General features: G+C 43.2%; 105 protein-coding genes, 6 tRNA genes, 1 rRNA gene, 1 pseudogene and 1 riboswitch (2 of these 114 cut by a window edge). Of the genes and pseudogenes, 56 read left to right on the top strand and 57 right to left on the bottom strand.

The window, feature by feature from the left end:
• Positions 1-954, bottom strand: partial view of an OFA family MFS transporter gene (locus JGUZn3_RS03065; protein WP_203414269.1) — the 5' portion only. Its footprint begins 393 nt before the window's first position; 954 of the gene's 1,347 nt are visible here — the first part of the coding sequence; it begins with the start codon at positions 952-954; the stop codon falls past the left edge of the window.
• Positions 955-1,246: 292 nt separating this feature from the next.
• Between JGUZn3_RS03065 and JGUZn3_RS03060 the strand changes: the two genes are divergently transcribed.
• A complete protein-coding gene (locus JGUZn3_RS03060) occupies positions 1,247-1,825 on the top strand; it encodes a YqaA family protein (protein WP_203414268.1) in 579 nt (192 codons plus the stop codon).
• Between the two features lie 238 nt (positions 1,826-2,063).
• Here the strand turns inward: JGUZn3_RS03060 and JGUZn3_RS03055 are convergent, their stop codons facing one another.
• From JGUZn3_RS03055 to JGUZn3_RS03045, 3 genes are all read right to left on the bottom strand, one after another.
• A complete protein-coding gene (locus tag JGUZn3_RS03055) occupies positions 2,064-2,468 on the bottom strand; it encodes a hypothetical protein (RefSeq protein ID WP_203414267.1) in 405 nt (134 codons plus the stop codon).
• A gap of 68 nt (positions 2,469-2,536) precedes the next feature.
• Positions 2,537-3,514 carry a 4-(cytidine 5'-diphospho)-2-C-methyl-D-erythritol kinase gene (locus tag JGUZn3_RS03050; RefSeq protein ID WP_203414266.1) on the bottom strand — a complete coding sequence of 326 codons (978 nt, stop codon included), beginning with the start codon at positions 3,512-3,514 and terminating at the stop codon, positions 2,537-2,539.
• Positions 3,486-5,261: a tetratricopeptide repeat protein gene (locus tag JGUZn3_RS03045; RefSeq protein WP_203414265.1), complete on the bottom strand. Its 1,776-nt coding sequence runs from the start codon at positions 5,259-5,261 to the stop codon at positions 3,486-3,488. The genes JGUZn3_RS03050 and JGUZn3_RS03045 overlap by 29 nt, the downstream gene beginning before the upstream one ends.
• A gap of 113 nt (positions 5,262-5,374) precedes the next feature.
• On the opposite strand from JGUZn3_RS03045, the gene JGUZn3_RS03040 reads away from it, so the two are divergent.
• Positions 5,375-6,253, top strand: coding sequence for a uracil-DNA glycosylase (locus JGUZn3_RS03040; protein ID WP_203414264.1), 879 nt, complete (start codon positions 5,375-5,377; stop codon positions 6,251-6,253).
• Between the two features lie 184 nt (positions 6,254-6,437).
• Complete coding sequence (locus JGUZn3_RS03035; protein ID WP_203414263.1) at positions 6,438-8,387, top strand: transglycosylase SLT domain-containing protein; 1,950 nt, start codon at positions 6,438-6,440, stop codon at positions 8,385-8,387.
• A gap of 42 nt (positions 8,388-8,429) precedes the next feature.
• Here JGUZn3_RS03035 and JGUZn3_RS03030 read toward each other — a convergent pair whose 3' ends face one another.
• Positions 8,430-9,731, bottom strand: a complete 1,302-nt coding sequence (locus JGUZn3_RS03030; RefSeq protein WP_203414262.1) for a hemolysin family protein — start codon at positions 9,729-9,731, stop codon at positions 8,430-8,432.
• Between the two features lie 310 nt (positions 9,732-10,041).
• Complete coding sequence (hpnH, locus tag JGUZn3_RS03025) at positions 10,042-11,238, bottom strand: adenosyl-hopene transferase HpnH (protein ID WP_203414261.1); 1,197 nt, start codon at positions 11,236-11,238, stop codon at positions 10,042-10,044.
• Positions 11,239-11,998: 760 nt separating this feature from the next.
• Between hpnH and JGUZn3_RS03020 the strand changes: the two genes are divergently transcribed.
• From JGUZn3_RS03020 to hpnK, 4 genes are all read left to right on the top strand, one after another.
• Positions 11,999-12,640, top strand: coding sequence for an ABC transporter substrate-binding protein (locus JGUZn3_RS03020; RefSeq protein WP_203414260.1), 642 nt, complete (start codon positions 11,999-12,001; stop codon positions 12,638-12,640).
• Positions 12,641-12,696: 56 nt separating this feature from the next.
• A complete protein-coding gene (gene hpnI, locus JGUZn3_RS03015; RefSeq protein WP_203414259.1) occupies positions 12,697-13,893 on the top strand; it encodes a bacteriohopanetetrol glucosamine biosynthesis glycosyltransferase HpnI in 1,197 nt (398 codons plus the stop codon).
• 97 nt (positions 13,894-13,990) lie between these two features.
• Positions 13,991-15,415 carry a hopanoid biosynthesis associated radical SAM protein HpnJ gene (gene hpnJ, locus JGUZn3_RS03010; RefSeq protein ID WP_203414258.1) on the top strand — a complete coding sequence of 475 codons (1,425 nt, stop codon included), beginning with the start codon at positions 13,991-13,993 and terminating at the stop codon, positions 15,413-15,415.
• Positions 15,416-15,469: 54 nt separating this feature from the next.
• Positions 15,470-16,324, top strand: a complete 855-nt coding sequence (hpnK, locus tag JGUZn3_RS03005; protein WP_203414257.1) for a hopanoid biosynthesis-associated protein HpnK — start codon at positions 15,470-15,472, stop codon at positions 16,322-16,324.
• A 72-nt stretch (positions 16,325-16,396) separates the two neighbouring features.
• Here hpnK and trxA read toward each other — a convergent pair whose 3' ends face one another.
• The 4 genes from trxA to tsaE all read right to left on the bottom strand — a co-directional run bounded on the left by trxA (position 16,397) and on the right by tsaE (position 24,428).
• Positions 16,397-16,726: a thioredoxin TrxA gene (trxA, locus tag JGUZn3_RS03000; protein WP_203414256.1), complete on the bottom strand. Its 330-nt coding sequence runs from the start codon at positions 16,724-16,726 to the stop codon at positions 16,397-16,399.
• A 64-nt stretch (positions 16,727-16,790) separates the two neighbouring features.
• Complete coding sequence (locus tag JGUZn3_RS02995) at positions 16,791-20,681, bottom strand: UvrD-helicase domain-containing protein (protein ID WP_203414255.1); 3,891 nt, start codon at positions 20,679-20,681, stop codon at positions 16,791-16,793.
• Complete coding sequence (gene addB / locus JGUZn3_RS02990; RefSeq protein ID WP_203414254.1) at positions 20,623-23,826, bottom strand: double-strand break repair protein AddB; 3,204 nt, start codon at positions 23,824-23,826, stop codon at positions 20,623-20,625. The genes JGUZn3_RS02995 and addB overlap by 59 nt, the downstream gene beginning before the upstream one ends.
• Positions 23,808-24,428 (bottom strand): tRNA (adenosine(37)-N6)-threonylcarbamoyltransferase complex ATPase subunit type 1 TsaE, encoded by a 621-nt coding sequence (gene tsaE, locus JGUZn3_RS02985; RefSeq protein ID WP_203414253.1) that lies wholly within the window; start codon positions 24,426-24,428, stop codon positions 23,808-23,810. The genes addB and tsaE overlap by 19 nt, the downstream gene beginning before the upstream one ends.
• Here tsaE and JGUZn3_RS02980 point away from each other — a divergent pair.
• Positions 24,422-24,613, top strand: coding sequence for a hypothetical protein (locus JGUZn3_RS02980; protein ID WP_203414252.1), 192 nt, complete (start codon positions 24,422-24,424; stop codon positions 24,611-24,613). The two genes, tsaE and JGUZn3_RS02980, sit on opposite strands and share 7 nt — an antisense overlap.
• 21 nt (positions 24,614-24,634) lie before the next feature.
• Here JGUZn3_RS02980 and JGUZn3_RS02975 read toward each other — a convergent pair whose 3' ends face one another.
• On the bottom strand, positions 24,635-25,948 hold the full coding sequence (locus JGUZn3_RS02975; RefSeq protein ID WP_203414251.1) for an Nramp family divalent metal transporter: 1,314 nt from the start codon (positions 25,946-25,948) through the stop codon (positions 24,635-24,637).
• Between the two features lie 235 nt (positions 25,949-26,183).
• Between JGUZn3_RS02975 and JGUZn3_RS02970 the strand changes: the two genes are divergently transcribed.
• The 5 genes from JGUZn3_RS02970 to JGUZn3_RS02950 all read left to right on the top strand — a co-directional run bounded on the left by JGUZn3_RS02970 (position 26,184) and on the right by JGUZn3_RS02950 (position 31,691).
• Positions 26,184-26,330: a hypothetical protein gene (locus tag JGUZn3_RS02970; RefSeq protein ID WP_203414250.1), complete on the top strand. Its 147-nt coding sequence runs from the start codon at positions 26,184-26,186 to the stop codon at positions 26,328-26,330.
• Positions 26,325-26,394, top strand: a riboswitch (Fluoride riboswitch). (Overlaps the previous gene by 6 nt.)
• A 209-nt stretch (positions 26,395-26,603) precedes the next feature.
• Positions 26,604-27,980, top strand: a complete 1,377-nt coding sequence (locus JGUZn3_RS02965) for a voltage-gated chloride channel family protein (protein WP_203414249.1) — start codon at positions 26,604-26,606, stop codon at positions 27,978-27,980.
• Between the two features lie 130 nt (positions 27,981-28,110).
• The gene (locus JGUZn3_RS02960; RefSeq protein WP_203414771.1) at positions 28,111-29,148 is read left to right on the top strand and encodes an NAD(P)/FAD-dependent oxidoreductase; all 1,038 of its coding nucleotides are present in this window, start codon (positions 28,111-28,113) and stop codon (positions 29,146-29,148) included.
• 89 nt (positions 29,149-29,237) lie between these two features.
• A complete protein-coding gene (gene alr / locus JGUZn3_RS02955) occupies positions 29,238-30,395 on the top strand; it encodes an alanine racemase (RefSeq protein ID WP_203414248.1) in 1,158 nt (385 codons plus the stop codon).
• A gap of 27 nt (positions 30,396-30,422) precedes the next feature.
• A complete protein-coding gene (locus JGUZn3_RS02950) occupies positions 30,423-31,691 on the top strand; it encodes a D-amino acid dehydrogenase (RefSeq protein WP_203414247.1) in 1,269 nt (422 codons plus the stop codon).
• A 75-nt stretch (positions 31,692-31,766) separates the two neighbouring features.
• On the opposite strand, the gene JGUZn3_RS02945 is transcribed toward JGUZn3_RS02950, so the two are convergent.
• From JGUZn3_RS02945 to JGUZn3_RS02935, 3 genes are all read right to left on the bottom strand, one after another.
• Complete coding sequence (locus JGUZn3_RS02945) at positions 31,767-32,078, bottom strand: hypothetical protein (protein ID WP_203414246.1); 312 nt, start codon at positions 32,076-32,078, stop codon at positions 31,767-31,769.
• A 301-nt stretch (positions 32,079-32,379) separates the two neighbouring features.
• Complete coding sequence (gene typA / locus JGUZn3_RS02940) at positions 32,380-34,203, bottom strand: translational GTPase TypA (RefSeq protein WP_203414770.1); 1,824 nt, start codon at positions 34,201-34,203, stop codon at positions 32,380-32,382.
• Positions 34,204-34,485: 282 nt separating this feature from the next.
• Positions 34,486-35,481 carry an adenosine kinase gene (locus tag JGUZn3_RS02935; protein ID WP_238996877.1) on the bottom strand — a complete coding sequence of 332 codons (996 nt, stop codon included), beginning with the start codon at positions 35,479-35,481 and terminating at the stop codon, positions 34,486-34,488.
• A 325-nt stretch (positions 35,482-35,806) separates the two neighbouring features.
• On the opposite strand from JGUZn3_RS02935, the gene JGUZn3_RS02930 reads away from it, so the two are divergent.
• Positions 35,807-36,478, top strand: coding sequence for a bactofilin family protein (locus JGUZn3_RS02930; protein WP_238996876.1), 672 nt, complete (start codon positions 35,807-35,809; stop codon positions 36,476-36,478).
• Between the two features lie 81 nt (positions 36,479-36,559).
• On the opposite strand, the gene JGUZn3_RS02925 is transcribed toward JGUZn3_RS02930, so the two are convergent.
• Together JGUZn3_RS02925 and rnd are read right to left on the bottom strand one after the other, a co-directional pair.
• Positions 36,560-37,219: a GcrA family cell cycle regulator gene (locus JGUZn3_RS02925; protein WP_203414245.1), complete on the bottom strand. Its 660-nt coding sequence runs from the start codon at positions 37,217-37,219 to the stop codon at positions 36,560-36,562.
• A 215-nt stretch (positions 37,220-37,434) separates the two neighbouring features.
• Positions 37,435-38,628, bottom strand: coding sequence for a ribonuclease D (rnd, locus tag JGUZn3_RS02920; RefSeq protein ID WP_203414244.1), 1,194 nt, complete (start codon positions 38,626-38,628; stop codon positions 37,435-37,437).
• Between the two features lie 123 nt (positions 38,629-38,751).
• Here rnd and queF point away from each other — a divergent pair, with 123 nt between their 5' ends.
• The gene (gene queF, locus JGUZn3_RS02915) at positions 38,752-39,219 is read left to right on the top strand and encodes a preQ(1) synthase (protein WP_203414243.1); all 468 of its coding nucleotides are present in this window, start codon (positions 38,752-38,754) and stop codon (positions 39,217-39,219) included.
• Between the two features lie 30 nt (positions 39,220-39,249).
• On the opposite strand, the gene atpC is transcribed toward queF, so the two are convergent.
• The 6 genes from atpC to JGUZn3_RS02885 all read right to left on the bottom strand — a co-directional run bounded on the left by atpC (position 39,250) and on the right by JGUZn3_RS02885 (position 44,553).
• A complete protein-coding gene (gene atpC, locus JGUZn3_RS02910) occupies positions 39,250-39,672 on the bottom strand; it encodes an ATP synthase F1 subunit epsilon (protein WP_203414242.1) in 423 nt (140 codons plus the stop codon).
• Between the two features lie 33 nt (positions 39,673-39,705).
• Positions 39,706-41,148 (bottom strand): F0F1 ATP synthase subunit beta, encoded by a 1,443-nt coding sequence (gene atpD / locus JGUZn3_RS02905; protein ID WP_203414241.1) that lies wholly within the window; start codon positions 41,146-41,148, stop codon positions 39,706-39,708.
• A 31-nt stretch (positions 41,149-41,179) separates the two neighbouring features.
• Positions 41,180-42,070, bottom strand: a complete 891-nt coding sequence (locus JGUZn3_RS02900; protein ID WP_203414240.1) for a F0F1 ATP synthase subunit gamma — start codon at positions 42,068-42,070, stop codon at positions 41,180-41,182.
• An 11-nt stretch (positions 42,071-42,081) separates the two neighbouring features.
• Positions 42,082-43,620 carry a F0F1 ATP synthase subunit alpha gene (gene atpA, locus JGUZn3_RS02895; protein ID WP_203414239.1) on the bottom strand — a complete coding sequence of 513 codons (1,539 nt, stop codon included), beginning with the start codon at positions 43,618-43,620 and terminating at the stop codon, positions 42,082-42,084.
• Positions 43,620-44,201 (bottom strand): ATP synthase F1 subunit delta, encoded by a 582-nt coding sequence (atpH, locus tag JGUZn3_RS02890; protein ID WP_203414238.1) that lies wholly within the window; start codon positions 44,199-44,201, stop codon positions 43,620-43,622. Before atpH ends, atpA begins: the two co-directional genes overlap by 1 nt.
• A gap of 278 nt (positions 44,202-44,479) precedes the next feature.
• Positions 44,480-44,553 (bottom strand) — tRNA-Gly (locus JGUZn3_RS02885).
• A gap of 219 nt (positions 44,554-44,772) precedes the next feature.
• On the opposite strand from JGUZn3_RS02885, the gene JGUZn3_RS02880 reads away from it, so the two are divergent.
• The 4 genes from JGUZn3_RS02880 (at position 44,773) to JGUZn3_RS02865 (ending at position 45,876) form a co-directional block, all read left to right on the top strand.
• Positions 44,773-44,849 (top strand) — tRNA-Trp (locus JGUZn3_RS02880).
• Between the two features lie 130 nt (positions 44,850-44,979).
• Positions 44,980-45,174, top strand: coding sequence for a preprotein translocase subunit SecE (secE, locus tag JGUZn3_RS02875; RefSeq protein ID WP_203414237.1), 195 nt, complete (start codon positions 44,980-44,982; stop codon positions 45,172-45,174).
• 9 nt (positions 45,175-45,183) lie between these two features.
• On the top strand, positions 45,184-45,714 hold the full coding sequence (nusG, locus tag JGUZn3_RS02870) for a transcription termination/antitermination protein NusG (RefSeq protein ID WP_203414236.1): 531 nt from the start codon (positions 45,184-45,186) through the stop codon (positions 45,712-45,714).
• Between the two features lie 87 nt (positions 45,715-45,801).
• Positions 45,802-45,876, top strand: a tRNA-Thr gene (locus JGUZn3_RS02865).
• Positions 45,877-46,414: 538 nt separating this feature from the next.
• Here the strand turns inward: JGUZn3_RS02865 and JGUZn3_RS12795 are convergent.
• The 3 genes from JGUZn3_RS12795 to JGUZn3_RS02850 all read right to left on the bottom strand — a co-directional run bounded on the left by JGUZn3_RS12795 (position 46,415) and on the right by JGUZn3_RS02850 (position 47,285).
• Complete coding sequence (locus tag JGUZn3_RS12795; RefSeq protein ID WP_408871763.1) at positions 46,415-46,636, bottom strand: zincin-like metallopeptidase domain-containing protein; 222 nt, start codon at positions 46,634-46,636, stop codon at positions 46,415-46,417.
• A 178-nt stretch (positions 46,637-46,814) separates the two neighbouring features.
• Complete coding sequence (locus tag JGUZn3_RS12790) at positions 46,815-46,961, bottom strand: type II toxin-antitoxin system RelE family toxin (RefSeq protein WP_203414766.1); 147 nt, start codon at positions 46,959-46,961, stop codon at positions 46,815-46,817.
• A 111-nt stretch (positions 46,962-47,072) separates the two neighbouring features.
• Entirely contained in the window at positions 47,073-47,285 is a 213-nt protein-coding gene (locus JGUZn3_RS02850) for a DUF6290 family protein (protein ID WP_203414235.1), read from the bottom strand.
• Between the two features lie 891 nt (positions 47,286-48,176).
• Here JGUZn3_RS02850 and JGUZn3_RS02845 point away from each other — a divergent pair.
• The 4 genes from JGUZn3_RS02845 (at position 48,177) to JGUZn3_RS02830 (ending at position 52,446) form a co-directional block, all read left to right on the top strand.
• Positions 48,177-49,100, top strand: a complete 924-nt coding sequence (locus JGUZn3_RS02845) for a DMT family transporter (protein ID WP_203414234.1) — start codon at positions 48,177-48,179, stop codon at positions 49,098-49,100.
• Positions 49,101-49,154: 54 nt separating this feature from the next.
• A complete protein-coding gene (locus JGUZn3_RS02840) occupies positions 49,155-50,492 on the top strand; it encodes a hypothetical protein (protein WP_203414233.1) in 1,338 nt (445 codons plus the stop codon).
• Positions 50,493-50,572: 80 nt separating this feature from the next.
• Entirely contained in the window at positions 50,573-51,793 is a 1,221-nt protein-coding gene (locus JGUZn3_RS02835; RefSeq protein WP_203414232.1) for a hypothetical protein, read from the top strand.
• An 8-nt stretch (positions 51,794-51,801) separates the two neighbouring features.
• A complete protein-coding gene (locus tag JGUZn3_RS02830) occupies positions 51,802-52,446 on the top strand; it encodes a 2OG-Fe(II) oxygenase (RefSeq protein WP_203414231.1) in 645 nt (214 codons plus the stop codon).
• On the opposite strand, the gene JGUZn3_RS12720 is transcribed toward JGUZn3_RS02830, so the two are convergent.
• On the bottom strand, positions 52,414-52,656 hold the full coding sequence (locus tag JGUZn3_RS12720; protein ID WP_338030799.1) for a tyrosine-type recombinase/integrase: 243 nt from the start codon (positions 52,654-52,656) through the stop codon (positions 52,414-52,416). The two genes, JGUZn3_RS02830 and JGUZn3_RS12720, sit on opposite strands and share 33 nt — an antisense overlap.
• 270 nt (positions 52,657-52,926) lie before the next feature.
• Positions 52,927-54,204 (bottom strand): protoporphyrinogen/coproporphyrinogen oxidase, encoded by a 1,278-nt coding sequence (locus tag JGUZn3_RS02825; RefSeq protein ID WP_203414230.1) that lies wholly within the window; start codon positions 54,202-54,204, stop codon positions 52,927-52,929.
• 195 nt (positions 54,205-54,399) lie between these two features.
• Here JGUZn3_RS02825 and rfbF point away from each other — a divergent pair, with 195 nt between their 5' ends.
• From rfbF to JGUZn3_RS02805, 4 genes are read left to right on the top strand one after another with little or no spacing between them, the layout of a single operon-like run.
• Positions 54,400-55,173 carry a glucose-1-phosphate cytidylyltransferase gene (gene rfbF, locus JGUZn3_RS02820; protein WP_203414229.1) on the top strand — a complete coding sequence of 258 codons (774 nt, stop codon included), beginning with the start codon at positions 54,400-54,402 and terminating at the stop codon, positions 55,171-55,173.
• A 59-nt stretch (positions 55,174-55,232) separates the two neighbouring features.
• Positions 55,233-56,336 carry a CDP-glucose 4,6-dehydratase gene (rfbG, locus tag JGUZn3_RS02815; RefSeq protein WP_238996875.1) on the top strand — a complete coding sequence of 368 codons (1,104 nt, stop codon included), beginning with the start codon at positions 55,233-55,235 and terminating at the stop codon, positions 56,334-56,336.
• A gap of 15 nt (positions 56,337-56,351) precedes the next feature.
• Positions 56,352-56,762, top strand: a complete 411-nt coding sequence (locus JGUZn3_RS02810) for a cupin domain-containing protein (protein ID WP_238996874.1) — start codon at positions 56,352-56,354, stop codon at positions 56,760-56,762.
• Positions 56,763-56,777: 15 nt separating this feature from the next.
• Entirely contained in the window at positions 56,778-57,647 is an 870-nt protein-coding gene (locus JGUZn3_RS02805; RefSeq protein ID WP_203414228.1) for an SDR family oxidoreductase, read from the top strand.
• 52 nt (positions 57,648-57,699) lie between these two features.
• Here JGUZn3_RS02805 and JGUZn3_RS02800 read toward each other — a convergent pair whose 3' ends face one another.
• From JGUZn3_RS02800 to hemE, 4 genes are all read right to left on the bottom strand, one after another.
• Positions 57,700-59,034: a discoidin domain-containing protein gene (locus JGUZn3_RS02800; RefSeq protein WP_203414227.1), complete on the bottom strand. Its 1,335-nt coding sequence runs from the start codon at positions 59,032-59,034 to the stop codon at positions 57,700-57,702.
• Positions 59,035-60,010: 976 nt separating this feature from the next.
• On the bottom strand, positions 60,011-60,466 hold the full coding sequence (gene hemJ, locus JGUZn3_RS02795; protein ID WP_203414226.1) for a protoporphyrinogen oxidase HemJ: 456 nt from the start codon (positions 60,464-60,466) through the stop codon (positions 60,011-60,013).
• A complete protein-coding gene (locus JGUZn3_RS02790; protein ID WP_203414225.1) occupies positions 60,463-61,179 on the bottom strand; it encodes an HAD family hydrolase in 717 nt (238 codons plus the stop codon). Before JGUZn3_RS02790 ends, hemJ begins: the two co-directional genes overlap by 4 nt.
• Positions 61,176-62,222, bottom strand: coding sequence for a uroporphyrinogen decarboxylase (hemE, locus tag JGUZn3_RS02785; protein ID WP_203414224.1), 1,047 nt, complete (start codon positions 62,220-62,222; stop codon positions 61,176-61,178). Before hemE ends, JGUZn3_RS02790 begins: the two co-directional genes overlap by 4 nt.
• A gap of 383 nt (positions 62,223-62,605) precedes the next feature.
• On the opposite strand from hemE, the gene JGUZn3_RS02780 reads away from it, so the two are divergent.
• From JGUZn3_RS02780 to JGUZn3_RS02750, 7 genes are all read left to right on the top strand, one after another.
• Complete coding sequence (locus tag JGUZn3_RS02780; RefSeq protein ID WP_203414223.1) at positions 62,606-63,241, top strand: Maf family protein; 636 nt, start codon at positions 62,606-62,608, stop codon at positions 63,239-63,241.
• A 101-nt stretch (positions 63,242-63,342) separates the two neighbouring features.
• A tRNA-Ala gene (locus JGUZn3_RS02775) sits at positions 63,343-63,418 on the top strand.
• Between the two features lie 181 nt (positions 63,419-63,599).
• Positions 63,600-64,250, top strand: a complete 651-nt coding sequence (gmk, locus tag JGUZn3_RS02770; protein ID WP_203414222.1) for a guanylate kinase — start codon at positions 63,600-63,602, stop codon at positions 64,248-64,250.
• A gap of 2 nt (positions 64,251-64,252) precedes the next feature.
• The gene (gene rfaE1 / locus JGUZn3_RS02765) at positions 64,253-65,707 is read left to right on the top strand and encodes a D-glycero-beta-D-manno-heptose-7-phosphate kinase (protein ID WP_203414763.1); all 1,455 of its coding nucleotides are present in this window, start codon (positions 64,253-64,255) and stop codon (positions 65,705-65,707) included.
• Positions 65,708-65,744: 37 nt separating this feature from the next.
• Positions 65,745-66,953 (top strand): AGE family epimerase/isomerase, encoded by a 1,209-nt coding sequence (locus tag JGUZn3_RS02760; protein WP_203414221.1) that lies wholly within the window; start codon positions 65,745-65,747, stop codon positions 66,951-66,953.
• Positions 66,954-67,036: 83 nt separating this feature from the next.
• Positions 67,037-68,521, top strand: a complete 1,485-nt coding sequence (locus JGUZn3_RS02755; RefSeq protein ID WP_203414220.1) for a replicative DNA helicase — start codon at positions 67,037-67,039, stop codon at positions 68,519-68,521.
• A gap of 93 nt (positions 68,522-68,614) precedes the next feature.
• Complete coding sequence (locus tag JGUZn3_RS02750; protein WP_203414219.1) at positions 68,615-69,274, top strand: DedA family protein; 660 nt, start codon at positions 68,615-68,617, stop codon at positions 69,272-69,274.
• Positions 69,275-69,445: 171 nt separating this feature from the next.
• On the opposite strand, the gene trmB is transcribed toward JGUZn3_RS02750, so the two are convergent.
• Both trmB and metK read right to left on the bottom strand, forming a co-directional pair.
• On the bottom strand, positions 69,446-70,195 hold the full coding sequence (gene trmB, locus JGUZn3_RS02745; protein ID WP_203414762.1) for a tRNA (guanine(46)-N(7))-methyltransferase TrmB: 750 nt from the start codon (positions 70,193-70,195) through the stop codon (positions 69,446-69,448).
• A gap of 13 nt (positions 70,196-70,208) precedes the next feature.
• Positions 70,209-71,396, bottom strand: a complete 1,188-nt coding sequence (gene metK, locus JGUZn3_RS02740) for a methionine adenosyltransferase (protein WP_203414218.1) — start codon at positions 71,394-71,396, stop codon at positions 70,209-70,211.
• A gap of 413 nt (positions 71,397-71,809) precedes the next feature.
• Between metK and JGUZn3_RS02735 the strand changes: the two genes are divergently transcribed.
• From JGUZn3_RS02735 to JGUZn3_RS02725, 3 genes are read left to right on the top strand one after another with little or no spacing between them, the layout of a single operon-like run.
• The gene (locus JGUZn3_RS02735) at positions 71,810-71,950 is read left to right on the top strand and encodes a hypothetical protein (protein WP_203414217.1); all 141 of its coding nucleotides are present in this window, start codon (positions 71,810-71,812) and stop codon (positions 71,948-71,950) included.
• On the top strand, positions 71,929-72,288 hold the full coding sequence (locus tag JGUZn3_RS02730) for a hypothetical protein (protein WP_203414216.1): 360 nt from the start codon (positions 71,929-71,931) through the stop codon (positions 72,286-72,288). The genes JGUZn3_RS02735 and JGUZn3_RS02730 overlap by 22 nt, the downstream gene beginning before the upstream one ends.
• The gene (locus JGUZn3_RS02725) at positions 72,285-73,286 is read left to right on the top strand and encodes a deaminase (RefSeq protein ID WP_338030797.1); all 1,002 of its coding nucleotides are present in this window, start codon (positions 72,285-72,287) and stop codon (positions 73,284-73,286) included. The genes JGUZn3_RS02730 and JGUZn3_RS02725 overlap by 4 nt, the downstream gene beginning before the upstream one ends.
• Positions 73,287-73,301: 15 nt before the next feature.
• Here JGUZn3_RS02725 and dapB read toward each other — a convergent pair whose 3' ends face one another.
• From dapB to JGUZn3_RS02705, 4 genes are all read right to left on the bottom strand, one after another.
• On the bottom strand, positions 73,302-74,075 hold the full coding sequence (gene dapB / locus JGUZn3_RS02720) for a 4-hydroxy-tetrahydrodipicolinate reductase (protein ID WP_203414214.1): 774 nt from the start codon (positions 74,073-74,075) through the stop codon (positions 73,302-73,304).
• A 126-nt stretch (positions 74,076-74,201) separates the two neighbouring features.
• The gene (dnaJ, locus tag JGUZn3_RS02715) at positions 74,202-75,323 is read right to left on the bottom strand and encodes a molecular chaperone DnaJ (protein WP_203414213.1); all 1,122 of its coding nucleotides are present in this window, start codon (positions 75,321-75,323) and stop codon (positions 74,202-74,204) included.
• 153 nt (positions 75,324-75,476) lie between these two features.
• Entirely contained in the window at positions 75,477-77,384 is a 1,908-nt protein-coding gene (gene dnaK, locus JGUZn3_RS02710) for a molecular chaperone DnaK (protein WP_203414212.1), read from the bottom strand.
• Positions 77,385-77,771: 387 nt separating this feature from the next.
• Positions 77,772-78,401 carry a nucleotide exchange factor GrpE gene (locus JGUZn3_RS02705; protein WP_203414211.1) on the bottom strand — a complete coding sequence of 210 codons (630 nt, stop codon included), beginning with the start codon at positions 78,399-78,401 and terminating at the stop codon, positions 77,772-77,774.
• A gap of 269 nt (positions 78,402-78,670) precedes the next feature.
• Here JGUZn3_RS02705 and JGUZn3_RS02700 point away from each other — a divergent pair, with 269 nt between their 5' ends.
• Positions 78,671-79,381, top strand: coding sequence for a response regulator transcription factor (locus JGUZn3_RS02700; protein WP_203414210.1), 711 nt, complete (start codon positions 78,671-78,673; stop codon positions 79,379-79,381).
• A gap of 45 nt (positions 79,382-79,426) precedes the next feature.
• Positions 79,427-81,277 carry an ATP-binding protein gene (locus JGUZn3_RS02695; RefSeq protein ID WP_238996873.1) on the top strand — a complete coding sequence of 617 codons (1,851 nt, stop codon included), beginning with the start codon at positions 79,427-79,429 and terminating at the stop codon, positions 81,275-81,277.
• 35 nt (positions 81,278-81,312) lie between these two features.
• On the opposite strand, the gene JGUZn3_RS02690 is transcribed toward JGUZn3_RS02695, so the two are convergent.
• The gene (locus tag JGUZn3_RS02690; protein ID WP_203414209.1) at positions 81,313-81,948 is read right to left on the bottom strand and encodes a Crp/Fnr family transcriptional regulator; all 636 of its coding nucleotides are present in this window, start codon (positions 81,946-81,948) and stop codon (positions 81,313-81,315) included.
• A gap of 517 nt (positions 81,949-82,465) precedes the next feature.
• Here JGUZn3_RS02690 and JGUZn3_RS02685 point away from each other — a divergent pair.
• The 11 genes from JGUZn3_RS02685 (at position 82,466) to purH (ending at position 95,219) form a co-directional block, all read left to right on the top strand.
• On the top strand, positions 82,466-83,287 hold the full coding sequence (locus tag JGUZn3_RS02685; protein WP_203414208.1) for an OmpW/AlkL family protein: 822 nt from the start codon (positions 82,466-82,468) through the stop codon (positions 83,285-83,287).
• Positions 83,288-83,840: 553 nt separating this feature from the next.
• Positions 83,841-84,524, top strand: a complete 684-nt coding sequence (locus JGUZn3_RS02680) for a 2OG-Fe(II) oxygenase (RefSeq protein ID WP_203414207.1) — start codon at positions 83,841-83,843, stop codon at positions 84,522-84,524.
• Between the two features lie 210 nt (positions 84,525-84,734).
• A complete protein-coding gene (locus tag JGUZn3_RS02675) occupies positions 84,735-86,372 on the top strand; it encodes an electron transfer flavoprotein-ubiquinone oxidoreductase (protein WP_203414206.1) in 1,638 nt (545 codons plus the stop codon).
• A gap of 56 nt (positions 86,373-86,428) precedes the next feature.
• The gene (locus tag JGUZn3_RS02670; protein WP_203414205.1) at positions 86,429-87,178 is read left to right on the top strand and encodes an electron transfer flavoprotein subunit beta/FixA family protein; all 750 of its coding nucleotides are present in this window, start codon (positions 86,429-86,431) and stop codon (positions 87,176-87,178) included.
• A gap of 2 nt (positions 87,179-87,180) precedes the next feature.
• On the top strand, positions 87,181-88,119 hold the full coding sequence (locus JGUZn3_RS02665) for an electron transfer flavoprotein subunit alpha/FixB family protein (RefSeq protein WP_203414204.1): 939 nt from the start codon (positions 87,181-87,183) through the stop codon (positions 88,117-88,119).
• A gap of 490 nt (positions 88,120-88,609) precedes the next feature.
• Complete coding sequence (locus JGUZn3_RS02660) at positions 88,610-89,611, top strand: LysR substrate-binding domain-containing protein (protein ID WP_203414203.1); 1,002 nt, start codon at positions 88,610-88,612, stop codon at positions 89,609-89,611.
• Positions 89,612-89,917: 306 nt separating this feature from the next.
• The gene (locus tag JGUZn3_RS02655) at positions 89,918-90,817 is read left to right on the top strand and encodes a metal ABC transporter solute-binding protein, Zn/Mn family (RefSeq protein WP_338030779.1); all 900 of its coding nucleotides are present in this window, start codon (positions 89,918-89,920) and stop codon (positions 90,815-90,817) included.
• On the top strand, positions 90,814-91,551 hold the full coding sequence (locus JGUZn3_RS02650; RefSeq protein WP_203414201.1) for a metal ABC transporter ATP-binding protein: 738 nt from the start codon (positions 90,814-90,816) through the stop codon (positions 91,549-91,551). Before JGUZn3_RS02655 ends, JGUZn3_RS02650 begins: the two co-directional genes overlap by 4 nt.
• Before the next feature lie 102 nt (positions 91,552-91,653).
• A complete protein-coding gene (locus JGUZn3_RS02645) occupies positions 91,654-92,448 on the top strand; it encodes a metal ABC transporter permease (protein ID WP_203414200.1) in 795 nt (264 codons plus the stop codon).
• A gap of 133 nt (positions 92,449-92,581) precedes the next feature.
• Complete coding sequence (gene rapZ, locus JGUZn3_RS02640) at positions 92,582-93,535, top strand: RNase adapter RapZ (protein WP_203414199.1); 954 nt, start codon at positions 92,582-92,584, stop codon at positions 93,533-93,535.
• 100 nt (positions 93,536-93,635) lie between these two features.
• Positions 93,636-95,219, top strand: coding sequence for a bifunctional phosphoribosylaminoimidazolecarboxamide formyltransferase/IMP cyclohydrolase (gene purH, locus JGUZn3_RS02635; RefSeq protein WP_203414198.1), 1,584 nt, complete (start codon positions 93,636-93,638; stop codon positions 95,217-95,219).
• Positions 95,220-95,573: 354 nt separating this feature from the next.
• Here the strand turns inward: purH and JGUZn3_RS02630 are convergent, their stop codons facing one another.
• On the bottom strand, positions 95,574-95,906 hold the full coding sequence (locus tag JGUZn3_RS02630; RefSeq protein ID WP_203414197.1) for a hypothetical protein: 333 nt from the start codon (positions 95,904-95,906) through the stop codon (positions 95,574-95,576).
• Positions 95,907-96,355: 449 nt separating this feature from the next.
• Positions 96,356-96,431, bottom strand: a tRNA-Ala gene (locus JGUZn3_RS02625).
• Between the two features lie 126 nt (positions 96,432-96,557).
• On the opposite strand from JGUZn3_RS02625, the gene JGUZn3_RS02620 reads away from it, so the two are divergent.
• Complete coding sequence (locus JGUZn3_RS02620) at positions 96,558-96,878, top strand: YggT family protein (protein ID WP_203414196.1); 321 nt, start codon at positions 96,558-96,560, stop codon at positions 96,876-96,878.
• A gap of 49 nt (positions 96,879-96,927) precedes the next feature.
• Here the strand turns inward: JGUZn3_RS02620 and pqqE are convergent, their stop codons facing one another.
• The 5 genes from pqqE to pqqA are packed head-to-tail and all read right to left on the bottom strand — an operon-like array spanning position 96,928 to position 100,095.
• Positions 96,928-98,040 carry a pyrroloquinoline quinone biosynthesis protein PqqE gene (gene pqqE, locus JGUZn3_RS02615; protein WP_203414195.1) on the bottom strand — a complete coding sequence of 371 codons (1,113 nt, stop codon included), beginning with the start codon at positions 98,038-98,040 and terminating at the stop codon, positions 96,928-96,930.
• The gene (gene pqqD / locus JGUZn3_RS02610; RefSeq protein WP_203414194.1) at positions 98,037-98,318 is read right to left on the bottom strand and encodes a pyrroloquinoline quinone biosynthesis peptide chaperone PqqD; all 282 of its coding nucleotides are present in this window, start codon (positions 98,316-98,318) and stop codon (positions 98,037-98,039) included. Before pqqD ends, pqqE begins: the two co-directional genes overlap by 4 nt.
• 12 nt (positions 98,319-98,330) lie before the next feature.
• Positions 98,331-99,062: a pyrroloquinoline-quinone synthase PqqC gene (gene pqqC, locus JGUZn3_RS02605; protein WP_203414193.1), complete on the bottom strand. Its 732-nt coding sequence runs from the start codon at positions 99,060-99,062 to the stop codon at positions 98,331-98,333.
• A complete protein-coding gene (pqqB, locus tag JGUZn3_RS02600) occupies positions 99,055-99,981 on the bottom strand; it encodes a pyrroloquinoline quinone biosynthesis protein PqqB (RefSeq protein ID WP_203414192.1) in 927 nt (308 codons plus the stop codon). The genes pqqC and pqqB overlap by 8 nt, the downstream gene beginning before the upstream one ends.
• Before the next feature lie 33 nt (positions 99,982-100,014).
• Positions 100,015-100,095 carry a pyrroloquinoline quinone precursor peptide PqqA gene (gene pqqA / locus JGUZn3_RS12785; protein ID WP_203414760.1) on the bottom strand — a complete coding sequence of 27 codons (81 nt, stop codon included), beginning with the start codon at positions 100,093-100,095 and terminating at the stop codon, positions 100,015-100,017.
• A 300-nt stretch (positions 100,096-100,395) separates the two neighbouring features.
• Here pqqA and JGUZn3_RS02590 point away from each other — a divergent pair, with 300 nt between their 5' ends.
• Entirely contained in the window at positions 100,396-101,589 is a 1,194-nt protein-coding gene (locus tag JGUZn3_RS02590; protein ID WP_203414191.1) for an AI-2E family transporter, read from the top strand.
• Positions 101,590-101,954: 365 nt separating this feature from the next.
• Here JGUZn3_RS02590 and JGUZn3_RS02585 read toward each other — a convergent pair whose 3' ends face one another.
• The 8 genes from JGUZn3_RS02585 to JGUZn3_RS02550 form a co-directional block, all read right to left on the bottom strand.
• Entirely contained in the window at positions 101,955-103,604 is a 1,650-nt protein-coding gene (locus tag JGUZn3_RS02585; protein ID WP_203414190.1) for an ArnT family glycosyltransferase, read from the bottom strand.
• A gap of 44 nt (positions 103,605-103,648) precedes the next feature.
• Positions 103,649-104,392 carry a glycosyltransferase family 2 protein gene (locus tag JGUZn3_RS02580; protein WP_238996871.1) on the bottom strand — a complete coding sequence of 248 codons (744 nt, stop codon included), beginning with the start codon at positions 104,390-104,392 and terminating at the stop codon, positions 103,649-103,651.
• A gap of 35 nt (positions 104,393-104,427) precedes the next feature.
• Positions 104,428-104,934, bottom strand: coding sequence for a F0F1 ATP synthase subunit B family protein (locus tag JGUZn3_RS02575; protein WP_203414189.1), 507 nt, complete (start codon positions 104,932-104,934; stop codon positions 104,428-104,430).
• Between the two features lie 14 nt (positions 104,935-104,948).
• Positions 104,949-105,560 carry a F0F1 ATP synthase subunit B family protein gene (locus tag JGUZn3_RS02570; RefSeq protein WP_203414188.1) on the bottom strand — a complete coding sequence of 204 codons (612 nt, stop codon included), beginning with the start codon at positions 105,558-105,560 and terminating at the stop codon, positions 104,949-104,951.
• Between the two features lie 27 nt (positions 105,561-105,587).
• Positions 105,588-105,812 (bottom strand): ATP synthase subunit C family protein, encoded by a 225-nt coding sequence (locus tag JGUZn3_RS02565; protein ID WP_203414187.1) that lies wholly within the window; start codon positions 105,810-105,812, stop codon positions 105,588-105,590.
• A 90-nt stretch (positions 105,813-105,902) separates the two neighbouring features.
• Complete coding sequence (locus tag JGUZn3_RS02560) at positions 105,903-106,664, bottom strand: F0F1 ATP synthase subunit A (protein ID WP_203414186.1); 762 nt, start codon at positions 106,662-106,664, stop codon at positions 105,903-105,905.
• Positions 106,665-106,708: 44 nt separating this feature from the next.
• A complete protein-coding gene (locus tag JGUZn3_RS02555) occupies positions 106,709-107,017 on the bottom strand; it encodes an AtpZ/AtpI family protein (RefSeq protein ID WP_203414185.1) in 309 nt (102 codons plus the stop codon).
• A gap of 5 nt (positions 107,018-107,022) precedes the next feature.
• Positions 107,023-107,721 (bottom strand): hypothetical protein, encoded by a 699-nt coding sequence (locus tag JGUZn3_RS02550; RefSeq protein WP_203414184.1) that lies wholly within the window; start codon positions 107,719-107,721, stop codon positions 107,023-107,025.
• Between the two features lie 290 nt (positions 107,722-108,011).
• Between JGUZn3_RS02550 and JGUZn3_RS02545 the strand changes: the two genes are divergently transcribed.
• Positions 108,012-109,541, top strand: a complete 1,530-nt coding sequence (locus tag JGUZn3_RS02545) for a peptide MFS transporter (protein ID WP_203414183.1) — start codon at positions 108,012-108,014, stop codon at positions 109,539-109,541.
• A 39-nt stretch (positions 109,542-109,580) separates the two neighbouring features.
• Here the strand turns inward: JGUZn3_RS02545 and JGUZn3_RS02540 are convergent, their stop codons facing one another.
• Positions 109,581-111,020, bottom strand: coding sequence for an MATE family efflux transporter (locus tag JGUZn3_RS02540; protein WP_203414182.1), 1,440 nt, complete (start codon positions 111,018-111,020; stop codon positions 109,581-109,583).
• Between the two features lie 173 nt (positions 111,021-111,193).
• Between JGUZn3_RS02540 and JGUZn3_RS02535 the strand changes: the two genes are divergently transcribed.
• The 3 genes from JGUZn3_RS02535 (at position 111,194) to JGUZn3_RS02525 (ending at position 113,009) form a co-directional block, all read left to right on the top strand.
• A complete protein-coding gene (locus JGUZn3_RS02535) occupies positions 111,194-111,838 on the top strand; it encodes a nucleoside/nucleotide kinase family protein (RefSeq protein WP_203414181.1) in 645 nt (214 codons plus the stop codon).
• Positions 111,839-112,785: 947 nt separating this feature from the next.
• Positions 112,786-112,891: ribosomal RNA gene (gene rrf / locus JGUZn3_RS02530) — 5S ribosomal RNA — on the top strand.
• A 46-nt stretch (positions 112,892-112,937) separates the two neighbouring features.
• Positions 112,938-113,009 (top strand) — tRNA-Met (locus tag JGUZn3_RS02525).
• On the opposite strand, the pseudogene JGUZn3_RS12255 reads toward JGUZn3_RS02525, so the two are convergent.
• The 3 genes and pseudogenes from JGUZn3_RS12255 to nirB all read right to left on the bottom strand — a co-directional run.
• A pseudogene (locus JGUZn3_RS12255) lies at positions 113,002-113,208 on the bottom strand (SAM-dependent methyltransferase); the annotation flags it as partial. The gene JGUZn3_RS02525 and the pseudogene JGUZn3_RS12255 overlap by 8 nt on opposite strands.
• Positions 113,209-113,506: 298 nt before the next feature.
• The gene (gene cysG, locus JGUZn3_RS02515; RefSeq protein ID WP_203414180.1) at positions 113,507-114,916 is read right to left on the bottom strand and encodes a siroheme synthase CysG; all 1,410 of its coding nucleotides are present in this window, start codon (positions 114,914-114,916) and stop codon (positions 113,507-113,509) included.
• On the bottom strand, positions 114,913-115,343 hold the end of the coding sequence (gene nirB / locus JGUZn3_RS02510; protein ID WP_203414179.1) for a nitrite reductase large subunit NirB. 2,485 nt of this gene lie beyond the right edge of the window; the window shows 431 of its 2,916 coding nt (coding positions 2,486-2,916); its start codon lies off the right edge, out of view — the gene reads right to left on this strand; its stop codon occupies positions 114,913-114,915. The genes cysG and nirB overlap by 4 nt, the downstream gene beginning before the upstream one ends.

The raw sequence follows: 115,343 nt of genomic DNA, 5'->3' as shown, positions 1-115,343 counted from the left end.
GGATATGACCCTTATTCTTTTAACCTTGTCTGAAAAATACCCCATCAATAACCGCCCAGCCAAGTTAGTTGCGGCAATAACAGCCACCCCTTGTGCAGCCGACAAAGCAGAAAGTCCAGCCAAGGTTTGCCCTAAATCCTTGGCGGTTCCCAGTACAAATACCCCACCAATGCAAGAGCTAAGAAAAATTAAAGTCAGCATCCAATATTGCCGCACATGAAGGCACTCTGTAAGATTATATTGCCGTTTGGCCGGACTACGGGTACGAGAGGTAGCCGCTCTATTTTCTACCGCCAGTGCATCGGTGGCTGGTGCATCGGTTAAGGTTAAAGCACAAAGAGCAATGACAGAGCCTGTCAATAGTCCCAAAACAACGAATGTACCACTTAGACCGAACCTTTCAAGCAGATAAGAATTGATATATTTAAACCCCAGACTCCCGAGCCCATAAGAACCAACCACCACGGCAGAGATCATCCCCTTACGTTCAGGAAACCAGCGGACACAATTGGAAAGCGTGGGCAAATACCCAACCCCTTCAGCACACCCAACACATACACCTGCAATAAGATAAAGGCTGATAAGGTTGGGGACAAAAGCAGAAAGAACATAACTGCCGCCCAACATCACCCCTGCCAAAACAGCCGTCTTTTTAGTACCAATCCGGTCTTGTAATTTTCCAGAAACGGTCGAAGAGAGTGAGAGAAAAAGACATAACAGGGCAAAAGTAAAGGCCACCTCGCTCACCGGATGGTTCAGCCGGGTTGCAAAAGCCTGATTATACAAACTCCAAGTATAAGCTGACCCTAAGCAAAACTGGATGAATATTGTTGCAACTAGCGTAATCCACCGTGTCGATGAAGAGTGAGAATGGCTTTTATACATAATAATACTTACCAGAGGAGAGGAAATAAAACTCTTGTCTTGAAGGCTAAAAATCTTTGATCGTTTCATAGAAATAAAAGATCATATCTTCTTCAAGGTTAAAATTTTGACTAACAAAAGATAACAGAGTGCTATTCTATTCTCTAATAAATGAAACGTGACTTTATTAACTTTAGCGTGACCAATAACAAAAACGTGAATTCTTATATGTTACTTATTCGTAACAGTAAGAGCTCTCCATCACCAATAATTTTACGAACAATTCCCTATTATTTATTTCTAAAATGATATTTTGCTCTTTTCTATTGTCCCAAAATATGCCAGATAAGTTTTAGTCTTGGAACAAATAGGCATTTCCTACATGTTAAGTCATGTTTATACTTATATGATCAATAAGGCCCAAAGCGATTATGCCCCTTTATGGTTGGCCCTTATTGCCTTTTCAGAAGCGAGTTTTTTCCCTCTTCCGCCTGATCTGTTACTGATTCCCATGATTTTGGCTCAACCCAAAAAAGCGTGGCAATTTGCTACCATTTGCACATTAGCAAGTGTAACAGGAGGAATTTTTGGATGGTATATCGGCGCTTTTTTGATGGACTATCTCGCACAACCTATTGTGCATTTCTACCATGCAGAAGCCACTCTTCTAGCTCTCCAAGAAAAATTTCGCCTTTATGGTGTATGGTTTATTCTTATTAAAGGGCTTACCCCTATCCCTTATAAGCTTGTTTCTATTGCCAGCGGGGCAGCACTATTCCCCATTGGGACCTTTGTTCTGGCAAGCCTTGCAACACGGGGGTTACGTTTTTTTATTATCGCTGCTCTCCTTTATTTTTTCGGCGCATCGATCCAGAATTTTATAGAAAAACGTTTAACCCTTGTTGCAACTATTTTTGCAGCCTTAATGGTGATAGGAATTTTCGCTATTAAATACGTATAGAAAATTAGAGCGTACGAGAGAGAGCAATAATCCACACACAATCTATCGATCTAACCTCAAAACTCTCCTAAGGGGTAAGATTGATGGCTTTGAAACATTTTAAACCAGGTACGCCGAGCCTTCGTGGAACTGTTCTTGTTGATAGATCAGATCTTTTTACCTGCGTGATCCAGTCTATCTGCATAACACCCTGGGGCCGTGTTATTAAATCCCTCACCTTTGTTGGAAAAGAGAAACGTTAGACCAACCGTTTTTGCTTGCGGGAAAAATCGTGTAAAATATTTTTATGAGATTGAAGGGCAACGATAATTTTATCCACATCAGCTGGCAGGAGGCTTACACCAACAGGCCCATAAGCGGGATGCTGAAAAATAAACATTGAACCTTCTGTCATTAAGTCTGCTTGAACAGCCCATTGGGTTTTACGAACAGGTGTAAACCTCGCCCCTACAATAGGAGAGACTGGCTCCTCCTCTTTTAATCTCCACCTTGCTTCTCCCAAAAGAGTAATCAAGTTTATGAGCTCTTCTTCTGAAAGGGTAACCATTGTATCAACACCATTTTCAGAAAACATGGCAAGGCTGACTTTCTTTCTGTCTTCTGAAATTACAACATTAACCTTATCTGTTTGTTTGTTTGTCATTTTTTAACCCCTTTAACCTTTGCTGTTTTTCAGCAAATATTTATTTTTTTTACCTTATTATTTATATCTTATATACACAAGCTCCCTGCCCAACTCCACCATTCTTTGTGTGAAATCCTTTTTATTGCCTCTAGCGCTTCTTGTTTTGCCTCAAACAAAGCAAAACAGGTTGCTCCAGAACCACTCATCCTCACCAGCCTTACTTGGGGGAGTTTTGCTAAAGACTCCAGAACATCTCTTATAACAGGCTCCACTAACAGGGCAGCCTCCTGAAGATCGTTCGAGGTTCCTTTCAAAAAACTTATCAGCTCTTCACAATTTTTCCATTGCGGAGGATATTCCACTTTTTTTCTGAATTCTCCCTTTCTCGCCTGAAAAACCAAAGGGGTTGAAACAGCCCGCCCCGGATTAACCAAAACAATTCCACATTCTGGTAATATAGGCACTTCTGAAAGAATTTCACCGATCCCTTCCATTCGCACTGCTTTTTGCTGAAAGCAGACAGGCACATCTGCCCCTATGGCCTTAAGGCAGGAAAGGATTTCCTGAGGTGAAAACAGCTTGTCTATCTTCCATAAAATAAAGAGCGCGCGGATAACCGCCGCAGCATCCGCAGACCCCCCTCCAATTCCTGACGCAATCGGCAGATTTTTTTCCAACGTAATATCGAGATTTTCGATAGGAAAAACCTGACCTGTTTTTTCCTCTACAGCCTGAGAGAGACTCCTCGCGGCTTTAAAAACCAGATTGCTCCTCTTATCGCCCCCTGAAACCTGAGCTAAATTTTGCGCAAAAGGCCCTGTTAACCTTAAAATGGGGCCCGAGTCGAGAACGGCTTCTGAGGAAGAAACCACTCCAGAGGCCATTTTTTCATTCAAGCTAATAGCAAGCCTATCACCGACCTGAGCAAAAACGGCCAGACTATCTAACTCATGATAGCCGTTGGGTCTTTTCCCTGTAATATGCAAATAAAGATTAATTTTTGCCCGTGCAAATTCTGAAATAGAGCCAGAAGAACTAGTGGGCGGGAATCGGTGATTGGACATACCCATCTTTCAATGCTTTACGAATTTTCTTTTCGTCTGACGGATCGGGATGAAAAACAAGCGCAACATTCCATTGGTTAATGGCCTCTTGCTTGCGCCCCAATAACCAATAAGCCACCCCCAAATGATAATTTATTGCTGGATCTTGGGGGGTTTTCTCAGCGGCCTTTTCCAATTGCTGCACCGCTTGGTATAACTTGTTACGCTTTAACATGGCCCAACCGAGACTATCAAGAATTGCCCCATTATCTGGATCATTCTCTACAGCCCTTAACAACATGGATTCGGCCTGTTCCAGGTTTTTATCCTTCTCCACCCAGGAGTAGCCTAAATAATTCAGCAAAATGGGCTCATCGGGCATAAGCAATAAAGCTTGTTTCAAATCTTGCTCTGCCTTGGGCCAATTGCCTGAGCGGTCATAGGCCACAGCCCGTGCCAAAAGCAAGGACCAATTGTTTTTCTGCATTTTGGGAGAATATTCCAAAGCCCTATCATAAGCATGCAGAGCGAGGGGATATTTTTTTTCTTCGAGATAAATATCCCCCAGACTACGCCAAATTTCTGGATAAAAAGGATGAGCCTTATGTAACCCTTCTAAAAGAGCCTGCGCCTTTCCAAATTCCCCCAAGACCATATAAAGTCGTCCCCGGCGCAATTCAATAACAGGATCTAGGACATCTTTTTTACTGGTTTTCTCCAGAATGCCCAAAGCAGAGGCGGGCAAGTCCCTATCATAGAACAGGCTCGACATCATCAAACGAGCCGAGCCTAATGTGGGGTCCATATCCAGAGCAAAACGAAGCATAAATTCTTCTGTTTGTTCAGCATCTACTTCTAACGAAGAACGGTCTCGCTTTTGCTTGTCCTTGCTTTTCATTTTCTCCAGGGTAATCTGTTCCTGAACAAGAGAGGCGAGAACAAGATAGCTCTGGGCAATTCCATCGGTTGCCGTAAACTCCATTTTGCGGTTTATGCTCTCTTCTAGGGCCTCTCTTGAAACTGCCAGGCCTGGCATGGCGACCATTAAATCTTCTACAAGGCGTTGGGCTTCTGCCTTGCGTTTATTCCTGACCAACCAGTTTCCATAAAAAACAACCAACTGCAAAGTAGGCTGTGTCGATTCCCCAATGGCATGGTAGTAATAACGTGCAGCCTGCTCATCATAGCCCGCTGTATCAGCAATCAAGGCTGCATGAAGGGTATAGACCACTGGTAACATGTTGCTTTCAATAGCAGGCATTAATGTGGCAAGTGCCGTTTTGTAGTTTCCCTGCCCTTGATAAGTCCACCCAACCAGTAATGGTTTTAATAGCCGTGTTAACGCATTGGTAGGAATGGCATTATAATAGTCCCGCGCCTTGCCCCAGTTTTTCTTCCGTGCCGCATCGTTCCCCAAAACCATATTGGGCAACATGCCAGAAGGCAAAAGCTTTGCCAAATCCACCGCCATAGGATTACCTGTGACAACACTATAAAAAAAAGCCTGCTGGAGAATATTTTTATTGGTGGGGTCGGCCTTTAAAGCTGCCCGAAACGCATCGCCGGCAACCTGGCTATCCTTTAAGCCAGCAGCAACAATACCCACCAAGAATTCTGTATAGTTTTCATTCCCTAATTTTTTTATATCCTGTAGGGCTACGGTTGTTTCCCGAGGAGGAACGGGGGTCACGTTTCCATCTGCCCAGGCTGGCTGATCACACAAAAAACCAGCGATGACAAACGCACACACAATTCTGCCAATTTGCATTGTAATTTTAACCTAGTCTATAATCGACATACGCACCCGTAATATATAATATTCCAAGTGAATCGTCACAACACTGAACTTCTATCAAAAAACCACCAGGCCGTAACCCTTTGATGAATTTCTCTTTTACACTCCTTGATCTGTATTTGGAATGGGGGGTTGACTGTACACTGAGTGAAAAACCTCTCAATCGGCTTGAGGGACCCCGTTTCCCTCCCCCAAACCGCCCACAACTCTTCCCAAACACTGCTGATCGAACCATAACACAGAAAAGTTTAAATTCAGAAAACGCTTTGAAACAAAAGCATACACCGCCCCTTTCCTCAACCAGCCCTGCCCAACCCCTTTCGCCCCTCTCCTCTTCACCTTCAACACTGCCTATCCAACAAGCCATAACCCTGGCCCAAAATTTTGAAACACCAGAGGCCCTCCTAGCCTTTCTTCCTACCTCATCGTTCTGCCCACTCTCAGAAACGGCAACCCATACTGTTGTCGCCATTCTGCCTGCCACCCCCACCCATCCAAAACTTCTGATTATTGGGGATGCTCCAAGTGATGAGGAAGATTTAACCGGCAGAGCCTTTGCGGGGAAAACGGGAAGCAGCTTAGCGCATGTTTTTTCCTCAATCGGAATCGAATTGGACCAGACAACCCGTATGCCCCTCATCCCCTGGAGGCCCCCGGGTGGAAGAAAGCCAACTCCTTACGAATTGACCCTTTATAAGCCTTTTCTTTACCGTTTTATTACCTTATTAAAGCCAGATTTTATTGTAACTTTAGGGCATTTACCTGCGCAAATACTCCTTAACTCCTCCCAGCCCTTTTCCCAATTACGGGGACAATGGCATACTGCAACTCTTTCACCTATGGAGTATTCTTTTCCACTTTTTTCCTTTCGCCATCCCCTACAGGTGGCGCGAAGCCCAAAATTCAAGAAAGAATTGTGGGAGGATCTGAAAATATTTTTTACTAATTTTTCCTTAAATTCATAGTATTATTCGTAGTATTATTTATTGATATTGAGTTAATTCAAAACAAAACCGCTTTGTATAAGAAATATAATAAAAAACAATAATGCTCTCATCCTTCCATTTTCACTTTCTATCAAATATGTGTTGTTTTTTTACAACATAATGGTTGCTTTTATTTTTTGTTTACTGTATTTCCCTATTCTTTATGAAAAGGATACATCAAAATTCGCCTTCTCAAACGGCCCGTGCCTTTTTGATTGGTGCCGCCTTTCTGGCGGGTGCAGCCTTAACGCCTTTACGTGCTGCCGCGGCAACTCCACTGGATTCGCCCCATGAAGAAACAGCATTTGCCTTTGCCCCGGCCTCTCCGGATGGGGGAGGAACAGGAATCTTCCCACGACCCCTCTCGGTAGAAGATTCCAACCGTATCAAACTTATCTTTACGCTTCACCGCAGCGGCAAATTTAGCCAGGCAGAGCAGGAAACAAAATCCTTGCATTCCAACCTGCTGATTGGGGATATCCTGGCAGACCGCTATCTGAACAAGGACTACCATAGTTCAAGTGCCCAATTGCAAGCCTGGCTTAAGCTTTATGGTGAACTGCCTGATGCCCCTGATATTTTTTCTACCTATCTGAAAACCAATCCAAAAGACAGCGCCAAGCTCTCCCCTCCCCAGGCCTTTCTGCATAATACAGATAGCACACCCACACCGGATGAAGACACTACCCTTCTCAAGGCTTTCAAACGCAGCCCACAACTGGATAAAACCATAAAAGAACGCACAGCCACAGGCCCTAAAGGGATTCAAAGTGCTGTACACCTAGTTGAGACAACCCCGAATCTCTCCCCGCTCTATGCTTTACAGCTCCATGCAGAGCTGGCCCAATCCCTTTTTACTGAAGGGGAAACCAAGGCTGCTCTTGAGCTGGCCCAAAACACCTTTCTTAAATCCCGACAAAAAATTGGCCTAGCAGCCTATGTGGCAGGGCTTGCCGAATGGAAACAAAAGAACCTTTCCCAAGCCAAAAAACATTTTGAAAACGCTTTTTATGCCGAGACTACTAGCGCAGCCATTCGAACAGGAAGTGCCTTCTGGGTTGCCAGAACCTTCCAACATCTTGGCAATAAGGAAGATTACCTCTTATGGCTGAAACGAGCAGCAACAAACTCCGATAGTTTTTATGGCCTTCTTGCCAAACATATCCTGACAGAAGGGAGCTCTAACCTTACCGCCAAAAGCAAACCAGTGGAGCTTGTGCTGGGGGAAATTGATATAGAAGCCTTAAAAAGCCTATCGGCTGGCATGCGTTTTTTTGCACTCATGCAGGTTGGTGAAAAAGAAAAAGCAGAGGCAACCCTTAGGCGCCTATGGCCACAAATTTCTACCAATATTCCTCTTTGTCACTCCCTCCAGCTGATTGCCCACACAGCCGGCCTGACGGACCTAGCAACCCAGCTTAAGGCTATTCTTTCTGGGCAGAACTCTGCTTCTGCCGCCCTTCATCACTTACCTCTGCCACCATTAAAACCTAAACATGGCTATAGGGTAAACCCTGCTCTCGTGTATGCCTTAACCCGGGTTGAATCCAACTTTAACCCTTCCGCCTTTTCCAATGCTGGTGCCCATGGGTTAATGCAGCTTACCACAATTTCCTTCCAAACCGTTGCCCACAATTCCGGAAAGAGCGTTGCCTCTCCAACCTCTAGAGAGATGTTTAACCCAGAAATTAATCTTGAATTTGGCCAACTTTACCTTATCTACCTTTCTCATCTGGTCACAAACCAACCCCCAAGCCTTGCCGCCTTACAAAATCAGGCTTCCTCTCACCCTGCTGGAGGGGGGGAGCTCATCCATACCTTGGCAAGCTACAATGCCGGTCCTACGGCCCTTGCACACTGGGATAAACAAATTCATGAGCCAGAAGACCCTTTCCTGTTTATTGAAAGCATCCCCGCGACCGAAACACGGGAATATGTTCAAAAATCCTTGGCTTATTTATGGCAGTATTCCTACATTCTGGCTTTGCCTTCTCCGTCTTTAAAGGCCCTTTCCAAAGAAAAATGGCCCAGCTTTAAACTGGAACATGATCTTGCATTCCACCCTTCTGTTCAGCATATTGCTGACAAAACCTCCAAAATTACCCTTCACTAACGAAGACACCAACCCCGCCTAGAAAATGGAGGGAATAAACCTTTAATTTTCTGCCAAAATCTGGCGACTGGCTTTTATCTTTGTGATTTTACGGCCCTCCATCTCTGTCACCTCAAACAACCAGCCGGAAAAAACCACCTTATCACCTACGGCGGGAATACGCCGCAAGAGGGCCAGGATCATCCCAGCTAATGTATGGTAACTGCCATAAGCAGGGGGCTCTTCTGCAAGGTCCAGGTTGGCTCTAATTTCATCAACCGGTAAAAACCCCTCTAGTTCCAAGGTATCTGCTACAATAGGGTGGGCTTGGATTTGATCTTTTTTATCTTTCTGGGCTTTCTCCCCTCCTACAATAGCCTCAAACACATCTCCCGCGGTCACAATCCCCTCAAATGAGCCATATTCATCCAGCACCAAAACAAGCCCGATATCGCTCGAGCGTAAACGCTCCAATACATTCAGAGCGGACATAGAATCAGGAACTGCAACGGGGGGATATAATATTTTTTCTATAGAAAAGGCTTTGCCTTCCAACAATATCCCAAGAAGGTCGTTAATAAAAATAACCCCCACCGGGTTATCAATTCCCCCTTCACACACAACCAAGCGCGTATGAGAAGACTCCTTTACGGCTTTAATCAGATCCTGGCGAGAGGCCTGGCGCTCAAGCCATACCAACTCGTTACGGGGACTCATAACAGCACGGGCGGAACGATCAGCAAGACGCAGCAGGCGTTCAATCATATTATGTTCTTCAATTTCCAAAACGCCTGCCTGGGCGCCTTCCGCAATAAACGCCCTGAGCTCTTCTTCTGTTACGGTCTCACGAGACGCTTTGCCAACCCCCATCAAGCTTAACACCAAGGTAGAAACATACCCCAATAGCCAAACAACTGGACGCACCACCACAGCAATAGCTTGCAACATCCAGGACAGACGAGCCGCTATAATCTCTGGCTTGCGTAAGGCCAGCTGTTTAGGAACCAGCTCACCAAATACCAGCATAAGGGATGTAATGGTCACCACCACGATAGCAATGGATAATTCCGCAGAAAAGGGGCGGAATACAGGGAATTGCTCAATCCATGGGGTAAGTTCACGCTCTATTTTAGCTCCCCCGAATGTTCCTTCAAGAATGGAAACCAGCGTAATCCCAACCTGCACAGTGGGTAAAAAGCTTTGGGGGTCATCTGCCAACTTCATGGCGCGCTCTGCCCCTGGTGTTTTCTTCTTGACAAGAACAGCCAACCGCGCCCTTCGGGCCGAGATAAGGGCAAGCTCCCCCATGGCAAAAAGGCCATTAAAAAAAATAAGAAAAAAAATAACAATGATAGACCACAGCATAAAATCTGACTTTTTCTAAAAACGACCTAAACTTTTCCGCTACAATTTTTATTCCCTAGCAAAACCGCCTATATAAAACGTTCTCATTTTATCAATCGTGGCCTCTTCTGACCCTCAATTTTTGCGGCCTTACCCTGTCTGCCAACATATATTTGCCAACCGTGGCAAACAAAGCTTTTTTAAGTTTACATCCTCCGTAACTCCTTATCCCAATATAAACGTATAGACTATAAAAAACAGGGCAGCAGAAAAACCTGCGCCCTGTTTGAATGCTTAATCTTTAAGAAATTTCGACTCCCTAGTCTCCCCCCTAGTCTGCAGCGGTGACAGAATCCTGCGGCAGTTTGGAATCATTAGAAGAAAGGATCCGTACTTTAGGAGGGGTAACCGGTTTTTTCCTATCTTTAATCTCCTGTAGGCGTTCCTCAACCTGCTTTGTATAGGTATATTCAGCAGGGCGCTGGTGAGCTAAAGAAATTTCCGGAGCCATGGGGCCTTCGGTTTCTGGCCCCATGAGAGCAACCTTTAACAAATGTAAGGGCCGGGCAATGGCGTCTTTTACAGCTGTAGATTCGTAGCCGGAATGCACCATGCAGTTAGCGCATTTTTCATAATTCCCCGTTCCGTAATCGTCCCAGTGCGTATCGTTTAACAGCTCTTTAAATGTACGGGCATACCCTTCCCCCAAAAGGTAACAAGGGCGCTGCCAGCCAAATACGGTTCTTAAGGGCTTACCCCATGGGGTACAATGATATTGTTCATTCCCCGCCAAAAAGTTTAAAAATAGGGGAGATTGCGTAAAACGCCATTTTTTCCCTTTACCTAAGCGGAAAATATCGCGAAACAGCTGTTTTGTTTTCTGTCGGCTTAAAAAATGCTCCTGGTCAGGGGCTCTTTCGTAAGCATAGCCTGGGGCTGTCATAATCCCATCGACCCCCAAAGCCATCACCTCATCGTAAAAAGCTGCCACCCGCTTGGGATCGGCCCCATCAAACAAGGTGCAATTGATAGAAACCCTAAACCCGCGCTCCTTAGCGAGTTTAATAGCAGCTATAGCACGCGTATAAACCCCTTCCTGAGAGACGGAAACATCGTGCATCTGCTGGTCTCCATCGAGATGGATATCCCAAGAGAAAAATGGGGAAGGCTCGTAATCATCAATCTTCTTTTCAAGAAGAAGGGCATTGGTGCAAAGATAGACGTATTTTTTACGCGCTAGAAGGCCACGGATAATTTCTGGCATATCCTTATGCAGCAAGGGTTCACCCCCAGCGACGGCAATAACGGGAGCACCGCATTCGGCATCGGCATCCAGGCATTCCTGAACGCTCATCCGCTGGTTAAGAATTTCAGAGGGGTAATCGATCTTACCACAACCAGAACAGGCAAGATTACACCGGAATAATGGTTCGAGCATTAATACAAGGGGATAACGCTTGCGCCCTAAAAGGTGCTGTTTAACAACATAAGCCCCAACCCTAACAGCCTGCATCAATGGAACAGCCATAAATTTTAGCTCCTGCGTCCGGTTTGCCAAACCGGTTTTCATAATCAAAAAAAATTACAAATATTGCCTTATCGTGGCTAATGGCAATTTTACTCTCTTACTCAAAACCTACCTCTTTGGTGTAGCCCGTATCCTTGTTGGAGCAGTATTGTTCACCAGGGAATGCTACGCCAATAGAATAAACAACTAAAAACACCCTCAGAAGATATCCTATTAAAGTAATGAGGCAGGCTTTTATACAAAGTAGGTCTTTTTATAATATTTAAATGCAAAAGAATACCTTTTTTCTATTCCACCTGCTTAACGTGTCCAAAACAACACAGTTTTCGAAACTTTTTGAAAACACCCCCGCTTATTTTCCTGCTGCTCCTTCCCTTTTCAAGAGGAAGGGTAAACCCATTACCCCAAGAGATAGAACCAAGAATATAAAACCAAGACAGAGACCAGACAACGAAACACGGTTAAGATCGTGCTAGAAACTGGAAATTCTGAGCGATTCTCCCCACATCAGCCCCTCCACATTTGTGAAAAGGAGAAATAGCCCCTCATTTTCCTATCAGGAAATAATAAACCGGCCCTGTGTGTATGAGTTAAATGGGTGTATGAGTGAAATGCGTGTATTAAGTGCAAAGAAGAGATATGCATTTTTTCCTCTGGCATATTTTTTTAACCTTAAATACCTTAGGGAAAAATTTTTCTTTTCTCGATCAGTCTATTTTAACCATCTTTAATCTTCTTTAATCTTCTGGGGATTTTTACTGTGAATATAAAATACCTTGCTTTTGGCGTACTCGCTGTTGGTGTTCCGGCCCTTGTTCTTCCTTTGTCCTTCAGCACCCCTGCGGCGAGCCAACAGCAGGTTGTTGTTGCATCCTCTGAAATAACAGCCCCTGTAGCCAATCTCTATGCTGCCCTAAAAAAAATACAAGCAGCCCAAGGGGCTTCGTTTACACAAAAAGAGGCAATATTAGCACCTGTCATTTCCCAAGCCTTTGACCTGCCTGGGATTTTGCGAACCTCTGTTGGTTATAAATTTGAAAGCTTCTCTGCTGCAGATAAGGAAAGGCTTTTAGAAACCTTTAGAAGATTTACCGTAGCTCGGTATATCTCCAGCTTCCCTGCAGATAATTCTCCTGCTACATTCAAGATCTCTCCTAAGACAAGTGCAGCCAGCAATAAGGGACAAATGGTTTCTACCATGATTTCCGATACGCAGATTAACTACCTCATGCAGCAGACCCCCCAAGGCTGGAAGATCTCTGATGTGCTGGTCGATGGCCACATCAGCCAAGTCGCCATACAGCATGGTGATTTTCGTTCTGCCCTGGGAAATAATGATGGGAATGTGGACAACCTTATTGCCAGCCTGAATAAAAAGATCCAACAATTTTCAAGCAATTAACCCTCTTTAAATCCAAAATTTCTTAAGTCCAAAAATTCATAAACGGCTGGAATTTTATGTCTATCGACCGGCAGCTCACTTCAAAAATCGCTTTATTGTGCCAAATGGCAACCCTTATAGGCTTGGCCCAAGGGGCTGCTGGTTACCATTTTTTAAAGAAAACCTTTAAAAGCAAAACATCCCCTTCGTCTTCCCATTCTTTTGCCCCTACTCTTTGGTCTGGCATAAGCATTCTTAAGCCCATGCATGGCCTTGAGCCGATGCTTAAAGAGGCCCTCACCTGTTTTTTTCGTTTAAACTATCCCAAATTTGAGCTCATTTTTGGGTTCCAAAATCCAAAGGACCCCGCCATAGCATTGGTGGAAGCTTTACAAAAAGAATATCCCCATGTTTCCTCCCGCATTATTATCGGGCAGTATGATAACAGCGTAAACCGCAAAATTGCCAACCTGGCCAACATGCTCCCCGCCGCACAGCATAATTATTATGTGTTTTCTGATTCGGATATTCATGTCCGCCCAGACTACCTCAACCACATCGCCCAAACCCTTCAGCGCCCACAAGTGGGAGTTGTAACAACCCTTTATGGAGGCTATCCTGCCTCTTCCACCCGCGTAAGGGAGTTTGGAGCTGCAGCGATTAACCATATCTTCCTTCCTGGCGTAGCCCTTTCCCGTGCGTTGGGAAGGGAGGATTGCCTGGGAGCGACCATAGCCCTTCACAAGCAGACCCTTCACCAAATTGGAGGAATAGAAAGCCTCCGCCAGCATGTTGCCGATGACGCCCTGATTGGCAAAAAAATACTGGCCTTAGGGTTGCATATTGCTGTTGCCCCTACCCCCACCTGGACAACAGTTGGAGAAAAAAAATGGAGAGATCTGTTTTCTCATGAGCTTCGCTGGGGGCGAACAATCCGCTCTATTTTCCCCGCTGGCTTTGCAGCTTCTGTTTTACAAATGCCTCTATTTTGGGCCAGCTTGGCAGTCCTACTGCAACCTAAAAAGGCCAAAAGCTGGTTATTTTTTCTGGCTGCCTATGGTTTGCGGTATAAGGTCAACCAAAAAATCAACTCTCTTTTTGCAATTCCTGAGCGCCACGCTGTTGTTCATACCTTATTAAGAGATGTTTTTTCGGTAGGAAATGTTATCATCAGTTTTTGTGGTACAAAAGTTTCGTGGCGCGGTCAAACCGTCACAATCAATAACGATAAAAGAGTTTTTCGTGATTTAAAGCATAGAAAAAGTGGTAATTAGAAACGTCTCTTGTTATATACATCTCAATATTCGTTCTCCTGACCCCATTTTTTAAGAACCTGTTCCAGAGAATTTTATCAACAAGGAATGCTCCAAAATGATGAAAACCCTATTTCTTCAACCCCCGTCCTTTGATGGTTTTGATGGTGGAGCAGGTTCCCGATACCAAGCCAAACGCGAAATTCGCTCTTTTTGGTATCCAACCTGGCTAGCCCAACCCGCCGCTATGGTGCCCAATAGCCGTTTAATCGATGCGCCACCCGCCCGTATGGGGCTGGAACCCATCTTGGAAGATGTCAAAAACCGCGATCTGGTTATTATGCACACCTCCACTCCCTCCTTTGCTTCCGATGTTAAGGTGGCCCAAAGGTTAAAGGATGTTAACCCCTCCCTTAAAATTGGCATGGTCGGGGCAAAGGTAGCCGTTCAACCTCAGGAAAGCCTTGCAGCAGCCCCTGTCATTGATTTTGTTGCCCGCAATGAATTTGACTATACCATTAAAGAAATTGCTGAAGGCCGTAACCTAAAGGATGTAGATGGCATTTCCTGGCGGAATGAAGAAGGACTAATCGTCCACAATAAAGATCGTGCCATGATTGAAAATATGGACGATCTTCCCTTCGTAACAGAAGTGTATAAGCGCGATCTGAAAATTGAAGACTATTTCATTGGCTACCTTATGCACCCCTATATCTCTATTTATACTGGCCGTGGGTGCAAATCTCACTGCACGTTCTGCTTGTGGCCCCAAACTGTAGGGGGACATCGTTATAGAACCCGTAGCCCACAGCACGTTGCTGAAGAGATTCGTCTCGCACGGGAATATTTCCCACAGGTTAAAGAGTTCTTCTTTGATGATGACACCTTTACTGATGACCTGCCAAGAGCAGAAGCCATTGCCCGTGAGCTAGGGAAAATGGGCATTACTTGGTCTTGCAATGCCAAAGCCAATGTACCCCGTAAAACCCTTCAGATTTTAAAGGATAACGGACTACGCCTGTTACTTGTTGGGTATGAAAGCGGAAATCAACAAATCCTGCATAATATCAAAAAAGGGATGCGGATTGAAGTGGCCAAGGAATTTACCAAAAACTGTCATGAGCTTGGTATTAAAATTCATGGAACCTTTATCCTCGGCCTTCCTGGCGAAACACAGGAAACCATTCGGGAAACCATAGATTTTGCCAAAGAAATCAACCCTCATACCCTGCAAGTTTCTCTTGCTGCCCCCTACCCTGGTACTTTCCTACACAAGCAAGCTATGGAAAATGGCTGGTTGGATGAAAAAAATGCCGAGCTGATTGATGATAGCGGTATACAGATTGCCCCTCTGCATTATCCCCACCTTTCGCATACAGAAATCTTCGAAAATGTTGAAACCTTCTATAAGGAATTCTACTTCCGGGCTCCTAAAATTGCTTCCATCGTCGGTGAAATGGTGCGCAGTCCACAGATGATGAAACGCCGTTTGCGTGAAGGAATAGAGTTCTTCCAATTCCTGCGCAACAGACATGCGGCTTAATCTTTTTTTTTCTTTCCTCTGCCAGGGCTCTCCTGGTAGAGGGTTCTATTTTTCATGAAACAAGCGATATTTACTGCAGACGACTTTGGTATGTCTGTTGAAATCAATGAAGCTGTTGAGCAAGCCCATAGAGAGGGCATACTCAGTACTGCAAGCTTAATGGTCGCTGGGTCTGCTGTAGAAGATGCCATAAAGCGGGCAAAAAAAATGCCCTCTCTTAAAGTGGGCCTCCATTTAGTGACCATAGAAGGCCCAGCAACCCTGCCGCCTGAGGAAATTCCTCATCTAGTCAATAGCGATGGGGTTTTTTCTTCCGAGCAATTCAAGCTGGGCATAAATTATTTCTTTAAACCCGCCATACGCTCTGCCTTACAGGCAGAAATTATAGCCCAGTTTAAGGCCTATGCAGCAACGGGCTTACCACTTGACCATGCCAACGCCCATAAACATATGCACCTTCACCCTACGGTTGGGCAGATCCTGATTGAAACTGGGAAAAGTTACGGTTTAAAAGCTGTACGAGTGCCTTACGAGCCAAGCCGACCCAATTATAGCTGCAAAAAGCCTTCCCTTGCCGATAACTGCTTGCAATATTGGACAAAAATTTTACGTTTTCAAATTAAAAAAGCTGGAATGCATACTTCTGACTGGTGCTTCGGACTGGCAGCTACAGGGCAGATGACGACAGCAACCATTACCACCCTTCTTGATAACCTACCAGAAGGGCTTTCTGAAATTTATTTTCATCCTGCAACAGCTAAAAACGCCTATCTTACAGCCGTAATGCCAGATTATAGACACCACGAAGAGTTAGAGGCCCTGTGCAGCAAAGAAATAAAAGAGCTCCTCATTCGAAAAAAGATTACCCCAACCACGTGGAGTAATCTTTCTGAAAAGGTTGCTCATTAAGCTGAATGACTCAGGCAAATACTCTTGACATCGCACCAAAAAGCTAGAAATTTGCTGCCGGATGAAAAATCTTTAGGAGAGGCTTTCTTTCACCCAATCCTTTAATTGGCTTTTGGGAGCAGCTCCTACCTTTGTTGCAGCTGGCTTGCCATCTTTAAAAAGAATAAGCGTGGGAATGCCTCTTACAGAATAATTGGCTGGGGTTTGAGGATTTTCATCTATATTAACCTTAACAACCTTCATCTTTCCCTTGTATTCAGCAGCTATCTCTTCAATAGCGGGTGTAATCATTTTGCAAGGACCACACCATTCTGCCCAGAAATCCACCAGAACCGGGTCTTCTGATTTCAACACTTCTGTTTCAAAATTACCATCTGTGGTTGCAACTGTATTTTCACTCATAATTTTTATCCTTAGCATTAAACGCTTTTTCTATAAATGGTCTTATCTTTTGATCAAATCAAGGTCATAATACTGCATCTATCCTTTTATCAAGGAGATAAGAAGGAAGAAGATCGGCTCTTCCATATTCTGTCCATATTAAATAGCACTCTACAGGCATCTGTGGATAGAGCTTTTGTAAAATAGCCCGATAAGATGCCATCTGGGTTAAATAATAAGTCGGGGTTTCCTCAACCGTAGCTGGTGGCTGGCGCCCGGTTTTAAAATCACACACCATAACCCGGTCTTTGAGCACGCACATCCTATCGACCTGCCCTACAATGACTGTATGACCAATTGTAGCTGCCAACGGCTGCTCTGCTCGGGCATCATCAGAAAAAAGCGGTTGTAACACGGGGTTGTGCAACAGCTCTAATACCTGCCGTTCTATGGCTTGCCTTTCTTGTTCTGTAAACCCATATGCCGGCCGTTTAAGCCACTGCTGCAAAGAGAAAGCCCTCTCTTGAGAAGAAATAGAAGGAAGAAAACGTAAAAACCCGTGAATGAGCTTTCCTTTCTCGCGGGCTTTATGGGCATAGATATTTCCCCTTTCCTGCAAAGGAGAATAAACAGCAGGCTGGTGGCCAAACTCTACCCCTTCCGGACGGCTAGGAACAAGCAAGGCCGCGGGGCTCTCCTGTTCTCTCACAGGCGTTCCCTGCCAAGAAGGGGGGGTGCCTATCCATTCGGGAAGGGCAGAATGTGGCCCTGATGGTAAGGCCTCTTCCCGCGTGGCCATGCCAGCAGGTGTTTCGAGGAGATCTTCGCTCTGGGTATGGGTAATCTCTTGACTCTGAACGATCTCTTCACTCTGAGTGATCTCTTGAAAAGATGCTGAAGAATAAGGCTGTACTCCAGGAATGCTCCCGGAAGCAATGCCGCCCTCCAGCACAGATAGACTCTCTCCCCACCCTAGGCTGAAGGGTTCTTGGCGAGCATCACAATTTTGCAAGGCTGCCTGGCAGATTGTATACCAACTGTCTCCGGTTTTTGCAGCTTTCGCCTGGCTTTGCGAATCACAAATAATCAACCGTTCCTCCGCACGGGTCAATGCAACATATAATAAGCGATAGGATTCTTCTCGATCCTGTCTTCTCTTTTGTTCCACCATATGACTTATCGCTGAAACATGCAGATCCTTACGGGGAACCCATAAAGGGATTTTCACACCCATTTTTGTTTCCAGCCAGAAAATTTTAGGATCACGATGATGGGTATTTTCTGAAAAATGGGTCTGCGGGAGTATAACCAGCCGGGCTTGCAACCCTTTTGCGCCATGCACCGTCATCATCCGTACTTGACCTCCCTTGGCATCAACAACCTGCGAGGTCTTTTTCTCTGAATTGCGTACGGAATGGACAAAACCTTGAACAGAAGGAGCTTCTTCCGTTTCATACGCCAAAGCTGCATCAAGGATATCGTCTATCGATTCCGCGGCTTCTGTCCCTAAACGGGCCAAAAAACGCGTTCTGGCATTCCATTTCCCCAAAACCTCGGACAGCAGAACATAAGGGCTTGCAAAATCCACCATTCCAAACAAAGTAGAAAGCATATCCCAAATTTTTGCCCCATTGGGAAGAACGTTATGATGCTTTTGCAACGTTTTCCATAAGGTAGGCTCCTGTCCTGCTCGGGTGAGTTTCAGAAGGTCTGAATCAGAAATATTTCCAATCGGCGATGTCAGAACACAAGCCAGCGAAAGATCATCTTCCGGAAGGAGAAGTACATCGCACAAGGTTAAAAGATCCTGCACAACAACCTGATGTTTTAAAGAAGTGGCAAGAGAGGAAATAACAGGAATATTCTGGGCTTTAAGAGCCCTTATAAGATTATGGGAAAAAGCCGAGCGCTTGCGCAGAAGAATAAGAATATCGCCTGCAGCAAGGGGGGTGTGCCCGCCCTGTGCCGGCTTCGATATTTCCTGTTTAATCCAGCTGGCCAGCGTTTCTGCCAGCCGGACAGAGTTTTCTTGAGGTTTTTGGTATTCTTGAGGAATATCCCACCAATCCAGGCTTTTCTCCGTTTGGCGATCCTCCTCTAAAAGAGGCCACAACTCAACCCGGCCATAACCCCCGCGGGCCGAAACATGCCTTTTTTCCTCAAAAGGCATGCCGGTCTGTTCGATAACAGCGTCAACCATTTTCAAAATGGGGGAACTGGAACGAAAGGATACCGTAAGCTCTGGCGTTTTCCACTTCTGTCCCGCTTCTTCCACCCGTTTTTGAAACTGTTTACGCCAAAAGAGGAAGGCTTGAGGTTCTGCCTCCTGAAAAGAAAAAATCGACTGTTTGATGTCCCCTACCGCAAAAATGGTACGGGTTGTCCCTTCTGCCCTTTGACCTTCCCCGGCAAAAAATTCCTCGGTGAGAGAGGCTGCAATGTCCCACTGACGATAGGAGGTATCTTGCACCTCATCAAGCAGAACATGGTCTATCCCGCCATCCATACGATATAATACCCATGCTGATCCGGGATCTTTTAAAAGAGCTATAGTTGTGCTGATGAGGTCGTTATAATCAAGCCGGCCTGTTTTGCGCTTAAGTTGACCATAAGCCGCAATAATGGGGACAACCAGTTGATAAAGGGCATTATTAATTTTAAAAAGCCTTATCGCCGTTCTTGCCTCTTCTCGTTCAACAAGAAAGCCTATCAAACGGGAAATGTCCTGAAAATGCTCAGGATGCTTTGTTTCTAGCAGCTTACCCGGTAAAAAAATATCGAGGACTTCGTTTTTGTTTTTTTTCAAAAAACAGCCCTTGATCTTCTCCCATAGTTCAAGAAAAGGCGGTTCTGTTGCCTGGTCTGCCATTTGGGTGGCCTCCTGCAGAGCCCCTAACATAGCACTTGTTCTCTCTTTAATTGTTTTACCACTTTCAGAGCTGGCCTGAAGAGTTTGCAAGGTGGCCAGAAGCTGAGAATCAGAACATAAGAGCGCAAAAGCTTCTTTCACAACCTCTTCTTCTGTATCATGTTTTATTTTAAGAACCTTACGGGCCTCCCGAGCAAAAAAGGCGACTTGTTCTTCAACTGAAAGAGCTGAAAATCCCCCTTGTAATGAGGAGAAATGATGCTGCCCTTCATAGATTTTCTGCATAACATCCTGAATGTCAGCAAACGCCATTTGCTCTGACAGCACAGCAACAGCCTGCGGTTGGCTCACAATATTTTGCTCGGTGATAATCCCCTGGAGCTGCTTTCCTTCTTCCTCTTCTATTAAGGTAAAATAAGGAGATATTTCAGCCTCAAGAGGAAACAGCCGTAAAAGAGACTGGCAAAAAGCGTGAATGGTGCTAATGCGCATGCCACCCGGCATATCCAGAACCTGAAGGAATAAAGCTCGCGCCTTAATCAATAACTGGGTTTTTTCAGGCTCCGTTATGCCAGAAGCAGGATAGATCCCCAACTTCTCTAGCTTTCCCGAAAGAGAGTCCCGATCCAGACTTACCCATTCCCCGAGCGTTTCTTGTAACCGCACCGCCATTTCAGTGGCTGCTGCCCGGGTATAAGTTAAACATAAAACACGCTGGGGAGGGCTACCATCCTGCCAGACTTGTCCATCAAAATGGGGCAGCATAAGCCGTAAAAGCCGTTCGACCAGCACTTTCGTCTTACCACTCCCCGCAGATGCCGAAACAAACACTGAAGAGAAGGGATCTGAAGCTTCCCGCTGCTGAACAGTAGCTGCCTGAACGGTTCCTTCAGCCTTTGCCTCTGAAATGGAGGAACCCATAGAAGAGAAAGCAGAAACCTGGTGGACTGAAAGAGGAGGAGTATAGGTGGGATGAACCGCCTGGCCAGAGGCATAACCAGAGCCTATCTGGGGATTTTGCGCCTTTTTCTCTTTTCTCTGAGGAGGGTTAACTTTCATCGGTATTGTCTTCTTCCCGCCATTCCTTAACACGCGCCAGCTGATCATAGGCCGCTTCCCAGCGCGTTTCCTCTTTTCCTTTTAGCGCTCTCGGCTTTACAAGATAGGGCTGAAGAGGATTGTTAAAACGTTCGATCAAACCACATAGCTCTTCATAAAAACCTGAAATATAGGCTTCTTCCTTTTCGGAAAGAGAGTCAGAGAGAACAGAAACCACTCTATCTTCCCTATGGCTTCCCTTGAGGCTCCAATAAGCAAGAGAAATCCCCCCTCCTTCCCAAGGGTGTCCAAACCCCCCTTTTTGCACGATTATTGCTTCTAGCAACAATTGGGGTGACCACCCCTCCCTTACACTTGTAGCCGTGGGCACTTCACCGGTTTTATAATCAATAATCCTTACCTTACCACCAGGAAGATATTCAATATGGTCTGCTCGGCCCTTAACCTTAAAATGGCCGGCCGATGTTGGCAGGGTTATAGCCCCGGATTGTTCTGATTTTAAAAGAAGAGGACCTTCGTTCTGCCAGTTCTGGTGAAGAATATGTATGACTGTCCTAGCAATATTTTTTAGACGGGGCTGCCACCAGGCCCCTATGGCAGGCCTTAGCCGAAGGTGCTCAAAGGCCGATAGAAAATAGGCCAGGAGTTTTTCTTCTGAACCAACAAGAGAAACCTCCTTGTTTTGATGTTCAAAAAAATGATGTAATCCCTCATGAACAATATTGCCAAATTCTTTTGTTTCTATTCCCCCTTCAAGCCCTGGTAACTCACGCAAACCCAGCACATGCTTGGCGTATATGATATAGGGGTTTTTTATCCATACCCCGATATCTGAAATACTCAATACTTTCGGGCGTAAGGACAATTCAGGCAGAGGATAAGGCTTAGGTGCTGGTTTAACCTCTACGGGTTGGTCAAGCTGTCTTCTCCACCTCAGGGCTGATGCCATCCCCACCCGTTGAGCTTGCGAGGCGGTAAAGGTTAGCATTCTCTGTTGGCCCATCATAAAGGCTTCAAGCCTGACAAGCCAGCGCGACTTTACAGCCGGTGAACCGCTTCTCCTCGCGGAAGAGGATAAAATAACCTGCTCTGCACTACAAAGGGCCGCGACAAAATCATAGGCAGAAAGACCGATTTCGCGCTCAGGCAAAGCCAGGCCAATTTTTTGACGCATGGGCCGGCTAACCCATGGCCCTGGATCAGATTGTGGTGGCCATATCGTTTCGTTTAACCCTCCTAAGACCATAAAATCCACGTTTTGAAGGCGGGATTCCAACAAGCCCCAGATAAAAACCCGCGGATGAAGCTTCTCACTCTCTTCACTTCCAAAACGGCGCCGGTAGCGAACCGTGCCCCCTTCAAGAGAGGCTGCCAGAACAGCAGGAAGATCCTGACGATCTTCCATCGCTAGACTATGGCCATAAAAAAGCAGATCTGAAAGGTGGGCCGACATGACCTCCCCTTCTTCAGAAACCCATAGCCGTTTTGCGCCCGGCTCTTCATCAGTTTCTGCACATTGTTCTGCTAACAGCACACAGCAACGAACCCATTCCGAGAGGGTTTTTCCTTGGTAGGAGGAGAAAAAGGCCCATATATTCTGCAATTTTCTCAAATACGTTAGCAGCGCTTCATCCTCGCGCTCATCAAAATTGGCTATGGAACTATTTTGCTCAGACGGCAGATTGGTCAGATGATCTCTTGCTGGTTTATCCCTTACTGTCTTATCTCTTATTGGCTTATCCCTTACTGGCGATGTATTTTTTCTTTGAGCAAGCTGCGCTTCAAGGCGAAAAATAAGGGCTTCTACTCCCGAAAAACCAGCGACACCCCGCAGCATTTTTCTCTCTAAAAGCCGTGCCAGGCACCGACATTCAGCCGGCGAATACCCCATGGCCACCAAAGGATGCTTTAAAAATGCCAAAAGCGTTAAGGAAGAAAAAGGCTCCGTAACCAATTGCAACATAAGGCGTAAAAAAACCCCTGTGGGCGTTGCTGCTAAAGGAACACCGGCACTATCATCTGCCAAAATGCCCCATCGGCGCAATTCTACGACCACCCGCTGGGCCAACGAACGATCTGGAGTAACCAGAGCCACCCGATGCCCCGGCTTTTCTAACCCATGGCGCAAGGCCAAGGCGATAGAGGCGGCCTCCTCCTGCAGGCTTTGGGCGTGAAGTTCTGTAATACCCGAATAATTTAACCCTTCCTGAATTTCTCCCCACTCCGCTAAGGCTGTATCTGGAAGCATGATCTTGGACAATAATCGGCTACGTCCTTTAAGCATTTCATTCTCAGAAAAAGTGGGGAAAAAGGTTTTTATGGGGGTTATGGCTTTCCGAGACCTCCCCAAGGCCTGAAGGATACGCTTGAAGCCAGACTGGGGGTGTGTATCAGGTAGCTTATTCCAAACCTCTTCTGAAAGAGAAAAATCCACCCCCCGAGTAATCACCCGCCCATGAGGAAGCTGCAATATTGCAGACAGCATGGCCATAATGGCAGGGTAGGCTTCTCCAAATCCTATAGCCCAAACGGAAAGGGTGGGTGTTTTTTTTTGCCAAAATTTGGCCTGTTCCTGTATCAAACTTACCCGTCTTTTCACCGGGTTACTTAACCCCTGCTCCTGAAGCCAGGCAGGCCACTGGCATATGATGATTTCTAAAAACCTGAGAATAACCTGCCAGTGCTGGGCAAAATCACCCTCAGCGGCCAACGGTAATTTTTCTGCCAAATCACACCCATTCAGCTCGGCCTCATCCATAAGGCCAACCAAAGAGCGGGCCATTTGCCAGGCATGGTGCAGGCTAGTCTTTGATTCTACCCCAATGGCAGCAGCCAAAAAAGGCTGAATTTTTATAACCAGTTCTGAGAGAACAATGAAACGGTGCTGCAAAGAAACCGCAGGAGGTACCCAAAAAGGGTCTTCTCCCATAAGGGCTCCTTCTTCCTCATCAAGAGCCCCTACGGCTACAATGCGGGGAAGAAGAGCGGCCTGACCTTTAAAATGGTGTAAAAACGCCTCAATAAGCGCTCGTGCTGAACGCCGGGTCGGCACAATCAGAAGCCCATCAGCCGAAGGATAAAGATCTGTAGGCCCATCGTCATTTTTTTCTTCTGCCTGCCGTAACCACAGCTGAACCACCCGTTCTAAGAAGGAATCATGTAAAGGGATATCAATCAGCATAGGACCTGCCATGAGTTTTCTATCACCTCGACCACCATACCTGCACGGATAAGCGTCTCAAGAAGATTTCTATCCTCCCACCCTTTGAGCTGAAATATACGGCCCTCTTCATGGTCTTTTTCTTTTTCGGGTTCAATTTTTTTGGGTTCAAACCCTTGATTTTTTTCAGCCTGAGAAAAAAAGACCCTCTCATGGCGTAGTTCAGGCCTGCTTTCAGCATCCACAAAGCTTATTTGAACGTGCAAGGCTGTTTGTGGCATAAAATGTTTTAACCGCTCGGGCCATTCTACCAGCACAATAGCTTCATCCATATCCTCCCAGCCCAGTTCATAAAGCTCATCTTCGGAGGAAATACGCCACAAATCAAAATGAACAACCTGTTTGCCATCATGGTCATAATGCTGCACCAGAGTGTAAGAAGGGCTGGGCACCTCCATTGTTTGATCGTTAAAAACACCCCTAATAAAAGACCTGCATAGGACTGATTTTCCTGCCCCTAATGGCCCTTGAAGAAGGATCGTATCCCCTTTGCGGGAAAGGCTTGCCAAAATATGTGCCAGTTGTTCTGTTTGGGCTGGAGAAGAAATCATCACCTGATAAAAAATATTTGCCACCTCAAACTTTCCTTCCCGCGCCTTTAGTTCGCGTCTGGGCATTCCTGAATACAGCTTGTCATAAATTCTTCCTCTTCCTCTTCCTCTTCCTCTTCCTCTTCCTCTTCCTCTTCCTCTTCCTCTTCCTCTTCCTCTTCCTCTTCCTCTTCCTCTTCCTCTTCCTCTTCCTCTTCCTCTTCCTCTAAAGACCTAATTCCCTTTCCCGTCTAAATAAAGGAAATATCCCATATCGTTTGCACAACCAGTAAAATATTAATAAATAATACAACAGCGGATCCAATTCCGGCCAAGGCCATAATGCCCCAATGGGGAGTAAAGCTGCCCATGATAGCCCGCCTCCCAATCACCATCATCAGCACAATCATAGGAACCGGCAATGCAAAACTTAAAATAACCTGGCTGATAATTAAACTCGTTGTCGGGTTAAAGCCCAATCCTACAACGATAAAGGAAGGAACAATGGTTACCAATCGCCTAACCCATAAGGGAATGGAACGGCGTAAAAACCCTTGCATCACCAACTGCCCAGCCATAGTGCCTACTGCTGAACTAGAAAGGCCAGCAGCCACAAGTGAGACAAGAAATATGCTTGCCGCTACAATCCCCCGATAGGAGATAATGCCATAATAAGCTGTATCAATTTCGGCAATACCGTTATTAACTCCATGAAAAACCCGCGCAGCAAACGCAAGCATAGCCATGTTTACAAACCCTGCAACAGTTAAGGCCAGAACTGTTTCTATATTGGAAAAATGGAGAATTCTGCGTTTTTCCTGTTCTGTCTCTCCGACAATCCTCTCTTGGGTTAACCCTGAATGAAGGAAAATGGCATGGGGCATAATCGTTGCCCCAATAATACCTGCGGCAAGCACCACGGCCCCCTTATCGGGCAGTTGTGGCACAAAAGTATGATACAAAATAGCAGCAAGGGGCGGTTGGGCTACAATTAGTTCGAAAAGATAACAAAGGGCAATAATACTTAATAATGAAGCAATAACCCATTCAACAGGCCTAAATCCGATTTTCTGGAAATACAGGATAATGTAGGTTCCCACCGCCATAACCAGCATCCCCACCAAAATGGGAAAACCTGTAAGCAGGGCAATCCCCAAGCCTCCCCCTATCAGCTCTGCCAAATCTGTTGCCATTACGGCCAGTTCGCTAACGATCCACATCCCGCCAACAATAAAAGGGGGATAGAGGTCTCTGGCATGTTCAGCAAGATTTTTGCCGGTAACAATACCCAACCGTGCAGAAAAAGCCTGAAACAGCATAGCCAGAACGTTTGAAAAAGCCACAACCCATAACAGGCTATAGCCATAACGTGATCCAGCCTCTATATTGGTAGCGACATTTCCAGGATCCACATAGGCAATCGCTGCAATAACGGCAGGGCCCATAAAATACCGTAAAAAACGTAAAGAAACTCTCTCCTGGTTTAACCCATCCCGCATAGCAGCAACTGTTCTGGCAGTGATCCCTGTTTTTTCTGTCAGCTCAGTCTCTGTTAATTCAATCATTGATTTTTTTCTTTTTCTCTCAAGGTTTCTTTAAATCAAGTGGTATAATAGTGCTTTGGAATTTTACTTTTTACAAGAAGGATTAACTTGTTCCTACCTTAATTCTTTTCTTATGCTTCTGTCTCATTGAGAGGTTTTCGCTTTAGAAAAAGAGAAGAGCAAAAGGATGATCCACAACCCCTTTTTCTTCGATTCGACACGATTCGATTTGACATGAGTAGAAATAACGTTTTTCTTGACAGAAAATTTCATTTCCCATACGCTTAATTACGCATTACGCATTACGCATTACGCATTACGCATTACGCATTACGCATTACGCATTACGCATTACGCATTACGCATTACGCATTACGCATTACGCATTACGCATTACGCATAAAATGGGAATGGGGTTCTCCCAAAGTTTATAAACCGCCTTAAAGGCTGATGACTCCTATCACAAACGCTACTTAACTGTGCGGTGATGGGGGTTTATGTTTATAATATCTGGTTTAGTTTGGGCTTTCATATTTTTCATATTCTTCTTAACTCTTGTTACTCCCACACTATTGGCCCTCCTAGCTTATAACCAAAGCAAGTTTATAAAGCTAAACTTCATTTCTTGGCCTATCTTTTCCCCTTTTTCCCTCAAGCTGGCAAAGTTCTTGGGAATATGATGCCTTTCTTTTCTCTCATGCTCCTATTTTTGCCAGTTCTGCGAGCGATGAAGTGGCTGATTCTGATTATTCCCATGAGTGCCGTGGTGGGAAGTTTATGTGCCCTGTTTTTAGCAGCACTCGAAGCTGCAACGCATTACAGAGTGGCGCACCCTGCCATACTGTTCCTACTTCCTTTTGCAGGAGTCGTTACAGCCAGCATCTATTTTTGGTTTGGAGGAGAATCCGAAAGAGGCAATAACCTTATCTTAGAGCAAATCCAAAAACCCTATAGTGGTGTGCCCTTGCGCATGGCCCCCCTTGTACTGGTCTCTACTGTTATTAGCCATCTCTTTGGTGCCTCTGTTGGACGCGAAGGAACGGCCGTACAAATTGGGGGTAGCATTGCAAGTGGGTTTGCAAACCTCTTCAAACTCTCCCAAGAAGCAACTCGAGTGTTACTTATCTCAGGAATAGCTGCAGGATTTGGAGCCGTGTTTGGCACTCCTGTTGCGGGTGCCATTTTTGGCCTGGAAGTGATCGCCATAGGCAAAGTAGACTATCTTGCCCTTGTTCCGGCTTTGCTTGCCTCCCTTATAGCCGATTGGGTCTGCCATGCATGGGGTATACATCATACTCTCTATACCGTGCTTTTTTCTGGTTATTCTCTCAGAGACGAGCCTCCCTTCCACACAAACTTGATCTTGCTAGCCAAAGTTGCTCTCTGTGGGGTTTGCTTTGGGCTTTGCAGCTTGGTCTTTTCTGAATCGACCCATCGTCTTGGAAAATTTTTTAAAACTATATGCCCTAAAGCTTGGCTCCGCCCTGTTATTGGGGGGACACTGACTATTATTTTTGTCTACCTTTTGGACACGCGTGACTATCTCGGTCTTGGCATTACTGCTCCAGAGCCTAATGGAGCTTCCATTCTCAATTTTTTTGGCCCACAATCCTACCCCTACAGCGCCCTAATAAAAATACTTTTTACAATTGTAGCCCTTGCTTCTGAATTTAAGGGTGGAGAGGTCACGCCCCTTTTCTTTATTGGGGCAGCTTTGGGAAACATTCTATCCGTTTGGCTTAATGCGCCCATGGACCTTCTGGCTGCCATTGGTTTTATGGCGGTATTTGCCGGAGCTTCCAATACCCCTATCGCTTGCACTATGATGGGAATTGAGCTTTTTGGAGCCCAAAATACTGTCTATCTCGCCACTGGCTGTTTTATAGCCTATCTCTGTTCAGGACATACAGGGATTTATCTTTCACAACAAATTTTTCGAAGCAAAATCCATACTCCTGTCAATTTAACCGAGCACCCTTTAAGGGTAACCCGACAAAATCTTCTATGGCCCTTTGGTCGCTCTGATAAAACACAGCACCCATCTGAAAAATAAAAATTTTTGTTTTGCTCGGACCTTTCTCTTGCCATATAAAGAAGCCAGTAGATTGGAAAAAATCGGCATGGGCCGCTCTTTTGGCCTCTATGGCCTTGTTCCACATTTCTGGAATGGAGACTTTCCCCTTATGGCAACACCAGCAATAACCAAAACCGATGTGGTGATCATTGGCGCAGGCCCTGCGGGGCTTTTTGCAGCTTTTGAGTGTAGTATGCTGAAAATGTCTTGCCTGCTGGTGGATGCACAAGCCCATATAGGCGGGCAATGTTCTGCCCTTTATCCGGAAAAACCCATTTTCGATATCCCCGCCCATCCCTCTATTAGCGGTGAAGAACTGGTCAATGCCCTAGAAAAACAAATAGAGCCCTTCTCTATTCCCCGCCTACTGGGCCATAAAGTAGAAGCCCTGACCGAAAGTCATAAAACCTTTTATTTAACAACCCACAAAAATCACGTTATTGAAACCAAAGCCGTTATTATCGCAGCAGGGTCTGGGGCTTTCGGCCCAAACCGTCCCCCCTTAAAAGATATTGAAACATTTGAGCAAACTGGCAGTGTGCGCTATTTCATTCGTAACCGTAAGGATTTTACGGGTAAACACCTTGTCATTGCAGGGGGGGGAGATTCCGCACTCGATTGGGCCCTTACCTTAAAAGATGAAGCTGCCAGTATTGCCCTTATCCATAGAAGAGAGCGTTTCCGAGCCGCGCCAGAAAGTCTGGCCCAGCTCGAAAGGGCTGTTGAAGAAGGAAAAATTACCAAGGTTGTACCCTATCAACTTTCTGCCCTTACAGGCAAGAATGGACAGCTGGAAACGGTTGAAATTGTCGATCTGGATGGCAATAAAAAACAACTGGCTGCTGATTATCTGTTGGCTTTTTTTGGCCTTTCTGCTGATTTAGGACCTATCGCCAAATGGGGGTTGGAGTGTACAGCCACTCATATCCCTGTAACCCCAAGCTCGTGTGAAACCACCCACCCAGGCATATACGCCATTGGGGATGTTGCAACCTATCCGGGAAAAATAAAGCTGATCTTGCAAGGCTTTAGCGAGGCTGCTATGGCAGCACATGCCATTTATCCGCGTGTGTTCCCCAATACGGCCCTGCATTTTGAATATTCAACCAGTAAGGGAAACCCAGCGAAAAACACCATTAACGCCTAAAATCTTATCCTAAATAACTTTTGATACCCCTAGATTGGTGCTATAAAAGGTCACATCTTCCTTAAGACATCAACAGGTAGGGATTTTTTATGAACAGGCATGACCCGTCTTTGAAAAATTCCTCCTCTGCCGATTTGGCCTACGGGCTTCTTCAGATCAACCTGAATGCGATCCTTTCTAACTATCGACAATTATGCCAAAAAGCTCCTCATAGCATTACTTCTGCCGTTTTAAAGGCCAACGCCTATGGGTTAGGGGCAGAAAAAATTGCTCCCTTACTGGAACAACAAGGCCATTGCCGCCATTTTTTTGTGGCCCACCTGCAAGAGGGTATTTCCTTACGTAAGGTTCTTTCCCACGAAGCACAAATTTTTGTGCTCAATGGCCTTATCTCCGAAGCCGCCACTCAATTTATAACTCATAATATTACGCCGGTTTTAAACACTGTCCAGCAATATAAAAACTGGCAAACCCTGGCCCAAAAAAACGCCACACCCTTACCCGCTATTATCCAGCTTGATAGTGGTATGCATCGGCTGGGCCTTTCAGAAGAGGACGTTCTTCATCTTCAGACAGAAGAAAACTGGCTGAAATTCCTAGACGTGAAATTTGTTATCAGCCATCTTGCCTGTGCTGCCGATCCTCACAACCCCACAAATTCTGCCCAGCTTTTAAAATTTAAAAAACTAGCAGCTTTTTTTCCGAATGCTCCCCTAAGTCTTGCTGCTTCCAGTGGGATTTTTCTAGGGCCGGAATGGCAGTTGGATATGGTGCGCCCTGGCGCTGCCCTTTATGGAATAAACCCAACCCCTGCCCACCCTAACCCTATGGAAAATGTAATTACTGTTAGCGGAAAAATTATACAGATCCGCAAGGTTAACCCTTACTCCGCTATTGGGTATAATGGCACTCATATCACCTCTGGGCCTGCACGCATAGCTATAGTCAGCATTGGATATGCCGATGGTTTTTTTCGGATCCTGAGCAATAAAGGCTTTGCTGTTGCGCCTGCTTCCCCAGAAACAAAATTACCAATTATTGGCAATATCTCCATGGACTGCCTATGTGTCAACATTTCAGCCCTCCCCGAGCATCTCCTCACTGAAGGCAGCATGATTGAGCTTATTGGTGCAAATATTCCCCTTGATTGTGTAGGAGAAGCCGCTAAGACTATCGGGTATGAAATACTCACTGCTCTTGATGGGCGCCTTTATAAAAACTATTCGTATAGGGCCAGACATTTCTAACTTATTGAATCAACAGGAATATTTATTGTGAAAATTATTATTCTGGGTGCCGGTGTTATTGGGGTTACCTCTGCTTATTATTTGGCAAAATCCGGCCATGAGGTTATTGTGTTGGACAGAAGAGATGGCCCTGCCAAGGAAACATCTTTTGCGAATGCTGGTCAGGTTTCTCCTGGGTATTCCACGCCGTGGGCTTCACCTTCTCTTCCTGGTAAACTCTTCGAGTGGTTGAAAGACCCAAAGCATAGCCCCTTAAAGATTACCCCGCGTCTTGACCCTGCTATGTTCAAATGGCTTTTGCTGTTTGCTGCTAACTGTAACAGACACCATTTTGACGTTAACAAGGGCCGTATGCTCCGCGTCGCTCAATACAGCAAAACATGCCTTGATGAATTACGCCAGGAAACAGGCATTCAGTATGATAATAGCCAAAAAGGCCTTATCCAACTTTTCCGTACCTCCCAGCAACTTGATAACGCCTATAATGACATGCGTTTATTGTCGCTCTATCATATTGAGCATTCACTTCTCGATACAAAAAGCATTATTGAGCATGAACCTGGTCTAGCCAACGCCCAATCTCTTCTTAAAGGAGGGCTTTATATTCCTGGCGATGAATCGGGCAATGCCTATAAATTTACCAAAAAACTGGCCCAAATGGCTGAGGAGCTGGGCGTTGTTTTTCAGTACAACACCACCATAGAGGCTCTTGAGGCAACCTCGAATTCGATTCTGTCTATCAGAACCAGCTCTGGCCGTATGACAGCAGACTCTTATATTCTTGCTGCTGGCAGCTATTCTTCTCTTCTCCTAAAACCCCTTAAGCTAGACGTTCCCCTGTTTCCCATCAAGGGATATTCCCTGACTTTACCGCTCACGAACCCAGAAGCAGCCCCGGTTTCTACCGTCAACGACGAAACCTATAAAGTGGCCATCACACGCCTGGGCAATCATATCCGTATCGGGGGAACAGCAGAACTTGCAGGTTATGATTTAAGCCTACACCATAACAGGCGCCTTCCATTGGAAACCTCCTTTTCAGACTTATTTGGCCCCACAGACTTCTCCAAAGCCACCTTCTGGACAGGACTACGACCTGCTACACCTGATGGAACACCGATTATTGGCAATAGCGGGAAATTTAAAAACCTATGGCTCAACACTGGCCACGGTACCTTAGGCTGGACAATGGCTTGTGGTTCCGGGCGACTTATTACTGATATGGTCAACCAAAAGAAGACTGAAATTCCCTCCCAGGATCTTTCTTTGGAACGATATAAAAACGCCTGGATATAATTTTTATAAAACCAACGATAAAAAAGGCTGCCAAAATGGCAGCCTTTTTTAATCTGATTAATAAATTAACCAAGATTACTGTGCAGCAGCCTCGTCGCCATTGTCAGAGGAAGCAGCATGTTTTTTGCTGTGGTGCTTACCATGATGCTTGCCATGCTTTTTACCATGGTGCTTGCCCGTGTTCTCATGACCAGTATTGTCATGGCTCATGTTATCGTGGCCTGTAGGAGCTGCAGGAGGAGCAGCTTCTGGTGCTGCGGTAGAAGTAGAAGCAGGTGGTGGTGGAGGTGGTGGTGCTTCAGCATCTTGTGCAAAAGCAGGAGCAACAAAGCCCATCATTGAAACTGTAGAAAGAACAGCAAGTGTATTGCGCAGTGAAAATTTCATCTTTAATTCTCCCATCTGGGACCGTGATCAAAAAAACATTCCAGACTGTTCCCGTAAAACTTATAAGGAAGCCCGTCTTGATCAACATCCTTACCACATTGTTTTACGGTCGTCGCCTAATAAATTTTTAAAAAGCATAAATTTTCTTATACCCTTGCCAAAATTACAACTTATTCTTCATTTTTAAACATTACGAATCATGTCTAATAAGAACAAAAAGAGAAACTACGGTAAAAAATAAGAATTTATTAAGGCAACCACCAAAGTTTTTTCCTGATTATCACAAAAAAGTGATAGCCCTCTAAGTGTTACTTCCCTTTTTTTCCATCCTTTTGCGCTCATTGGGATCCAAATAACGCTTCCGGATACGAATCGCTGAAGGGGTAACCTCCACAAGTTCATCATCTTCAATATAAGCAATAGCCTGTTCTAGGCTCATTCTACGGGGGGGCGTTAAAAGCAAGGCCTCATCCTTACCAGCAGCACGGATATTGGTAAGCTTCTTTTCTTTTATGGGGTTAACCTCAAGGTCTGAATCCCGTGAGTGCTCACCAATAATCATACCCACATATACTTTATCTCCTGGGTTAACAAATAAGACCCCCCTATCCTGCAAAGAAAATAAAGAATACTGCACGGCCTCACCATTTTCAGATGAAATGAGAGAGCCGTTTCTGCGCCCTTCAATAGGCCCAGCCCATGGATGATAGCCAGAAAACAGACGGTTCATAATCCCGGTTCCACGGGTATCGGTTAAAAATTCATTATGATAACCAATAAGACCCCGTGAAGGGATAAGAAAGGTTAACCGCACCTTATCACCACCAGAAGGGCGCATATCTTGCATAACCCCTTTCCGAAGAGAAAGCTTTTCAACCACAACACCGGAATAGGGCTCGTCCACATCAATCAAGACTTCTTCGAAGGGCTCCTCCCTCTCTCCGGTTTCTTCATTCACCCGGGTCAGCACTTTGGGCCTGCCTATGGTCAACTCAAACCCTTCGCGGCGCATGGTCTCAATTAACACTCCCAATTGGAGTTCTCCGCGGCCCGCCACTTCAAAAGCTTCACTTTCTGGGCTGTCTGTCACACGGATAGCCACGTTGCCTTCCACTTCCTTCATCAACCGATCACGGATCTGACGGGATGTAACTTTTTTACCTTCCCTTCCGCCTAAGGGGCCATCATTGAGGCGAAAAGTCATAGAGAGGGTAGGGGGATCAATAGGAATTGCCGAAAGAGGTTGATCAACCTCCATCGCTGCTATTGTATCGGGAATGGTGGCATCCGAAAGACCTGCAACGGCAATAATATCGCCCGCCTGGGCTTCGTCCACAGGCACGCGATCAAGGCCACGAAACGAAAGCAGCTTGGTTAACCGCCCGGTTTCCACCGTAGACCCATCTGCCCGCAAAACCCTTACAGGCATGTTCATGGTGGCTTTCCCTTGCTCAATACGGCCCGTTAGCACACGCCCAAGGAAGTTATCATATTCAAGAATGGTTGCGATCATGGCAAAAGGTTTTGTTTTATCCAAACCTGGGGCAGGAACATGCTCTACAACCAGGGAAAACAGGTCAGAAAGATCCTTACGGGCACCTTCTAGGGTTTTATCTGCCCACCCTTGACGGCCAGAGGCATAAAGCATCGGGAAGTCCAGCTGCTCATCATTGGCACCTAAGGCCGCAAACAGGTCAAAAACCTCGTCATGGACTTCATCGGGGCGGGCATCGCTTCTGTCAACCTTGTTAATCACCACAATGGGTTTAAGGCCACGAGCTAAGGCTTTTCCCACAACAAATTTGGTTTGTGGCAAAGCACCTTCAGCAGCATCCACGAGCACAATGGCACCATCAACCATGCTAAGAATACGCTCCACTTCCCCGCCGAAATCAGCATGGCCTGGTGTATCGATAATATTGATCCGAATATCATTCCAGACAACAGAAGTACATTTGGCCAAAATCGTAATGCCGCGTTCACGTTCTAGATCGTTACTATCCATAGCCCGCTCGGCTACATGCTGGTTTTCGCGAAAGGCACCGGATTGTTTTAAAAGCTGGTCCACAAGTGTTGTTTTGCCATGATCAACATGGGCAATAATTGCAATATTGCGTATATCCATAACGTTTTGACTCAAACCTTCTTTACAAAAACAATCTAAAAAAACGGCCTTACGGGCCTTTCCCCTTTAACCGATAAGGGAGCGGGCATGTTGGTGGCCAAATACTCACTTAAACAGGGAAATATCTCTGCTGACTTGGATAAAGCCTATTTAGAAAAAATGCACGAAAAATTTTTACTCTTTTGGTTGTGGCAAAGCACCTGCAGCCCTTTATGCAAGCTTTTTAACAAAACCATAACATAGCAAGGTCCCTCTTTGGGAGAATATTAACCAAACAAAGCGTTATGCCATTTCAGAAAAAGACGAAGATAGGCGAGGGCCAAAATGAGAAATAACCTCTGATGCTGCCCGACTTCCCAAAAAACCACATTCCTTTAGGGGTCTCCCCTTGAGAAACCCACTCAAAAAACCTGCAGCGTAAGCATCACCTGCACCGGTGGTATCAACCACCTTAACCGGTAAGGGCTCTATCGCTGTTCTTTCCCCCTTGCACAAAATGAGGCTCCCTTTTTCTGAGCGAGTTAAAACGGCAAAATCTGTCTCCTGATTAACAGCGTTCGCAGCGTCTTCGAAATTTGAGGTCTCATAAAGGGAGCATATCTCATTTTCATTCGCAAAAAGAAGATCGATATGCCCAGATACCAAAGCTCGGAAATCTTGCCGGTGCCTTTCAACACAAAAGGAGTCAGAAAGAGAAAGGGCAACCTTACGACCTGCTTTATGAGCAATTTCTGCAGCCTTATAAAAGGCTTTTTTCGCAGGCTCTGTATCAAACAAATACCCTTCAAGATAAAGAATACGACTTTGGGCAATAAGGGCCTCATCAAGGTCGGGTTCACCAAATTTTGTACATATCCCTAAATAGGTATTCATAGTTCTCTGCCCATCGGCAGTAATCACAATCAGGCAGACGGCCGTGCTCTCTGTACTATTTTGAGAGTCTAGAAGGGTCGGGGGGCAATAAACGCCCGAAAGCCTCATATCTTCTGCATATTTTTTCCCAAGCTCATCATTTGCAACTTTTCCCAAAAAGGCTGCTTTAACCCCTAAACGAGCAGCAGCCACACAACTATTGGCCACAGACCCCCCACCAGTTTGCTCTATAGGATGAATTTTTGCATAAAGGCTTTTTGCTGTTGCTGCATCTATCAAGGTCATGCTACCGGGAACCATGCCATGCTCTTCTAGAAAGGAAGCCTCTATAGGGGCCTGAACATCGACTATGGCATTGCCAATTCCTACGAGGTCAAAGTTTGCGGTATGGTTTATGCTCTCCACGTGGGAATTCCTTTCTGTAGCAAAATGGTTCCCTTCCACAAGAAGGTAACTCTTTCCTTATTGGCATTATCAAAAATACAAAGGGTAAATAAAACTCTGAACCGAGCCTTCTCTTTCTTATAAATTTTCCTTATAAAATCTACTTTTAGGCCCATGGTGCGCTTATGGGTCTATCCAGGGCATATAAAACTAGCATATAAACTAAAAAAAATATATTTTCCACTTGCTGTCTTACTATGCCTGTGTAAGTTTTAAATAGAAGGTAATTTCTGTTTAATCCGGTGCCATTATTTAACTGTTCCTGAATACGCGAAGGGGGTAAAAATTGTTTAGAAAACGTAAAAATGAGTCTAATGAACTTCTCAACACACTTTCTACAGGAAATAGCACTCCCTCGCCCCTGTTCTCCTCTTCCGAAAGTTCTTCTTCTCCAGAAACGTCAACTAATAAGGATTTAAACTTAATGAACCGTCCTGCTTCTCCCTTTCCTAGCTCTTCTCCCTTGGCCACTCCTCCAACTGGTTCGGCACGAGGGGTTGGAAATACTCTCTCTAACCCCACCTTGGCAAGCCAATCACAACCTAATGCTGCAACCCGCAGAACCCTTACCGTTGGGTTGGGAATTAGTGTAAAGGGTAATATTGAAAATGCTGAACAGCTCGTTGTAGAAGGCGAGGTTGAGGCAGAAAATATTAAGGCCACAGAAATTTCCATTGCCAAGGGTGGCGTATTCAGAGGAAATATTGAAGTAGAAAACGCCGAGATTTATGGCAAAATGGACGGCACCCTTACTGCCAGTAAAAACCTTACCATCCATTCTACAGGGCAGATTGTTGGGCATGCCCGTTGTAAAAAATTACAGGTCGAAGAAGGTGGGCAGGTTAGCGGCCAGATGGAAATGATTACAGAAACTTCTGAAAAATCTTTTTCTTCTGAATCCAGCTCCTCTAAAAAAGAAACAACTCCAGCCCCTTCTATGGAACCTGTTGTCTCCTAAAGATAAGAGTTAGCCCTACTGACTTTATAAAAATTTTTACTATAAGCGAAAATCCCCCACCTTTTATGATGGGGATTTTTTTTATGAACTTCTTTCTCGTAATTTGACATAAGCAATCTGGGCATGCTCAAAACAGTAGGGTTTGCCGGGCAAAGCTTCCTTCCCACAAAACCGAAACCCCTTAGTTCCTGGGTCCCCAATGGGCCAACAACAGGTCGCAGCCCGCTTGGTGAGATTAATGACATCATCCTTTTGCTTTTTCTGCCTAGGTGCAGGGGGGCTCTTTTTAGGTTCAGCCTTAGCCTCCACAGAGGTTCGTGTTGGCTTTTTCTCCTCTTCTACTGCAACCGCATCACTAATCTTCGAAGGCTTTTCCTTTAAACCCACACTGGCTTCCGCCATGACCAGTTCCTCTTTTCTGGCATCTAGAGGTTTTGGCTCTGGAACCTGTTTCTTCTCAGGTTGAGAGGCCTGATGGCTTAGCTCTTCTTTTACTTGAATGGGAGAAGCCTCCCCTTTCCCCTCAATCAGCTGCTCCTTTTTCTCTTTCTCTACACCCTTTTCAACAGTTTTTGTAGAAGACCGCCGAATAGGTGAGGGGCGCGAAGGAAGTCCTAAACGATGGGCCTTCCCCACCACGGCATTTTTCGTAATGGAGAGCTGTCGCCCAATCTCCGCCGTGGACAGACCCTCATCCCATAAAGCCCGAAGACGGGCAATTGTCTCTTCTGTCCATTCCATTCAACGTACTCCCCCACTTCCAAAAAAGAATATCCCAATTGGACTATCCCCAAACGTTAACGTCGAAATAACATAGTCAAGACGACAAGTTATATCCATAAATGCTCAATCTCATAGATAAAAAACAAACTTCGACAAAATTTTATCGTATCCTAAAATTAGGTGAGCCACGCCAAAATTACAAACATCTCGGCGACCCTCATTTGATCTTTTATTCAAAATTCTGCTTTTACCACTTCAACATGTTTCTGATTGGCCGTTAATGCCAGCTTCCCTTGGCACAAGGCTAGAGCCTCCTCCCCAAATACAGTTTTTCTCCAGCCTTGTAACACGGGTGTATTGGCTTTTTCACCATAATTGACGAGCTGTTCAAGATCTTCTGTTGTTGCAACCAACCTCGGTGCTACCCTAAACTCTTCACAACGATGAGCAAGCAAAACTTTTAACAGAGAAAAAAGATTAACCATCGATTTAGGCTGGTCTTTCCGTTCGGGTAGCTTAACCTGAAGCTCCGAAGGCAGGGAAATAGCCGTAGCAATCACCTCTATTATCGCTTTTCCCGTGGAACCAAAAGCCAAATCCTTGGGAATTCCGCGTATTTTTTCAAGCTTCTCTACGGTTTGAGGCTGCATTTGAGCAACTTCCACCAAGCTATCATCTTTTATAACCTTCTGGCGGGGAACATCTTGCCTCTGGGCTTCCTGCTCTCTCCACCCAGCAAGGGCTTGTAAAACAGTAAGGACTTTACGATCACGCGTTTTTATCCGAATTTTTTCCCACATTTTAGCGGGGTCAGCCAAAAATTTCTCTGGGCGGGAAAGCTGCTCCATTTCGGTCTGTATCCAATCTATACGACGTTCTTTGATCAGAATTTCCTTTAATTTCTTATAAACAAGCCGTAGATACGTCACATCAGCTGCCGCATACCCAATTTGCTCCAAAGAAAGGGGGCGCACTGCCCAGTCACTAAATCTGTATTTTTTACTGATACTGACACCCAACAGAGACATAACAAGATTATCGTAGCCAATCTGTTCTCCAAAACCCGCCACCATTGCCGCTATTTGCGTATCAAACAAGGTTGCTGGCAGAAAGCCAAAAAGCTTGTAAAATATCTCTAAATCCTGACCTGCTGCATGAAAAACTTTGGTGATTTCAGGATTTTTTAAAAAATCTTTCATAAGAGAAAGATCCAACTGGATCGAAAGGGCATCTATTAAAATAACATCATGCTCTCCGGCTAGCTGGAGAAGACATAATTGTGGCCAATAATGATGTTCTCTTATAAATTCCGTATCAATAGTAACAAATTCTTCCTGGTTGAGTTTTAATAAAACCTCCCTTAACTCCGCGGAGGTTGTGATCAACTTAGGTGCAGGAAAATCATGATTTGAAATTTTTGGACTCATACTCTTTTGTCTAACATATTTGCTAAGCTTTATTCTTTTTGTATAAAGCATGGTTCATGCTAAAAAGCATTTTGGTAATTTTTCCACAAGATATTCTATGAGAACCATTTAACAGAATCCCTTATGAAAACAAAATCCTCCCACCCCTCTCTGACCCAACTTGGCCAACCTACACAACTTCCAGCATCTCCCGAGCAGGCCACCTTAGAACGTGTAGAAGCTCCTCATCAGGGGAAAAAATACCTTATTCGCTTTACAGCGCCAGAATTTACCTCTCTCTGCCCCATTACTGGGCAGCCAGATTTTGCGCATATTGTTATTGATTACATTCCTCAAAAATGGATTGTAGAAAGCAAATCCTTAAAGCTCTACCTGCATAGCTTTAGAAACCACGGGGCTTTTCATGAGGCCTGTACCCTTGATATTGCCGCCGCTCTTATAAAACATCTTGAACCCTTCTGGTTACGAATAGGAGGGTATTGGTACCCCCGTGGCGGTATACCAATAGATATCTTCTGGCAAACAGCACCCCCACCAGATAAGGTTTGGATTCCCAATCAAAATGTTCCCCCTTATCGGGGCAGGGGGTAGAACAGCCCCCTCTCTCTTCTCTCGCTTATTTTACGAGTAGGGGAGTTTTCTTGTCGTAGCGTCCTTCTGGGCAGAAGCAATCTGCATTTCTTCAAATAAAGATGCTAGAATCTTATAATCGTTCTTATCAACAGTATTATGGTAAGCTTCTTCAGCAGCCTGTAATCTCTTTTCAGCAGCGGCTACATCAATGGCTTTCACATTTACGGCAGAATCAGTTAAAATTGTACAAGCATCCTGTGTGATCTCAGCAAAGCCTTTTTCAACAAAATAGCTCTCTACAATTTTTTCCTTCTCATAAACATCAACCACTCCACCACGCAAGGCCAGCAAAACAGGGCTATGGCCAGGCATGGCAGCTATATCACCCTCACTCCCAGGGATCACCACCATATCTGCATTACGAGCCAATATTTTTTTTAAAGGGCTGACAATTTCAACCTTTATGGCCATAGCCTAACCTCCTACATCAAGACATGATAGTCGTTATACATTCTCTTTCATTCTTTCTGCCTTGGCTACAGCTTCTTCAATAGAACCCACCATATAAAAGGCGCTTTCAGGCAAATGGTCATATTCACCCGCCACAATCGCCTTAAATGATCGTACTGTATCTTCAACAGAAACAAGGCGGCCAGGAATACCTGTAAAGACTTCTCCCACATGGAAGGGTTGAGAAAGGAAACGCTGAATACGCCGGGCACGGGCTACAACAAGCTTATCATCTTCTGAAAGCTCATCCATTCCCAAAATGGCAATAATATCCTGCAGGGATTTATAAGTCTGAAGGATACGCTGCACATCACGGGCAACCTGATAATGTTCTTCCCCTACAATTTTAGGATCAAGAGAACGCGAGGTCGAATCCAGCGGATCTACAGCGGGGTAAATTCCTAACTCAGCAATAGAACGGTTGAGAACAGTTGTCGCATCCAAATGGGCAAAAGTTGTCGCTGGCGCAGGATCTGTTAAATCGTCAGCAGGAACATAGACTGCCTGCACAGAGGTAATAGACCCTTTTTTAGTGGAGGTAATGCGCTCCTGAAGAGCGCCCATTTCTGTGGCCAGGGTAGGTTGATACCCCACCGCAGAAGGAATGCGCCCCAACAACGCCGAGACTTCTGCTCCTGCCTGAGTAAAACGGAAAATGTTATCCACAAAGAAAAGAACGTCCTGGCCACCTTCATCTCGAAAATATTCGGCCACTGACAGGCCAGAAAGAGCCACACGCGCACGAGCACCCGGGGGTTCATTCATCTGCCCATACACGAGGGCCACTTTAGAGCCTTCGGTGTCATTTTCATTTACCTTGATAACACCCGCATCGATCATTTCGTGGTAGAGGTCATTTCCTTCACGAGTTCGTTCCCCTACACCCGCAAAAACAGAAACACCCCCGTGCCCCTTGGCGATGTTATTGATAAGTTCCTGAATAAGAACGGTTTTTCCTACACCGGCCCCACCGAAGAGGCCAATCTTTCCCCCCTTCAAATAAGGGCAGAGCAGATCAACCACCTTAATACCAGTAACGAGAATTTCTGCATTTGCTGCTTGTTCATCAAAAGCTGGTGCCTGGCGATGAATTGAATAGCGCTTATCAGCAGGAACAGGGCCCCGCTCATCAATAGGATCCCCTACCACATTCATAATGCGACCAAGGGTGCCCGCCCCGACAGGTACAGTAATAGGGGCTCCCGTGTCTGTCACTTCAGTTCCACGGGTTAAACCATCTGTGGAATCCATGGCAATACAGCGAACCTCACGGTCACCTATTTCCTGGGCAACTTCCATAATTAACTTGCGGCCATCAATCTCGCAGGTTAAGGCGTTAAGAATGAAGGGAAGGTCCCCACTAAACTGAACATCCACGACAGCCCCTTTAATCTGGGTGACGCGACCGACTGAATTGCTTTTCTGTGTATCTGCCATGATAATACAGCTCCTGTCAGGCGAAAACGGCTCAGACGGTATTAGCGCCCGAGATAATCTCTATAAGTTGGTTAGTAATATTAGCTTGTCGTGTAGTATTATACTGCAACGAGAGGCGATCGATAGATTTGCCAGCATTCCGTGTTGCGCCATCCATAGCAGACATGCGAGCCCCTTGTTCACCTGCTGCAGATTCCAGCAATGCTGCAAAAATCTGAATTTGCAGGTTTTTCGGCAAAAGCTGATCAAGAATGGTCTGCTCATCAGGTTCAAATTCGTATTGAGCCTCTTCCACTTTCTGGCTTGCTGCCTCTTCAACCTTATCCGCATGAGAAAGAGGAATAAGCTGCAATTCTGTAGGGATTTGTGTCATAACGTTTTTAAAGCGATTATAGACCACTGTACAAATATCAAACACCCCTTCCTTATAAAGGGTCTCTATCCGGGTAGCCAAAGACTGTGCATAGTCAAACGCAACATCCTTACCCCCTGTTCCATCCCGGCTTTCAATAATAATGTCAGAAAATTCTCTTTTAAGAAAATCTGTCCCTTTCTTTCCCACAGGAAATAATTTTACAGTTTTTCCCTCGGCCTGAAGCGCCTTAACCATTTGCCGCGTTTTCCGGTTGATATTGGCGTTAAAGCCGCCAGCAAGCCCTCTATCGCTTGTAATGGGAAGCAGAAGGTGAATCGCCTCCCTCCCTGTGCCAGAAATAAGCGGAGAAAGATTTGCCTGCTGAGAAACGGCCTGTCCAACGCGCCTAAGCATGTTTTCCAAAGCTTCAGCATAGGGCCGCGCTTCTTCTGCCCTTGCCTGGGCTCGTCGCAATTTGGCTGCCGCAACAACCTTCATGGCACTGGTAATTTTTCTCGTCGATTTTACGCTGGCAATACGCCGCTGTAACTCTTTTAAAGAGGCCATTGATCTTGCCCCTACTTACCAGTAAATTTTGCAGAAAAATCTTTAACAAAAGTGGTTAATTTTTCTTCCGTCTCTTTCGTCAGCTCCTGTTTGCTTCTAATATCTTCAAGAATATTAGACCCTAATGTTCTAATCTCCTGCAGATATTGTTTTTCAAAAGAAACAACTTTTTCAACTTCGACTTTATCCAAATACCCATGAACACCAGCATATAGAACCACAACCTGTTCTTCAAAAGGAAGTGGAGAATTTTCTGGCTGCTTCAACAATTCTGTCAATCGTGCACCCCGAGCAAGAAGCTGTTGGGTCGAAGCATCCAAATCTGAAGCAAACTGGGCAAAAGACGCCATTTCCCGATATTGGGCCAAATCAAGCTTAATCCGGCCTGCCACTTGCTTCATAGCTTTTGTTTGAGCTGAAGATCCAACACGAGAAACGGAAAGCCCTACATTAACCGCAGGGCGAATCCCGCGATAGAACAGATCACTTTCCAAAAAGACCTGCCCATCAGTAATAGAAATAACGTTTGTTGGAATATAAGCTGAAACATCGCCTGCCTGAGTCTCGATAATGGGCAAAGCTGTCAAAGACCCTGCTCCATGCTCATCCGACATTTTGGCAGCTCTCTCCAAGAGGCGAGAATGCAGGAAGAAAACATCCCCTGGATAAGCTTCACGAGCAGGAGGACGCCGCAAAAGCAAAGACATCTGACGATAAGCTACAGCCTGCTTAGAGAGATCATCATACCCGATGAGAGCATGCATGCCGTTATCACGGAAATATTCTCCCATACTACAAGCACTATAAGGAGCAAGATACTGCATGGGTGCGGCATCAGAAGCGGTAGCGGCCACCACAATACTATATTCCATAGCCCCCATTTCCTCAAGGCGACGAACCACCTGTGCTACAGTTGAGCGCTTTTGTCCAACGGCCACATAAATACAATAAAGGGATTTTTTAGGGTCATTTAAAGCATTGACAGGCTTTTGGGCAATCATGGTATCAATAATGATGGTGGATTTTCCAGTCTGACGATCACCAATGATCAGCTCTCTTTGTCCACGACCAATGGGAACCAGGGCATCAATGGCCTTATAGCCCGTCAACATGGATTCCTTAACAGACTGCCGAGGCATAATACCAGGGGCTTTAACATCTGCCCGGCGCATCTCGACATCCTTAAGGGGGCCTTTGCCATCTATGGGGTTTCCAAGGGCATCAACGACACGCCCCAACAGGCCTTTACCCACAGGCACTTCAACCACTTCGCCTGTACGAGTTACAGTATCACCTTCACGAATTTTGGAATCATCACCAAAAATAACCACACCGACATTATCGGCTTCAAGATTAAGAGCCATACCACGGAGGTTGGCATTGGGGAAATTCACCATCTCCCCCGCCATAACATTCTGAAGCCCATACACAAGTGCAATACCATCACCAACAGAAAGGACAACACCTGTTTCTGTAACATCGGCCTGAGTATCAAAAGAAGCAATCTGTTGCTTGAGGATATCCGAAATCTCTGCGGGACGGATTTCCATCACGCTGCTCCTTTCATTTTTTCATGCAATTGTGAAATGCGTGTTTTAAGACTTGCATCATATAAACGAGAACCAATACGTAAGACAAGACCACCCAGTAAGGATTTTTCTACCTTTTCCTGAATGCTGACGCGGGAATAGCCCGCCTCGACCAAACGAGCCTGAATCTGAGCTTTTTGAACATCGCTTAAAGGTGTTGCACTGATCACCTCAGCAATCGCCACACCTCGCCTTAAAGCCACAAGCGATAAAAAGACCTGAAGGAACTCTTCCGTCAGAGGAAGCCTACGATTTTGGATAATGACGCCCATAAAATTTTTGATGATGATTCCAAAACCCTGATGCGCTAAAATAGCCATAATGGCCTTTTGACTTTCAGAATCCTGAATTGTCCTGTTATTTAACAGGTTTCTTAAATCGCTACTTTGCTCAATGATTTGATACAGAGCCTGGGCTTCCTCTATAACTTCATCAAGCTTTCCATGCTCGGTAGCAACATCATAAAGGGCTGTAGCATAACGGCCAAAAAGGCTACCAGCCACAAAACCACTGGGAGCTACCGCTATTTCGTTAGAAACCACGTCGCTTACTCTTTCACTATATCAATGCAAAACAATACTACCAGCCATTGGTAGCGAGCTCTAGAATTACTGGCAACCTAACATTAATACATTAATTACGCAACCGGCGCTTGTACGTTCTTTTATGGGTAAAGATTTTTAAGACTATAAGGAGATTGTTTTTTACATTTGAGATATAAAAATCTGACCCCCTTGGTCAGTTTCATCACCTTGCACTTAAACCCATTTTATTTTGTTTAATAAGCCAACAAAGGGTGTGGTGACGCTTAAAAGCGTTATGGAGCGGGCGAAGGGAATCGAACCCTCCTCGGTAGCTTGGAAGGCTACAGCATTACCACTATGCTACGCCCGCATGATTAAAGCTTTATTGCATATAATAAAAAAAAGCCCCTTTAGGCAAGAGCCAAAGCAAAAAATATTTTGTCCCTTCCTCCTTTTTTAATCACTGAATTGACTGTTTATGAAGAATTTGGGCATTACCCCTATTCACTACGCTTTCATATCATGGTATGTATCCACTGCTCGAATCGAGTTATAGACGTTTAGCAATTGCTGACGTATAATTTGTCTTAGGGGTGTAGCTCAATTGGCTAGAGTGCCGGTCTCCAAAACCGGAGGTTGTGGGTTCGAGACCCTCCACCCCTGCCAGGTCTTGATATCTGATAAAGACACCGTTAATACTGTTCAGACTATCAAGAATGTTTTTAATTTTCTGCTAAATTTGAGTGCATGGGTGTTTGAAGATTAGTAGAAGACAGTTTGAGAAAAAGGTTTTTTCGTGCAGGTCCACCCCGCGAAATTTCTAAGAGATGTGCGCGCTGAAGCAAAAAAGGTCACATGGCCTTCTCGCCACAATACTCTGGTAACGACAGGTGCCGTTGTTGTTATGGCAACGGTCACTTCTGTTTTTTTCTTCCTTGTCGACCAAATTATTGGTCTTGGTATACGTCAATTATTTGGTCTTGGAGGTTAAGAAAACATCATGGCAAAGCATTGGTATGTTGTTCATGTTTATTCCGGCTTTGAGAAAAAAATTTCACAACATATAAAAGAGCAGGCAGAACAAAAAGGGTTGGCTGACCTTATTGATGATATTCTTGTACCGTCTGAAGAAATTATTGAAGTCAGACGAGGCCAGAAAATTAATACGGAACGGAAATTTTTCCCTGGCTATGTTCTTATTAAAATGGAACTCACGGACGATACGTGGCATCTGGTTAAAAACACCCCTAAAATAACAGGGTTTTTAGGAAGTAAAACACGCCCTTCTCCTATTACTGAGAAAGAGGCTGAGCAAATCTTAAAACAAACCCAGGAAGGGGCTAAAAATCCAAGGCCTTCCATGCAATTTGAAATTGGTGAACAAATTAAAGTTGCAGACGGGCCCTTTACCTCCTTTAATGGTGTGGTTGAAGAAATTGATGAAGAAAAAGGACGCTTAAAGGTTAGCGTTTCTATTTTCGGTCGGTCTACGCCTGTAGATTTGGAATATAATCAAGTTGAAAAGCTCTAAAATATCTTTTATGGAATTTTAGAAACACGATTAAAAAACCGTAGCCTTTTTCTTCCATAATCCAAAAAAGGCTCTCTTCATTTTTGTGCCGACATAGCTCAGGGGTAGAGCAACTGATTCGTAATCAGTAGGCCCTCGGTTCAAATCCGAGTGTCGGCACCATAAATCCTTATATTTCAATGATTTATGATATAGTTTAGTGTAATTTGGTGCAATCACAATTACGTTACCGATTCATTTTAATAAATCTGTCTGCTTCTTCCCTTAAAAGAATAGATAAAAAACCTGACTGTTGTGGTCTGTGGAGTTGTGAAGGCTGTGGGGTTTTACTGTGTAAAAATCCATAAATCCACCAAATCCATAGAGGCTTTGTTGTGGGGTTCTCTTTTGAGAAGTCCACAATCACTCTTTATCTCTTAAATGGGGGAAGCCGTTACTATCTAAAAAAGGTAAAGTGGTGCGGGCGCAACGTAATGAGCCACGGTTTGCCTTTTTTACCGAAGGCTTGGGTATTGACGGTGTGGAGGTGCAACCCCTTACCTGAAAGGCCAATTTGAAGGAATTGGGTGGGCAATAATACTTCCATCCCTGCATTGCAGGGGTGGACTGTTTCTTTCATTTTAGAAAATGAAAATAATGGTTTCATACGAAAAATATAACACTCTAGTAGTTTATTAATGGCTACTAGAGTATTACTTTTTTATTTAAGCAAATAATCAAAAGCCTTTTGAGCTGTAGATGCAGCTTTCCAAAGAATATTTGGCTCTTCTTTTAAAATCTCTATCCAAGAAGCCAAATAAACCGTATTAATTTCTATGTTACTTGATATTCCAAAAAGACTACACAGAAAGGTAGCTCCTAACTCTGCAACAAGTTCTTCAAAACCATACTCTAAAGGTAAAGTGGTGCGGGCGCAACGCAGTGAGCCACGGTTTGCCTTTTTTACCGCAGGCTTGGGTATTGATGGTGTGGGGATGCAATCCCCTACTTACTTTCTTGAGAAAAGCCATTTCTAATGGCCTTAGCTATAATTTAATTATATAAATAGCTATCCAGTAGCACTCTGATAGCTACCAATTTTAATAGGGATTATAGAACATTTAATTATCTGTATATGTTCTACTATGTCCTACAGCAATACAGACCAAAATCAGTAAATCTTCCTTGATTTCACAAATAAGCCTATAATCACCAATACGATAACGCCAATAACCTTTTAATGACCCAATAAGGGCTTTTCCCTTTATTTTTGGATCGTCTTATTATCCAAAAATTTTTTGATCCAGGCCAATATCAAACGTGCCTGCTCTTTGTCGATTGATTTTAAATCCTTATAAAACACTTCTTCATAAACAACCTTAAACATCAAATTCCTTGTATAAGCTCTCTATATCAAAATGAGGCTCATTGTCTTTACGTCTCTTATCTGCCATTTCAGCAAGAGTATAGTCGAACTCACTTTCCACCATTTCGTTAACAGCAGACAAAACAAGGGTTGATAGAGAAATATTCTTTAATTTTGCTGTTTTTTGAAGTTCAGATTTTATATGATCGTCAATTCTTAAGGACACGCCATAGGTAAAAATCCATTAAATAAAATTATATATATAATTTATAAATTAAAATATTTTATCATTTTATACAACATGTTTATTTAATTTGTTTAAACATCTATAGACGCTAACTCTTAATATTCCTATGTTATCTACAAATATGGCTGATGCTATTACTTTTTTTTCCTAATAATGTCTTGTATTTTTTCTATTGCAACTGGTTTCTTACCTTTATATTTTCCATATTTTTTGCTCGTGCAATACCTTCTTTATGCTCTATTGATGTAAGCTTTATACATCTTCCCTCCCATTCAGAAAAAAAAATCAGGAATTTTGGCATTTTAATCCGCAAGACCATCTGAAAATATATTAGCTTTCCAGTAGGTATGGGGATCAGCACAACACATACCTTAACTAAATTTATCAATTTCTTCACCCAACACTTGGAAAAATCTCTTTTTTTCTGCTTTTATGTATTAAATCGTAATTAAAATTAGTGCTTTATCTCCTTTGCATATAATTTAGTTACGTTGCTAATTTTATTATTTTTTTAAAGAAATTTAGACCACCATAAAACTTATCTTGTAGAAAGTATTGAAATTTATCTTTTTATAATAGAGTTTATTTTATTATCATAGAAATATTGATGAATTATAGCATTATCTAATAATTTAATAGCTTGATCAATAATAAGCTTTAATTCTTATTATGGTTATATAATATATCATTGAATAAACGAATTACACGCCACGATTTGATTGAAAATCATATTAAAAATTATTGTAATGTAACGAAATTTCTATTTGTAAAAATTATTATTTTATGGAAGCATAATTTATCTAAAGATCAGATTCTTTAGAAATTACATGTTGTGTTAACAATTTAAATTATATTGTGGTGAGCATCTTCATGACCATTATTAAACAAACAAATGGTAATATTTCAACATTAAGTAACGAAAATCTTGGATTGCTACTTGGCACAATAGCGGTAATTGCTTTTTCTCTTACATTACCAATTACCAGATATCTAACATATTTTTTAAATACATGGGAAATAGGGCTGGGAAGAACTTTTCTTGCTGCAATTGGCGCTGTAATAATTCTTTTTATTAAACCGCAACCCTTACCAAATAAAAAACAATGGGGGCAACTTGCAATAACAGCCTCTGGTATAGCTTTTGGTTTTCCCTTGCTAACAGCACTTGGTATGAAAACTGTGCCTGCAAGTCATGGTGGTATTGTCTTGGGTAGTTTACCTTTAGCAACAGCCTTGATTGGTTGTCTCCTTTCAAAAGAACGACCCTCAATAGCCTTTTGGAGTGTTGCTTTTATTGGCTTTGGAATTGTATGTATTTTTTCAATTTATAGCAATGGAGGCCTTTCAGATATTTCTTTTTATACTGGAGATTTTGCTCTGATCGGTGCGGTAATAATGGCAGGTCTGGGGTATGCTCAAGGAGGCATTCTTGCGCGTTCTCTTGGTGGTTGGCAGGTTATATGTTGGACACTTATCGTAAGCTTACCACTTCTTATTCCAATAACAATAATAGCCGTAAATTGGAATGATTTTGCTAAAATGCCTCTTCAACCCTGGTTAGCTTTTTGCTTTCTAGCCCTTGTTAATTCATTAATAGGTTTCTTCTTTTGGTATAAATCACTCGCAATAGGTGGCATAGCACGTGTAAGCCAAATCCAATTGCTTCAGCCATTCTTTACTTGGCTCTTTGCTGTCGTATTCTTGGGTGAAATGTTTAGTATGGTTACATTGTTTTTTACTGTGTTAACTATGTTGATAGTAATGTTAAGCAAGAAAACTCCTATAACAAAATAATAAAATAATTAGTGAGGGTTATATCTATGTAATAACATTTTAAAGGAGAGAAGTATGGTATGTAAACTTACAAGCTCAGGTTTAAATTTATGCAATTGTTTAAACACAGAGGATAGTTCTCAATCCAAAAATACAAAAATTGATAACAGATCAATATTAATTAACAAAAATGTTGATTTAATTGATTATAGTACTAGATATTCACGTTATGGTTGGGGAATAGATGTAAGAGCAACTTATTCTCATTTACCCTGTCAACCATTCTGGACATGGCTGACAGGAAAATATCCAAAACAATTAGAACCTCGTCGCCCTATTGAAACTATTTTAGCTCCATGGCAACTTATATTACAACTAACATGGTCATGGGCATTGATTCTTATTTCCTTATTAATCGGTGCTTTCGTGTATAAAAATTCTGATATTGGACTCCTAATAAAAATAATTTGTAGCTTATTTTTATTTGTAATAGTGACCAACAGAACAAGAGGTCTTCTTCACACTTTTCATTACACCAATCATGGTGCATCTATAAAAAACTTACGTTTAGCAAAGTTCCTTGGTAAATGGTTTATGTCTATTCCAATTATGCATTTAACCTGGGATGAATATCATAAAATTCATGCTGGTGATCACCATGCAACAACCTATTTATGCACTGATGCAGATCCAGATCAAAAATTTATGAAAGATCATGGTTTTTATTCTGGTATGCCTGAATATTTATTTTGGAGGTATTTAGTTTTTGCCCCTTTTCATCCTAAAGCTATATGGGAGCATATATATTTTCGTTTCCTTCATAATTTTATCATTCCCAACCGTTCAGAGATAATATCGCGTTTTGCATTTTGGACTAGTTTACTTACTATCGTAACTTTAACAAATACAATAGATATCTTTGTAATCTATTATTTAATACCTCTTTTCCTCATTACCCAATACTCATCATGGCTTCAACATATTACTGAGCATTTATGGTTTGCAGTTCGACCTAATGATGTTCCTTTATTTGTTTTCATGAGTTCATTAACTTGGGGTCGCTTTCTTGGCCGTCCTTATCCAAAAGGTACAAATGGTATCAAAGGTATTGCTTATAAAATACAATGGTGGGCAAAAATATTAATCATTGATATACCTATTAAATTATTTTCTTTTATGCAAGACTTACCAAGTCACGATTACCATCATCGTTCGCCTAGAATCAATTTTTGGTCTATTTCACGAGAACGAGCAGCTATGGAAGGACGTCCTTCAAAATATGGTCCTATGACAGAAACATGGGGCTTACTTGAAAGTCTGTTAATAGTTCGAGATCAAGTCTGTTATGGAAAAGGTGATGCTTTTGGTGTTTGGGAATGGGCACGCAATCAAGAAAAACGCAGAAATAACTAACTTAAGTAAATCTTTAAATGTAAAAATTTTTACATTTAAATCTAACTGCTTTTATTCTACCAACCTTTTGGAGAAAAGCAATGACACCTGAAGACGCTCGTGCACATAATCGTTCACATGGGTTTATTAATCGCAATATAAGCCAAGCTATATTAAAAGATATAGTTCAATCTGACGGAACCCCACCAGAGTATTTTAGTGCTTTAAATATTGGTATAGATTTAAATTTCCTTCATCATAAATATTGGGAAATAAAAAAAACTATACCTGAAATGTCCAATAGAAACTTACCTTTTTACTTAATGATAAAAGAAAAATATAAGGACTTTGAATGGCAGAAATCAGTAAATGGTATTATAACAAATTATACATATATGGGATTAAAACCTAGTCTATTGTCGTTATTAATGGGGCGTGTTCCTAATAAAAGTGACGTAGATGACCCACTTGATCAGCTTCCAAACGGTTTTTCTGCCGAAATTCGGAAAGTTTTTAAAGAAATCGGTATAGTATGGCCAGATAAAGCTGGACTATTAAATTTTGTTACTTGGATACAAAAAGGTATATCGGGAGAAAGTCTAACTATAGTATCTCCAGTTTGTCCTGATTATGAAACTGAATTAACAGAAGAATCGTCCTCTCTAGCTAATATAAATCAAACAATTTTACGTGCAACACGACATCGTTTTACATTTGAGGGTCTAGGGGAAGGTATTGGCGTTACGGCAGCACACTTATTTAAGGCTATACCACGATTTCATAAGTTACTAAAAGATCGATTAGGATTAAATATTTCTTATATAGTAGCGCCAGGTGATTTTGAAGGATTTTCAGAAGAAACTTGTAAACGATTACATATTGATCAAACGACTTTTCTATCAAAAATTCAAGCACAAACTAGAGCTATCAAAAGTAAATCGCCTGTTCCTGTAGAAAGCATTCCCTTTACCAATCTTTGTGGTGGTCGGGAAAATTGGTTATCAATATGGAATGAGTTTTTAAATAGGATAATTAAAGGTGATCTATGTAATATATCTAGCCAAGATTGGGTATTAAAAACTGCCATAGCAAGACGAGATCTATATAATCGATGGTACAATTGCATTAACCAAACTAATGATTTTTATGTCAATTTGGTTATCAAGCAAGCAGCAGAATATGCTGCAATGGGAAAAATTATTACATCTAATGATTCAATAAACAACCCACTTATTCTTGGAGCTGATGATCATAAAATGGGACGGTTCTACTCGCTTACCTTAAATATACCAGTAGTCTATCTGAAACGAATTTACGATTAGGAAAAAAGATGATAAATATTGAAACCAATAGATCAATACATATAGACGATAAACAAATCTCTACGTTCATTGAAACAGGAACTGCCATGTTTCCTATGGGAGTCGTCTTTACAAAAGAAGAACTCCAATATATTAATGATATTCAAATAAAGTTACCTCAAGAGCAGGTTATCATTGGTGATGCTGGCGAACCAAATTTACTATATGTCAGTAGGCTTATGGTTGATCTGCCAGGAGAAAAACCAACACTGGTTAACCGCCCACTATCAGAGAGTATTATTAATATTCTTAATGACAAAATTCGCCAAAAATTTTTTAAAAAATTGCTTGGAAAAGAAAAGTATTTACGTAGATGTCAAATTAATCGTATGACCAAAAATTCTTTTATTGGTCGACATATAGACCGTGACAGTAATCCTGATTATGATGTTGCTGTTGTGATACATTTAGGCAAACAATTTGATGGTGGAGAGTTTGTTGTTTATCCCGATAATAACAAATCATACACATTTCGCCCAAACTACGGTACAGTATTAATTAGCCAGTGCAAAATCCCACATGAGGTATTAACAGTTAACTCTGATGAACGAGTATCTCTTGTTTTTTTCTTATCCGATTATCTAGAGGAAAATAGACGGATTAAAAACCATTAAAATGATGGTGAAACAAGAAAAACTTTTATTTCTTTCCTGAAGAATTTTCAAAGATTTATGCCCCGTGACAGCTGCCAGCTCCAAAACATTAGAAAGCCGCTTTGATAATTCAGTCGCGGCTTCTCTTCTGGAGTCGTGAAACCTTAAATCTTTTAACCCAACTTCTATTTTAATTTTTCTAAATGTTGCTGTTAAATACCCAGGTTCGATTAGGAACTAACCTTATTGCTTTTTATTAACAACTTAGCTCTCTTTTTTCATAACAAGCTAAACATGATATACTCCATTCCCTCTTCGAAGGCTCTCATTATTACCAAAATTATACCCTCTCGTATGGTCTTAACAACGTGCACAATTTACGGAAGAAAAGGAAATGCCTTCTAATATTCTCCTGAATTGTTGTGGCAGGCAGAATTGACCAAAACATATGATAAACTGTTCAGAACAATATGGATTATTGGAGATAACCGACCGATATTTTTATGATTGTAATTTTTCTATTGCCATTTTACCGGACATAAAAGCCTGATTACTCCAAAGATAATCCCACTTTCCAAACCGACCGGCTAAAAGAATGCCTTGTTCCTCTACCCAGGAGATGACACGATCGCGTCGCTTTTCCATCTCCAAATCAAACACAACATTACCGTAAGGCAAGTGTTTATGATGGGTAAAAATGATTTCATCCCTACGAGCAAGATTCATCTTTTCCAGGGCTTCGAGGCAATTTTCTATCAGCTCTTCGGAAGATAAAGCCTGTGGTTTTTCTCGGGAAGAGTAAATTTCAAACTGTAAAGAACTACATCCTTCTGGAGCATTAGCGGGGGATTTATAAGAGGGAGAATAAACACGAGAAGCTAAAATATCCTCATCATAAATATAGAACCACAAAGTTGGTGAAACATCTTTTCTGGCAATCCCTATGGAAATCAGGTCGATCCTCGTTGCAAATAGGCTTTTTGCATCTTCTTGGATCGCTGGCGGTACATCGGTTGTTATTGAAACCAGGTAAGGGAGGGGAAGGGTACTGACCAAATTCTTGTAATAAATTTTTATACCGTTTGAAAAAGTAATCTCTTTATTTTTCAGGTTGATACCAACGGTTTCATGATTGGTTTCCACCGTGGCTTCCTTAATAAGAGGTTCAATAAAAGCCCTGTAACCGCCTTGTTTAGGATAGCGCATCTGGCTGACATAATAGGTATTTGGCACGGTTTCAGACATAGCCCCAAACAGAATTTCTTTAATATCGGCTCGGCGCATTCTATGACCGATCCAATCAATACCCATATTTTCTGCCTCTATACTCCAATATTTGCGCGTATATTGGATCGGCCATTTTTCTGCAATGGCTGTTCCATACTGATAAAGTAGCCACTCGCGATAATTGGTAATGGCCTGTGGGTTTTCCGGTCGATTGAGGAAAGAAACGATTAAATCTGTCTTTTCTTCTGCCGTAAGCGGGTAAATATTATTTTGAATAGGGTGCTGAAACCACAAACCTTGGTCCCAGTTTTTTGACATGGCTGGATGATTATAATAGGGAACAGTATCGAAAACGGCTCTCACCTCTGGCTCTGTTGCAAAAGAGAGATGGACGGCATTGTCAAAAACCCATCGATTATCGATAACAAAATTATCAAGAAGGCCACCAACGGCCGCTTTTGCTTCGTAAATACAAGAGCTCAAACCCGCTTGTTTTGCATAATATGCTGCAGATAATCCAGCAATTCCTCCTCCGAGGATGGTAACGTCCATCTTTTTTTCCAATAATATAACGGTTTTAAAGTATTTTTATTTTAAAGTATTTTACGGGGATGCCATAATTTTAAAAACAAAAAATTACGTTAATGATACTTTATATAATTATTAAAAAAAAATTAAAAGTATGATAACTTGCTCCTATGTAATGCAGGTCTTGCAGGCTATAAAATTAAAACGGAAAATTAAGTAATGACAAAAGCAGTAATTCTGGCAGGTGGGTTAGGGACCAGGCTGGCTGAAGAAACCTCTACAAAACCAAAACCTATGGTAGAGATTGGCGGAAAACCCATACTCTGGCACATTATGAAAATCTACAGTGCCCACGGTATTAACGACTTTATTGTGTGCCTAGGCTATAAAGGTTATGTTATTAAAGAATACTTCTTGAATTATTACTTCCATATGTCTGATGTTACTATTGATTTAGGCAATAATACTGTTGAAACCCATAATGCAAGCGCCGAACCCTGGCGGATAACGTTAGTTGATACGGGTGAACTCACCATGACAGGTGGACGTTTAAAACGGGTTTTACCTTATGTGGCCAACGACCCCTTCTTTTGTATGACCTATGGGGATGGTGTAGGCAATATCAACATCACAAAATCCATTGAATTTCATAAAAAGCACGGTTTGCAAGCCACTGTAACCGGCACTCAACCCCCTGGACGATTTGGGGCTTTGGCCCTTGATGGCGATAAAGTCACCTCTTTCATGGAAAAACCCGCAGGTGATGGAAACTGGATTAATGGGGGCTTTTTCGTTCTTTCCCCTCAAGTAAGCGAAAGAATTGCTGGCGATGAAACCACCTGGGAAAAAGAACCACTTGAAGGCCTTGCAGAAAGTAAGCAATTAGCCTTATTCCGTCATTCAGGCTTTTGGCAGCCCATGGATAGTTTACGAGATAAAATTACGCTTGAAGAAGCGTGGAGCACAAATAAAGCCCAGTGGAAAATCTGGTAATTCCTTTGCCCCATCATTAAGATATCAATTTTTTAGAAAATTTAATCATTGAGAACATTATGGCATTTAATAATATTTATTCTGGAAAGAAAGTATTCATAACCGGGCATACGGGATTTAAGGGTTCCTGGCTATGTTCGTGGTTATTAAATCTTGGAGCTGAAGTTTGTGGATACTCAAAAGATATTCCCACTGAACCCTCCTTATTTGAGCTTTCTGACCTTTCAAAAAAGATCAAACATATTATTGGTGACATACGAGATCTTCCCCATCTGCAGTCTGCTCTTCATGATTTTAAGCCAGATTTTGTTTTCCACCTGGCTGCCCAGGCCATTGTTTCTCTTTCTTACGCGGATCCCTTGGAAACCATTACTTCCAATGTTACCGGAACCGCCCATGTTATGGATGTTCTCAGCAAGGTTGACTGGCCTTGTGTCGCCATCATTATCACATCTGATAAATGCTACGATAATGTTGAATGGGTTTGGGGCTATAGAGAAATTGACCCTATGGGCGGTAAGGACATTTATTCTGGTTCGAAAGGGGCCGCTGAACTTATTTTTCGTTCTTATTACCATTCTTTCTTTAAAGACAAGAACCCCCATGTTACCTTAGCCACCGCCCGTGCCGGAAATGTTATTGGTGGTGGAGACTGGGCCAAGGACAGGATTGTGGCCGATTGTATTCGAGCCTGGAAAAAAGGAGATAAAGTGGAAATACGCTCTCCTTCTGCCACCCGTCCATGGCAGCACGTGCTTGAACCTTTAAGCGGTTATTTAACCCTCGGCGCCAATCTTTATCACTCAAAAGACAATAATGGCTCTTCCTATAATTTTGGGCCTCACGCTGAACAAAATAGAACTGTTATAGAACTTTTAGAAGATTTAGGAAAAATCTGGGGTCTAAAAGAAAACTCCCAAACCTATCATATTACAGGGAATATTCCTTTTCATGAGGCAAGCCTTTTAAAACTTAACTGCGATAAAGCCCTTTTGGAATTAAAATGGGAAGCCACTCTTACCTATCATGAATGTATGGAAATGACAGGAAGCTGGTATAGAGATGTTGTTAAAGAGAACAAATCTGCTTTTGAAGTGACAAAAAAGCAGCTTGCTTATTACGAAAATCTTGCAAAACAACGTCACTGTATTTGGAATATATAAGAGTAAAATACCATTATGATGTTACCTTTTGTAACGCCTTTAAAAAGAATACCAACCCCCAAAGGGGATGTTCTACATGGGATAAAAGCAACAGATTCTGGTTTTGAAGGATTTGGAGAAGCTTATTTTACCCATATCCACCACCAGGAAACCAAAGGGTGGAAACGTCATAACAGAATGACATTAAACTTAATTTGCCCTTACGGAAAAATAAAAGTTACTGTGAGGGATGAAAAAAATATTGTGCTCGAAGCACTTCTTTCTCCTGATCAAGCCGAAACATATCAACGCCTAACAGTTCCCCCAGGATATTTTGTAGCTTTTACTGGCTTAGCAAAAGGGGATTCTCTTTTGTTAAATGTGGCTTCTATTATGCACGATAAAAACGAGGCGGATACCGTTCCTCTTAATTATTTTGATCCATAGGCGTGGTTATAATCCATGAAAAAAATTTTACTATTGGGAAGCCGAGGAATGTTGGGAAGCCGTTTTTTAGAAGCACTTCCAGCTCAAATTACGGTATTTCCACGTGAAGATAGTGATATAAAAAAAACAAATGAATTGTTTGAAAAAATAACCCAGCTCAAGCCAGATATCATTTTGAACTGTGCAGCTGATACCAATGTGGAAGGGGCGGAAGATAACCCTTCCCTTGCACTTTCTGTTAATGCCCTTCTCCCTTCTCTTTTGGCCCAAGCTGCCAGAAAAATAGAGGCCTTACTTGTTCATTTTTCTTCTACAGGATGTTATGGCATTAATGAACTTAATCCTTGGGCACCCCATTCTGATTTCGAAACACCCAACCCAACCACTGCACACCATAAGAGTAAGATTTATGGTGAAGACCTTATAAAAGATGTGGGATGTAGAGCGCTTATTTTACGCCTTGGATGGCTTTACGGAGGAAGTATTCACCATAAAAAGAATTTCGTCTGGGCCAGAATTCAGGAAGGAAGGATAAAACAGGAACTTCAATCTGATCCTTATCAAATTGGGTCACCCACCCATGTTGATGATGTCGTAAAACAAACACTGCACATCCTTGAGCATAATCTGACAGGTGTTTATAATGTTGTTGCCCATGGCGCAGCTTCTCGATTTGATTACGTTTCTAAAATTTTAAGCAGTGCCCATCTAGAAGTTAAACTAAAACCCCTACGCTTTATTCGCAAAGCAAAAGTCTCCTTTAATGAAGCTGCCTTCAATGAGAAACTAGCCTTTATGGGGCTGGATATTATGCCATTATGGGAAGAAGCATTAGAAACCTATGTCCAGACTCTTCTTAAAGAGGAACAAAAAACAAAATTATAAGGCTTTTTATATAATTTCGTTTCTCTTCCCGCTTAAGAAGAAGGGATTTTATTTATGGGCCTGTAATAACGCAGGTATCAAAATTAAGCAGCCCTTCCCCTTCTAAATGAATTTTTACAAAACGATACTTTCCTGAAACTTCTATTTTGTAATTCCATATGAGATCAGTGTTATTTTTTTGAAAAATTGGATGAAATTCTTCAGGATTATTCGCCACAGAAATCCTCAAATTTTGAGTTCTTTCCCCACCAAAATCTGGGCGATCAAAAAAATATATGTTTTTAATGTCTTTTTCTTCTCCTAGATCGACCATCCACCATGGGTTTTCTTGCTTTTCGGTATGAATGGAATACCCATATCGTGGGAGAATATTAAGAACTCGATCAGCCTCATTATCAGAGGCGGAATAACGGCTGATAGAGCTTTGAGTTGCTACACACCCCACAGAAATAATATTATCAAATATATATTCGAGATCTTTATTTCCCATAACTTGTTTATAGGATTCTAAAATTTGTTTTTTATTATCCTCGTTATTTTCTGGCAGGTGATAGGATAGACAAAAAAGTTTTGTATTCTTTGCGTGAATGATTTTTTCCAGAAGAATATTATCTATTTTCCGACTTGTCTGAAAATTAAGATGAATAAATTTTTTCAAATCAGCTACAGGGTGAAAGAACGTTTTTTTCCCTAAAGATTTTTCTTCTGCAAAATCCACCAGAGAGACATCTTTCCAATCATAATAATCTAAATTATCACAAAAATATTTTAAATCTCTGGCCTTAAGGTTGCTGTGAAAAACCTCTGTAGCAATCACGGCCTCGCTAAAGGGCCATGTTTGCAAATTGTACTCTTTTTGCATCGCTGATTGCCGTAATCTCCTTGCTAAGAGCGAGACCACCGCGCGTTTAGAAAGAAATACTATGCAGTAAAGACCCCTTCTTATTTCATCAACGGCATAATAGGGAATACAAAAACTTGTATGGACCCAATCTTTAATATGAACAGGGTTTTTATCCTCCGCACCAATAACATCAATATTTTCATTTTCCATAATAGTGATAATGTCATCAATATTATTATTCACGAATACATCATATTCCAGATGTACGTAATAATCATAATGGGGCATTTTAAGAAAGGATAAAATAGAAGGATAATCTCCATTATGCCAAAATCCCCCTGAAATATTTAACCCAACATCCAGAGCTTCTTGCATATTAATGGTTACAAGATTACCGTATTTATCCTCGATTGAGGAATCCGTATTATTATGAAGGATAAATACATCCCCTGTTTTTACGCAGGTAATCAATTTATTATAGACTTTTTCTATGGTTTCATTCCACATATGGACTTTAAAAAAGACTGCGTACTTCATTGACATTCCCAATATATTCCAACAATGAAATATATGACTTATTTTTTATTTAGAGAAATATCCATATCGTAAATATATAATAATTCTTTATTATTCAATTTATTTACTAATATGCATAATATTACGGTAATAGATTGATGATAATTAAAATAATAATTATTTCATCATAGGATTTATATTTACCATTTCCAAAGCCTTTTAACCTTAATTTTATATTATAATAGACACAATATTTTATTTTTATTTTATTCAGAAAATCATTACTTATACGGAAAATAATCTATCAGATAATATTGAAATTATCATTTTCTATCTTGTCAAGGCAATCAAAAAAGCCAACCTATTAAAATATCCTTAAAATTCTTTTTTATTACTGCGCAAAAACCACAGAAGACAAAAACTACAGGGGACATCTATTTTTATTGGACCTTTACCACAGGTGTTTAAATTTATTCACCAATGTAAAAAGAATAAAGGCGGACTTTTAGAAACTAATTTGGTATCAAACCAGTTTCTGAAAACATTCTTGTTACCAGATTTGTAAAATAATTAGGCAGCTCTATACCTATTTACACAGGAAATATTATTGCTGAATTAAAAATTAGTCCCCAATAATATGAGTTAAAATTAATAATTTTGAGGAATAAAGGTATTAGGGTTTTAAATAGGATATGTTGGCGATGGATATTCATTGGGGTTGCCCTATTTTTCCGTTTTGGTCAGGGGCTATAATAGGAAGAGGTTGCATCATGTGGATATCTACTACTTCCCGGGTTCCCATTATATGGGGTAATTTTTTCCCTATTGGATTATATCCCTTTTCGCGCAACATTTTACTAAACATTCTTCCTAGAGAAATATCCAGCATCCGTTTATCCGGCAATACATACCCTTTTTCTCTAAGTTTTTTTAAGTAATACAAAAATAAAGCTTAGACTTACAGGATTTATTTTCTATTACACCTTAAAAATTACTAGATTTTTTAGAAAGGTTTAACAATCACCATGATTACAATAATGATCATAAAAATTGTAGGAATTTCATTTGCAAAACGATAGAATTTTTCAGGATGTTTATTAATCCCTTTTTCAAAATGTCTTCTCCACTTAGAGCACGCACCATGAAACCAGAAAAGCCCCATAAGAGCAAAAAACTTGACATACCACCAATTAAAATGCCGCCAATCGACAAGGCCAGGGGTGAGAACAAGGAATATCCCACATAAAAAGGCTACTCCTATTGCTGGGTTAATAATGGCTCTTTGCAAGCGCCTTTCCATGATTTTAAACCGCGCATCCTCTGCTGTACCAGGTTGAACCTGGCAATGATAGACAAAAAGGCGAGGCAAATAAAACTGCCCCGCCATCCACGCTATAACGGAAATAACATGAAAAGATTTTATCCAGAGATAATGGGTGATAAGAAATTCACTCATCATGCATATTTTGACATATGATCGTGCTGGGATTCCAGAATTTTTCTTAAAACTTCCGGAAATTCTGAAAGATGGCTAATCCGAATGAGGCCTGGCCAATCAGGCCCTGGTAAGTCTTTATCACGAAGAAGGACACATCCCATTCCTGCATCCTTTGCTGCTTGAACGCCTGGATCAGAATCTTCTAGTACAATACATTCTTCAGGGGCCACCCCTTCTTCTTCTGCGGCATGTAAATAAATATCAGGGCGTGGCTTTGGTATTCCCATATCTTTCGCAGAATGTGTAATCCCTTCCATAATTTCATCCAACCCCGTTGTTGCAAATTTTGCTTCCATTTCGGCATGAGAGGAGTTAGAACCCACTCTAAAAGGCAAACCCAAGGCATCTACCTGCTCTAACATTTTATAGACCCCTGGCATAGGCTCTGCCTTTTCACGCATGATTTCAACCAATTTATGTTGAACTTGCATGGCCCAACCTTCGGGCAATTTTATTCCCAGTTTTTTTTCAACTTCACGCCCACTTTGCGGAAGGGTCTGTCCGGCAAATACAATATGGGCTTCATCATCTGTTATATCCCAACCCAGTTTCCTTGCCTCATGGGCAATGAGTTCATTAGCGGGTTTTTCACTATCAATAAGAACACCATCACAATCAAAAATCACCAAACGCAAATCACCATCAGGACGAATAGCTTTGGGCAAATTATTCATAGTTTTCTTACTACCTCTATCAATCTGGCCACGTTTTCGGGCGGGGTTTGTGGTAAAACACCATGGCCAAGGTTAAAGATATAAGGCCTGTTACGCATGGAATAACATAGAGCACGAATGTTTTCTTCCATTTGTTTACCACCAACTAAAAGACTAACAGGATCTAAATTACCCTGCACAACAATGTTATCAGGTAAAACCTTACAGGCAAGGTTTATATCTGCCCCAGAATCCAACCCAATTGCATTAACCTTGGTTTGTTGGGCGTAAGGTTCAATCATTATCCCTGCCTGGCGAGGAAACCCAATAACAGGCACCTGAGGATAGACTTTCCTGATTTCTTTTATAATTTCCCTTGTCGGTTCACTGACATACCGACCAAACAGGAATGATGGCACGATACCCGCCCAGCTATCAAAAAGCATAACGGCCTCAGCACCTGCTGCAATCTGCTTTATCAGCAGCGCAGCCGTCGTCTGAACTAATATATGTATTAATTCCTCAAAAAAAAGCGGGTCGCTCAACATTAAGTGTTTTACAGTGGTAAAATCACGCGATGAACGCCCTTCTATCATATAGCAAGCCACAGTAAAAGGAGAGCCTGCAAAACCGAGTAAAGTGGTCTTTGTATTTTTGAGTTTTGAAGAAATTTGTCTTAAGGCTTGGAATACAGGCTCTGTTTTTTCGAATAATTGGTGAATTTGAAGTTTCTTTAAATCTTGGCTACTCCGAACAGGAGTCATCACAGGACCTTCTTCTGGTACAAAATCCAGTGACAATCCCATTGCCCAAGGAAGAATCAGAATGTCTGAAAATAAAATGGCACCCTCCATCCCATAACGTTCAATAGGCTGAAGAGTAAGCTCGGTTGCAATATCTGGGGTTAAGCAACGTGTTAAAAAATCGGCCTTGTTACGCCATTCCCTAAATTCTGGCAAATAACGCCCAGCTTGGCGCATAAGCCAAACGGGTGGAGGCCATTGGGCTTGACCCTGTAGAACAGAAAGCAATGGTTTAGAATGGGAAGGATAAATAATATTCATGAAAGCCTTGTGATGTAAAATATGGAATGGCTTGATTAAAAGAGGATTTTCTCTTTTTTGAAACCCTAAAAAATAAATAAAATTAGATTCTTAGGTTTTTAGAGGTTATTTGATCCTTGTGGATTAAGGGGTACCCAGCTTTGCAAAAATGTACCTCATTTTTCCTCCGATGTGTACAGAATTTAGAGAATTGTTTTTTAACGCTTTTTTCTGGTTATCCCCAAAATACAGACAGACCCTTGTGTACAATCCTCATTTTTTACAGATGTACCGATTATCCACACTATTCAGTACCCACGTTTATAAAACTGTGTACAATCCCCATGTACCTTTTAATTCAGGATAAGATCCACAAGTGTATTTTTTGCAATAAAAGAGAGATCATGAAAACGACTCCAAAAAATTTTATGCAAGTTTCTACCCCGGCTCTTTTTTTAGCCAGCCAGTCTTCTATAAGGTTAAAATTGCTGCAAGAGGCAGGATTGCAGGTTTTTGCGTATAATCCAGCTGTTGATGAAAACACAATTAAGATTGAGGCCAAAAAAAAGGGCTATTCTGCGCAAGAAACTGCTTTATGGTTGGCTTGTGAAAAGGCTCAAGCAAAAAAACAGGCAGAAAAACAAGATGGCTACATTATTGCGGCTGATCAGATTATGACGTGCAATGAGAGATGGTTTGATAAACCTGTCTCTGTTGAAGAAGCAAAAGAACATTTAATTTTTTTAAGGGGAAAAACCCATATCCTTCATACCGCAGCTGTAATTTTTAGGGATGGGAAAAAGGAAGCAGAATTTTATAGGGAAAGCTTTATGACAATGCGCCCTTTTACGGATGAATTTTTAAATTCCTATCTTCATCATGTTGGAGAAGAGTGCCTACAATCTGTGGGCTGTTATAAGCTAGAGAGCTATGGGATAAGATTGTTTGAGACGATAGAAGGAGATTATACCGCCATACTGGGTTTACCCTTATTGCCTATCCTTTCTTTTTTACAGAAAAAAAAGATCGTGAAAGAATGACTTTTTTGTATTGCCTAAAGGGAAAACACCGGCTATATCGAGCAGGGAAATTATTCGTTGTCCATGTTGCAAGAGTTACTATTGCAACATGGGTTATATAAGGGGCCATAGCTCAGTTGGGAGAGCGCCTGAATGGCATTCAGGAGGTCAGGGGTTCGATTCCCCTTGGCTCCACCAAAATAAGTTTGGTGTAGTGATACCATCATACTTAAAAAGAACGTGAAACGTTTTTTTAAACGACATGATGATCAAATTCAGGCATTTTAATTCATATAACCTGACATAATCTCGATTTTCTTTCAGAGTAGCAGTATTTGTTTTGGACAATGGAACCTAGTTTTTCAGGAAAACTTACAATATGACCCCTTCCATTGCACCCCCTATAAGCCGTCGTGGGGTCTGTTTTGTTATTTCAGCGCCTTCTGGCGCTGGGAAATCTACAATTGCGAATGCTTTAAGAGCTGCTCAGCCAAATTTATCCCATTCTATTTCTGTCACCACCCGTAAACCCCGCCCTGGTGAAGTGGATGGCGTGCATTATCATTTTGTTAGCGAAAAAGTGTTTAAGGAGTTAATAGAAACGCAAGCGTTACTGGAATGGGCCATGGTATTTAGACATGGTTATGGAACCCCTGGTGCCCCAGTTGAAAAAGCCCTTGCCGAAGGCAAGGATCTTATTTTTGATATTGATTGGCAAGGGCATAGGCAAATTCGGTCTCATCTTCCAGAGGATGTGGTAAGTCTTTTTGTGCTCCCCCCTTCTCTTCAGGAATTGGAAAGGCGGCTCAATTTACGGGCCTCTGATCATCCAGATGAAATTCATCATCGTATGAAAGCTGCTCGTGAGGAAATATCTCATTGGCAGGAATTTGATTATACAATTATTAATACCGATCTCGACCAGGCTATTCAGGAAGCCACAGCCATACTCTCTGCCGCACGTATTGAGACCGCACGAAGAAAAACAGGGTTACAAGCCTTTATTGGGGATAGGTTTGAAGTCAAATGAAGCTGGATTTCTCCGCTATTACTGTATTGTGCCTGGGCGATATTATGCTGGATTGTTACAAATATGGAACAATGGAGCGTATTTCTCCTGAGGCGCCAGTACCGGTTTTACATCTTTCCCATGCCAAGGAAATGCCTGGTGGGGCAGGGAATGTGGTGAGTAATATTACCTCTTTGGGGGGAAAAGCCCTTTTGATTGGCCTGGTGGGGTATGATACTGCCGCTGAGCGTTTAAAGAGTTTATTGGGCGATCAAATAGGGAGTCAGGTTTTTTTTATTCCTACGTCCCAACGAAGCACCATTTGTAAAACACGCTTTATTGCCAGCCACCAGCAAGTGGTCAGAACAGATGAGGAAAGCCGGGCGGCTGCAACAGAAGAAGAAATAGTCCAGTTAAAAAAAATGGTAAAGACCCATATTGGGTCTGCCAATGCTGTGATTATTTCTGATTACGGTAAAGGGGTTTGCACGCCAGAGGTTATTGCCTATACCATAGAACAGGCCAAAGCCTTTCATATTCCTGTGTTTGTAGACCCAAAAACACCGGATTTTTCCCGCTATAAGGGGGCTTATTGTGTCACACCTAATGTGAAAGAACTTCTTGCAGCCCAGCCCCTTTACGAGGAAAGCGAGGAGGCTCTGGCAGAAGCTGCCTACACCATTATTGATACGGCCCATATTCATTCTGTTTTGGTGACACGTTCTGAAAAAGGGATGATGCTGGTAGAAAACACTAAGGCTGTGCATGCTGTGCCGACCCGTGCACGGGAAGTTTTTGATGTTTCTGGCGCTGGAGATACTGTCATTGCTGCTTTAGTGCTAGCCCATAGTTCAGGGTTTAATTTGGTTCAGGCTATGCATATTGCCAATGCAGCTGCGGGTGTGGTTGTAGGCAAGCTGGGAACTGCCAGTGCCAGTATTGCAGAAGTGACAGCTGAGTTAAGTGCTCAAGATAAAAACAGCTCTGCTAATCGGCCTATCATGGCGCCTATTCTTTCTTTACTGGATTTAAAACAGCAAGTTCATCAGTGGCGAGAGCAAGGGCTAAGTATTGGGTTTACTAATGGATGTTTTGATTTGCTCCATCCTGGGCATATTCAACTTTTAATGCAGGCTCGGCAGCAATGTGAACGTTTAATTGTTGCTTTAAATACGGATGAAAGTGTACAGCGGCTTAAAGGAGCACAACGGCCAATTTCTCCACTTTCTGCCCGTAGTGCTGTGATGGCTGCGATACGCTATGTTGATGCCGTAACAGTTTTTTCAGAAGATACTCCCTATAATTTAATAGAAGCTATTTTACCGGATGTTCTTATTAAAGGCGGAGACTACACTTTAAAAACTGTCATTGGTGCTGATATTGTTTCGGCTGCAGGGGGGCAGGTGGTTATTATTCCTTTTAAAGATGGTTATTCGACAACTTCTCTGGTAAAAAAAATAAATCCTACTCATTCCTAATGCTTTAATAGCATTCTAGAAGGTGTTCAGACATATCATGTCCACTTCTGAGTCTCTTCAACACATCCTTACTCAAGAAATCTCCTCTCTTGAGGAATGTTATAGGGCTTTTCGCTCCTGGTTATTAGACCAAGCCTTTCCAATATGGGGGACTATAGGTTGTGATGGGGATAAGGATTCCCCTGCTCGTTTTGGTGCACAGGAATATTTAACTCTTCAGGGTTTACCCGCCCATCCTCCTTTCAAGCGTTTACGAGTGCAAGCCCGCCAGCTTTATTCTTTTGTACAGGCGAGTTTTTTAGGCTGGGAAGAAGGGCGGGTACGAGCAGATGGCATTTATCACTTTATGCAAAATGCTGCTCTACCAGGTGGAGGATGGGCTAAAACCCTGACCCCTACAGGAGAAATATTAGATAAAACCGCTGATCTTTATGATATAGCTTTTGTCATTTTTTCCTTCTCCTGGTATGGGCGTTTGACTAAAAAGGCAGAACCTATAGAAAAAGCCCAAGAAACGATCCGGTGGCTTTATAAAACCATGCAAGGGCAAAATGGCGGTTTTGAAAATACTTTCCCTGTGGGAAAAGAAAGCCGACAGCAAAATCCCCATATGCATCTGCTTGAAGCAGCCCTTGCCCTTTACGAAGTCACCAAAAACCCGGTTGATCTATTCTTTGCAGAAGACTTGATTGATCTATTTAAAATGTATTTATTTAATAAAAAAAACCATACACTTGGGGAATTTTTTGAAAAAAACTGGCAACCTTGCCGGCAACAGGGGCATTTGGTAGAACCTGGCCATCATTATGAATGGATATGGTTATTAAGTGAATATAGCCGTCTGACAAGATACTCTATGCTTCCTTATATAGAGCGCCTTTATACCTTTAACAGTAAGTTTGCCATCCATCCTGAAACTGGCCTTATCTATGATAGCGTGGATAATGTTGGGCATGTTAAAAAAGCTTCTTCTCGGCTATGGGTTCAAACCGAAGCATTAAGGGCAGAAACAGCTGTTTATGCTTTTTCCTCTTTTCCACGAGATAAAGTCCAGCATCATATTATTCAGTTAGTGAAGGCCTTACTCTTTCGGTATTTTCATCCGCAATATTGCCCTGCTGGAATGTGGGCTGACCAGCTTGATGAACACCATAACCCTGTTGGGGATAAAATTCCCGCAAGTTCTTTTTACCATATTATTGCTGGCTATTGCGAACTTCATAAACTGATGAAGGATTTTTTCTAGTTTGAAATTTTTTATAAGTTTGTTCTCTTATGAGCCTATTTTTTGGCATATGGTTTATAGAATATAGATAATGGGTAAACAAAATGTCTCGTATTTCTGAAAAACCTTTGCTTGACCTTCCCGTGCGTCTTCCCCCTTCGAATATCCAGGCCGAGCAAGCTCTTTTAGGGGCTTTGCTTTCCAACAATAAGGCCTACGATCTGGTTTCAGATTTTTTACAGGGGGAACATTTTGCGGATGCTATTAATGGTAAAATTTATGAGGCCATAGTCAGGCGTATTGAAAATGGACATTTAGCAGATGCCATAACCCTTAAGGCAGAATTTGAGCATTCTGGTCTTTTGGAGGAAGTTGGGGGTACGGCTTACTTAGCCCAGCTTCTTGTTTCGATGGTTGGGGTTATTAATGCAGGCGATTATGGGCGAATTATTCATGATTCGTGGATTCGCCGCCAACTTATTGATATTGGGGAAAATATTATCAATGATGCCTTCGGAGCTCGTCCAGACTTACAAGGGTTAGATTTGGTTTCTGCGGGAGAAGAAGCACTTTTTCAACTCGCCACCGAGAAAAGCAATACGCAGGGTTTCGTATCTTTCGACCGTGCCTTGGCTGAGGCCTTGCAAATCGCTGAAAGTGCAATTTCTAACCAGAGTGGTTTATCTGGCCTTCCTACAGGTTTAAAGGATCTGGATAAGAAAACCGGAGGCCTTCACCCTTCCGATTTATTGATTTTGGCTGGTCGTCCTGGCATGGGAAAAACAGCCTTGGCGACCAAAATTGCTTTTGGGGCAGCCCGGTTTTTACAAGAGCAAAAACGTAATAATCCAACAGCCAAAGGCTCTGTGGCTATTTTTTCGCTGGAAATGTCCGCAGAGCAGCTTGCTACGCGCTTACTTTCAGAAGAATCCCGCATATCAAGCGAGCGGATTCGTCGGGGGGAGATTAACCAGAAGGATTTTGATAAATTTGTTCAGGTTTCAAGGGAGCTTTCAACCCTGCCCCTGCTCATTGATGATACCCCCGCCTTATCCCTTTCGGTGATGAGAACCCGTTGCCGCAGGCTTTTGCGTACCAAGGGCCTTAGCCTTGTGGTGGTGGATTATTTGCAACTTATGCGCCCCTCTATTGGTACGCGGCCAGAAAGCCGTGTGTTGGAAATTTCTATGATTACACAAGGTTTGAAAGCCTTGGCCAAGGAAATGGAAATTCCTGTTATTGCGCTATCGCAGCTTTCCCGTCAGGTGGAAAATAGGGAAGATAAACGCCCACAGCTTGCTGATCTTCGCGAGTCCGGCTCTATTGAGCAAGATGCTGATGCTGTTATGTTTATCTATCGAGATGAATATTATCTTCAACAACGAATGCCAAAGCCTATTGCCTTTGATAATGCAGAAAAATATGACTTGGCCTTAAAAAAATGGCAAGATGATATGCATGCCGTCCATAATAGGGCCGAACTTATTTTAGAAAAGCAACGCCATGGCCCTACCGGTAAGGTAGATCTCTTTTTTGAAGGGGAATATACCCGTTTTGCTGATTTAGACACACTTCATCAGGATTATTAACGTTTTAGGAAAAAGGGGTTGTTCCTTCCACTTAATTACCTTACGGCTAGAAAGGAGACCATTTTCTAAAATTTAATCCCTGTAAATATTTTTATGAACGAATCCTTTACCGATTCTACTTTGTTTCAGCATTTTGACCTTCTTGTCGCACAATATGGGTATGGCCTTGTTGGGGTCGTTGTTATGCTAGAAAGCATGGGGTTACCCTTGCCTGCAGAAAGCTTGCTGATCGCCACGGCTATTTATTGTGCAACCACCCATAAGATTCAAATCAGTTTTGTTGTTATTGCTGCTATAATCGGGGCAATTATGGGGGATAATTTTGGGTATCTTATTGGTCATCACTATGGATATCCCCTTTTAAACAAGCACGGTAAAAAAGTAGGGTTAACACCGAAACGGCTTGAGCTTGGCCGTTTTATATTTAGAAAATACGGTGGAAAAGTTATTTTTTTTGGTCGCTTTGTGGCTTTTCTTCGCACTTTTGTAGCTTTACTCGCTGGGGCAAGCCATATGGCATGGCATAGTTTTCTATTTTATAATGCGTTAGGGGGTATAGCCTGGGCTGGTGGTTACAGTTTAGGGGCTTATTACTTGGGGAAGGAAATCGTTAAAATTTCTGGCCCATTGGGTATTTTTATTGGTGTTTGTGTTGTTATAGGAATTGGCTTTTCCATTTTCTTCCTAAAAAGGAACGAAGCCAGACTTTCACAAGAAATGGAAGACGAAATGATGAGAGAAAAAGCAAAATAACAAAATAAGTCATCTTCTCTCCAGTTCTCGTCTTTCTCAGGTAATCGTCTTTTTTCTGCATGTAACGGTACAGTAGGGTTTGAGCTATGATCTTAGAAGAGAAGCTGTAAGCTGCTTGAGATGAGGCTACGAAGACCAATAAGAGGGAGTTAGAACGCATTCTATGTGCAGCTAGCGTTTTGTATATTCCCAGAATAGGGGTTTTCTTCCGGCCTTGAGTGCTTTTATTTCATATCGTGTTTTTGGCCAGTTTTCAGGATGGTGCTCTGAAAAAAAGGTAAGTTCAAAAAGAGATTGATCCTTCATCACAGTTTTTACCCAGTCCTGATAGGTTGGGTCATCGCTAGCAATCCGCCATATTCCTCCTGGCTGGAGAATACGGGCAACACGCCTTATCCTATCAGGATGGACAAAACGGCGTTTGGCATGGCGTGATTTTGGCCAGGGGTCAGGAAATAAAAGAAAAAATTTTTCAACGGTTTCATCGGGTAGAGCGTCAAGAAGAATTCTTGCATCTTTGTCCCAAAGTTTTAATGTTTTGGGTAAGGATGAAGAAAGGATATCGTGTTCTTGGACGTTTTCTGTTATCTGGGAAAGAAGAGAACATACCCCATTTAAAAAAACCTCACACGCAATATAGCCAACTTCTGGATGAGTTTTATATTGAGCTAAACTATGTTCCCCACTTCCGAATCCTACTTCCATCCAAATTGAGGTGGAAGGGGGATCAAAAATATGAAGGGGATTTTTACGGGCTGTTTCTAAATCAACCCGTAAGAGAGGAAGTGTATGTTCTAGGAGCCATTGTTGGCGTTTACGTAAGGGATGCCCTTTATTCCTTCCATAAAGGCGCTCAGCAGGAGAGGAGCTGTTCTCCTCTCCTGCTAAAGGGCTTAAGAAGCTTTTTTTATGAGAGTCCATCTCCAGGACAGTATTATCGGTTAAACGCATTCCTTAGGGAGTCGACTAAATCTGTTTGCTCCCATGGAAAATTATCTTTCTCCATATCAGGTTCACGGCCAAAATGCCCATATGCCGATGTTTCTGTATAAATGGGACGGTTTAAGCGAAGATGCTTTCGTATTCCCCGTGGAGATAAATCCATAAGTTCTCGTAAAACACCCTCTAGCTTGGCCTCATCAACATCTTTTCCAGTGCCATCTAAGTCTACATAAACAGATAAGGGGTGGGAGATACCGATGGCATACGAGATTTGAAGGGTACAACGGTCTGCAATGCCCGAAGCGACAACATTTTTTGCAAGGTAGCGGCAAGCATAGGCAGCCGAGCGGTCTACCTTAGTGGGGTCTTTTCCAGAAAATGCTCCACCCCCATGAGGGGCAGCTCCGCCGTAGGTATCAACGATAATTTTACGTCCTGTAAGCCCACAGTCACCATCAGGGCCCCCAATCACAAAGACTCCTGTGGGGTTAACGTAAAACTCATCGATAGGGCACATCCACCCTTCGGGAAGGGTCTCCTCAGCAATGTCAAGGAGCATTTCCTTAATTCGGCTTTGGCTCATATTTTCATCATGCTGAGTTGAAATGACAACCGAGGTAGCTCCTATAGGTTTACCGTCTACATAACGTAAGGTAACCTGGCTTTTAGCATCGGGCTGTAGGCCTGCCACACGTTGATCATCGGCTTTGCGTAGATCGTGAATGGTTTGTAAAAGTTTATGGGCATAAAAAATGGGGGCTGGCATAAGAGGTTCTGTTTCAGTTGTGGCAAACCCAAACATAATGCCTTGATCACCCGCACCTTCATCTTTCCCCTCTGCACTATCTACACCGCGGGCAATGTGTTCAGATTGGGCATGAAGGACGGATTGGATATCGGCGGTTTTCCAGGAAAATCCTTCTTGATCATATCCAATATCTTTTATGGCCTCTCGAGCTTTTTCTATAATCAGGTCACCAGTAATAGAGGCAGGGCCTCTTATTTCTCCTGCGAGAAGAACTTTGTTGGTTGTAACCAGCGTTTCACAAGCAACGCGTGCCTCACTATCTGCTGCGAGATAGGTATCAAGGATAGTATCACTGATCCGATCAGCTACTTTGTCGGGGTGGCCTTCAGAAACAGATTCTGAAGTAAACAGAAAATCGCCTTTATTACGCATGATATTTTCTTGATTACCTCTTTAACGCTAAGAGCAAATGCCATAATTACGGATTTATGGATGAAATAAATATATACAGCATCGTTAAGCGCAATATCTTATCAGCGTCAAGGGGAATTGAAGAAAATTAGGTATCTTTTTAAAAATTATTAAATTATATAATTTTAACTTATAAAAAAACGCTATAATAAAGCCTGTTGTATTTTTTTAGTAAATAAAAAAGGCCATAGATATGGATATAGACACTGTAGGACAGGGCAAAAGAGAATACAGATAAAAAAGACCTTGAACGCTACCTTGATGGAAATCTTAATAATAGTGAACTGGTTATTGGAATTGTCTGTGCCGTTGGAACAAACTATAAACTTGTTACAGAGCCGCTACAAAACCGATTAAAAAATTATGGCTATACGGTGCATGAAATTTGGACTGCTAATCTTTTAAAAAAAGAAGATGGGATACCAGATTTAAAGATATCTGGAATAGAAAAAGGCAAAAAAACTCCGAAGAATTTAACAAAAGAAAGCGCTTTATGCTTGCTGGCAATAAGTTAAGAGAAAAGAATAGAAATTACATATTGGCTGCGGGTATTTCGAGTAAAATAAACTCTTCAAGGAAAATGAATAATAAAAACGCCTATATTATATTTTCTTTGAAGCATCCTGATGAAGTTGTTTTTTTGCGCAAGGTATATGATGCGGGATTCTATTTATTAGGTCTTTACACTGAAAAACCGAAACGTCTTGAATATTTGACGATTGAAAAACAGCTTAGTGAAAATGAAACTGAAGATTTGATAAAAAGTGATGAAAATGAAGAGGAAGAATATGGACAAAAAACCCGTGACACTTACCATTTAGCAGATTTTTTTCTCGCTTTGGGAAAAATATAGATCATGTAAAAAATATCTTAGACCGTTTTTTAGAACTTATTTTTTCGCGCCCATACAAAAATCCAACCTTTGATGAATTTGCCATGTTTATGGCTTTTAACAGCTCTACCCATTCTGGTGATCTTTCCCGTCAGGTTGGGGTTGTTATTACCCGTAAAAAACAGATTATTGCAACCGGTGCCAATGAAGTGCCGCAAAGTGATGGTGGAGTATATTGGGCAAAAGCGGATATATACGGTAAAGTTGATGATGAGAAAGAAGGAAAAGACTATAAATTAGGGTATGATCCAAACAAGCGTGAGCAAAAAAACATAATTAACGATATTATAGCACGCATAAAAGAAGATAAGATTTTTGATAACCTAATAAATAATGAAGAATCAGAAAAAATTTTTGAAAAAAAATTAGAAAAAATTCTTAAAAAAACCGCTATTGCAGATTTAACAGAGTTTGGCCGTGTTGTTCATGCGGAGATGAATGCGCTTCTTTCATGTTGTAGGGTAGGAACACCAACAAAAAAAGCTACTCTATATTGTACCACTTTTCCTTGCCATAATTGTGCCAAGCATATTGTTGCCGCAGGTATAAAGAGGGTTGTGTATGTTGAACCTTACCCGAAAAGCAAAGCTATAGAACTCCATAAAGATTCTATAATCATTAAAAATATTCCAGATGGGAGTAAGGATACAACTAAGGTTGTATTTGAACCTTTTACAGGCGTAGGGCCCAGAAGGTTTCTTGATCTGTTTTCCATGAGTTTGGGGGCTGGTATAAAAATCAAGAGAAAAGATTGGAAAGGTGACATTGTCGATTATAAAGGAAATAAGGATAATATTAAAATGAGAACCCCATTGTTGAGCAATGCTTATTTGGGGGTTGAACAAGAGGCTATAAAAATATGGAAAAAAAGAAAAAGAAAAAGAAAAGGATTGAAATTCCTGGTAAGATCTTTTGTTAAAAGGGTTTTATTTTGGGTATTTAAGGGTTGTAAAATATAAGCAGAGGTGATGCCTTTATTCCAACTCTAGCACATTCTCCATAGAATAAAGGCCAGGTCGGTGGCTTTTACTCCATAAAGCGGCTTGGACAGCGCCTTTAGCAAAAAGGCTACGGTTAAAAGCCTTATGGGTAAGAATAATTTGTTCGTCTGCTGAGGTAAATGAAACTTCGTGCTCACCGATAATTTGCCCAGCACGAAGAGAAGAAAAACCAATAGCCCCCGTTTTACGGGGCCCTGTAATGCCGTCTCGTCCACTTTCACGCATGGAATCCAGCTCAATGCCGCGGGCTTCAGCAATGGCTTTTCCCATAGAGAGAGCCGTACCTGATGGGGCATCGACTTTTTGTCTATGGTGAGATTCTACAATTTCGATATCGTAAGAGGATGCAGGAAGGGCTTTAGCCAGTTGGGCAGCGATACGAGTGGCTAAAACAACGCCCGCAGAAAAATTCGAGGCTTGCACAATGGCTATTTTGTGAGAGGCTTTAACGATTTCTTTTTGATCAGCGGGGGAGATACCGGTCGTGCCTAATATCCAGGCACATTGGGTTTGAACGAGGGCCTTTGCATGTTGGTTTATGGTAGAAGCATGGGTAAAATCGATAACCACATCGCATACAGCAGCCAGCTCAGCAAGGGTTTGAAAGAGAGGCGTTGGGATATTTTTCCCCTCTTTATTCCTGCTGTAACCGCCAACTAAAACAGCCTCTGTTGTCGCCAGAACTTCATGAACAAGCAGGGTGCCAACGCGCCCAGTAATGCCTGCAATACCAATTTTTGTGGCCATATCTTTTCCTGAGATCAAAACTTACATAATAACTTACGTAATCAGATAAATACCGTACTTTGCCTGGCAAGTTTTACAAGCAAGAAAAGCAAGCTTCCTTATAATCTTACAAGATTGAAGGGAGAATCAGTTTTTCCCTTCAAAAAAATCTTTTACTTTTGCAAAAAAACCGCTGGCTTGAGGGTTTGATTTTTTTAAATCAGTTTCCTCATTTTCAAATTCTTCAAGTAATTCCTTTTGGCGTTTGGATAGATGCTGGGGTGTTTCTACCATAACCTGAATATACATTTCTCCACGGGAGGTCGAACGTAAAACTGAAAACCCTTTTCCCTTCAAGCGGAACTGGGTGCCGCTTTGCGTACCAGCGGGAATTTTAACCTTGGTGCGACTGCCATCAATAACAGGAACTTCAATTTCTGCTCCAAGAGCTGCCTGGGTCATCCGAAGGGGAACGCTACAATAAATATTCGCTCCTTCACGCTGGAAAATATCGTGAAGCTCGATATTGACATGCACGTAAAGGTCGCCAGCAGGCACACCTTGGCCACCGGCTTCTCCTTCCCCTGAGAGACGAATACGGGTACCATCTTCAATACCTGCCGGGATTTGGACTTCCAGATGGCGCTGTTTTTCTCTGGTGCCTGTGCCATGACAGACCTTGCAAGGGTGGGTAACAATATGGCCTGTTCCATGGCAGGTTGGGCATGGGCGTTCGACTAAGAAAAACCCCTGCTGAGCCCGAACTTTTCCTGCTCCATGGCAGGTTGGGCAGGTTTCTACCCCTTTATCTTTATCTTCTGAGCCCGTTCCACCACAAGCTTCACAATTGACCCGAGAAGACACTTGAATGGTTTTGTTGACACCAGAAAAAGCTTCTACAAGGGATATAACAACCTGGGTTTGAATATCTGCCCCGGAGCGTCGGCGCCCCCCACGGCGTCCCCCCATCATATCCCCAAACATTTGTTCGAAGATATCTCCTAGGCCGCCACCAAAATCGAAACCTGCCGAAGGGCCACCTCCTTCAAATGCCGCATGACCAAAACGATCGTAGGCTGCCCGTTTTTGCTCGTCTTTTAGGACATCATACGCCTCGTTAATTTCCTTGAATTTCAGTTCTGCTTCACTATCCCCAGCATTACGGTCGGGGTGGAATTTCATGGCCAGTTTTCTATAGGCCTTCTTTATTTCATCTCCAGAAGCATTACGTGATACTGAGAGTACCTCATAATAATCGAGCTTGGCCATTGGTTTCCTCTATATGTGATAGACCTTCACAAAAAACTTGTTTGGGCTTTAACAGAAAAGAAGCCCGCCTTCAATAGAAGAGCGGGCAACTATGCAAATACCGAAAGGGTGTTTTCGTTCTCGTGTGAGAACTTTAAAAACCCTTATTGGCCCTTATTCAGATTTTTTGTTGTCAACATCTTCAAAGTCAGCATCGACAACATTATCATCCTTGGGTTTGGAGGCCTGCGCATCAGGGGGTGCACCTGGATCGGTCGCTCCTGCTTTGTGAAGGGCCTCGCCAATTTTCATGGCTGTTTGGGAAAGCTTTTCAGTTGCAGATTTTAATCCTTCAGCATCTGTACCTTCCATGGCGGAGCGTACGGCTGAAATAGCGGATTGCGCCTCGGATTTATCTCCTTCAGGGATTTTATCCCCATTTTCTGAAAGGGTTTTTTCAACTTGATGAACAAGGGCATCGGCATGGTTACGGGCTTCTACCATGTCTCTTTTCGCCTTATCAGCAGTAGCGTTAGCTTCGGCTTCTTTCACCATGCGTTCAATGTCGTTTTCAGAGAGGCCCCCAGAGGCCTGAATACGAATTTGCTGTTCTTTGCCGGTGGATTTATCCTTTGCTGAAACCGAAACAATGCCGTTCGCGTCAATATCGAAGGTTACTTCAATTTGGGGGATACCTCGTGGGGCCGGAGCAATGCCGGTAAGGTCGAAATTTCCGAGCAGCTTGTTGTCTGCTGCCATTTCTCGCTCACCTTGGTAAACTTTAATGGTTACGGCGCTCTGGTTATCTTCAGCGGTGGAGAAAACCTGGCTTTTCTTGGTGGGAATGGTGGTATTGCGGTCGATCAGGCGGGTGAAAACTCCACCAAGGGTTTCGATCCCCAAGGAAAGGGGGGTAACATCCAACAAAAGAACATCTTTAACATCGCCCTTAAGAACCGCCCCTTGAACAGCAGCCCCAATGGCTACCACTTCATCAGGGTTCACATTGCGGGCAGGCTCTTTTCCGAAAAACTCTTTAACAACCTCAATCACCTTCGGCATGCGGGTCATACCGCCGACGAGAATAACTTCATCAATCTCACTGGAAGAAATGGCAGCATCTTTAAGAGCGGCCTTACAAGGGTCAAGGGTGCGGCGGATAAGGTCATCCACCAGGCTTTCAAGCTTGGCACGGGTGAGTTTGACAACAAGGTGTTTGGGCCCTGAAGCATCGGCGGTAATGAAGGGAAGGTTGATTTCTGTTTCTTTAGAAGAAGAAAGCTCAATCTTGGCCTTTTCAGCCGCTTCTTTTAAGCGCTGAAGGGCGAGCTTATCCCCTCTGAGATCAATTCCCTGATCTTTCTTGAACTCATCTGCAAGGTAGGAAATAATCCGGGCATCAAAATCTTCACCGCCAAGGAAGGTGTCTCCATTGGTGGATTTAACTTCAATTACACCGTCAGAAATTTCCAGAACGGAGATATCAAAAGTCCCACCACCTAAGTCATAAACCGCAATGGTGCCGCCGTTTTTCTTTTCCATCCCATAAGCCAAGGCTGCTGCGGTGGGTTCGTTAATAATACGAAGAACCTCAAGCCCTGCAATTTTACCAGCATCCTTGGTGGCTTGGCGTTGGGCATCATTAAAATAGGCTGGCACGGTAATAACGGCTTGGGTAACGGGTTCACCAAGATAGGCTTCCGCTGTTTCTTTCATCTTACCCAGCACAAAAGCAGCTATTTGTGAAGGAGCATATTTCTTATCCCTGGCTTCAACCCAGGCATCTCCATTATCACCCTTAACAATAGAGTAGGGAACCAGATTTTTATCTTTTTCTACTGCGGGATCATCAAACCGGCGGCCAATAAGGCGCTTAACCGCATAGAGAGTATTGGAAGGGTTGGTCACAGCCTGGCGCTTTGCGGCCTGGCCTACCAGCATTTCACCATTTTCCGTGAAGGCCACCATGGAAGGCGTGGTTCTTGCCCCCTCACTGTTCTCAATAACCTTGTTTTCATTCCCTTCATGGATAGCAACACAGGAATTGGTTGTTCCAAGGTCAATACCGATCACTTTACTCATAAAAATCTCCTTTGTAGCAATTCTGAACCGCCCGTAGCACAGGAACAGAACCCTCAATAATCTGTTAAATATTTAAAGAAAGACTTAATACCTATGATAGCATATTGTTTCTCTTTCCTATTTTTATATTAAGATATTCAGTTTTATAAACTGTTACAAGAGCCTAGAAAAGAAGAACTCCCTTATTTTTAAGGGTTATGGCCCTTGAGCTTTTAAGGAAAATCTGACTTTAGCGTATAAATTTGCTCTTTCAATTCTTCATTTAAGGTAAGAAAAACAAAACTTTTAAAAGGGTAAAAAGTTTGCTCTTGGTTTTTATAACGGCAGGCTTTGGGGATGAAAAGGGCCGTAGCCCTTACACGAGCTATAAAATTAGCCATAAATTTCTTAATTTTCTGAAGCAGGAACCTTCTCGTTTTTAGCGACGACGACCATGGCGGGTTTTAAAAGCCTGCCATGCAGAGTCCAAGTGAGGGTCCAGGCTTGAAGGATGGTGCCTGTAGGGTGGTTTTCGTCAGGTTGTTCAGCCATGGCTTGATGAAGGTTGGCATCAAACATGGCTCCAGTTGGGTCAGTGCCAACAATACCGTTACGATCAAGTATCGATAAAAAAGATCGTTCTGTTGTTTCAAACCCTTCACGCATTTTGGTAATGATGTCGTTCTCGCCTTCTTGCTTGGTGGGGAGGCTTGCTACGCCACGCCTTAAATTTTCAGCTGCCTCAACGATGTCACGTGCAAATTTTTGAACAGCGTAAAGGCGTGTATCTTCCAGCTCCCTTTTATTACGGGCACGAATATTTTGGTTTTCCGCTTCTGAACGCATCCATTTATCTTGCATTTCTGCTAATTCATCTTCAAGAGCTTTAATTCGCTCTTGGGGAGAGAGGTCGCTTTGAAGGGAGTCCTCTTTCTTTTCCTCTCCTTCGTTTCCTTCATGGGTTTTGCCCAAAGAGGCACTGGCGCTATTTTCTTCCTCTGAAGAGGAAAAAGAAGGTTCATGATTGTTTTCTGTCATCTTCTTCTTTAAATAAAAAAATGTTTACTGATATGGTTAAGCCGTGGTCTTCTTTTGAAGAACGCAAAGAAATAAAATTTTATACTCATAAGACCAGATTAACACTATAATATAATTACAGCCTGAAACAGATGCAACCCTGCTACCGGATGAGCTGCTTAAGGGGTAGTGAGTATAAGGGAATTGTTTCTGGCAAAAATACCTGCTTTAAGGTATCTTTTCAACGGCTTTACTCACATGAATGGTCTGTTTTTGTTAAAGGGTGCCCAATGGAGCAAAAAAAACCAACCATTGCTTTGGTTGATGATGATCGTAATATTCTTACCTCTGTCACGATGATGCTGGAAGCCGAAGGGTTTATCGTCAGAACCCATACCGATGGGGAAAATGCCCTTAAAGATATTTCGGCGCACCCTGTTGATTTAGCGGTTTTGGACATAAAAATGCCAAGGATGGATGGCATAGAATTATTGCAGCGCCTAAGAACGCGTTCCCAGCTGCCGGTGATATTCCTTTCTTCCAAGGATGAGGAAATAGACCAGCTCATGGGTTTGCGCCTGGGGGCAGATGACTATATTACAAAGCCTTTTTCTCCCCGCCTGCTTTTGGAACGGATTAAATCCCTTTTGCGGCGTAATGAATTGAGTAAGGCAGAAGCTAACGGGGAAAGCACCCCAGGCGTAATGGTAAGGGGTAACCTTTCCCTTGATGAGACGCGCCATCAATGCCTGTGGAAAGGCCAGGATATTCAGTTAACAGTGACTGAATTTCTTCTGGTTAAGGCTCTGGCTTCACGGCCTGGCCTTGTTAAATCAAGGGACCAGCTGATTGATGCGGCTTATGGGGAAAACATCTATGTGGATGATCGAACCATTGATAGTCATATCAAAAGGGTAAGAAAAAAATTTAAACAGGTTGATGATGACTTTAACCAGATAGAAACACTTTATGGCATTGGGTATCGATATAAAGAAGAATAGTATAAAAAAGACTCTCAAGCATTTTCTAAGCTTGGAGGCCTAGCCTTGTTTTTGTTTTCACATAAAAAAGCCAGACGGGTTTTGAAGCGTCGTAGAATTAAGGTTTTTTCTCCTCTTCTTCGGCGTATTCTGCTTGTTAATATTATCCCTCTTGCTGTTTTAGTTGTTACCCTGCTTTATCTTAACCAATTTCAAAGCAGCCTGATTACCGCAGAAGTTACAGCTTTAAGGGAGCAGGCTAGAATATATGCGGGGGCCCTAAGCCAAAGTGCAACCGGTATACTACCAACATCGAGTAATAAGGAGGTTGAAACGTCTCCTTTTCATAACTACCCTGCTTTTCAGGAGTTTCATCTCCAAAAACCTCATACCCCCGAAACGGTTCTTCTCTCCCATCTGGCAGAGCCCCTTTTAATGAGCTTGGCCAATCCAAGCCCCAATATTCATGCCAGGCTCTATGCCCCCAATGGGCAGTTGATCGTCGATAACCGGGAACAGAAAAAAAAATATTCAAAAAAGACAAAAGTCCAAAATAAAACGCCCCTGATCTCGCCCCCCCCAAATTTGCAGGATGTTTTCCCCATGGAGGGTGGGCAGGCTGAAACCCTTCTCGAGAAAGTTGATGATTCGAATGAAGAGGATATTAAGGTCGAGCCGAGCTTGTTTAATACCATTGTAGAAAGTATTTCAGATCATCTGATCCATCTTCTTTTTTTTAACAGGCATAATCAGCTTAATATTCCAACGGAAGCAGGAAATAACCCCAACAAGCAGCCTTCCTTTATAGCGTATCCTGTAACCGATAGCCGAGAGACTCCCCCTTATATTAGAAGAAGTGTTCATCACCATTTGCTTATTACAGTGGCAGAACCTGTACGCCATAATGGCAAGACTGTAGGGATTATCCAGCTGACCAGAGCAGCGCAAGAAGTGGATATGTCCTTATTTGCTGTGAGAAGTTCTATATTGGTTCTGTTTTTATTGGCGTTAACCATTACAATATTTCTTTCATGGTATCTTTCTCGCACGATTGCGCGCCCCATTCTTCGTCTGGCACGCGTAGCCCATGATATGCGTGAGCATATGGGTCGGGCGGTTACTGTCCCCCAAACTATTCTTGTTCGTAGTGACGAAATCGGAGAAATGGCCAGAACCCTTCAGGAAAGCGCAACAGCTTTATGGGCCAGGATTGACGCGATTGAACGTTTTGCTGCAGATGTTAGTCATGAATTAAAAAACCCTCTTTCCTCTATTCGTTCGGCAATAGAAACCCTTCCCGAAATAAAAGACTCTTCTCGTCAGGCCCGTTTATTGGAAATTGTCAGGGAGGATGTAAAACGAATGGACAGGTTGATCACAGACATCTCTCATGCAAGTAGGGTGGATGCAGAGATGTCCCGTGCGGATATTATGCCTGTTAATATCCTCCCTATTGTTCAGACCCTTTCAGAAATGCAGTTGACAACCCGTACAGAAACAGCCCCCCACCTTCTTGTGAAAATCCCTGAGAATAGTCAAAAAGAAGACTTTGTGGTGATGGGGATTGAAGGGCGGTTAGTTCAGGTTTTGCGGAACTTAATAGGGAATGCTATGTCCTTCTCCCCTCCAGAGGGAAAAATTATTATTGAGCTTAAACGGTTGAATAAAAAGGTTGAAATTACCGTAACAGATGAAGGACCCGGCATTCCTGAAAATAAATTAACCAGCATTTTCGATCGTTTTTATACAGAGCGCCCTCAGGAAGAAGGGTTTGGTCACCATTCTGGGCTGGGGTTGTCTATTAGCAAACAGATCATTACAGCCCTTAAAGGCGAAATTTATGCAGAAAATGTTATAGATCATAAAACAGGCACAACAGTTGGGGCGCGCTTTGTTATTTTGTTGCCAGCTTCGTAAAGGGGCTTTCTTCTTATAAAATTAAGAAAAAGCTTTTACCCATTGCCCATAGCGAGATCATATAACGCAGTGGGATTTTCAATTTTGACATGATGGCTATCGAGAAAGGAAATCATTTTCTGTTTCTTAAGCCACCCAAAAGTACGACTGACTGTTTCCATCGTTAAGCCTAGATAGTCTGCTATATCCAATCGTGTCATCGGTAAGGAAATCACAGTATTTTCTACGATATCTTTACCCCGGCAAACCACTAAAAAACTGGCAACCTTTTCCTGAGACGTTTTTCGCCCAAGAAGTAGCATTTGGTCTTGGGAGAAGGCTAGTAAGTTAATAGCCTCTTTCAAAATTTCTTTGCGCAGGGAGGGATAAAGGTCAAAAAGCTGTTCGAGCTTACTATGGGAGAAACGGCAAAGGCGTGTTTCTTCAAGCACTTCAGCACTGTAGCTATATTTTCCATCGTTGGTAAGGCCAAGGAAGTGGCCTGCGCCAGCAAACCCTATAATGTGGCGCCGACCATCGGGCATAAGTTTAAAAAGCTTCACAGTTCCGCTGGAAACACTAAAATAGTTTAAAGCCTCTTCTCCTTCTTCCATAAGGATTTTCCCAGGAGAAACATTCATGGTGTTTGTAATGGTGTTAAGCTTGAGTATTTCTTCTTTTTCCTGCAGCACATGGCAAAAGCTATGCGGCTTGTCGATGCATACCTGACAGTCGATTTTTATGGGGAAACTACCCGAGCGGGCTCCAGAACTGTCTTTTTTTAATAGGGAACCGACTTTCTTGCGAGAATCTTCTGGGGACCCGGATAGAGGTTTGGGTCTCTCCATTGTGCTGCTTTTTCCAGTCATGAAATTACTTTAACCTTTCTGCTCTGCTATATTCTGTAGGCAAACCATATGATAGGAAAAACAAAAATAAAGCTTCTTTTTTTTAAGAGCTCATTATGTCTCTATTGTTTAGGAACGCTTAAAATAAGTAATATTTTTTGCTATTTCAGTAAAAATATTAGGGTAATCAATAATTATTTTACAGGCACTCCTCAACACATGCTAAAATATATATAATAAATACTTTATTTAAAGTACCACAATAAAAATTTTTTGTTAAGCGTTTATTTGAAGAGTGTTTTCTATAGCAAATTGGAGGGGTAATATTGGTCTACTGCAAAATTTAATTAGTGAATTTATTATGAAACACAATTTTTTTTCATCTTCTCTTTTTTTCGGGGTGGCTTATTTTTTCTTGCCTGTTTGCTTTGCCCAGGCTCAAGTCTCTCCTTCTCCTTATGTTCATTCACAGCTACCAATAAGTGATTATTCGGTTAAAGAGCAAAAGCCCAGGGTTGCTTTGCCCAAGCAAACCCATTTTGATGAGGATTGCGGGATTTTTGAAACCTGTTCCGATACCAAGAAAGGCTTAGGAGCTCATGATGCTATAGTGAGCTTAAGTGCGTTGGGGGTCATTCCCCAAAACAAGTCTACCAATACTTCTATTGGTGGGCACATTAGTACGACCAATGCCGTTATGCCGGAAATTACACTCACCTATTTCTTTACAGACAATATCGCCATATCAGGTATTGCTGCCAGTACGCGCCATGAGATCCATGCTGTGGGAACAGCCTTGGGTTCTGTAGATGTGGGGAGTGCGTGGGTACTGCCACCCACTATTACCATGCAGTGGCATTTTCTTCCCCATGAGCGTTTCAACCCGTATGTAGGGGTGGGGGGAACCTTAGCTTTTTTTCATAACACTTCCCCCGGGGGTAAAGATGGGGCTAATCCGATAAGAAAGCTAGGCTTAGATACCACTGTAGGGCCTGCCATTCAGCTTGGTTTTGATTACCAAATTGTTGGAGACTGGTTTTTGAATGTGGATGTAAAGCAGGTCTTCTTGAATGTAACAGCCCACGTAAATGATTTTAATGGTAACCCCAATTACCCAGGTGTAAAGGCGCATACTTCGCTAGACCCTACATTGCTGGGTGTGGGTATCGGATATCGTTTTTAAGGAACCAGACAGCGCGAACGTAAGAATGTCATAGAAGTTGTTTGTGGGATAGGTTTTACTCCACGCTGTTTACCTAGGCTGTTTAGGGATTGTATTTATGGACCAGCAGGGATTCTCATATTCTTGCTGGTTCTTCTTGGTTTTGAGTACCCTTATATTTTGTAACTTTATGCGCACCACTATTTTATTGAATTCTCCCATTGATTCAGACCTTTTCCCTCTCGGAAGGCCTTAGCGTTACAGCCTGGAAGGCCGTTGAGGAAGGAGCAGCAGCCCTTCGCCAGATGCGTGAACCTTCTTTTATAGGCTTATAGCGGCTTCTTAAAAAATGAATGGCTTTAAAAATAGAGTAAAAGCAGTCAATATTAAAAAATATTTGTATCATGTCATAAAATATTTTTCTAAAAATGTTTTTCTCTATCTGTATCAATATTTTTGTGATGGATTTGTCGTATGTTTCAGAGAGTCTTGACATAAAAAACTTGCCTCGTCCTTTAATTTTCTGCAGAGTTTTTTGTGCTCCCCTATGATTTTCTATAGTCAGGAATTTTCCATGTCTTTTCCCTCTTTAATCGACACAGCGCAGTTTTCTCTTGAAACAGTTCGTGCCCACATTCAACATGCTTTACGGAAAGCCAAAAAGGAGGCTGCCCCCTATACGCATTGGTTGTTGGAAGATGTGTTTCCAGAAGAGGTTTGCGCTGCTCTTACAGCATGGGATCCTGGAAAATCAGCTATCGCTGGCGATACGCAAGGTCGTAGAGAAACGCATAATGCCAATAGAGTTTTTATCAACCAAGCCGTAAGGGCGCACTCAAAACCGCTAGCTTATCTTGCTGAAGTGTTGGATGAGGCCGAAACTCGGGCTCTCTTTTCTTCTGTAACGGGGAGTGAAGTTGCAGACAATTGGCTTAGGATGGAGCTTTGTTTGGATACAGATGGCTTTTGGCTGGAACCCCATACTGATATTGGGGCTAAGAAACTCACCTTTCTTGTCTCTCTTTCCCGCGGAAAAGGTTCAGAAGAGTGGGGAACCGATATTATGAATGCTGAAGGTCAATCGCTAAAGAGAGCTTCCGGAAAATTCAATTCTGGCCTGATTTTTATTCCAGCAGAAGATACCTGGCATGGCTTTGCCCGTCGCCCTATAGAGGGAATAAGAAGAACCCTTATCATAAATTTTGTTGATAAAAGCTGGCGGGCCCGTCACGAATTGGCTTTTGAAGAAAGAGCCTAGTCGTCTGGCCGTTTTTCTCAAAAAGGCGGTTTGAGGACAGACAATATCGTCTTATGAAGCTTGATTTTATGACAGTTAAAAGCCAATGAAGGAGAAAACCCGTAAGAAAAAAAGGGTTTAGTTGTGTTGCGGTAAAGTCAGAAGAATGAATAAATAGCGTTTATGCCCAGTGTAGGGTGCACGGATTATGAAGGATAAAAGGGAATTAAAATGAGTACCTCTGCCCGAGAGAGTATGGAGTTTGATGTTGTTATTGTTGGCGGTGGGCCTTCAGGTTTGGCGGCTGCCATTCGCCTAAAGCAATTACGGCCACAAACTAGTATATGCCTTATCGAAAAAGGCGCTGAGATTGGTGCTCATATTTTATCGGGGGCTGTTATTGAATCCCGTGCTCTTGAAGAGCTTTTTCCGGATTGGAGCACCCTTGGCGCCCCTTTAACGACACCGGTAACTCAGGATAATTTTTATTTTTTAACCCGTACTATGGGGATCAAAATTCCATTACTTGGGGTGGTTATGCCTTACCTGAATAATCATGGCAATTTTGTTGTAAGCCTTGGCGATGTATGCCGATGGTTAGCTCAGCAAGCAGAAGGGTTGGGTGTTGATATCTTTCCGGGGTTTGCTGGTGCACACCTGTTGATAGAGGATGGCCATGTTGTTGGAGTTGGTACAGGCGATATGGGGGTTGAAAAAGGGGGGCAGCAAGGCCCTAATTTTACCCCCGGTATAGATTTAAAGGCCACCTTCACCCTTTTTGCCGAAGGGTGCCGTGGCTCCCTGACCCGGCATGTGGTAGAGACATTCAAATTACGCGAACATTCTGACCCCCCAACCTATGGGCTGGGCATTAAAGAGGTCTGGGAAATTCCAAGAGAACAGCATAAACCAGGTTATGTGCAGCATACGGTCGGTTGGCCTTTGGATTCCCATACTTATGGGGGCTCTTGGCTCTATCATTTTGGGGAAAATCTCGTTTCCTACGGTCTGGTGATTGGTCTGGATTACGCCAATACGTGGCTTTCTCCTTTTGAGGAGATGCAGCGCCTTAAAAATCACCCCATCTTGCGCAAGCACTTGCAGAATGGAAAGCGTATTGCTTATGGGGCCCGTGCGCTCAGCGAAGGCGGGATTCAGTCCCTTCCCACTTTGGCATTTCCAGGAGGTGCTTTGGTAGGGGATACGGCAGGCTTTATGAATGTACCAAAAATTAAGGGCACTCATACCGCTATGAAATCGGGCATTTTAGCTGCAGAAAGTGTGGCTGAGGCACTGGATGGAAATCTGACCGATCTTTCTGCCTATCAAGAGAAAATTAAAAACTCCTGGTTATGGAAGGAACTACAGACAGCCCGCAATGTTAGGCCCTCTTTTTCACGGTTTGGCAATTATGGGGGAATGGTCTATTCAGGGATAGATTCCCTTTTATTTCGTGGTCATGCCCCTTGGACATTTCATCACCCGCATGCCGATAATACCACTCTCAAAAAAGCATCGGATAGTTCTAAGATTGCTTATCCCAAACCTGATAATGTTATAACTTTTGATAAATTGTCTTCCCTCTATCTTGCCAATCTTTCTCACGATGAGAATCAGCCCGTACATTTAAAGGTAGAGAGTGAAGAAACATGGCTTAAAACCAATTGGGATTTATACGGCTCGCCCGAAAGCCGTTATTGTCCGGCGGCTGTTTATGAAGCGGTAGATATACAAACCGCGCCTAAATTGCGAATAAACGCCCAAAATTGTGTCCAATGTAAAACCTGTGATATTAAAGATCCTTCACAGAATATAGAATGGATCCCTCCTGAGGGAGGGAGCGGCCCTAACTACCCAAGTGGTATGTAATTCCCTATAAGGGTGTGAGTTTTTGTATTTTTAATCTCGATGGTAATGTGTTCCTTATGAAGCTTCTTGTTCCTGTAAAACGTGTTGTGGATTACAACATTAAACCCCGTATTAAGCCAGATAACTCTGGTGTTGAAATGAATGGCATTAAAATGTCGATGAACCCTTTTGATGAAATAGCGCTAGAGGAAGCTATTCGTTTGAAGGAAAAAGGCGTGGCAAAAGAGGTTGTTGCTGTTACCATTGGCCCTCAGGTCTGCCAGGACGTTTTAAGGACGGCCATGGCCCTTGGAGCAGACCGTGCCATACTGGTTTTAACTGAAGAGTCCCCCGAACCAAGGGCGGTGGCCAAGCTTTTAAAAGCAGTGATAGAAAAAGAGGGCCCCTCTCTGACGATTTTGGGAAAACAGGCTATTGATGATGATATGAACGCAACAGGGCAAATGTTAGCAGGGTATTTGCAGTGGCCTCAGGCAACTTTTGCCAGTCATGTTGAGTTGGATTCTACCCATGTAAGGGTAACTGTGGAAGTAGATGCAGGCCAGGAAGTTGTAAGAATGCCTCTTCCTGCCGTAATAACGGCGGATCTGCGTTTAAATGAGCCGCGTTTTGCTTCTCTTCCCAAAATTATGCAAGCTCGTAAAAAACCGATCGACTCTCTAACACCGGCCGATCTTGGGGTTGATGTTTCTCCCCGGCTTGAGGTTCTTTCGGTAGAAGAGCCGCCAGCCCGTAAAGCTGGCATTATTGTTTCCACAGTGGAGGACCTTGTAGAAAAACTCCGAAATGAAGCAAAGGTGCTATAGAAATGGCTATTTTGGTTTTTCTTGAGTACGAAGGCAATAATCTTCGTCCCTCTTCCTACTCTGCGGTACAGGCGGCTACCCTGATTGGAGAAGAGGTTCATGCCTTTTTGGCAGGAACTGACTCCACCCTTTCTACGGAGGTTGTTGGGGCTGCTTGCCGGATTAAAGGGCTTAAAAAGGTTTTACTTTGTAAGCACGAGGCTTTTGGTCACATGCTGGCAGAGCCTTTGGCAGCTCAGGCTGCAGCTTTGGCAGAAAATTATACCCATATTCTGGCCGCTTCCTCCTCAGTTAGCCGGGCTTTTATGCCCCGTCTTGCTGCTCTCTTGGATGTACAGCCCATTTCCGATGTTGTTGCTATACAAAATCCAACCACCTTTAAACGGCCTATGTATGCAGGAAGTGTTATGGCAACTGTTTGTTCCCATGATGAAAAACAGGTGCTAACGATCCGTCATTCCAGTTTTGGTACGGCAGAAAAAGATTCAGAACAAGTACCTGTCGAGCCAGTTGAAATAGCCGATTTACCTGTAAAAACAGAGTTTGTTTCGGTTAAACTGTCTGAATCTGAGCGCCCGGAACTTGAAAATGCCCGTGTGGTCATTTCAGGAGGAAGAGGGTTACAGAATGAGGAAAATTTCCATCTTTTGGAGCCATTAGCTGATAAACTGAATGCCGCCATAGGAGCTTCGCGTGCAGCTGTAGATGCGGGGTATGTTTCCAATGAGTATCAGGTCGGGCAAACTGGTAAGATTGTAGCTCCCGAACTCTATATTGCTATTGGCATATCAGGAGCTATTCAGCATATAGCGGGGATAAAAGAAAGCAGGGTTATTGTTGCTATTAATAAAGATCCCGATGCGCCCATTTTCCAGGTGGCTGATTATGGAATGGTAGGAGATTTATTTGAAATTCTTCCTAAATTAGAGAAGATTATATAAAGTTTTTACCAAGTAACTAAAAATTGAACACTATAAAGCAGGTTTCTAGTCGTGACTAGAAGCCTGTTTTTTGTTTTATATATAAAAAGGGATGGTTTTTGTTGGAGGCTGTTGTTTTTATTCATTATAAAATCAGGACAACTCTTATTAAACTATTAGTTACCTAAAGAATAAAAACGGTAAGTAAAGGTATAAAACAAATACAATTACTTATCAAACTCTATTTTAGTCTATAAAATTCTTATTAAAATAAGAATTTTATATTAAAAACTATAATATTTATTGGTTTTTTTTAATTATTTTTAAATCTTAAGAAAAAAAATAAAGTAAAATTAATTTTTATATTTGTTTTTTATCTTGACGTTTTTATGGTAAGTAACCATTTCATTAAAATAAAATATGGAGAAGCTCCCTGTCCTATTGCTTACCTATAAGCACGAAAGGGAGAAATGCTCAGCAGCTGTGTTTTTTTCAGGGATATATTTCTATCATGCTTGTGCGTCAACACCTTTCAGGACTTTCGTTGAGAGATCTAGAATATGCTCTCGCTGTGGCCGACCAACGACATTTTGGTCGTGCAGCTTCCCAATGTGGCGTAAGCCAACCGGGCCTTTCTGAACAGATAAGAAAATTAGAAGGTTTATTGGGAACGGCTCTGTTTGAAAGATCTCGTAACCAGATTAAAATCACCCCTAAAGGAGAGGTTCTGCTTGAACAGGCTCGCGTTATTGTGCGTGAAAGCCGTAGCCTTTTGGAAATTGCCCGTTCAGAATCAGAAATGTTTTCGGCCCCTTTGCATATTGGGGTTATTCCGACATTAGGGCCTTATTATATCCCCCATATTTTACCCTATTTGAGAAAAGAATTTCCCAATATGAGTTTACGCCTTCATGAAGGGCAAACTGCTTTATTGCTGGAAAAACTTAAACATGGGAAGCTTGATATTCTTATTCTTGCTTTACCGGTAGAGCTTGAAAACCTTATAACAGAGCCTTTATTCTTTGAACCTTTCCGGCTCATGGTCCCTAAAGGGCATCCGCTTGAGGGGGCATATCCTGTTAACCCAAAAGATTTACCTATAAACGACTTGCTTTTGCTTGAGGAAGGTCATTGCTTGCGGACACAAGCCCTTTCCTTTTGTAGCCAGGTTTCGCATTCAGAGCGTAAAATTCGCTATGCTTCGAGTTTAGAAATGCTAAGGCATATGATTGCTGCTGGCGAGGGGTATTCCCTTATGCCGTCCATGGCGGTAAAACAAATGGATTACCTTAATGGGATGGATAAGCTTGTTCATCTCCAGGATTTTCCAAAAGATCAGCAAATTGGTCGTACGATTGGGCTGGTTTGGAGAAATACTGACCCAAGGAAAAAACATTTCGTGAAACTCTCTGAGTTTTTACGGGATTATACAAAGAGTAAGCTCATGTTTGATCTGCCGTCACAGCTGAAAAAACATGTTGTTAATGTTGAAAAAGATGCCGTAGTATCATAAGCAATGATTTAATTTTGATTTTGTGGAAGAGCCATGAAGTTTTTAAAAAAAAAGCAAAAAGACGAAATCCACGAAAGCCAGAGAGCTCCAGATATTTCTAAAGATTCGCCTTATCTGAATGTTCCTAAGCTTATTTTGTTGCATATCTTTCTTTTAACTCTCATCGTTGTTCTCTCTTGGGTAAACTGGAGCTTGCCGCAACGATAAGGCGTTAAGTGAGTATTTACAAAAAGGCCCGCTATTGTTTTACTTGAATTGTGTTATAATATAACATGATACAGTTGAAAAATTATAGCGTGGCCTGGTGTGGTGGTTTTCAGAAAATTTAAAACGTTTTTACTCTATAGTCTTATCGCTTGCTGGTGCTTGGAGGGAATAAGGTCTGTTCAAGCTCAAGAGTCCTCCCCAAACATAAAGGTTATAAGCTCCCTGAGGGTTTATAGCGATATAGCCCAGCAAATTGGCGGTCGCTTTGTGCACTCTGAAGCCATTCTCAGTGGTAGTCTTCAGGACCCCCATCTTTTTGAGTTACCCCCTATGGCGGTAAAAACTATCGAACATGGGGCAGTGTTTATAAGAAATGGGATGGGCTATGATAACTGGTTTGAAAAAATATTGACCTCTCATGTTATCTCGCGCGATAAAATGATCTGTGTGAGTTGCTTTCTGGCTTTAAAAGAAAATACCAACCCGCATTTGTGGTTTTCTGTGCCAGATATGAAAAAATTAGCCATTCGGTTATCAGAAAAATTTTCGGCCCTTCTTCCAACCCAAAAGGTTGTCTTTGCTGATAACTTGGCTCGATTTGAGAAGGCCCTGGATAAAATAGAAGAGAAGCAGCAGGAGATTCGCCAGCGTTTCTCGGGTTTATCCTATGCGGCGACAGAGCCGGTTTTTAATATCATGCTGGATAGTTTAGGGTTTCATACCATAAACCTGCCTTTTCAAATGGCGATGATGAATGAAACAGAACCTTCCCCGCAAGAGATTGCCTTGCTTGAAATGGCAATCCAGTCTCATAAAATAAGATTATTTTTTTATAATACACAAGTTATAACCCCATTAAGTACAAAAATAACGGTTATGGCAAAGGAGGCCCGTATTCCTGTTATTGGCGTTTCAGAAAGCTTACCTGTGGATAAAAACTATCAGGATTGGATGAATCTTCTTTTAAATACCCTCGTTGAGGAGTTACAAAAAAAGTGAATTCTGTTTATCCTTCTATCGAAGGGTGCCATCTGACCTTACGCCATGGGAGTAGGACTATTGTTGAAGATACCTCCTTTAAAATTTCAGATGGCGCTTTCGTGGGGTTAATTGGTCATAATGGGGCAGGAAAAACCACCCTTATAAAGGCGTTGTTGAATTTACATCCTCTTTATCGAGGGGAGATCAAAATAAAAGGGGTTCCCCTTTCAAAAAAATTACAAACGTCTATGGCCTATCTTCCGCAAAACCTGCCCTTTATTCCTTTAAGTGGATATAGCCTTCTATCCTTGGCTTGTCAGAAGTTAGGGGGTCTTTTCTTTTTTTCTCGCCACCAGGAAAAAGAGAAAATCGATGCTGTCCTTTCCTTTGTAAATGGGCATCACTTTGCAAAGAGGCCTGTTTCTTCTCTTTCCGGGGGGGAACGCCAGAGAATATTCTTGGCCTTGGCTTTATTATCTCAGCCGAAAGTGCTGATCCTTGACGAACCTTTCTCAAGCCTTGATCCTGCTCAGGCCGAAAATATCCTAGCTCTCCTCCAGAAAATTAATATAGAGCGTCAAACGACCATTCTATGCTCTACCCATCAGATATTTTCTCTAGCCTCTGTGGTGACCGATATTTTATGTTTAAAAGCGCAAAAGGCCATTATTGGCAAGACAGAAACCATTCTTCATTCCTCTCTTCTTGCAGAAATTTATGGCTTGCCAGAGCGTGTTCTCAAAACCATGTAAGACGAGCCCAACCCATGAGGTAACCTGATAGAACGCCTTTTTTAGCGTCAGGGTACCAAGTTTTAATAGGTTAAAAACACAGAAATGTTTGAGTTTGAGTTTATGAGATATGCCTTTCTGGCAGCGACCGTTATTTCTGTGCTTTGTGGCATAACGGGGTATTTCCTGGTGATAAGGCAGCAGAATTTTTCAGCCCATGCCTTAGCTCATATAGGTTTTGCAGGGGCCACTGGTGCGGCTTTAGTGGGTATTTCATCCTTTTTGGGCATTATTACCTTTACCCTTCTGGGTGGAATGGTCATTGGGGGGTTTGACAGTTCCTCTCATTTTCGAAGGGATATTATCACAGGTTTGACCTTATCTTTTTCCTTAGGATTGGGAACCTTATTTTTATATTTTTATCCAGGATACGCCACCAAAATTACCTCCTTAATGTTTGGGAATATTTTTGGGATGAGCAAAAATGATCTTTTTTTACTCTATCTTCTTGCTCTGGTTTGCGGGGGGATGATTATCATTGCTTTCAAACCCTTGCTCTATACCTCCTTACTCCCAGAAATTTCCCGATCGCAGGGGTTTTCTCCGCGCTTTTGGTCGATCATTTTTTTGTCGTTGCTCTCTATTACTGTTTCGGAATGTGCGCAGATCACGGGAATATTGCTGGTGTTTACCTTGTTGGTTGGCCCGGCAGCTTCTGCCTTGAATTTGAGTGTACATCCCATGAAGGCGATTGGCCTTTCCGTGCTTATGGCTCTAGGGTGTTCATGGGGGGGTATTGCGCTTTCCTGGTATAGTGATTGGCCCGTTTCTTTCTGGATTAGTTTTTTAAGCCTTATGGCCTATCTGCTCTCTCTCTTATTCATGAAGGTTGGAAGGCAAGGATATTTCTATAAATAAAAAACCATTTTAAAGAAGGATATGAAAAACTAAATATTGTGCTGATGATGGGGATACAGTAAGGTTTTTAGAAAAATTAATAATTAAAAAACCTTTTGGCTTTGGTTATTTTAAATCACTTATGGGTCTTTATATGGTTGGTCTTACATCGAAAATTCTCCGTAATACACGCCATATTCTCATTGTCACCGGTTTGTCTGGAGCCGGTAAGTCTTCCATATTACGAATTTTGGAAGATATTGGTTTTGAAGTGGTCGATAATGCCCCACTTTCTCTTCTTGAATCGATGATTTTAAGCTCTGAGCGTTCTATGGCTGTTGGTGTGGATGTGAGAACATCGGGCTTTAATGCCGAGCATCTTCTCGCCCTTATTCATACTTTGCGCATGAATCCCCAACTTGCTGTGGAATTGGTCTACGCTACAGCTGAAGAAGCCGTTCTTCTCAGGCGGTTTACAGCAACGCGAAGGCGGCATCCTTTAGCTGATCATGGAAGTGTGACTGTAACCGAAGGGATAGAGGCAGAAACCCAGCAGCTTCTCCCCTTAAGGGAAGCAGCAGAAGTGGTCATTGATACGTCTGACCTGCCGCCACCAGAGTTAAGGTTGTTGATTGAAGGGCGCTATGAGCACCGTTTTAAAAACGAGCAAAAGGGTCTCACCGTTTCTTTTATGTCTTTTGCTTTTCCTGCTGGCCTTCCCCGGGAGGCTGATATGGTTTTTGATGCCCGATTCCTAAAAAATCCCTATTACGATGCAGATCTTTCCGAAAAAACTGGCCTAGATTCAGATGTGGTCGCGTATATCAAGAAAGATCTTGATTATGAGCAGTTTATCAATCAGGTAGAAGGCCTTCTCAAGCTGGTTTTGCCACGTTTTGTTACGGAAGGAAAAAAATATGCCACCATCGCTGTGGGATGTTCAGGCGGGCGGCATCGTTCAGTCAGCATCGTTGAGGATCTGGCTCGGCGTTTTTCCCAAGACCACAAAGAGTCAACCCCCTTTTTAGGTGAGCCCATCTATATTAACATTATGCATAGAGAGCTTGCCAGAAAGGGCAAAGGGGGCTGGCGTACTCTTTCACCCTGAAAAGAGTTTATAGAGTTTCTGCCGTCATTTTACTAAAAAGTAAAATGGAGGCTAGAATGGTTTTATTTTTTCTGTTTTTAAATTGATGAGAGAGTAACGTATGAGTCAGGCGGTAAAACCAATCCAGCGCGCCCTTATTTCTGTTTCTGATAAAACGGGCCTGATAGAATTGGCTCAGGCTTTGGTAGAAAATCAGTGCGAAATTCTTTCCACAGGGGGGTCTGCCAGGGTTTTGCGCGAGGCTGGTATTGCTGTTAAGGATGTCTCAGATCATACGGGTTTTCCTGAAATTCTCGATGGCCGGGTAAAAACCTTGGTGCCTCAAATTCATGGGGGCATATTGGGCCAACGAGCCAATACCCACCATATCCAGCAGATGAAAGAGCATAATATTTCCCCAATAGATTTGGTTTGTGTGAATTTATACCCTTTTGAACAAACTGTTCTCTCAGGGGCTGGGAAAGAAGAGTGTATCGAGAACATTGATATTGGAGGCCCCGCACTTATCCGTGCAGCAGCTAAAAATCACGAGGATGTTGTTGTTTTAACGGAGCCGGCTCAATATAAGGAATTTTTAGAGATTTTTACAAGCAGCTATGGCACCACTCTTGCCCAGCGAAGGCAATGGGCAGGAAAGGCCTATGCTTTTACAGCCCTTTATGATGCCACGATTGCGGAATGGTTTGCTAAGGGGCAGCACGATGATGAGTTGCCAAAAACTCTCTTCATTCATGCTCAGCGTGAGCATCTCTTGCGTTATGGGGAAAATCCTCACCAAAAGGCAGCCTTTTATCGGAAATCTGCCTTCAGTTTTGGGGTCGCATCTGCCCGCCAATTACAGGGAAAGGAGCTTTCTTATAACAACATTAACGACACGAACGCCGCTTTTGAGGCGGTTGCGGAGTTTGATGAGCCTGCGGTTGTGGTGGTTAAGCATGCCAACCCGTGTGGGGTTGCCGTTTCTCATTCTTTACTTTCCGCGTGGGAGTTAGCTTATCGTTGTGATCCGGTTTCTGCTTTTGGAGGAATTGTGGCAACCAATCGATCTTTGGATGAAAAAACGGCTCTTTCTCTTTCAGAAATTTTCACAGAAGTTGTGATAGCGCCTGATATTACTGAAGAGGCCCAGGCTGTTTTGCAAAAAAAGAAAAACTTGCGTGTATTGGTTACGGGCGGCATGCCTGATCCCGCCCGTACAGATAGAGTGTTGCATTCTGTCAGTGGGGGTTTTCTGCTTCAAAGCCAGGATAATGGCATTGTTGGAGAAGACGATCTGAAAACGGTTACTAAAAGAAAACCGACCCTTCAGGAAGTTCAGGATATGCTTTTTGCTTTCAAGGTGTGCAAACATGTCAAATCTAATGCCATTGTTTATGCCAAAGACAAGGCAACAGTAGGCATTGGTGCAGGGCAGATGAGCAGAGTCGATTCTGTAAGGATAGCCCTGAATAAAAGCCGAGAAGTTTCAAGTAAGCTTCATTTACCAGACCCTTTAACCAAAGGAAGTGTAGTGGCATCAGACGCTTTTTTCCCTTTTGCAGATGGGGTTATGACTGCCATTGAAGCGGGGGCTACGGCTATTATCCAACCTGGTGGCTCTATTCGTGACCAGGAAGTGATTGATGCCGCCAATAAGGCCAATCTGGCTATGGTCTTTACGGGTATGCGTCATTTCAGGCATTAAAAAACCGTCCATATCAGCTTTTTTGTCCTCTACCAGCTTTTTGGGAAAGAATAAGCTGCTATGGGCTTGTGTCTATACTTTTTGGGTTGCTGGTGGTCTATAGCTTTTCCATGGTTGTAACATATCCCTATTTTGTTTTATAGGCCCATAAGTTGGGTTTAAAATCGAATGGGGTAATTGGGTTTTCTGTGGTTTCCCTCATGTCTATCTTGTGGGTATGCCCGCATTAAAAAAATATAGACCCTCTACTGCCCTCTTTAATGGGTTATTCTTGTTGGCCGTTTCGGTTTTATTCCAAAGCTATTATGGGCTGATTTCTATGGCCAGTATAGGAGTGGGAAAAGGAGGCGAAGGCTATGGTTTTTTCATGTCTTTTTCACGAACGAAATCAATATCAGGGTTCCATAAAGGGTGGACTTTATCAGGAAGTTTAACTCTCTTGCGTTTAGAGGATTCCTTTAGCTCTTCATTTTCCCAGACCCAGCCATCGAAGAGGCCTTTATGTTTATCTCCCATTTCACCAATAATTTTTTTTAATAGGGTCCGTGCTGGCCCATCAATTTTTTGTGCTGTTTCCAGAAGTCTTTTTCCAATCAGTTGGTTTCTTTTTGCCTTAATGTCCTTGGTGGCGTTCTCTTTTTTGTTTTTGCCCTTGGGGGAGTCGTCTAGTTTTTTCTGATTACCCATTGGATCTATCCTTATGCCGATCGTCTATAAGGCCTTTCCATAATGAAAGTGTGCATAACTGATTTTCTCGTATGACGTGCTTTTTAGTCTATAGGGAAAGAACCCTATTTTTCAAGAAATTAAATTCTATGGCCGTTGAGTAAGCGCTCTATTTTGAGTAAACGCCCTATTTTAACGGGGAGTTTTAAAAAGCTTAAGGATCTGATCAATTTTTTGATATATTGAGCAGCCACCTCGGATAAGAAGAGCGATGGAAAAGATGGGTAAGGGAAATCAGCAATATTTAAACAGAGTCTCTCAAATGGAGGACTAAATCCGCAGTGAAGGAGGAGCTCTTGTATTTTTATAAGGGCCTGAAGGGTGATGTTTATAGAGAGATCCCGCTGAAATCTTAACAGATGTTGAGAGGTATCCAACGGATAGAGAAGATTTTACTGGCACGTAAAGGATGGTGGAACCAGGGGGAATCGAACCCCCGACCTCCTCATTGCGAACGAGGCGCTCTCCCAACTGAGCTATGGCCCCTACTTTTGGCTTGTAATAATACGTCCTTACAAATATCGTATCGTTTTCTTCTGTCAAGGGATAGTGTGTTTTTTTATATCTGGCTATAACGGGTCATGCTTTTTGTAAGTGGGGAGGAATAAAGCAGTGATTACTGCTGTGTTTAGTTTAATCATGTGGGTTGTCCAAGCCTATGTCTGGATATTACTTATTGCGTGTCTGTTTAGTGTTTTGTTTGGTTTTGGAATTGTTGATTGGCGAAATAGAACCTTATGGGCGGTGTATGAGTTTTTGCAAAAACTCACAGAACCCGTATTAAGTCAGGTCAGAAGGGTGGTCCCGCCTTTTGGGGGGTTGGATTTAAGCCCGCTTATTGTCCTTTTGGCTATTCAATATTTGCTTATGCCGTTTATTCGTTATTTATATATTGCCATCTTAACAGGCAGTACACGGGTATTTTTCCAGTAAAATACAAGACTTTTAAGGGTGATAAAAGTAGAGATGAGCCCCTCACCTTTTAGGATTGGGAATTAAAGCTGGCAGTTCTATAAGTAAAGGATTGTGCTGAGGGTGAGTGGGCCTGCTGTCCCTCCTTTTGGGTAATGGCAAGGATACGCTCATGATGGGGGGAGAGATGACAGACGGGATCTGTATGGGCGGCATCTCCCGTAAGGGCTAAAGCCTGACAACGGCATCCTCCCCAATCTATGGTTTTTCGATCACAAGATTGGCAAGGCTCCTTCATCCATTCCGTCCCTCGAAAGAGAGAAAACAAGGAAGAGTGATTCCAAATTTCAGCAAGGGAAGCATGTTTAATGGAAGGCACAGTAATATTGGGAATACTTTCTGCCGCATGACAGGGAAGAACGTTTCCACGAGGCGTCACATTGAGAAAACGCTGCCCCCAGCCTCCCATACAGGGTTTGGGAATATCTGTGTAGTAATCAGGGGTGACGTGGTCAATGACCATTCTATTTTTATAGAATTTATGCATATGGGCAATAAGAGCCTCTGCCTTTTGCACTTGCTCTAAGCTTGGCAGAAGAGCGGGGCGATTAATCAAGGCCCAACCATGATATTGAATATGGGCGATTTCTACGCGCCTGGCTCCTAGGGCATAGCCTAAGGCAAGCATGTCTTCAATCCGTTCAATATTGCCACGGTGCACAACAAAGTTGAGTGTCAGCGGAAAGCCAGCCTTTTTAATATCTTCTGCCGCCTGGAGTTTGCGGGGTTGAACAGCGCGCATGCCACTTAAAAGATCGGCTGCTTCAGGAAGGGTATCTTGGAAGGAAAGCTGGATATGATCAAGCCCGTTCTCTGCCAACTTTTCAAGCAGATCAGGGGTGAGTAAAAGGCCTGAAGTAATGAGATTGGTGTAAAGGTTAAGGTGGGCTGCAATTTTAACCAGTTCGACTAAATCGCTCCTTATGGTTGGCTCTCCACCCGAAAAATGGACCTGGAGAATCCCAAGATCTGCAGCCTGAGTGAGGATATCCTTCCACTGGTCTGTAGAAAGTTCCTCATTTCGTTTGGTCAGTTGTGTGGGGTTAGAGCAGTACGGGCAGCGCAATGGGCAAAGATAGGTCAGTTCTGCCAGAAGGCTCATTGGAGGTGAAGGATGTGTCATAAGGTAATGACCTGTAGGTTTAGCATTTCTTCCATAAGGTCTATAATATCGTGGGATATGGCTTCTTCTGAGGCATCGTACTGCTGGGCAAGGTGTTGGGCGATTTGGGCGATGGAACGCTGACCATCAATTTCTGAGAAAATGGCATGTGCTATGCTATCGAGAACAAACGCTCGTTCTGGAGCTTGAATCACCCATTGATTTCGTGCCCTGTCATGCTGAAGGCGAACACCGCGCGGTAATATGGGAATGGAGGCAGGGCTGATGAGAGAATGCATGAAAATACCTGTTCACCGCGGGACAAAAGCACCGGGAGGAAGGTGGCTTGGCGTACTATAGGAATAATCAAGGGCATCCAGCATGCTCCACAAAACATCGCATTTAAAGCGAAGGGCAGATAAAACAGCCTGTTGCTGGTCGGCAGTAATGGCATGTTTTTTAACATAATCAAGTGCAAAGGCAGAATCTTTAGGGGCCTGGGTTAGGCGAGGAGTAAAATAGGCCAGGCTTTCTTGGGTAATAAAATCATAATGTTTCAGCATGCCTTCAACCCGAGAACTAATAATGTCCGGCGAAAATAACTCGGTTAATGAAGAAGCAATGGCAAGGAGAAGTGGCTTTTCCCTGACATAGTTAATATAGGATTCCACTGAAAAACGGGTAATAGGCAAGGCTCCTTCCATGGAGATGACATACTCCCTCTCCAACCCCAGTGATGTGGTTAATTTTAACCACCGTTCAATTCCTCCAGCACTTTTTTCATCGCCATCATGGTCAACAATACGCCTTCTCCATTCCTTTCGTCCTTCAATAGTTGGCATACGAGCGAGTATGTAGGCATCTTTAATGGGTATGGCGGCTTGATAGCAGTAACGATTGAGTGCCCAGGCCTGAATTTGCCCTTTTGTTAGCTTTCCGTCCGTCATCGCATGGTGGAAAGGATGATTACGGTGGTAACGTTCGGCGCCAATTTTGCGTAAGGCCTGCTCGAGTTCATCAGGCGTCATGAAAGGGTTATTCATAAATTATTCTCATTCCATCAAATGCCACATCCCATCCGGCTTGTTGTGTCAGACGATATTCAGGCGAGTCTTCAAGAAGGATGGGGTTAGAGTTATTAACATGTATAAAAATTTTTTGGTTAATCTTGATATGTTCAAATGCTTTTAAGGTGCCCTGATCGCCGTGAATGGACATATGGCCCATACGTTGGCCGGTTTTTTCACTTAATCCGGCTTTAATCATTTCATCATCGCGCCAGAGGGTGCCGTCGAAAAAAACGGCATCGGCCCCATATAAGCGCTGGGCAAGGGAAAGGGGGATAAAAGCGCAGCCAGGAATATAAAAAACCGTCTTTTTCCCATCTGTAATTTTTAGTCCGATCGTATCACCATTTTCGGTAATCGCTGCGGGATCTTCTTCCTTTTCAAGATAGAGAGGAACTTTACCCGGTACGGCAAAAGCTGTTATGGTTAAGCCGGAAGGGGCCCCATTTTTAAGGTTAAGCTCTTGGGGGTGTTCTAAGCGTAAAGTTTGGCGATTGACAAAATTGGGATCCAGTGCTGAAAAAATGGGATTACTCTGCAAAATGTGGAGCACTTCGGAAGTCGCTAAAAGATTAAAATGTTCGCGTTCTCGTAAGGTCAACAAGCCTGCCACAACATCGACCTCTCCCCCTGTGAGGATAACTCCAGCGATAGGAGTTGAGCGCTTGCCTTCTTTAGGGGTAAGCTCTTGAGTGGCCAAGATTTGAGAGCGTAAATCCGGTGATGCATTGATAATAAACCAATGTTCATGATCAGCACTAACAGCAATGGAGGCTTGTGTACGATATTTAGCAAAAGGGTCATGATTACGTACCCTTTGGCTTGCCAAGCTATTACAGTTCCACTGAGGAAATCCACCACCGGCAGCAGAACCCAAAACGATGATTTCCATCATAGTAAAAAACCGCCTTATAAAGGCGGCCTTTTTTTATTTTTTCTGGCCACAAACGTAGCTGTTGATTTCTCCACCAAGAGAGATTTCTTTTACAGAAGGTTTTTTCCAAGCCATTCTCTTATCCTTTCATAAAAATAAATTCTTAACGATATTATAGAGTTTAGCACGAATAATTCAAGCTGTTGTTTTTTGGGCAACCTTCTCTCTTGCCGAAGTTTTTTGAAACAAAGGGTAAAGAAGGGTTAGGAAAAGCCAAGAAAGAGGATAACGCAAAACTTAATAGTGTGTGTTCATTTTATATTGATAAGGTTAGGATCAGGGAAGTTCTCTCAATGAGAAGTCTTTGGAAGTCTTTTTGCTTAACCAAAAGCTGCCACAGGGTAGTCTACGCACGGTGGATAAAGAAATTAGATCATGAGTGATGAAAAAATTCAGGCCAACCAACCTTATGAGGTTAAGCAACAGAAAAAGGCTATAGAAGCTGTAAAAAAAACCTCTTTTGGCTTTAACAAGGTCTGCCTTTTGATTTTAACATTGCTGGCCATTTTTTACACTTTGCATTTTGCAGCATCCATTATACTGCCCTTTGTATTGGCTTTGGTTTTAAATTTACTTTTTGCGCCTCTAATGCGGTTTTTTCATAAAAGAGCAAAACTTCCCAAGCCTTTAGCTGCTATTTTTCTTATTATTGTGTTGTTCGTTGTTGTTAGTGCCATTGGCACGGCCATTTCTGTTCCTGCGGCACGGTGGATAGCGAAAATTCCCGATAGCCTGCCCATATTAGAGGCGAAGCTATCCATTCTTAAGGGGCCTGTTCATATCCTTCAGGATGGGTATAACCGACTCCAATTTATCATTGACCAAAAAATCTTTACCGAGACTCCCCGCCTCCAGCCTTCAATTATTACCAAAGGTAATAGCTCGGAGCTGTTAACCTTAGGGTCTTCTGTCTTGTCCGGAACAGGTGAACTCCTGTTTGAAATGTTCACCATGCTGATTCTTCTCTTTTTTCTGCTTGCTGAAGGCGATAGCCTTTTGTGGCGTGTGGTGGAGATTATGCCCACAGTGCTAGAAAAGAAAAGACTGATTCATATTGTAGGTGAAATTGAGAGAAATGTTTCTATCTACTTGGTCACCATAACGATTATGAATATTCTGGTGGGATTGGCCAATATGATCCAATGTTGGGTTTTAGGAATGCCAAACCCATTATTGTGGGGGGTATTGGCTTTTTTGCTTAATTATATTCCCATTATTGGGCCAGGGGTAGGCATTGTTATTTACTTTTTTGTAGGGCTCTTTGCTTTTCCCACTCTTCTTATGGCGTTTATACCGCCCTTAATTTATTTTTTCATTCATTTGGTTGAAGGCGAAACTTTAACCCCCATGTTGCTGGCAAAAAGATTTACCTTAAATCCCGTTATGGTTATGGCATCCCTGATGTTTTGGGATTGGCTATGGGGTATTTCAGGGGCTTTTCTTTCCTTACCCATGTTGGCTGTACTAAAGATTTTATGTGATAATATTAATTTCCTAACCCCTATAGGGCATATTTTAGGAGGCCCTGCTCAACCGACCTCGCTTCGGACTTTGGTTAAAGGACGTTAGGTGGGCTGTGAATGGTGAGGAATTCTCTGTCTTCCTTCTGCAAATTTGTTATCTGCTCCATTTTCTGCTGTTAACCACCCATTGCGCCATGAATGAACAGAACCCTTACTCACATTATTTCCCGAATTTTGGGGCAGTCTTTGTGAGGGGAACTTTTTTACCAGTTTTTGCAGGGATGCTGCATTTTAGGAAATTCTCTAAGTGATAAGCTCGGGTTTTCAATCATATCGGGCTTTAATATTGGGTTTTTTTAATATATCAGAACCGGTTTTACTTACCATCGAATATGCTTTCATATGGCACGCCAATTTGAGTCTTTCCTCTATTTGAGGGCCGCACGGTTTTAATAGGCTTAAAGGTTGGTATTACGGTGCTGGTTGAAAAAACCCAATTTCTAGCTTTTTGCCATTGGAGTAGTTGACGCCTTTAACGATCGCCCTTTTTGTGGCGTGTAAATTTTGGTGCTTCAGGGTTTCCATAAGGAGTCCTTCGTCCTTTTTATCGGCAAGGATAAGGGCGCAATCCTGATGGGCAGGGAGGGCTTTGACAGCATCTTCAATATTGAGCAAATGGATTTTTCCCTCTGTTAGGAAAACCAGGCTTGGCTCCGAGTAGGAAACCGATGCGAGAAAGGGGTGAGGACACGGTTTTATATCTTCTATCATCTGTGCAAGACGTGGGCTCAGCCATAGGGTGGAAAGTTTAGGAATAACCGTTAAAAACAGACCGATATAAATAATGGCAGCAGACCCTAATGCACAGGCAACCGCCCGCCATATGTTCTTTTTCCAGACAAACCATAACGTTAAAATGATGAGGGGTAGAGCGCCTACAGCAATAACAATCGCCGCTGGAGAGAGAAGCTGTTCTTGCTTCCATAGTAGATATGGGCCTGCAATGGCAAGAAGAAGACCTGTTCCCAACCATATCAGGGCATAAACTCCCAAAAGGATTTTTCCTAGGAGGGATTTAGGCCATCGCCATGATTGAGTATGGGTGAAGGCACTTGCTGTTAAAATAGCCAAGGCAGGGTAAATGGGCAGTACATAGTGGGGAAGTTTTGTGGCAATTGCCTCAAAAACAAGCCAATGTGGGACAATCCAACAGATAAGGAAACGGGTTTCTGCTTTGTAACGGTTAAGCCAGATAAAAGGGAGTGCCATGGCGAGAAAGAGTGAGGCTGGCCAAAATCCAATGGAGAGTATGGCAATATGATAGCCGGGGGGTAATCCATGAGATTCGCGCCCATTGGCCACTTTACCAAAAAAGTTTGTACCCAGAGAATGGGTATAGAAATCACCATGGGTTAAAATACCAATAGCTAAACACCAGGGTATCACAATCAGCACGGTTAAACCCCACCCCCATGAGGGACGAAGGTGGCGCCACCAGTCTTTTTGTCGTTCAATGATCATAAGAGCAAGGGGGGTGCCAAGGGCAGGAATAAGGATAACAGGCCCCTTAAGCATAAGCCCGCAGCCTATTGCGCCCCAGTAAAGGAAAGCATACCGTAAGGGAAGGAGCCGTGGAAGGGCATTATTTTGCCATGCTTTGAGAATAGCCGCTTCAGCGAGGAGTACAAACATGAGCAATGTTGTATCGATTGTTGCCATTCGGCTTTCTGCGGTTAGCAATACTGACGTGGCTAAAAGGCCAGCAGCCAACACGCCAGCAGGAAGCCCAAAAAGAGCAGAGCCCAACCACATGGTTAACAACACAGCAGCACATGCTGAGAGAAGAGAAGGAATACGATAGGGCCATGTAGCACGTTCATAACGGGGGCCGGCCGCTTTTACGGCAAGAGCCTCAAGCCAATAAATCCCTGCAGGCTGCAAGTAACGTGGTTTGTCCTGAAAGCGAACGTCAATCCAGTCACCGCTTTCAACCATTTGGGATGTTGCCTGCATATAACGAGCTTCATCTCGATCGAGCGGAGGAAGGCTCGCACGCCCGGGAAGGAATAAAAAGAAGACCACAATGGCAATGGCAACACAGAGACGAGATGCTAAATGCATGGGAAAACCTTTATGTCACGGGAAACGCCATTTTTAAAAAAGGCTTACTGCTCTTTTATGTCACGTGGGAGATGAGTGCGAGATAAAAACCACATGACACCCATTAAATCCCCAATACCTACGATGGCTCTGTTAAAATTGGTGTATTTTGATGAACCATAAAGGCGGCTGCGATGTTTGACAGGATAGCAAACCAGCTTTATTCGATATTTTTGCATAAGGGCCGGTAAAAAACGATGGAGCCCTTCAAATTGTGGCAGGCGCAAAAAATCGCTTCTCCTAAAAACTTTCATGGGTGCACCGGTGTCGGGGCACTTATCTTTTAAGAGAAACTGACGAAAGCCATTTGCAAGTTTTGTTGCTATTTTACGAGAAAGCCTATCATGGCGTTTAAGCCGGATTCCTACGACCAAAGAGGGGTTTTCAGGGGTTTTCAGGGCAATGGCAAGCATTGAAGAAAATTCTAGTGGGTTATCTTGTCCATCGCCATCCATTGTGGCAATCCATTGCCCATGCGCGGCTTCAATACCTGTTCGAAGCGCAGCCGATTTACCCAAGCGCCGATCATGAGAGAGAATTCTTAGATGCGGTAAGACCGAATGCTTGGCTTTTATCAGAGTATTTAAGGTTTGATCGGTGCTTCCATCATTAACAAAAATAACTTCGCAAGGCGGAAGTTTATCCAGGCACTCAGCAATTTCCCGACAAACAGGAGCGATATTTTCTGCTTCATTTAAAACAGTAACAACAAGGCTAAAAATAGGAGGAGAAGCTTCAAAGGTCGACACTGATGTTGAGCTTTTTATTGTTAAGGTTTAAAGCATCAGGCAGCGCTTTGATGTTTGGTAAACGCTTTTGGAATATCAGCAATGGCTTTGTCGATCAGTGCGAGGTCTTTTTCGGGAGGAAGATGAGACTGAAGAAAATCCATCGCAGTTTTCGCCGTTAAGTCTGCAGCAATTTTACGGATTTCGTTGCGCGCTGCGTCTTCTTCAGCTTTCAGCCGCTCTTTTAACTGTACTTCAAAACGTTGCGCTTCTTCCAGCGCTTTTTGCTTGGCCTGCTCAGCAAAGATTTCTGCCTCTTTATGAGATTTGGCAATCATTTCTTCGGCTTCCTGCATGGCACGTTTACGCTCACTTTGGGCTTTGGCAAGCAAGGCTTCAGCTTCGGCACGCAGGTTTTCAGCCTCATTCAGAGCATTTTGAATAGACTTGGTATGGGTATCAAGCATATTGGAAAGCGTAGCCCAAAGCTTTTTACCAAAAAAGATAAAAAACAAAACAAAGGCAACAGCGGTCCAAAAATGAGGTTCGTGCAAGATTTCCATAAAATGCTCTCCAATCAGGCCTGATAAGATTGTGCAAGGATACGTGCACGTTCAGCAAGGTGAGAGTTATCTACCTTTTCACCCAAGAGGTTTTCCAAAAGGGCTGCTGTTGTTTCTGTAGCAACTTCTGGAAGAGAAGTAAGGCTTTTGTTGCGGGCTTTCTGTATACGTTGTTCAGCCAAATTCAGCTCGGAATTAAAGCGGCTGTGCAGATCTTGTTTTTGCTGCTCCTGCGCTTTTCGGGCTTGGTCCATAACCTGATTGACATTTTTTGCAGCTTCTGCTTGGGCTTCACTGCGGGCCTTTGCGACTTCACTCCATGAAGCATCAGCCTGGCTTTTTGCGTTTTGGGCTTTTTCCAGGTTGTTTTTTATGGTCGTCTTTCTATGTTCTAGAACCGTTTCAATTTTAGGAAGGGCGGCATATTTCAAGGTCAGGTAAAGGGCAAGAAAAACAATACAAACCCAAATAGCTTGCCCCCAGACCAGCGGATTTTTAATATCAAGCTGGGGCATGCCAGAAGCGTACGCAGAAGGCGTTGCTGCGGCAAACAAAAACAAGATCCCAAAAGATAGGCCTGCTATTCGTCTGATAGATGGCAAAGGCATCACCTTTATGCGTAACACGGTCTTGTCCTTCTTTCTACAATCAGCTTAGCCAAAAAGGATAAGGAAGGCAATCAGAAGGGCATAGAGGGCTACGGCTTCTGTAAGGGCAAAGCCAAGCATGCCAATACCAAAAACATTTTGCCGTGCAGCTGGGTTACGGGCAATGCTGGAAACCAGGGTTGAAAAAATATTACCAATACCAACACCAACCCCGCAAAGGGCGATAACAGCGAGGCCTGCACCAATTTCACGGGCTGCAGCAATATCCATAATTCAGGTCCTTTCTTCTATTAAGTGTAGAAATATTCAGTGAGTTACTCAACGGTATATCATGAAAGCAGAAATTTATTAACGCTATTTTTAATCGTGATGTCCATGGCCTACGGCTTCTTGAAGGTAAATGCAAGCTAATATGGCAAAAACATAGGCTTGCAGGGCACCTACCAGAAGTTCCAGCGCCATAAGTGCAATATTTATAACAATAGGAGCAACGCCGAGCAAGTCACCAAAAAGGCCCAAACTACTGAACATAATGGTAAAAGTTGCAAACATAATGAACATAACGTGCCCCGCAACCATATTGGCAAAAAGACGAATGGAGAGGCTCACAGGGCGGGAAAGGTAGGAGAGGATTTCAATAGGAACCAAAAGAGGGGCCATGACAATGGGCGCACCCTCAGGCAAGAAATGGGCAAAAAATCCCATACCCTGATGCCGAAATGAAACAGCCATGGCTAAAAAGAACACCAACAGCGCTAAAGTAACCGTAACAACAATATGGCTGGTAAAGGCAAACCCCCATGGCATAAGGCCAAGGTAATTTCCAATAAGGATGAAAAAAAACAATGTATAGATAAAGGGGAAATACGCTTTCCCCCTATCACCTATAGTGCCAAGGGTCATGTTATGGATAAAGTTATAGCCCAGTTCTGTTGTCGCCTGAAGTCTGCCTGGAATAAGAGAGCGTGGCACCATGCTGATGAGAATAAAGCCTGCCACAATGACCGCTGTAACCACCATCATTAAAGAGGATTGACTGAACTTTAAAGCCTCGCCGACGGAGCCAAAAACCGGGTGCAGTTCAAACTGTCCCAAGGCATCAATACTGGACCCTTCTGCCACGTTTCTATTCCTTTCATAAGGGGAGTCCCCCACTGGTCTATAGTCTAGGGTTTGCTTTTAAGGGCAAGTCGCCAAATATTCAATACACCAGATGCTATTCCCAAAAAAGAGAATATTATCAGAAAAATACCTTTCGTGTGAAGCCAGTAGTCTAGGCCCCAACCGATTGCTACGCCAACAACCAGGGCAGAAAGCATTTCTGTGGCTAGCCTGAAGGCAAAAGCAATCATGGAGCGCGCAGAGCTCTGATCTGGTTTGGGGCGGTTGTGGGTTGCTTGTTGTTCAAGCCCTTGTTTTTTTCGGGCCTCTGCAAGGCGCTCCTTAAAGGAGGAAGGGTTTTGGGGGGTGTCCATAAAGTTTACTCTCCGGAATAAAAATCAGAGCCGGGGATGAGGTCGTAATCAGGCATACCAGCCGCAGCACCCCTTTTAACACTTCCATGCAGGTTTGTTTGCACAGTTTGCTTCATAGAGGGGCCAATCTCTTGGGCCTGTATGGCCTCACCCAGGGTGGTTGCGCTGCCAGAACCACGGGCATATAGGGTTTTTCCCTTGCGAAACATCGCTGAATATTCCAAGGCTTTTATGGGCGAAACCCATATGATTGATTGGTTAGACAAAATTGCACCACATAACATGCCTTGCTGATTATAAAGAGGCTGCTTGATGACCCCTTGAGTGACCAAATAGGGGCCCGTACCATGATGGGGCGTGTATGTTTTAGGAAGTCCCGTTTCACGAATGGTTCTTTTATGGGTATCGGTTACCGAAAAACCCCGCAAAATGGGGAGGGTTTCCCCTCTGAGGCCCTGGATCTTCACTTTATCTCCCACATGGGTAATAGTTGAAACTTGTAACCCCATGTCAGGAGGGAGGATGACCTGAATGCCGTTTGTAAGCAAAAATCCATCAATCCCACCTTGAGGGGTGGGAATAAACTGGGCGATTGTCCCTTCTGAAACGGGCAGGGGCGATAAGTCATAAACAGATGCATCAGCCGGAGCTTGCTCGGCACGAGCCCAAACAGGGCTGGCCATGACGAGTAGGATCGAGCCCATGAGGGCCGTAATTTTATAACGAATGGACGAAGAGCAACATGATCGCATGGGGGAGACCGTTGAGGAAAAAAGTGAAAAAACCGATTGGGTATTAAGAACTATCAGAAATGAGCATTAAGAATTATCAGAAAACAGAAAAGGGTAGAGATATCTTTATATAAACTTCTGATAAAGATGAAGTTTTCTTTTTCTGTTTTTTATTTCATGATAATAAGACTTCCCCGTTTGATAGCGTAACTTATGGCCTGGTGGGGTATTGGGGCCTGTTTTTTCAAAGGATTAGCATGTTTATGCCTCCCTCTTCTCTAAAAGAAACTTCAAATCTGGCTGGGCAACAAGTGAGCCAAACACAGGCTTTTTCGGTTGTGTTGCTCATAGAGGTGTGGGAACGCTTTGGGTATTACGGCATGCAAGGCGTGCTTCTCTTGTTTTTAGTGCAAAAAATGGGCTTTGGGGATGAGAAAGCCAACCTGCTTTGGGGAGCCTTTGCTGCTTTAACTTATTCATCACCTGTTATTGGTGGGTGGGTTGGCGATAAAGTCTTAGGTTCCCGTCGCTGTACCGTGTGGGGGGGATGTGTACTGGCAGTGGGGTATCTGTTATTGAGCTTACCTATAGGGGTTTTGGGGCATGAGATGTTTTTTCTCTACCTGGCCATGGGGGTCATTAGCGTAGGGAATGGACTTTTTAAACCCAATGCAGCAACTTTGGTAAGGGCTATTTATATGAATGAATATAACAGGCTGGATGCCGCCTTTACCTTATATTACATGGCGATCAATGTTGGGTCTACTGTTTCCCTGCTCTTAACGCCGTGGTTGAAAGATCGCTTTGGCTGGCATGTGGCTTTTGCTGCGTGTTGTGGTGGTCTTGTGGTGAGCGTTGCCAATTATTGGATAATGCGTAGCCGGTTAAGTCATATTGGTTCTGCCGCAGATTTTCAAAAACAGTCCTTTTTTCGGCAAGGGGTGGTTCTTTCTGCCATCGTGGGAGGGAGTCTTTGTCTCGCTTTTCTGCTCCAGCATCCCGATTTTTCACGTTTTTTTATTCTGTTTGCAGCCTGTATTGTCTTGGGGATTTGGGTCTGGTTATTGGGTAAAGTGCCCGCATCAGAAAAACCCGGTTTAAAGGTTATGTATCTCTTAACGCTTGAGGCGATGTCCTATTTTATTTTCTATCAGCAAATGGTGACATCCTTGACCTTGTTTACCCTGCGGCATATCCGTGCCGAATTCATGATTGGGACTTTCCCCTTATTTAGCTGGTCTGCTGGGCAATTTCAGGCTTTAAACCCCCTCTGGATTATGATCCTTAGCCCTGCTTTAGCCGTATTATACAGGTACGGCTATAAGAAGAAGGAAAGCCATTTGTCGGTAAAGTTTTTATGGGGTTTTGCATGTGTGGCCTTAGGGTTTTTCTTTTGGTCATGGATGGCGTTTACCTCTCCTTCGGTAAGGCTGTCACCATGGGTTATGGTTGTAGGGTATTTTCTTTTCTCTGCAGGAGAGCTGTTCATTAGTGGTCTAGGGTTGGCGGTGATAGCACGGTATGTGCCCGTAAGGCTCAATGCTTTTATGGTGGGGTCTTATTTCGTGATGTCTGGTACAGCGATGTATCTGGGGAGTATGGTGGCCAATTTTGCCTCTCTTCCCACAGATGGTCCATTCGACCCTCAAGCGAGCCTTGTTTTGTATGCCCATCTTTTTGGTTGGTTGGGCGGCTTGGCTGTTGTATGTTTTGGTGTTTTTGGCGCCTTTATTCCCTTAAGTAAAAAATGGTCTCGAGTTCATCAGGCTTTTCGGGAGAAAACCGTAGTCTAGAATGGTATGAAAAAATATATAAAATTAGGGTCAAAAGAATTAAGGGGGGGTATTAAGTTCTGCCATGGCTGAATCTTCTGTGGCCAGAGGAACATCCTGAAAGGGAGAGGCCGCGTGAGGGCTGCTGAAGCTTCTGGTGGATTGGCGCTGTTTTTTCTCTAGGGTTTTAATAACATGAAAAGCCGCCCAGATGGCACAGATGCCAAATGGGACAGCCCCAAGAAATTGCCCATATAAGACCCCCTTGGGACCAAAATGGAGGAAAAGCCAGACAAAAGGGATAGTCCCCAAAGTAGCTCGTGACCAGTTAAAGAGGGTAGAAAAAAGTGGATAGCCCAAATTATTAAAAACCACATTCGCCACAAAAAGCATCCCAATAAAGAAGTGCCCTGCGATTAACCATGAGCAAAATAAGTGGATAATGGCAGCTGTTGTACCGGTGGCAGAAAAAAGTATGATAATCTGGTTTTGTAAAAGGGCTAAGAGCAGCCACATAAAGGCTACGCATAACCCCACCAGCTTGAGGGAGCATAAAAGCGTTTCTCTGACCCTCTTCATATGCCCAGCCCCATAATTTTGCGAGATAATGGGGCCAACAGACCCGGTTAACGCAAAGATAAAGGCAAATGCCACTGGGGTAATTCGGTCAATCACCGCTTGGCCTGCTACGGCTTCTAGCCCAAACTTGGCCATGCTGTGGGTAATATAGGCCCCACCAATAGGGGTTGCCATGTTGGTAAGAATAGCAGGGATAGCAATGTGCCCCATGACCTTATTGGCTTCTGGCCAGGCTTTTAAAGAGGGTTTTTCCAAAAGATTATGAGGGCGAAGGTAAAGAATGGCTGCAAAAAATATGACAAAACGGGTTAATACCGTGCTTAAGGCCGCCCCTAACAAACCTAATTTAAAGCCAAAGATGAGAATGGGGTCAAAAAGGGCAGTTGCCAGAGCCCCTAGAATGGTTACAGCCATGGCGTTCTTGGCATCGCCTACCGCACGCAGCAAGCCGGTTAATGCCATACCAAGGGCGATAAGGGGAAGGAAAGGCGAAACCGTTTTAATATAGAGAAGGGCTTCGGAAAAGCCATGCCCATAGGCCCCAAACAGATGAAGGATAGGAGTGGCAAAAAAATAGGTTAGCATTCCGATGAGGCTGGTTAAAATAAAAACAGTGACCATGAAGGAGGAGCCAAGTTTTCTGGCAAGGTCTCCTCTTCCTGCACCGAGAAATTTTGCACATACAGCACTTGTTGCAATGGAAAGCCCAATACATACCGCAAGTTGCACAAATCCTACTGCCCCACAAAAGCCAATGGCTGCCGTTAAGGCAGGATTATGAAGGAGGGAAATGTAAAACAGGTTTAAAAGATCAACAATAAAAACGGCCATTAACCCTAACGCTCCGGTAGTAGACATAATAAAGACATGCCGCAGGATGGAGCCAGAGCAGAATCTTGGAATGTGGGGTTGGTGGGCCATTGGGGTTACTTCATCGCATTATTGAAAAAGGCATTATAAAAGAGGAGGCATTTAATAAAAGTGGGGGTAAGGCAAGCATCTTGTGGTCTGTTGGCTGTAAAGGGTAGCAGCAAGTTTAAATGACAGCCTGGTGGAATGAGCGTTGAAGATACCAGTAAAGAGAGATAGGAAGTATGGTTAAAAGGGTGGCAAGTCAAAAAAAATATTTATCCTTTCAAGAGGGGGGCAGTCTTGTCAAACAATATGCCGTAACAGGGACAAGATGTATTCTTGGGTTATGTGGGGTTCCCGGCATAGGAAAATCAACTCTTGCAGCGCAATTGGTGCACGAAATTGGTGAACAGGCTATTGTTGTTTCCATGGATGGTTTCCACCTGGCCAACACTGTTCTGGAAGCTTTAGGACGTAGACAACGAAAGGGAGCCCCCGATACGTTTGATGTGGTAGGATATATTGCCCTGCTAAAGCGTTTGCGCACGCCAGGTCGCTTGCCTGTTTATGCACCGGAATTCCGTCGGGAGATAGAGGAAGCCATAGCGGGGGCTCTTGCCATAACAGAAGATCATAAGGTGATTATTACAGAAGGGAATTACTTGCTTGGTGAAGGGCTTTGGACGGGAGTCTTACCGCTATTGGATGAATGCTGGTTTTTAGAGCGTGATGAACAAGCGAGAAAGCGTCAATTATTGGACAGGCATATGGCTTTTGGTAAAACCCAACAGGAAGCGGCTCAATGGGTTGAGAAGGTTGATGAAAAAAATGCCGAATATATCCGTAAAACGAAAATTCGGGCAACGCGTATCCTTACCTTGGATTAAAGACCCCAAATAAAGAAAGGAAAAGAGGCACTTAGTTGGAATCTAAAAATTTCGAGCATAAGGCCTAGCGTTGAAGGGTAGTGTTTCAAAGAAGGACAGTATTTCAAAAAAGACAAGCACCTCCAAAAAGGTGGGAAAAAATCAAGAATTTTAAGGCAATAATTCGTCTATCTTTCTGGGGTGGGTTCAGTTGCAGGGTATGGTCTTACGCTTTGACATTTTCACAACTCCCAGAAACATTACAAAACTAAGCCTCTCTCTGAAGGGATTATATACGGTGCCCTTGATGCATTAAAATCTTGCAGGGGAGCTCTTCAAGAGATCCCGTTCAGATGTTTCATAAGGCTTTAGATAACGTCAAGCCAGTGGTTGAGGCTTGTGCGTGCTGTAGGGCTTTCTCTCGACTTCTAGCGATAACGATTTTCGAAATACGCTGCTTGTGATGCGGCAAGAAAGGTCTGCTTGCTCACAGGGGAATATTCTTAAATCTTCGGGGGTTATCCCTTCCCTTTTTGGGAAGGTTTTCCCACTCTGTATTGTTTTTTTCCTGCTCGGATATTACTGTTGGGAGTGAAAATTACGGTCCTGATTTTTCTGCTTCCTTCATGCTTTTTGAGTGTGTCTTTTGGAGACTATTTTTTCAATATCTCCAGTATTTGTAATATCGCTAATATTGTAAACATACAGATTCCACTTTTTTGACAACATGACTTACCAGTATGGCACTACACCAAACATCGTTAGGGGGCTGTTCTGTAGCAGGATCAAATCCTTTCCTCTTCTATTTCCCTGGTTTTTTCCCAACTTCATCGTGCAATTCAGTGGGGAGAGACCTCTTTTCTATGCGAGTGGTATAGGATTTTGCCCTGGCCACGGACCCCAAGAGACGAGGGCCTAACCCTCTAGCATCAGAAGCAGCAGTTGTTGCTTGCATATTGGTGTTTGTACCATGTGGCTATGGCGGGGAATGATCCACCCGATCCCATCCCGAACTCGGTCGTGAAATGCCCCAGCGCCCATCTTAAGACGTGGGAAAGTTGGTTACCGCCAGGTCTTTAAGCCCACTCGACCCCCTAAGAGCTCATCAATATACCTAACGCGGGGTGGAGCAGCCCGGTAGCTCGTCAGGCTCATAACCTGAAGGTCACAGGTTCAAATCCTGTCATTTCGGCCTGAATCTCGTTTTGAGACATGGTATGGTGGTTGCGTTTTTTTCCTACAAAAACCCTTTCGGCATCGCGGCGAACACGGTCGAGAATTGTGGGGGAAAGGAGCTGATCATAAAGCACACTATCGGCATTTTGCATAAGATGTAATGCTTTAAGGGTTAATAAGTCAGCATTGTCGGGGCCAGCGCCAACCAGCCTGTCCCCGCAACCAAATTCACACCCCCCAATGTCTCCCACTTTCCCTCTCGCCCTTACAGGGTAGGTCTCCCTTATGGTCCTCATCGAGGTCTCACTACAGGGGTTAATCATCCTTTCTCTTCTCATAGGATAAAGGGGCAGCTCTCTTGCCAACCAACCGGCTATGTAAGAGCAGGGATCAGAGAGCTACTCACAGACGGTTGGTGTAGGGCTATGGAGCCCCGGTAAGTTGAACAGTCTCAATTAAACCCAGATGGGTACGCTGCATGGTCTTTATCAAGCAGAACAGCTTGCTATCTTGCTAAGGTTGAATAACCCTATGCTTTACAGTCTGGCCAAGAATAATAAGGGCAGGGCTTTGGATATTGTCTTTCATTGCACGAGCAGGAAGGGTTTGAAGGGTGCCTAAAACCACTTTCTGCTCTGCTAAGGTTCCGCGTTCAACAATGGCAGCAGGCCAGTCCGCAGGCATACCATGGGCTTTGAGCTGCTGACAGAGCTCAGGAAGTTCCGATAACCCCATATAAATAACCACTGTCTGTAAAGGATGTAAAAGTGTTTTCCAGGGCAGATCAAGGCTGCCATCCGCTTTGGCATGGCCTGTTAAAAAAAGACAGGATTGGGCATAGTCCCGATGGGTTAAGGCAAAGCCAGCATAGGCGGCACAGCCGTTGGCAGCGGTAATGCCCGGAACGATCTGAAAAGGGATGCCTGCTTGTAACAGGGCATCCGCTTCTTCACCTCCGCGGCCAAAAATAAGGGGGTCCCCCCCCTTAAGCCTCAGGACACGCTCACCTCTACGGGCCCTTCGGATCATTTCGGCCTGAATCTCGTTTTGAGACATGGTATGGTGGTTGCGTTTTTTTCCTACAAAAACCCTTTCGGCATCGCGGCGAACACGGTCGAGAATTGTGGGGGAAAGGAGCTGATCATAAAGCACACTATCGGCATTTTGCATAAGATGTAATGCTTTAAGGGTTAATAAGTCAGCATTGCCGGGGCCAGCGCCAACCAACCAGACTTCTCCTGTAAAGGCTGTGTTGGCAAGAAGATGTTCAAGATAGGCGCGCGCTTCTTTTTCTTTTCCTTGCCGAGCAGCTTCTGCCCCTGGGCTATCTATAAAGGCTTCCCATATTTTTCTGCGTTTTGTTAAGTCGGGACAATGTTGACGCATAAAATGGCGTTGTTTTCCCATAAATTCAGCCAGGGTTTTGGTCCCGGAAGGAAGCTCCCCTTCAAGTTTCTCCCGAATTCTCCGCGAAAGGACAGGAGCTGCCCCTGAAGTGATAATCCCTACCTTTACAACACCCCGATCCACAATAGCAGGGGTGATAAAGTTGGAATGCTCAGGGTTATCTACGATACAGACAAGAACATGAGCAGCCCTTAGAGCAGCAGAAACCTTATGGTTGAGGGCCGTATTATTTGTGGCAATAAAAGCTAGCCTATAATCGGAGGAAGCCAAGGCCACTAAGGAGTCCTCTGTAAGGGTTTGGGGGATATAGGTAAAAGCCCCTTCCTTATGGAGAGAGTGCATTTCTGGATAAAGTGTTTCAGCGATAACGGTAATAACGGCCCTGCAGGATAACAGCAGGCGTACCTTATTGGCTGCAATGCCTCCCCCCCCGATTACAAGAACCTTTTCCCCATCAAGTCTAAGCCCGATGGGGAGGTAACCTGGAAAAGGCTGTTCAGAACCGTCTTGTGTCATAGAGGCTGGATTTCGACCTTATTGCCGTTGATACGAGCATTCCATGTTTGAATAACGGTTTCTGGATGTTCTACACAAGCCCCATTTTCAAGATAGAAATGCTCCTTATGCAAAGGGGAAGCAATAACGGGTTTATCTTTAATATCTCCTAAAATACCGTGGCCAATAACATCGGCATGGGTAAAGGGGTCGTGGTTGGCAATGGCATACACAACGGGGGTATCGGTTTTGTGGGGTACCCCATGCGGGAGATAGAACAAAGCCACTTGTTGGCCTTTATAAAGGCCAACCACACCTGAATAGGCCACCAGATCTTTCACTTCACATAGGTAATCCCATTGCTCTGTCGTAGGTTTGGGGCGAACAAGGAGTTCTCCCTCTTCATCATTTTGAATGACTGTGCTCATGTCAGGCATAAATTGTTCGC

The sequence above is a fragment of the Entomobacter blattae genome, from assembly GCF_014672835.1.
In the GTDB taxonomy this organism is placed as follows: domain Bacteria; phylum Pseudomonadota; class Alphaproteobacteria; order Acetobacterales; family Acetobacteraceae; genus Entomobacter; species Entomobacter blattae.
This window is presented reverse-complemented; position numbering and strand designations above follow the sequence as displayed.

Coding starts and splice junctions, on each gene's coding strand:
- hemJ (WP_203414226.1), bottom strand. CDS start 60,466: ATGATGAGTGAATTTCTTATCACCCATTATCTCTGGATAAAATCTTTT.
- JGUZn3_RS02645 (WP_203414200.1), top strand. CDS start 91,654: ATGAGATATGCCTTTCTGGCAGCGACCGTTATTTCTGTGCTTTGTGGC.
- JGUZn3_RS02960 (WP_203414771.1), top strand. CDS start 28,111: ATGGCAACACCAGCAATAACCAAAACCGATGTGGTGATCATTGGCGCA.
- JGUZn3_RS02555 (WP_203414185.1), bottom strand. CDS start 107,017: ATGGACACCCCCCAAAACCCTTCCTCCTTTAAGGAGCGCCTTGCAGAG.
- JGUZn3_RS02780 (WP_203414223.1), top strand. CDS start 62,606: ATGAAAACGACTCCAAAAAATTTTATGCAAGTTTCTACCCCGGCTCTT.
- trxA (WP_203414256.1), bottom strand. CDS start 16,726: ATGAGTGAAAATACAGTTGCAACCACAGATGGTAATTTTGAAACAGAA.
- atpD (WP_203414241.1), bottom strand. CDS start 41,148: ATGGCAGATACACAGAAAAGCAATTCAGTCGGTCGCGTCACCCAGATT.
- JGUZn3_RS02845 (WP_203414234.1), top strand. CDS start 48,177: ATGACCATTATTAAACAAACAAATGGTAATATTTCAACATTAAGTAAC.
- trmB (WP_203414762.1), bottom strand. CDS start 70,195: ATGGACTCTCATAAAAAAAGCTTCTTAAGCCCTTTAGCAGGAGAGGAG.
- JGUZn3_RS02730 (WP_203414216.1), top strand. CDS start 71,929: ATGCTTGCTGGCAATAAGTTAAGAGAAAAGAATAGAAATTACATATTG.
- hpnI (WP_203414259.1), top strand. CDS start 12,697: ATGTCTATCGACCGGCAGCTCACTTCAAAAATCGCTTTATTGTGCCAA.
- JGUZn3_RS03040 (WP_203414264.1), top strand. CDS start 5,375: ATGAATTTCTCTTTTACACTCCTTGATCTGTATTTGGAATGGGGGGTT.
- JGUZn3_RS02790 (WP_203414225.1), bottom strand. CDS start 61,179: ATGAATAATTTGCCCAAAGCTATTCGTCCTGATGGTGATTTGCGTTTG.
- JGUZn3_RS02660 (WP_203414203.1), top strand. CDS start 88,610: ATGCTTGTGCGTCAACACCTTTCAGGACTTTCGTTGAGAGATCTAGAA.
- JGUZn3_RS03055 (WP_203414267.1), bottom strand. CDS start 2,468: ATGACAAACAAACAAACAGATAAGGTTAATGTTGTAATTTCAGAAGAC.
- alr (WP_203414248.1), top strand. CDS start 29,238: ATGAACAGGCATGACCCGTCTTTGAAAAATTCCTCCTCTGCCGATTTG.
- rfbF (WP_203414229.1), top strand. CDS start 54,400: ATGACAAAAGCAGTAATTCTGGCAGGTGGGTTAGGGACCAGGCTGGCT.
- nusG (WP_203414236.1), top strand. CDS start 45,184: ATGGCAAAGCATTGGTATGTTGTTCATGTTTATTCCGGCTTTGAGAAA.
- addB (WP_203414254.1), bottom strand. CDS start 23,826: ATGGCAGGTCCTATGCTGATTGATATCCCTTTACATGATTCCTTCTTA.
- dnaJ (WP_203414213.1), bottom strand. CDS start 75,323: ATGGCCAAGCTCGATTATTATGAGGTACTCTCAGTATCACGTAATGCT.
- JGUZn3_RS02550 (WP_203414184.1), bottom strand. CDS start 107,721: ATGGGCTCGATCCTACTCGTCATGGCCAGCCCTGTTTGGGCTCGTGCC.
- JGUZn3_RS02630 (WP_203414197.1), bottom strand. CDS start 95,906: ATGGGTAATCAGAAAAAACTAGACGACTCCCCCAAGGGCAAAAACAAA.
- hpnK (WP_203414257.1), top strand. CDS start 15,470: ATGAAACAAGCGATATTTACTGCAGACGACTTTGGTATGTCTGTTGAA.
- JGUZn3_RS02585 (WP_203414190.1), bottom strand. CDS start 103,604: ATGCATTTAGCATCTCGTCTCTGTGTTGCCATTGCCATTGTGGTCTTC.
- JGUZn3_RS02995 (WP_203414255.1), bottom strand. CDS start 20,681: ATGATCAGCTGGCGCGTGTTAAGGAATGGCGGGAAGAAGACAATACCG.
- rnd (WP_203414244.1), bottom strand. CDS start 38,628: ATGAGTCCAAAAATTTCAAATCATGATTTTCCTGCACCTAAGTTGATC.
- dnaK (WP_203414212.1), bottom strand. CDS start 77,384: ATGAGTAAAGTGATCGGTATTGACCTTGGAACAACCAATTCCTGTGTT.
- pqqE (WP_203414195.1), bottom strand. CDS start 98,040: ATGACACATCCTTCACCTCCAATGAGCCTTCTGGCAGAACTGACCTAT.
- JGUZn3_RS02760 (WP_203414221.1), top strand. CDS start 65,745: ATGTCCACTTCTGAGTCTCTTCAACACATCCTTACTCAAGAAATCTCC.
- JGUZn3_RS02805 (WP_203414228.1), top strand. CDS start 56,778: ATGAAAAAAATTTTACTATTGGGAAGCCGAGGAATGTTGGGAAGCCGT.
- pqqA (WP_203414760.1), bottom strand. CDS start 100,095: ATGGCTTGGAAAAAACCTTCTGTAAAAGAAATCTCTCTTGGTGGAGAA.
- JGUZn3_RS02590 (WP_203414191.1), top strand. CDS start 100,396: ATGAGTGATGAAAAAATTCAGGCCAACCAACCTTATGAGGTTAAGCAA.
- JGUZn3_RS02810 (WP_238996874.1), top strand. CDS start 56,352: ATGATGTTACCTTTTGTAACGCCTTTAAAAAGAATACCAACCCCCAAA.
- JGUZn3_RS02750 (WP_203414219.1), top strand. CDS start 68,615: ATGAACGAATCCTTTACCGATTCTACTTTGTTTCAGCATTTTGACCTT.
- JGUZn3_RS02675 (WP_203414206.1), top strand. CDS start 84,735: ATGAGTACCTCTGCCCGAGAGAGTATGGAGTTTGATGTTGTTATTGTT.
- JGUZn3_RS02755 (WP_203414220.1), top strand. CDS start 67,037: ATGTCTCGTATTTCTGAAAAACCTTTGCTTGACCTTCCCGTGCGTCTT.
- metK (WP_203414218.1), bottom strand. CDS start 71,396: ATGCGTAATAAAGGCGATTTTCTGTTTACTTCAGAATCTGTTTCTGAA.
- queF (WP_203414243.1), top strand. CDS start 38,752: ATGAAAACAAAATCCTCCCACCCCTCTCTGACCCAACTTGGCCAACCT.
- JGUZn3_RS02665 (WP_203414204.1), top strand. CDS start 87,181: ATGGCTATTTTGGTTTTTCTTGAGTACGAAGGCAATAATCTTCGTCCC.
- typA (WP_203414770.1), bottom strand. CDS start 34,203: ATGGATATACGCAATATTGCAATTATTGCCCATGTTGATCATGGCAAA.
- JGUZn3_RS02800 (WP_203414227.1), bottom strand. CDS start 59,034: ATGTCAATGAAGTACGCAGTCTTTTTTAAAGTCCATATGTGGAATGAA.
- JGUZn3_RS03035 (WP_203414263.1), top strand. CDS start 6,438: ATGAAAAGGATACATCAAAATTCGCCTTCTCAAACGGCCCGTGCCTTT.
- JGUZn3_RS02925 (WP_203414245.1), bottom strand. CDS start 37,219: ATGGAATGGACAGAAGAGACAATTGCCCGTCTTCGGGCTTTATGGGAT.
- JGUZn3_RS02945 (WP_203414246.1), bottom strand. CDS start 32,078: ATGAAATTTTCACTGCGCAATACACTTGCTGTTCTTTCTACAGTTTCA.
- atpC (WP_203414242.1), bottom strand. CDS start 39,672: ATGGCCATAAAGGTTGAAATTGTCAGCCCTTTAAAAAAAATATTGGCT.
- JGUZn3_RS02575 (WP_203414189.1), bottom strand. CDS start 104,934: ATGGAAATCTTGCACGAACCTCATTTTTGGACCGCTGTTGCCTTTGTT.
- atpA (WP_203414239.1), bottom strand. CDS start 43,620: ATGGAAATCCGTCCCGCAGAGATTTCGGATATCCTCAAGCAACAGATT.
- pqqD (WP_203414194.1), bottom strand. CDS start 98,318: ATGCATTCTCTCATCAGCCCTGCCTCCATTCCCATATTACCGCGCGGT.
- JGUZn3_RS02840 (WP_203414233.1), top strand. CDS start 49,155: ATGGTATGTAAACTTACAAGCTCAGGTTTAAATTTATGCAATTGTTTA.
- JGUZn3_RS02705 (WP_203414211.1), bottom strand. CDS start 78,401: ATGACAGAAAACAATCATGAACCTTCTTTTTCCTCTTCAGAGGAAGAA.
- JGUZn3_RS02545 (WP_203414183.1), top strand. CDS start 108,012: ATGCCTCCCTCTTCTCTAAAAGAAACTTCAAATCTGGCTGGGCAACAA.
- pqqC (WP_203414193.1), bottom strand. CDS start 99,062: ATGAATAACCCTTTCATGACGCCTGATGAACTCGAGCAGGCCTTACGC.
- JGUZn3_RS02700 (WP_203414210.1), top strand. CDS start 78,671: ATGGAGCAAAAAAAACCAACCATTGCTTTGGTTGATGATGATCGTAAT.
- JGUZn3_RS02540 (WP_203414182.1), bottom strand. CDS start 111,020: ATGGCCCACCAACCCCACATTCCAAGATTCTGCTCTGGCTCCATCCTG.
- purH (WP_203414198.1), top strand. CDS start 93,636: ATGAGTCAGGCGGTAAAACCAATCCAGCGCGCCCTTATTTCTGTTTCT.
- JGUZn3_RS02680 (WP_203414207.1), top strand. CDS start 83,841: ATGTCTTTTCCCTCTTTAATCGACACAGCGCAGTTTTCTCTTGAAACA.
- cysG (WP_203414180.1), bottom strand. CDS start 114,916: ATGACACAAGACGGTTCTGAACAGCCTTTTCCAGGTTACCTCCCCATC.
- gmk (WP_203414222.1), top strand. CDS start 63,600: ATGACCCCTTCCATTGCACCCCCTATAAGCCGTCGTGGGGTCTGTTTT.
- hpnJ (WP_203414258.1), top strand. CDS start 13,991: ATGATGAAAACCCTATTTCTTCAACCCCCGTCCTTTGATGGTTTTGAT.
- JGUZn3_RS02900 (WP_203414240.1), bottom strand. CDS start 42,070: ATGGCCTCTTTAAAAGAGTTACAGCGGCGTATTGCCAGCGTAAAATCG.
- JGUZn3_RS02535 (WP_203414181.1), top strand. CDS start 111,194: ATGGTTAAAAGGGTGGCAAGTCAAAAAAAATATTTATCCTTTCAAGAG.
- JGUZn3_RS02670 (WP_203414205.1), top strand. CDS start 86,429: ATGAAGCTTCTTGTTCCTGTAAAACGTGTTGTGGATTACAACATTAAA.
- JGUZn3_RS02965 (WP_203414249.1), top strand. CDS start 26,604: ATGATGCCTTTCTTTTCTCTCATGCTCCTATTTTTGCCAGTTCTGCGA.
- JGUZn3_RS03060 (WP_203414268.1), top strand. CDS start 1,247: ATGTTAAGTCATGTTTATACTTATATGATCAATAAGGCCCAAAGCGAT.
- rfbG (WP_238996875.1), top strand. CDS start 55,233: ATGGCATTTAATAATATTTATTCTGGAAAGAAAGTATTCATAACCGGG.
- dapB (WP_203414214.1), bottom strand. CDS start 74,075: ATGGCCACAAAAATTGGTATTGCAGGCATTACTGGGCGCGTTGGCACC.
- JGUZn3_RS02565 (WP_203414187.1), bottom strand. CDS start 105,812: ATGGATATTGCTGCAGCCCGTGAAATTGGTGCAGGCCTCGCTGTTATC.
- JGUZn3_RS03050 (WP_203414266.1), bottom strand. CDS start 3,514: ATGTCCAATCACCGATTCCCGCCCACTAGTTCTTCTGGCTCTATTTCA.
- JGUZn3_RS02975 (WP_203414251.1), bottom strand. CDS start 25,948: ATGATTGAATTAACAGAGACTGAGCTGACAGAAAAAACAGGGATCACT.
- JGUZn3_RS02830 (WP_203414231.1), top strand. CDS start 51,802: ATGATAAATATTGAAACCAATAGATCAATACATATAGACGATAAACAA.
- pqqB (WP_203414192.1), bottom strand. CDS start 99,981: ATGATGGAAATCATCGTTTTGGGTTCTGCTGCCGGTGGTGGATTTCCT.
- JGUZn3_RS03030 (WP_203414262.1), bottom strand. CDS start 9,731: ATGCTGTGGTCTATCATTGTTATTTTTTTTCTTATTTTTTTTAATGGC.
- JGUZn3_RS02685 (WP_203414208.1), top strand. CDS start 82,466: ATGAAACACAATTTTTTTTCATCTTCTCTTTTTTTCGGGGTGGCTTAT.
- hemE (WP_203414224.1), bottom strand. CDS start 62,222: ATGAATATTATTTATCCTTCCCATTCTAAACCATTGCTTTCTGTTCTA.
- hpnH (WP_203414261.1), bottom strand. CDS start 11,238: ATGGCTGTTCCATTGATGCAGGCTGTTAGGGTTGGGGCTTATGTTGTT.
- JGUZn3_RS02825 (WP_203414230.1), bottom strand. CDS start 54,204: ATGGACGTTACCATCCTCGGAGGAGGAATTGCTGGATTATCTGCAGCA.
- rapZ (WP_203414199.1), top strand. CDS start 92,582: ATGGTTGGTCTTACATCGAAAATTCTCCGTAATACACGCCATATTCTC.
- JGUZn3_RS03045 (WP_203414265.1), bottom strand. CDS start 5,261: ATGCAAATTGGCAGAATTGTGTGTGCGTTTGTCATCGCTGGTTTTTTG.
- JGUZn3_RS02835 (WP_203414232.1), top strand. CDS start 50,573: ATGACACCTGAAGACGCTCGTGCACATAATCGTTCACATGGGTTTATT.